Source organism: Pedobacter jeongneungensis (genome assembly GCF_039538295.1).
GTDB classification, from domain to species: Bacteria; Bacteroidota; Bacteroidia; order Sphingobacteriales; family Sphingobacteriaceae; genus Pedobacter; species Pedobacter jeongneungensis.
On sequence record NZ_BAABBY010000007.1, the window covers coordinates 115,344 to 230,686 of the forward strand.

Annotated in this window: 101 protein-coding genes (2 of these 101 cut by a window edge); 48 read left to right on the top strand and 53 right to left on the bottom strand. The window is 39.9% G+C overall.

What is annotated here, in order from left to right; all coding sequences use genetic code 11:
* On the top strand, positions 1 to 1,060 hold the 3' portion of the coding sequence (locus tag ABD769_RS14745; protein ID WP_344852171.1) for an aspartyl protease family protein. It extends 170 nt beyond the left edge of the window; only the last 1,060 of its 1,230 coding nucleotides appear in the window; its start codon lies beyond the left edge, outside the window; its stop codon occupies positions 1,058 to 1,060.
* A 279-nt stretch (positions 1,061 to 1,339) separates the two neighbouring features.
* Here ABD769_RS14745 and ABD769_RS14750 read toward each other — a convergent pair whose 3' ends face one another.
* The 8 genes from ABD769_RS14750 to ABD769_RS14785 all read right to left on the bottom strand — a co-directional run bounded on the left by ABD769_RS14750 (position 1,340) and on the right by ABD769_RS14785 (position 11,617).
* The gene (locus ABD769_RS14750) at positions 1,340 to 1,966 is read right to left on the bottom strand and encodes a phenylacetate--CoA ligase family protein (protein ID WP_344852172.1); all 627 of its coding nucleotides are present in this window, start codon (positions 1,964 to 1,966) and stop codon (positions 1,340 to 1,342) included.
* A gap of 156 nt (positions 1,967 to 2,122) precedes the next feature.
* Entirely contained in the window at positions 2,123 to 2,710 is a 588-nt protein-coding gene (locus ABD769_RS14755) for a YdeI/OmpD-associated family protein (protein ID WP_344852173.1), read from the bottom strand.
* Between the two features lie 6 nt (positions 2,711 to 2,716).
* On the bottom strand, positions 2,717 to 3,169 hold the full coding sequence (locus ABD769_RS14760) for a DUF1569 domain-containing protein (protein WP_344852174.1): 453 nt from the start codon (positions 3,167 to 3,169) through the stop codon (positions 2,717 to 2,719).
* Positions 3,170 to 3,243: 74 nt separating this feature from the next.
* On the bottom strand, positions 3,244 to 3,936 hold the full coding sequence (locus tag ABD769_RS14765; RefSeq protein ID WP_344852175.1) for a helix-turn-helix transcriptional regulator: 693 nt from the start codon (positions 3,934 to 3,936) through the stop codon (positions 3,244 to 3,246).
* A 249-nt stretch (positions 3,937 to 4,185) separates the two neighbouring features.
* Positions 4,186 to 5,268 carry a Gfo/Idh/MocA family protein gene (locus tag ABD769_RS14770; RefSeq protein WP_344852176.1) on the bottom strand — a complete coding sequence of 361 codons (1,083 nt, stop codon included), beginning with the start codon at positions 5,266 to 5,268 and terminating at the stop codon, positions 4,186 to 4,188.
* 112 nt (positions 5,269 to 5,380) lie between these two features.
* Positions 5,381 to 6,832, bottom strand: a complete 1,452-nt coding sequence (locus ABD769_RS14775; RefSeq protein WP_344852177.1) for a Gfo/Idh/MocA family protein — start codon at positions 6,830 to 6,832, stop codon at positions 5,381 to 5,383.
* Positions 6,833 to 6,862: 30 nt separating this feature from the next.
* Positions 6,863 to 10,309: a 3-keto-alpha-glucoside-1,2-lyase-like domain-containing protein gene (locus ABD769_RS14780; RefSeq protein WP_344852178.1), complete on the bottom strand. Its 3,447-nt coding sequence runs from the start codon at positions 10,307 to 10,309 to the stop codon at positions 6,863 to 6,865.
* Positions 10,310 to 10,333: 24 nt separating this feature from the next.
* The gene (locus ABD769_RS14785; RefSeq protein ID WP_344852179.1) at positions 10,334 to 11,617 is read right to left on the bottom strand and encodes a Gfo/Idh/MocA family oxidoreductase; all 1,284 of its coding nucleotides are present in this window, start codon (positions 11,615 to 11,617) and stop codon (positions 10,334 to 10,336) included.
* A 192-nt stretch (positions 11,618 to 11,809) separates the two neighbouring features.
* Here ABD769_RS14785 and ABD769_RS14790 point away from each other — a divergent pair, with 192 nt between their 5' ends.
* The 5 genes from ABD769_RS14790 to ABD769_RS14810 all read left to right on the top strand — a co-directional run bounded on the left by ABD769_RS14790 (position 11,810) and on the right by ABD769_RS14810 (position 17,811).
* The gene (locus tag ABD769_RS14790) at positions 11,810 to 13,066 is read left to right on the top strand and encodes an ROK family protein (protein ID WP_344852180.1); all 1,257 of its coding nucleotides are present in this window, start codon (positions 11,810 to 11,812) and stop codon (positions 13,064 to 13,066) included.
* Positions 13,067 to 13,159: 93 nt separating this feature from the next.
* Positions 13,160 to 13,942: an alpha/beta fold hydrolase gene (locus tag ABD769_RS14795; protein ID WP_344852181.1), complete on the top strand. Its 783-nt coding sequence runs from the start codon at positions 13,160 to 13,162 to the stop codon at positions 13,940 to 13,942.
* 64 nt (positions 13,943 to 14,006) lie between these two features.
* Positions 14,007 to 14,699, top strand: a complete 693-nt coding sequence (locus ABD769_RS14800) for a GNAT family N-acetyltransferase (RefSeq protein WP_344852182.1) — start codon at positions 14,007 to 14,009, stop codon at positions 14,697 to 14,699.
* 78 nt (positions 14,700 to 14,777) lie between these two features.
* On the top strand, positions 14,778 to 15,002 hold the full coding sequence (locus tag ABD769_RS14805) for a CDGSH iron-sulfur domain-containing protein (RefSeq protein WP_010600649.1): 225 nt from the start codon (positions 14,778 to 14,780) through the stop codon (positions 15,000 to 15,002).
* A gap of 1,192 nt (positions 15,003 to 16,194) precedes the next feature.
* Entirely contained in the window at positions 16,195 to 17,811 is a 1,617-nt protein-coding gene (locus ABD769_RS14810) for a discoidin domain-containing protein (RefSeq protein WP_344852183.1), read from the top strand.
* A gap of 55 nt (positions 17,812 to 17,866) precedes the next feature.
* Here the strand turns inward: ABD769_RS14810 and ABD769_RS14815 are convergent, their stop codons facing one another.
* Together ABD769_RS14815 and ABD769_RS14820 are read right to left on the bottom strand one after the other, a co-directional pair.
* Positions 17,867 to 18,670: a helix-turn-helix domain-containing protein gene (locus ABD769_RS14815; RefSeq protein WP_344852184.1), complete on the bottom strand. Its 804-nt coding sequence runs from the start codon at positions 18,668 to 18,670 to the stop codon at positions 17,867 to 17,869.
* A 438-nt stretch (positions 18,671 to 19,108) separates the two neighbouring features.
* Complete coding sequence (locus ABD769_RS14820) at positions 19,109 to 19,987, bottom strand: oxidoreductase (protein ID WP_344852185.1); 879 nt, start codon at positions 19,985 to 19,987, stop codon at positions 19,109 to 19,111.
* Between the two features lie 152 nt (positions 19,988 to 20,139).
* Here ABD769_RS14820 and ABD769_RS14825 point away from each other — a divergent pair, with 152 nt between their 5' ends.
* From ABD769_RS14825 to ABD769_RS14840, 4 genes are all read left to right on the top strand, one after another.
* The gene (locus ABD769_RS14825; RefSeq protein WP_344852186.1) at positions 20,140 to 20,331 is read left to right on the top strand and encodes a hypothetical protein; all 192 of its coding nucleotides are present in this window, start codon (positions 20,140 to 20,142) and stop codon (positions 20,329 to 20,331) included.
* 98 nt (positions 20,332 to 20,429) lie between these two features.
* Positions 20,430 to 20,861, top strand: a complete 432-nt coding sequence (locus ABD769_RS14830) for a MarR family winged helix-turn-helix transcriptional regulator (RefSeq protein WP_344852187.1) — start codon at positions 20,430 to 20,432, stop codon at positions 20,859 to 20,861.
* A gap of 3 nt (positions 20,862 to 20,864) precedes the next feature.
* Positions 20,865 to 22,124: an MFS transporter gene (locus tag ABD769_RS14835; protein WP_344852188.1), complete on the top strand. Its 1,260-nt coding sequence runs from the start codon at positions 20,865 to 20,867 to the stop codon at positions 22,122 to 22,124.
* A gap of 17 nt (positions 22,125 to 22,141) precedes the next feature.
* Positions 22,142 to 22,711: an isochorismatase family protein gene (locus ABD769_RS14840; RefSeq protein ID WP_344852189.1), complete on the top strand. Its 570-nt coding sequence runs from the start codon at positions 22,142 to 22,144 to the stop codon at positions 22,709 to 22,711.
* 358 nt (positions 22,712 to 23,069) lie between these two features.
* Here ABD769_RS14840 and ABD769_RS14845 read toward each other — a convergent pair whose 3' ends face one another.
* Positions 23,070 to 24,761, bottom strand: coding sequence for an arylsulfatase (locus ABD769_RS14845; RefSeq protein ID WP_344852190.1), 1,692 nt, complete (start codon positions 24,759 to 24,761; stop codon positions 23,070 to 23,072).
* 175 nt (positions 24,762 to 24,936) lie between these two features.
* Here ABD769_RS14845 and ABD769_RS14850 point away from each other — a divergent pair, with 175 nt between their 5' ends.
* Both ABD769_RS14850 and ABD769_RS14855 read left to right on the top strand, forming a co-directional pair.
* Entirely contained in the window at positions 24,937 to 25,407 is a 471-nt protein-coding gene (locus ABD769_RS14850; protein ID WP_344852191.1) for a winged helix-turn-helix transcriptional regulator, read from the top strand.
* A 77-nt stretch (positions 25,408 to 25,484) separates the two neighbouring features.
* Complete coding sequence (locus tag ABD769_RS14855) at positions 25,485 to 26,015, top strand: hypothetical protein (protein ID WP_344852192.1); 531 nt, start codon at positions 25,485 to 25,487, stop codon at positions 26,013 to 26,015.
* Between the two features lie 500 nt (positions 26,016 to 26,515).
* Here ABD769_RS14855 and ABD769_RS14860 read toward each other — a convergent pair whose 3' ends face one another.
* From ABD769_RS14860 to ABD769_RS14885, 6 genes are all read right to left on the bottom strand, one after another.
* Positions 26,516 to 27,400, bottom strand: a complete 885-nt coding sequence (locus ABD769_RS14860) for a glycoside hydrolase family 16 protein (RefSeq protein WP_344852193.1) — start codon at positions 27,398 to 27,400, stop codon at positions 26,516 to 26,518.
* 63 nt (positions 27,401 to 27,463) lie between these two features.
* Positions 27,464 to 28,867, bottom strand: a complete 1,404-nt coding sequence (locus tag ABD769_RS14865; protein ID WP_344852194.1) for a PKD domain-containing protein — start codon at positions 28,865 to 28,867, stop codon at positions 27,464 to 27,466.
* Positions 28,868 to 28,878: 11 nt separating this feature from the next.
* Complete coding sequence (locus ABD769_RS14870; RefSeq protein ID WP_344852195.1) at positions 28,879 to 30,387, bottom strand: RagB/SusD family nutrient uptake outer membrane protein; 1,509 nt, start codon at positions 30,385 to 30,387, stop codon at positions 28,879 to 28,881.
* Between the two features lie 10 nt (positions 30,388 to 30,397).
* Positions 30,398 to 33,754: a TonB-dependent receptor gene (locus ABD769_RS14875; RefSeq protein WP_344852196.1), complete on the bottom strand. Its 3,357-nt coding sequence runs from the start codon at positions 33,752 to 33,754 to the stop codon at positions 30,398 to 30,400.
* 214 nt (positions 33,755 to 33,968) lie between these two features.
* Positions 33,969 to 35,144, bottom strand: a complete 1,176-nt coding sequence (locus tag ABD769_RS14880) for a FecR family protein (protein ID WP_344852197.1) — start codon at positions 35,142 to 35,144, stop codon at positions 33,969 to 33,971.
* 450 nt (positions 35,145 to 35,594) lie between these two features.
* Positions 35,595 to 36,227, bottom strand: coding sequence for an RNA polymerase sigma factor (locus tag ABD769_RS14885; protein WP_344852198.1), 633 nt, complete (start codon positions 36,225 to 36,227; stop codon positions 35,595 to 35,597).
* Positions 36,228 to 36,349: 122 nt separating this feature from the next.
* Here ABD769_RS14885 and ABD769_RS14890 point away from each other — a divergent pair, with 122 nt between their 5' ends.
* From ABD769_RS14890 to ABD769_RS14900, 3 genes are all read left to right on the top strand, one after another.
* Complete coding sequence (locus ABD769_RS14890) at positions 36,350 to 36,652, top strand: ArsR/SmtB family transcription factor (protein ID WP_344852199.1); 303 nt, start codon at positions 36,350 to 36,352, stop codon at positions 36,650 to 36,652.
* A 13-nt stretch (positions 36,653 to 36,665) separates the two neighbouring features.
* Positions 36,666 to 37,766, top strand: a complete 1,101-nt coding sequence (locus ABD769_RS14895; protein ID WP_344852200.1) for an NADH:flavin oxidoreductase — start codon at positions 36,666 to 36,668, stop codon at positions 37,764 to 37,766.
* A gap of 269 nt (positions 37,767 to 38,035) precedes the next feature.
* On the top strand, positions 38,036 to 38,926 hold the full coding sequence (locus ABD769_RS14900; RefSeq protein ID WP_344852201.1) for a pirin family protein: 891 nt from the start codon (positions 38,036 to 38,038) through the stop codon (positions 38,924 to 38,926).
* On the opposite strand, the gene ABD769_RS14905 is transcribed toward ABD769_RS14900, so the two are convergent.
* Together ABD769_RS14905 and ABD769_RS14910 are read right to left on the bottom strand one after the other, a co-directional pair.
* On the bottom strand, positions 38,923 to 40,104 hold the full coding sequence (locus ABD769_RS14905) for a hypothetical protein (RefSeq protein ID WP_344852202.1): 1,182 nt from the start codon (positions 40,102 to 40,104) through the stop codon (positions 38,923 to 38,925). The two genes, ABD769_RS14900 and ABD769_RS14905, sit on opposite strands and share 4 nt — an antisense overlap.
* The gene (locus ABD769_RS14910) at positions 40,101 to 40,739 is read right to left on the bottom strand and encodes an RNA polymerase sigma factor (protein ID WP_344852203.1); all 639 of its coding nucleotides are present in this window, start codon (positions 40,737 to 40,739) and stop codon (positions 40,101 to 40,103) included. The genes ABD769_RS14905 and ABD769_RS14910 overlap by 4 nt, the downstream gene beginning before the upstream one ends.
* Positions 40,740 to 40,914: 175 nt before the next feature.
* Between ABD769_RS14910 and ABD769_RS14915 the strand changes: the two genes are divergently transcribed.
* Positions 40,915 to 41,784, top strand: a complete 870-nt coding sequence (locus ABD769_RS14915) for a hypothetical protein (RefSeq protein WP_344852204.1) — start codon at positions 40,915 to 40,917, stop codon at positions 41,782 to 41,784.
* Between the two features lie 57 nt (positions 41,785 to 41,841).
* On the opposite strand, the gene ABD769_RS14920 is transcribed toward ABD769_RS14915, so the two are convergent.
* Positions 41,842 to 42,240: an HIT family protein gene (locus ABD769_RS14920; protein WP_113949010.1), complete on the bottom strand. Its 399-nt coding sequence runs from the start codon at positions 42,238 to 42,240 to the stop codon at positions 41,842 to 41,844.
* Positions 42,241 to 42,343: 103 nt separating this feature from the next.
* Positions 42,344 to 42,817, bottom strand: coding sequence for a transcription elongation factor GreA (gene greA / locus ABD769_RS14925; protein WP_025146397.1), 474 nt, complete (start codon positions 42,815 to 42,817; stop codon positions 42,344 to 42,346).
* Between the two features lie 333 nt (positions 42,818 to 43,150).
* Here greA and ABD769_RS14930 point away from each other — a divergent pair, with 333 nt between their 5' ends.
* Entirely contained in the window at positions 43,151 to 45,031 is a 1,881-nt protein-coding gene (locus ABD769_RS14930; protein ID WP_344852205.1) for a M1 family metallopeptidase, read from the top strand.
* Positions 45,032 to 45,092: 61 nt separating this feature from the next.
* Here the strand turns inward: ABD769_RS14930 and ABD769_RS14935 are convergent, their stop codons facing one another.
* Complete coding sequence (locus tag ABD769_RS14935; protein ID WP_344852206.1) at positions 45,093 to 45,563, bottom strand: OsmC family protein; 471 nt, start codon at positions 45,561 to 45,563, stop codon at positions 45,093 to 45,095.
* A 497-nt stretch (positions 45,564 to 46,060) separates the two neighbouring features.
* Positions 46,061 to 46,987, bottom strand: coding sequence for an NAD(P)-dependent oxidoreductase (locus ABD769_RS14940; protein ID WP_344852207.1), 927 nt, complete (start codon positions 46,985 to 46,987; stop codon positions 46,061 to 46,063).
* Between the two features lie 219 nt (positions 46,988 to 47,206).
* Here ABD769_RS14940 and ABD769_RS14945 point away from each other — a divergent pair, with 219 nt between their 5' ends.
* The 4 genes from ABD769_RS14945 (at position 47,207) to ABD769_RS14960 (ending at position 53,246) form a co-directional block, all read left to right on the top strand.
* Positions 47,207 to 49,699: a TonB-dependent receptor gene (locus ABD769_RS14945; protein WP_344852208.1), complete on the top strand. Its 2,493-nt coding sequence runs from the start codon at positions 47,207 to 47,209 to the stop codon at positions 49,697 to 49,699.
* A gap of 178 nt (positions 49,700 to 49,877) precedes the next feature.
* Positions 49,878 to 50,432: an NUDIX domain-containing protein gene (locus ABD769_RS14950; protein ID WP_344852209.1), complete on the top strand. Its 555-nt coding sequence runs from the start codon at positions 49,878 to 49,880 to the stop codon at positions 50,430 to 50,432.
* Between the two features lie 1,557 nt (positions 50,433 to 51,989).
* Positions 51,990 to 52,451 (top strand): IS200/IS605 family transposase, encoded by a 462-nt coding sequence (gene tnpA / locus ABD769_RS14955; protein ID WP_344852210.1) that lies wholly within the window; start codon positions 51,990 to 51,992, stop codon positions 52,449 to 52,451.
* Positions 52,452 to 52,487: 36 nt separating this feature from the next.
* On the top strand, positions 52,488 to 53,246 hold the full coding sequence (locus ABD769_RS14960) for a lysophospholipid acyltransferase family protein (RefSeq protein ID WP_344852211.1): 759 nt from the start codon (positions 52,488 to 52,490) through the stop codon (positions 53,244 to 53,246).
* 173 nt (positions 53,247 to 53,419) lie between these two features.
* On the opposite strand, the gene ABD769_RS14965 is transcribed toward ABD769_RS14960, so the two are convergent.
* Positions 53,420 to 54,169 carry a LytR/AlgR family response regulator transcription factor gene (locus ABD769_RS14965; protein WP_138819591.1) on the bottom strand — a complete coding sequence of 250 codons (750 nt, stop codon included), beginning with the start codon at positions 54,167 to 54,169 and terminating at the stop codon, positions 53,420 to 53,422.
* Between the two features lie 60 nt (positions 54,170 to 54,229).
* A complete protein-coding gene (locus tag ABD769_RS14970) occupies positions 54,230 to 55,264 on the bottom strand; it encodes a sensor histidine kinase (protein ID WP_344852213.1) in 1,035 nt (344 codons plus the stop codon).
* Between the two features lie 259 nt (positions 55,265 to 55,523).
* Between ABD769_RS14970 and ABD769_RS14975 the strand changes: the two genes are divergently transcribed.
* The 4 genes from ABD769_RS14975 to ABD769_RS14990 all read left to right on the top strand — a co-directional run bounded on the left by ABD769_RS14975 (position 55,524) and on the right by ABD769_RS14990 (position 59,172).
* Positions 55,524 to 55,781 (top strand): hypothetical protein, encoded by a 258-nt coding sequence (locus tag ABD769_RS14975; protein WP_344852214.1) that lies wholly within the window; start codon positions 55,524 to 55,526, stop codon positions 55,779 to 55,781.
* Positions 55,782 to 55,786: 5 nt separating this feature from the next.
* Positions 55,787 to 56,695: an ABC transporter ATP-binding protein gene (locus ABD769_RS14980; protein ID WP_344852215.1), complete on the top strand. Its 909-nt coding sequence runs from the start codon at positions 55,787 to 55,789 to the stop codon at positions 56,693 to 56,695.
* A 1-nt stretch (position 56,696) separates the two neighbouring features.
* A complete protein-coding gene (locus ABD769_RS14985; protein ID WP_344852216.1) occupies positions 56,697 to 57,494 on the top strand; it encodes an ABC transporter permease in 798 nt (265 codons plus the stop codon).
* A 109-nt stretch (positions 57,495 to 57,603) separates the two neighbouring features.
* Positions 57,604 to 59,172 carry a M28 family metallopeptidase gene (locus tag ABD769_RS14990; protein ID WP_344852217.1) on the top strand — a complete coding sequence of 523 codons (1,569 nt, stop codon included), beginning with the start codon at positions 57,604 to 57,606 and terminating at the stop codon, positions 59,170 to 59,172.
* 95 nt (positions 59,173 to 59,267) lie between these two features.
* On the opposite strand, the gene ABD769_RS14995 is transcribed toward ABD769_RS14990, so the two are convergent.
* A complete protein-coding gene (locus ABD769_RS14995; protein WP_025143302.1) occupies positions 59,268 to 59,498 on the bottom strand; it encodes a response regulator transcription factor in 231 nt (76 codons plus the stop codon).
* Positions 59,499 to 59,802: 304 nt separating this feature from the next.
* Here ABD769_RS14995 and ABD769_RS15000 point away from each other — a divergent pair, with 304 nt between their 5' ends.
* From ABD769_RS15000 to ABD769_RS15035, 8 genes are all read left to right on the top strand, one after another.
* Positions 59,803 to 60,240, top strand: a complete 438-nt coding sequence (locus tag ABD769_RS15000; RefSeq protein WP_344852218.1) for a hypothetical protein — start codon at positions 59,803 to 59,805, stop codon at positions 60,238 to 60,240.
* Between the two features lie 3 nt (positions 60,241 to 60,243).
* Positions 60,244 to 60,891 (top strand): hypothetical protein, encoded by a 648-nt coding sequence (locus ABD769_RS15005; protein WP_344852219.1) that lies wholly within the window; start codon positions 60,244 to 60,246, stop codon positions 60,889 to 60,891.
* Positions 60,858 to 61,649, top strand: coding sequence for a sensor histidine kinase (locus tag ABD769_RS15010; protein WP_344852220.1), 792 nt, complete (start codon positions 60,858 to 60,860; stop codon positions 61,647 to 61,649). Before ABD769_RS15005 ends, ABD769_RS15010 begins: the two co-directional genes overlap by 34 nt.
* Positions 61,650 to 61,651: 2 nt before the next feature.
* Positions 61,652 to 62,293, top strand: a complete 642-nt coding sequence (locus ABD769_RS15015; RefSeq protein WP_344852221.1) for a response regulator — start codon at positions 61,652 to 61,654, stop codon at positions 62,291 to 62,293.
* A gap of 217 nt (positions 62,294 to 62,510) precedes the next feature.
* The gene (locus tag ABD769_RS15020) at positions 62,511 to 62,888 is read left to right on the top strand and encodes a BlaI/MecI/CopY family transcriptional regulator (protein ID WP_025143307.1); all 378 of its coding nucleotides are present in this window, start codon (positions 62,511 to 62,513) and stop codon (positions 62,886 to 62,888) included.
* Positions 62,885 to 64,879 carry a TonB family protein gene (locus tag ABD769_RS15025; RefSeq protein WP_344852222.1) on the top strand — a complete coding sequence of 665 codons (1,995 nt, stop codon included), beginning with the start codon at positions 62,885 to 62,887 and terminating at the stop codon, positions 64,877 to 64,879. Before ABD769_RS15020 ends, ABD769_RS15025 begins: the two co-directional genes overlap by 4 nt.
* Positions 64,880 to 64,884: 5 nt before the next feature.
* A complete protein-coding gene (locus tag ABD769_RS15030) occupies positions 64,885 to 65,529 on the top strand; it encodes a TonB-dependent receptor plug domain-containing protein (protein ID WP_344852223.1) in 645 nt (214 codons plus the stop codon).
* A gap of 26 nt (positions 65,530 to 65,555) precedes the next feature.
* A complete protein-coding gene (locus ABD769_RS15035; RefSeq protein ID WP_344852224.1) occupies positions 65,556 to 65,954 on the top strand; it encodes an energy transducer TonB in 399 nt (132 codons plus the stop codon).
* A 411-nt stretch (positions 65,955 to 66,365) separates the two neighbouring features.
* Here ABD769_RS15035 and ABD769_RS15040 read toward each other — a convergent pair whose 3' ends face one another.
* The 13 genes from ABD769_RS15040 to ABD769_RS15100 all read right to left on the bottom strand — a co-directional run bounded on the left by ABD769_RS15040 (position 66,366) and on the right by ABD769_RS15100 (position 79,915).
* On the bottom strand, positions 66,366 to 67,136 hold the full coding sequence (locus ABD769_RS15040) for a succinate dehydrogenase/fumarate reductase iron-sulfur subunit (protein WP_025143311.1): 771 nt from the start codon (positions 67,134 to 67,136) through the stop codon (positions 66,366 to 66,368).
* An 83-nt stretch (positions 67,137 to 67,219) separates the two neighbouring features.
* Entirely contained in the window at positions 67,220 to 69,199 is a 1,980-nt protein-coding gene (locus ABD769_RS15045) for a fumarate reductase/succinate dehydrogenase flavoprotein subunit (RefSeq protein ID WP_344852225.1), read from the bottom strand.
* A 17-nt stretch (positions 69,200 to 69,216) separates the two neighbouring features.
* Complete coding sequence (locus tag ABD769_RS15050; protein ID WP_344852226.1) at positions 69,217 to 69,897, bottom strand: succinate dehydrogenase cytochrome b subunit; 681 nt, start codon at positions 69,895 to 69,897, stop codon at positions 69,217 to 69,219.
* Between the two features lie 393 nt (positions 69,898 to 70,290).
* Positions 70,291 to 70,482: a cold-shock protein gene (locus ABD769_RS15055; protein WP_010599638.1), complete on the bottom strand. Its 192-nt coding sequence runs from the start codon at positions 70,480 to 70,482 to the stop codon at positions 70,291 to 70,293.
* 112 nt (positions 70,483 to 70,594) lie between these two features.
* Positions 70,595 to 71,218 carry a tetratricopeptide repeat protein gene (locus ABD769_RS15060; RefSeq protein ID WP_344852227.1) on the bottom strand — a complete coding sequence of 208 codons (624 nt, stop codon included), beginning with the start codon at positions 71,216 to 71,218 and terminating at the stop codon, positions 70,595 to 70,597.
* Positions 71,206 to 72,348, bottom strand: a complete 1,143-nt coding sequence (locus ABD769_RS15065; protein WP_344852228.1) for a hypothetical protein — start codon at positions 72,346 to 72,348, stop codon at positions 71,206 to 71,208. Before ABD769_RS15065 ends, ABD769_RS15060 begins: the two co-directional genes overlap by 13 nt.
* On the bottom strand, positions 72,327 to 74,480 hold the full coding sequence (locus tag ABD769_RS15070; RefSeq protein WP_344852229.1) for an urea transporter: 2,154 nt from the start codon (positions 74,478 to 74,480) through the stop codon (positions 72,327 to 72,329). Before ABD769_RS15070 ends, ABD769_RS15065 begins: the two co-directional genes overlap by 22 nt.
* 168 nt (positions 74,481 to 74,648) lie before the next feature.
* Positions 74,649 to 75,995, bottom strand: a complete 1,347-nt coding sequence (locus tag ABD769_RS15075) for a type III PLP-dependent enzyme domain-containing protein (RefSeq protein WP_344852230.1) — start codon at positions 75,993 to 75,995, stop codon at positions 74,649 to 74,651.
* A 130-nt stretch (positions 75,996 to 76,125) separates the two neighbouring features.
* Positions 76,126 to 77,193: an ATP-grasp domain-containing protein gene (locus ABD769_RS15080; protein ID WP_344852231.1), complete on the bottom strand. Its 1,068-nt coding sequence runs from the start codon at positions 77,191 to 77,193 to the stop codon at positions 76,126 to 76,128.
* Between the two features lie 21 nt (positions 77,194 to 77,214).
* Entirely contained in the window at positions 77,215 to 77,457 is a 243-nt protein-coding gene (locus ABD769_RS15085) for a PqqD family protein (RefSeq protein WP_344852232.1), read from the bottom strand.
* The gene (locus ABD769_RS15090; RefSeq protein ID WP_344852233.1) at positions 77,454 to 78,155 is read right to left on the bottom strand and encodes a LytR/AlgR family response regulator transcription factor; all 702 of its coding nucleotides are present in this window, start codon (positions 78,153 to 78,155) and stop codon (positions 77,454 to 77,456) included. Before ABD769_RS15090 ends, ABD769_RS15085 begins: the two co-directional genes overlap by 4 nt.
* Before the next feature lie 14 nt (positions 78,156 to 78,169).
* Positions 78,170 to 79,357: a sensor histidine kinase gene (locus ABD769_RS15095; protein WP_344852234.1), complete on the bottom strand. Its 1,188-nt coding sequence runs from the start codon at positions 79,355 to 79,357 to the stop codon at positions 78,170 to 78,172.
* 54 nt (positions 79,358 to 79,411) lie between these two features.
* Positions 79,412 to 79,915 carry a hypothetical protein gene (locus ABD769_RS15100; RefSeq protein WP_344852235.1) on the bottom strand — a complete coding sequence of 168 codons (504 nt, stop codon included), beginning with the start codon at positions 79,913 to 79,915 and terminating at the stop codon, positions 79,412 to 79,414.
* 511 nt (positions 79,916 to 80,426) lie between these two features.
* Between ABD769_RS15100 and ABD769_RS15105 the strand changes: the two genes are divergently transcribed.
* Positions 80,427 to 80,771 (top strand): four-helix bundle copper-binding protein, encoded by a 345-nt coding sequence (locus ABD769_RS15105; RefSeq protein WP_344852236.1) that lies wholly within the window; start codon positions 80,427 to 80,429, stop codon positions 80,769 to 80,771.
* Positions 80,772 to 80,827: 56 nt separating this feature from the next.
* On the opposite strand, the gene ABD769_RS15110 is transcribed toward ABD769_RS15105, so the two are convergent.
* A complete protein-coding gene (locus ABD769_RS15110) occupies positions 80,828 to 82,375 on the bottom strand; it encodes a trypsin-like peptidase domain-containing protein (RefSeq protein WP_025143326.1) in 1,548 nt (515 codons plus the stop codon).
* A 310-nt stretch (positions 82,376 to 82,685) separates the two neighbouring features.
* Between ABD769_RS15110 and dapF the strand changes: the two genes are divergently transcribed.
* The 5 genes from dapF to ABD769_RS15135 all read left to right on the top strand — a co-directional run bounded on the left by dapF (position 82,686) and on the right by ABD769_RS15135 (position 94,352).
* Entirely contained in the window at positions 82,686 to 83,468 is a 783-nt protein-coding gene (gene dapF, locus ABD769_RS15115; RefSeq protein WP_344852237.1) for a diaminopimelate epimerase, read from the top strand.
* A gap of 414 nt (positions 83,469 to 83,882) precedes the next feature.
* Entirely contained in the window at positions 83,883 to 85,052 is a 1,170-nt protein-coding gene (locus tag ABD769_RS15120) for an efflux RND transporter periplasmic adaptor subunit (RefSeq protein WP_344852238.1), read from the top strand.
* A 50-nt stretch (positions 85,053 to 85,102) separates the two neighbouring features.
* Positions 85,103 to 88,285, top strand: coding sequence for an efflux RND transporter permease subunit (locus tag ABD769_RS15125; RefSeq protein WP_344852239.1), 3,183 nt, complete (start codon positions 85,103 to 85,105; stop codon positions 88,283 to 88,285).
* A gap of 10 nt (positions 88,286 to 88,295) precedes the next feature.
* Positions 88,296 to 89,696, top strand: coding sequence for an efflux transporter outer membrane subunit (locus tag ABD769_RS15130; RefSeq protein WP_344852240.1), 1,401 nt, complete (start codon positions 88,296 to 88,298; stop codon positions 89,694 to 89,696).
* A gap of 1,119 nt (positions 89,697 to 90,815) precedes the next feature.
* Positions 90,816 to 94,352, top strand: coding sequence for a T9SS type B sorting domain-containing protein (locus ABD769_RS15135; protein WP_344852241.1), 3,537 nt, complete (start codon positions 90,816 to 90,818; stop codon positions 94,350 to 94,352).
* Here ABD769_RS15135 and ABD769_RS15140 read toward each other — a convergent pair.
* Positions 94,349 to 95,359 (bottom strand): PorP/SprF family type IX secretion system membrane protein, encoded by a 1,011-nt coding sequence (locus ABD769_RS15140; protein ID WP_344852242.1) that lies wholly within the window; start codon positions 95,357 to 95,359, stop codon positions 94,349 to 94,351. The genes ABD769_RS15135 and ABD769_RS15140 overlap by 4 nt on opposite strands.
* 296 nt (positions 95,360 to 95,655) lie before the next feature.
* Here ABD769_RS15140 and ABD769_RS15145 point away from each other — a divergent pair, with 296 nt between their 5' ends.
* The 5 genes from ABD769_RS15145 to ABD769_RS15165 all read left to right on the top strand — a co-directional run bounded on the left by ABD769_RS15145 (position 95,656) and on the right by ABD769_RS15165 (position 101,396).
* Positions 95,656 to 98,547: a DEAD/DEAH box helicase gene (locus ABD769_RS15145; RefSeq protein WP_344852243.1), complete on the top strand. Its 2,892-nt coding sequence runs from the start codon at positions 95,656 to 95,658 to the stop codon at positions 98,545 to 98,547.
* A 394-nt stretch (positions 98,548 to 98,941) separates the two neighbouring features.
* On the top strand, positions 98,942 to 99,259 hold the full coding sequence (locus ABD769_RS15150) for a YgaP family membrane protein (protein WP_025143335.1): 318 nt from the start codon (positions 98,942 to 98,944) through the stop codon (positions 99,257 to 99,259).
* Between the two features lie 65 nt (positions 99,260 to 99,324).
* Entirely contained in the window at positions 99,325 to 100,107 is a 783-nt protein-coding gene (locus tag ABD769_RS15155) for a 3-keto-disaccharide hydrolase (protein WP_344852244.1), read from the top strand.
* Positions 100,108 to 100,212: 105 nt separating this feature from the next.
* Positions 100,213 to 100,794 carry a hypothetical protein gene (locus ABD769_RS15160; RefSeq protein WP_344852245.1) on the top strand — a complete coding sequence of 194 codons (582 nt, stop codon included), beginning with the start codon at positions 100,213 to 100,215 and terminating at the stop codon, positions 100,792 to 100,794.
* Positions 100,794 to 101,396, top strand: coding sequence for a TMEM175 family protein (locus ABD769_RS15165; protein ID WP_344852246.1), 603 nt, complete (start codon positions 100,794 to 100,796; stop codon positions 101,394 to 101,396). Before ABD769_RS15160 ends, ABD769_RS15165 begins: the two co-directional genes overlap by 1 nt.
* A gap of 236 nt (positions 101,397 to 101,632) precedes the next feature.
* On the opposite strand, the gene aat is transcribed toward ABD769_RS15165, so the two are convergent.
* On the bottom strand, positions 101,633 to 102,265 hold the full coding sequence (gene aat / locus ABD769_RS15170; protein WP_344852247.1) for a leucyl/phenylalanyl-tRNA--protein transferase: 633 nt from the start codon (positions 102,263 to 102,265) through the stop codon (positions 101,633 to 101,635).
* 73 nt (positions 102,266 to 102,338) lie between these two features.
* On the opposite strand from aat, the gene ABD769_RS15175 reads away from it, so the two are divergent.
* Together ABD769_RS15175 and ABD769_RS15180 are read left to right on the top strand one after the other, a co-directional pair.
* Complete coding sequence (locus tag ABD769_RS15175) at positions 102,339 to 103,781, top strand: DUF1800 domain-containing protein (protein ID WP_344852248.1); 1,443 nt, start codon at positions 102,339 to 102,341, stop codon at positions 103,779 to 103,781.
* 193 nt (positions 103,782 to 103,974) lie between these two features.
* Positions 103,975 to 105,174: a DUF1501 domain-containing protein gene (locus ABD769_RS15180; RefSeq protein WP_344852249.1), complete on the top strand. Its 1,200-nt coding sequence runs from the start codon at positions 103,975 to 103,977 to the stop codon at positions 105,172 to 105,174.
* Positions 105,175 to 105,306: 132 nt separating this feature from the next.
* On the opposite strand, the gene ABD769_RS15185 is transcribed toward ABD769_RS15180, so the two are convergent.
* Entirely contained in the window at positions 105,307 to 105,660 is a 354-nt protein-coding gene (locus ABD769_RS15185) for a hypothetical protein (protein ID WP_344852250.1), read from the bottom strand.
* A gap of 107 nt (positions 105,661 to 105,767) precedes the next feature.
* Between ABD769_RS15185 and ABD769_RS15190 the strand changes: the two genes are divergently transcribed.
* Positions 105,768 to 106,136 (top strand): YccF domain-containing protein, encoded by a 369-nt coding sequence (locus ABD769_RS15190; protein ID WP_344852251.1) that lies wholly within the window; start codon positions 105,768 to 105,770, stop codon positions 106,134 to 106,136.
* A gap of 286 nt (positions 106,137 to 106,422) precedes the next feature.
* Here the strand turns inward: ABD769_RS15190 and ABD769_RS15195 are convergent, their stop codons facing one another.
* Entirely contained in the window at positions 106,423 to 107,397 is a 975-nt protein-coding gene (locus ABD769_RS15195; protein ID WP_344852252.1) for an App1 family protein phosphatidate phosphatase, read from the bottom strand.
* A 58-nt stretch (positions 107,398 to 107,455) separates the two neighbouring features.
* Here ABD769_RS15195 and ABD769_RS15200 point away from each other — a divergent pair, with 58 nt between their 5' ends.
* On the top strand, positions 107,456 to 108,325 hold the full coding sequence (locus tag ABD769_RS15200) for a diacylglycerol/lipid kinase family protein (RefSeq protein ID WP_344852253.1): 870 nt from the start codon (positions 107,456 to 107,458) through the stop codon (positions 108,323 to 108,325).
* Here the strand turns inward: ABD769_RS15200 and ABD769_RS15205 are convergent.
* From ABD769_RS15205 to ABD769_RS15245, 9 genes are all read right to left on the bottom strand, one after another.
* Positions 108,317 to 108,706 carry a hypothetical protein gene (locus tag ABD769_RS15205; RefSeq protein WP_344852254.1) on the bottom strand — a complete coding sequence of 130 codons (390 nt, stop codon included), beginning with the start codon at positions 108,704 to 108,706 and terminating at the stop codon, positions 108,317 to 108,319. The two genes, ABD769_RS15200 and ABD769_RS15205, sit on opposite strands and share 9 nt — an antisense overlap.
* A gap of 9 nt (positions 108,707 to 108,715) precedes the next feature.
* Positions 108,716 to 109,369 carry a TonB family protein gene (locus tag ABD769_RS15210; protein WP_344852255.1) on the bottom strand — a complete coding sequence of 218 codons (654 nt, stop codon included), beginning with the start codon at positions 109,367 to 109,369 and terminating at the stop codon, positions 108,716 to 108,718.
* A 331-nt stretch (positions 109,370 to 109,700) separates the two neighbouring features.
* Complete coding sequence (locus tag ABD769_RS15215) at positions 109,701 to 110,387, bottom strand: peptidoglycan DD-metalloendopeptidase family protein (protein ID WP_344852256.1); 687 nt, start codon at positions 110,385 to 110,387, stop codon at positions 109,701 to 109,703.
* A 6-nt stretch (positions 110,388 to 110,393) separates the two neighbouring features.
* A complete protein-coding gene (trhA, locus tag ABD769_RS15220; protein WP_344852257.1) occupies positions 110,394 to 111,023 on the bottom strand; it encodes a PAQR family membrane homeostasis protein TrhA in 630 nt (209 codons plus the stop codon).
* A gap of 6 nt (positions 111,024 to 111,029) precedes the next feature.
* The gene (gene rbfA / locus ABD769_RS15225) at positions 111,030 to 111,407 is read right to left on the bottom strand and encodes a 30S ribosome-binding factor RbfA (RefSeq protein ID WP_029274533.1); all 378 of its coding nucleotides are present in this window, start codon (positions 111,405 to 111,407) and stop codon (positions 111,030 to 111,032) included.
* Between the two features lie 89 nt (positions 111,408 to 111,496).
* Positions 111,497 to 112,687 carry a GTPase HflX gene (hflX, locus tag ABD769_RS15230; protein ID WP_344852258.1) on the bottom strand — a complete coding sequence of 397 codons (1,191 nt, stop codon included), beginning with the start codon at positions 112,685 to 112,687 and terminating at the stop codon, positions 111,497 to 111,499.
* 80 nt (positions 112,688 to 112,767) lie between these two features.
* Complete coding sequence (gene trpC, locus ABD769_RS15235; RefSeq protein ID WP_344852259.1) at positions 112,768 to 113,604, bottom strand: indole-3-glycerol phosphate synthase TrpC; 837 nt, start codon at positions 113,602 to 113,604, stop codon at positions 112,768 to 112,770.
* A gap of 62 nt (positions 113,605 to 113,666) precedes the next feature.
* Positions 113,667 to 114,251: an anthranilate synthase component II gene (locus ABD769_RS15240; protein ID WP_187592650.1), complete on the bottom strand. Its 585-nt coding sequence runs from the start codon at positions 114,249 to 114,251 to the stop codon at positions 113,667 to 113,669.
* Between the two features lie 51 nt (positions 114,252 to 114,302).
* On the bottom strand, positions 114,303 to 115,343 hold the 3' portion of the coding sequence (locus tag ABD769_RS15245) for an anthranilate synthase component I family protein (protein WP_344852260.1). 357 nt of this gene lie beyond the right edge of the window; the window shows 1,041 of its 1,398 coding nt (coding positions 358-1,398); its start codon lies off the right edge, out of view; it ends in the stop codon at positions 114,303 to 114,305.

Genomic DNA, 115,343 nt, shown 5'->3' on the forward strand with positions numbered 1-115,343 from the left:
TATGATCTTGATCAAGGCTAAAGTAAATGGAATAGAAGGTTATTTTGTATGGGATAACGGCTTTGCATTTTCAGCCCTTGATAAAAATTTTGCAGCAAAAATTAAGTTAAGCCCTTTGCAGCAAAAAACGGATATTGCAGGCACAGATGGCAATAATGCTCAAATATCCATGCAATGTGAACTTGGACGTGTGGATATGGGACAGGTAAGTATATCGGGCTCTCCTTTTACCATTATAGATTTTGAGGCCATGATGGGAAAGCATGTAAAACCTGTAGGCATTATCGGTTCTACTGTTATAAAAAAAATAAATTGGAAATTCGATTTCGATAAGAACACCGTAACGCTTTCCTTAAAGCCTTTTGAAAGCAACGGGATAAAGCTCCCTTTTGAAATTGATGCCTACAATAATTCTAAAATATTATTTGGCCTTAACGGCTACTTAGATAAGGCTGCGATAGATTTCGGCTACAACGGCAATGAAGTCGCTATCCCAAAAGATGCACTGCCTATTTTTGGCGCTGCAAAAAAATCAATTTCTATTGGCCATTTAAGCTCTTCGGTTAGCGGGCTATCGGACAGAGATACCAGTTATATTTTTAGGGACTTTAAATATTGTATCGGAGATACGAATACCGTATTGCCCCACAAATTCGAAATTATGCTGAGCAGCAACAGAAACCATGTGCTTATTGGCAACCGCTTTTTCAGGAATTACAATTGTATTATCAACAACACCAGCGGACAGATTATCCTTACAACAAGAAAATCACCAATTAATGTTATCCCTGAAAAGAAATACGGTGCCATATTGTCTGTAAATGACGGAAAAATTTTGGTATCTTCTTTTTCCGATAATCCTAACATTAATCGTAATGCAGACCTAAAATTAATGGACGAAATTGAATCGATAAACGGAAAAAGCTTAAAGGACTTTGCAGATCCTTCACAAATAAGGGATTATCAAATCAGTTTATTATTGAAGAATATGGAAATGAAATTAAAACGGATAGACGGCAAAATATTTGTTTTTACACCTGAACCTGATATTTATAAATAGCAATAAGGCGATGAAAATCTGTCTTCCCTAATCAGGCAGGGGATATCAGCTACGCTATCAGAAGTTTATAAATGATAATAGAAGGAACAGTTTTAAGCATATTTTAGAGAAGGGTTGGGTTATGCTTTAATTTCAGATTCCCCATGATGGGAATCCCTTTTTTGGAAAAACTAATCTTTAACCAGGTTATTCCCGCTACGGGCTACGAAAAAAGCATCAAAAGGTTGATGTTTTTTTTATGCCTTCAATCCTTAATTAATAGTATGGGATATGCCAATATCAAACCCGATGATCAACGATAGCTGGCGTTTTACCTGTAGTTGCATTGGTATAAAGATCTAAATCAGCGCCGGCCAAAACTTCCAGGTTTTTTACTTTATAACCAAATACCTTATTTAGCTGCTGAAGTTTCAGTTTTACATATTCATCTTTTTCAGCACGGGTTAAACCGGTTACCAGCATAAATTTTATTGAGGTATGTCCTTCATGAGGTGCTATTTGTATTTGAAATCGTTCAACATCTGAAAAAACTTCGTTGAAATCATCCAGTTCATAGTTACACTCGTTAAACATAAACGATCTTTTTTCCCTACCCTTTAATTCAAGGTAAAGTTGGCCGTCAATTTCAATCCATTTACCAATATCACCGGTATTATACCTAAAAACAGGGAAACGCTTGCGGAATAAATTGCTCACCACCAGGCCACCATAACCATCAGCATCAGGCTCATTCGTTTCAACTATCAAACCATCAATTACCGTGAACAATGACGGCAATCGGCTATAATCGCACCAGGCCCATATCCCCGTTTCTGCCGAACCGTATAAGGAGTAGATCTGCCGGGTTCCAAAAACCTCTTCGAAAAGTTTAACATGCGATGGCGGCAAAAACTCGCCACCAAACAAAAGATTTTTAAAACTTAATGGATTTTTTAACGGATTACGGAATCAACGTATATTATTCATCTGCAAGTGGGGCTTTCTATGGGACTTAATTTAAACATCCACTTAAACTAAAATCTGAAGGGGCTTCAGCTTAGTTAAATTAGAAAAATGAATACGCTACCTGAACTGTACAAGTTTAAGCTTTTGGCCAGCTAATAGGGCAATTTCGTTTATTCTTTTTTGCCGGGTTTCTGGTTTTTTAGCGAGTACAAGCCATTGCAGTATGCCTTGTTGAACAGATTTACTTAAACTGATAAAAAAGGGTTTGGAGCCGCGATGAATTTTGAAAGCAAACGCTAAATCTTTCGGGATTTTCAGTTCTTCTACATCATCTAAAATTGTCCACGACCCATTTTGTTTTGCTTTTTCAATACTGTCGAAACCAGCGGTCGTCATTAATCCTTCGCTGATTAAGCGCTCCACTTTTGCCTTGTTTATTTTAGACCATACACTGTTTGGTTTGCGTTTGCAAAAAAACTGCATAAAGGTTTGAGCATCTATCGACCTTGCTTTGCTATCTATCCAGCCAAAACACAGGGCCTCATCAACAGCCTGCCTCCACGAAATTGACGGCACACTGGATTTTATTTTATGGTAAACAAGCCAAACGGATTGTTTTGAAACATGGTTTTCTGCTAACCACGCTCTCCAATCCCCCTGGCTTGCGGGACAAAAAGTTTCGATCTCTTTTTCTTCCTTTTTCATTTTTAATTAAAATCCGAACTGCCTTAAATGATGATCAAAATGTTTCCATTGCATCAGCGCCCATTCTTCGGGTGTTAAAGGCCCAAAAAAAGCCTGTGGATGTGTGGTGCATTTGGCAGGGCCACCTTCAGAAAAAGCTTTGATTTGTTTGATTACTTTGGCTTTTTCGGCCTCGAAATCGGGATTGCCTTTGATGATATAACTTTTATCAGTTGCACTATTTTTAGGGAAGGGCGCTTCGCTAAAAAATTTCGGTTTCAATAGTTTACCAAATAACCTGCCTATAAAACCTAATCTTTCGGGATTGTGCAAGCCAATGGCCGTTTCGAGCGAGGCGTTGCAATGTGCGAGCATCTGGTTTACGTTCATTTTGCCCCATTGTTTCTGAGCAGTTGGGGTTAGTTTTTCAATCCGGGCTAAGATGGCTGCGGTATCGGAAGGATTAAACAGATTGTTCATGGTCATTAATTTTATGTTTACAGCACAAAACTAATGCAGCGCAAAGACAGCCCTATGTCAGGGGTATAAATGCTTTAATGATTTTTATCGAAATATTCCTGTAAGGTCATTTTATGCGGAGCAAATTTCTCGGTAAGCATTTCTAGTTTTTTAATCCGATCCAGGCGGAAGAACCTAAATTCGTTGCGTAAACGGCACCAGGCTACCAATAGCCAGTTTTCCTGCGTACTTAACAGCGCAAAAGGTTCGATTAAACGGTTGCTGGTTTGGTTGGCCTCATTGGTATAATCAATTTTTACCACATAGAAATTGGTAAGGGCAAATTGCAAATCAGACAGGTTATTGCTGTTTCTTTCGTTGTTGAAATTCTGGGTAAAGCGGGTGCGGTCGGCCAAAAGATTTACGTTGTCTTTTACCTGATGTGCCAGTACCGCTTTAATTTTGTCTATGGCTTCTAAATAATCTTTAATAAACGACGTATCCTTGTTTTTTAATACCAGTTGCTCAGCAAGAATCAGGGCATTGGCCTGGCTTTCGGTAAACATAACGGGCGGAATTTTGTAACCTTCCATTAACCTGTACCCTTTTCCTTCTTCTGTAAAAACAGGGACGCCAGCCTGTTCTAAAGCTTTAATGTCGCGGTAAATGGTTCTTACACTTACGGAGAATTTGACTGCAAGTTCCGGTGCCGTTAAAAGACGTTTCGTTTGCAATTGAGTTAAAATTGCGGTGAGGCGCGAAAGTCTTTTGGTATCGTTATCGTTCATGGATCGGATTATCATTAAGGCTAAAGAAGTTTTTCCCTGGCGCAATTCCTTTTCTGACTTCCTGAGCCAATAATACGAAAAACTAGTCTTTACTGATGCAGACAAAAAGGTTGAATAATAATATACCTACCGAGAATCGTCATCTCGAGCGGAGCACAACGTAGCCGAGAGCTCTATCTAGCTAGATCTCTCTCCCGAATATTCGGGACGGTCCGGTCGAGATAACGGCCATTTGTAAAGAAATAATTTTTAACCTAACCGGATCATTTCACCTGTTTTGACTGATTCATCGCAGGCAAAGGCGATTCTTAAACTATTTATGGCATCCTCTGTAGCCTCTGTTAAGTCGATATTTTCCGTAATGGCTTTTAGAAAATAACGCTGCTCGCGGTTGCAAAGTTCCTGGTGACCGGGTTCATCGGTGAGGTCGATCCATTCATCAGCTTTGCTAAACTCATCTTGTGCATTTAAACCGGCATGGTGTACTTTAATCGATTCGGTTTTGGTATGCGCATCAATGTTATCAGAGTTTCCGGCGGCACCTGCTTTTTTAGCCATGATGGATACGGAACCTTTCGGGCCAAAAACATCTTTAATAAAAAAGGCATTATCGCTTACCATCGGGCCCCAGCCTGCCTCGTACCAGCCAACAGAACCATCTTCGAAACGGATCTGCAACTGCCCGTAATTGTAATTCCATTCGGGAATATCATCGGTAAGCCTGGCACCAATGGCACTTACCTGTACAGGTTTCGACCGCGTCATCTGGCACATGATATCGATATAATGCACCGCACAATCTACAATCGGACTTAAACTTTTCATCAGGTTGCGGTGTACGGTCCATTTTGGCCCATGACTTTGTTGGTTGAGGTTCATGCGCATTACCAATGGTTTGCCCATTTCCTGAGCCAGTTCAGTAAATTTCTCCCACGAAGGATGATACCGGAGAATATATCCCACCAATAACTTTTTATTGGCCTTTTTAGCAGCCTCAGCTACTTTTATTGCACCTTCAACCGTATCGGCCAATGGCTTTTCGATAAACACATGGCAACCGCTTTCGAAAGATTTAACTGCGTAAGCTTCGTGTGTGTCAGGATAGGTAGAAATGCAAACGGCATCGGGTTTGGTAAGGTTCAAAGCTTCGTAAAAATCGCTGTACAGATCATATTGTCCGCCTAATTTTTCATTCAGTATTTCTTTGCTTTTTCCTGTGGAAACCAATCCGCATATTTCAAAGCCTGGCAAGGTATGATAAGCTGTGGCATGGGAAGCGCCCATATTGCCGCAGCCCACCACCAATACCCGTAAATTTTTATTCTCTGTCATTTTTAAAAGCTGGAAAGTTTTTTTTTAAAAAAAAAGTTGTAAGGCTGAAAAGTTTTAAGGTTGAATTTTAGACTTCCCCATGCTATTCACTTATTCAAAATTCATTCATTCTTTACACACCCAAAGTCCAGCCTTTGCGGTATTCGCGTTTCACAAACTGATTTACTTCATCAAAATTAGTCACCTTCATGTTTACCTTATCCCATAACATTTTAATGTCTCTGCCCGGATAACTGATTTTGCCTGCTGCATCTTTGCGCTGCACATCGGTTCCGCGGATAGCTAAGTTGGCAATGAGCAAAGTTTCGGTAAGCGGACCAGCAATTTCAAATGGCGAGCTGAGCTGCATTTTTCCATAACCGGCAATTGCGGCTTCGGCAAATTGGGTATAATGACCTTCTTCCTGATTGACAATGCGCGGAATGGTAATTTTGGTTTTATCCGATTCGTTGCGTGATAAAGGCAGCAGCCGCGGGTTTTTACCGTAAGTTTCGCAGATCATTTTGCCCTTTGTACCGATAAACAACACGCCGTTATCACCAAAACTTTCGTTTGCGCCCAGTTCTTCTGGCCGTTCGGGTTTAATCCCTCCATCCATCCAATGTACCTGTACTTCGTGCTTGGTTTTGGGTGTTTTGGCAAAAGTCATGATGACGTGACTTGATGGCGGACAACTTTCTGGTAAATAGGCACGTTTGAATTCATCTACATATACACTGCCCACGCTGCATTCTACACTGATTGGCGTATCTAATCCCAATACCCTGAATGGTGGCTCTACCAAATGGCAGCCCATATCGCCAATGGCACCGGTGCCGTAATCCCACCAGCCGCGCCAATTGAAGGGAACAAGTTTATTGATGTAATCTTTATAGGGAGCGCTGCCCAGCCAAAGGTCCCAATCGAGCTCTTTTGGCACAGCCTCTTTTGCTGTTGGCCACGAAATTCCCTGCGGCCATACCGGGCGGTTTGTCCAGCAGTAAACGGTATGTACTTTACCAATCCGGCCAGCATCGTACCATTCCTGCAGTCTCCTTACACCATCGCCAGAAGCACCCTGATTGCCCATTTGCGTAACCACTTTATAACGGTTTGCAGCTTCAGTTAACATTCTGGCCTCGTAAATATCGTGCGTTAAGGGTTTCTGCACGTACACATGTTTCCCCAGCTGCATGGCAGCCATGGCAATTTGTGCGTGGGTATGATCGGGCGTGGATACGGTTATGGCATCGATATTTTTACCTTCTTTATCCAACAACTCGCGGTAATCTTTATAATATTTTGCCTTCGGGAAGTTTTTCAGAGAATTGGCAGCTCGTCTATCATCCACATCGCATAAAAAAGCGACATCTGTTTTCCCACCCCTCACAATGCTGGCAATATCGCCCTCTCCTTTTCCGCCTGCTCCTATGCCTGCCAGCTGCAAACGATCGCTCGGTGCCAGAAAACCCGACCCACCCAGCACATGGCGGGGTACGATCATAAATCCGGCCGCAGCAAGGGCCGTTGTTTTTATAAAGTTCCGTCTCGAATTTCCGTTATCCGGATTTGCCTTATCTTCCATTATTATTTCAGGTTATAATGCTAATTTAATTTATTTCTTTTTAGTAGTTGTTTCTTTTTTGCTGAGGTCTTTGATCCTGATGTTGCGGAACTGAACGGGTGAGCCATGCCCAAGGAAACCGATATGACCGCTCTCCCGTGATAAACCCGGGTGTTCCTGGTGATCAGGCGTGCCGCCTTTTTTGAAAGGTTCGATATCGCCATCTAAAATTACGGTACCGTTCAGGATGACTTTAATTTTCGATCCTTTGGCAATTACTTCTTCATAATTCCACTCTCCGGTAGGTTTCAAAAAGCCTCTTTTGGCCGGGATAGTGCCATAAACAGAGCCATGGTATTGGTACACTTTCAGGTCTTTATAAATCGGTGCATCATTATCTAAAATCTGTAATTCCATGCCTGCATAAGCAGCATCACCTTCTAACGGTGCCCTGATGCCCAGTCCGTTATTGGCGCCCGGGGTTAACTGGAACTCGAAACGATAAATAAAATCGCTGAATTCTTCTTTGGTGAATAAGTTACCACCCGATCCTTTGCCTGGCTTTGGACGGATGGCGATGTTACCATCTTCAATCACATAATCAGTAGTATTGCCCGTCCAGCTATGCATGTTGGTACCGTCGAAAAGGATTTTATAACCTTCTTTTTTCTCTTGGGCGCTGAGTTCGAAAGGTTTCGGACGTGGAATTTCTTTGATGTAAATATCGCGGTAAGCCACCGGCGAGCCATGTGCCTGTAATTCGATCTGTTCTTCGGCAAAAATCGGCAGGCTCCGGTCCCAGTAATTTTCTAAAATTACATTATCAGTAACCAATTGCCCGTTCAGATAAACGGTAACGCGATCGCCTTTCATTAAAATCCTGAAAGTATTCCATTCATCTAATTTATTATCGGCAACTTTTAGGGGTTTGCTTTCATTGGTTTGGTTATTGTATAAACCACCCGAACCTACCTGTGCCCCCACTTTGGTACGGGCAAGATCCCAGATTTGCACCTGTGGCGTACCGCGCAGATAAATACCGGCGTCGCCTTCCCCTTTTTTATCGTCGATGATTTTCCAGTCTACCAGCATTTCAAAATCACCATATTTTTTAACCGTCGCCAGGTTATTGCCATGGCTTTGGAACTGTAATTCTCCGTTCACTACTTTCCAGCTTTCCTGTGCTTCTGCGTCAGCTTTCACCTGTGCATCAGCCAGGGTTTTGGCATCCATTTTTGATCTTTTAATCGGATCGGCAACCAAACCTTTCCAGCCAGATAAATCTCTACCGTTAAACACTTTTACGAAGCCTTCGCCGGGTTTCATTTCTGAAATGTATTTGCGCATGCCTTCCTTTTGATAACCGGCATCGCCACCGGTAATTACTGCAATGGTTTTGTTCAATAAATCTTTTATAATATCGCCATTATAGGTTCCGGCCATAGTGATATTCATTACCACATTTGCCGCTGCCTGTTGTAAAGCCGCATTATCTAAATACTGACCCGCGAAAACAATTGCATTGAAACATTTGGCCTGTTCGGTATCTTTAATGATCTGCTGTTGTTGTGCCGGGGTTTTAGCCACAGCCATCACAGCACGCAACAATAACAAACGCTGCTCTGCAGGGTAGCTGTTTTTTCTTACCAACCCAAGATACCCGGAAATGGCCTGGGTTAAAAAATCCGGGTTGGTTGTGGCGCGTGCAATGCTGATTAATGCATCGGTTGAGCTTGCATCTGCCCATGATGAAAGGGCCTCTATAGCGGCTTTCTTTGTTGCATCATCACCTGATGCATAAGCATCAGAAACGGCTTTAAGCGATTTTGGTCCGCCCAGGCTCCCCAAAACCTTATAATACAATATCTTTTTACCGGCATCAGTATTGTTCATTTGCTGTAAGATGGCATCCGTTTGCGCGTCTTTATCTGCACTTCCTTTTACCGATGCAATGATGGCATCCTGAACGGCAATCAGTTCGTTTTGATCTGTTGTTTTGTTTAAAAGATCGAACAGTTGTGCCTTATTTTCTGATGTAGAAACACTTTTTAGAGAAAGAAATGCCGCTTTCCTTACTTCCGGGTTTTTACTGTTTAATGAAGCATAAATTACTGCGGTCTGATTTGTTGCTGCACGGGCTGCCAAAATATTGATTAAGGCTACCTGTACGCCTGATTTGGCTTTTGGAATATAAGCCGCCACTTTTGTAGCAACGGTTTCTCCCTTAATTCTTAAAATTCCATTTGAAATAGCAGTAATATCCGAAGCATCGCCCTTGCCCATTAATTTTAGCAAGTCATCTAACACCGCCTCCTCACCAAGTTTTACGGCCGCGTTAATGGCTGCCAGTTTTACCTGTTGATCATCACTTTTAATCAGTTTTAATACATCAGGCAGTACGGATTTTGCTTTACTATTGGCCAGCATATCCAAAATGGCCACCTGTGTTGGTGCATCAACCTTTTTCAATTGATTAACCCAGGCAGCACCATTGCCATCATTTACACCACCAGCTGCAAATTTAACCGCTGCGGCACGGTACTCAAATTGCTGATCATCCATAGCCGATAACAGAACCTGCTGATCAGTTTGGGTTCCGGCAAGTAATTTTAAAGCTGCAATACGCTCATTTATCTGATCAGCCGCTGTTGCTTTTTGTAAGATTGTTTTGGCTATGCTTTCCACCCCAGTTTTATCATTCGTTGCATTTTTTTGCGCATAAACCAATAATGCAGCTACAGCGTTGGTTTGGTCGTATTTATAACCTGCCTGTTCAGCGGCTTTTATTAAAATTTCTTTAGATGAAGCATCGCCGATGTTGGCAAGGGCATATAAACTCACTTTTGTTAACTCTTTATCGGTACCTGTTGCCAGCGGTGCAATAACAGTAGCCGCGGCTTTGGTGTTGCTGTGCCCCAAGGCTTCTACAATGGCAATTTTCGCTTTGCCCTTTGCCTTATCCAATCCACTAATTAATGCTTTTACAGCGGCTGGTGTTCCTATTTTAGCCAGTGCTCTTGATGCCTCATCGGCCAGTTGTTCATCAGTAAGGTAACTTTCTAAACAGCTTACGGCAGCATCATTCCCCACCAGATCGAACTGACTAATTACAAAAGCTTTATTCTGCTGATCGGTTAATTTAGGCAAAGCTTTGCAATAAGCTTTAACAGCCATATCTCTGGCCGACTGCTGATCTTTTTTAGTTGCAAAAGCGGTAAAACCACCTACGGCATATTCAATTAAAGCGTTGTTTCCTTTTCCTGAGGAGGTTAAACCGCTGATTAAAGTTGCGTATCCATCTTCACCCAGATCGGCAACTTCTTTCATGTTGCGCGTTAACTGAGCAGCATCACGGGCAGGTAGCTGCGCCAATAAATCAGCAATGCGTGTGGTTGTAGTCCTTTCGTCTTTTTTATCCTGGGCAAAAACGGTTGGGGTAAATAATGCTTTCGAGAGCATTACAATGGCCAAAAATGCCAATACTATTTTTTTATTCATGATGATTTTTATGAAGGGAGGTTCTTAAATGGAAAATGGTGCACGCATTACGGAATTAATTAACCTGTTTGCAGCTTCATCATCAATAAATTCTTGCTTAACCGGATCAAATTTTAACGACCTGCCTAACCTTAAAGCAGCTAAACCTATATTCACGATATTACATGAACGGTGCCCGTTTTCTTCATTCAGGGCAAATTTCTTTCTCGTTCTTACGGATTCTGAAAACTCAACAATTTCAGGATCAGGATCGGGGAACTGGGCGAGTTTACGTTCCAGATCTGGAATATCGGATTTAAAACCCGGATACAACTTGCCCTTTGGCCCTTCTATATAAGGTACGTTGGCATCTTTACCTTCTCCATCCAATATAATCTGGCAGCCGTCGGCATAGGTATAGGTAATCCGGCGCCAAATGCCAACGGCATCGGTATGTTGCTGTGGCGCATCCACTTCAACTGAAACCGGGTTGGTATCGTCTTTCCCCAGGAAATATTGAATCGGATCGATATAATGCTGCCCCATATCGCTTAAACCGCCACCATCATAATCCCAATAACCCCTGAAAGTCTGGTGTACGCGGTGCGCGTTATAAGGTTTATAAGGCGCAGGGCCTAACCATGCATTATAATCCAGTTCTGGCGGCACAGGCTGAGGCTCCAAATGATCTTTACCCACCCAATAAAATTTCCAGTCGTAACCGGTATGTTTACTTACAGTTACCTTTAGCGGCCAGCCAAGCATACCGCTATCAACCAGTTTTTTAATCGGTTTTACGGTAGTGCCCATCCCGTAAAAAGTATCCTTAAACCTGAACCAGGTATTTAACCTGAACATCCTTCCATTTTGCTTTACGGCCTCTACCACCCTTTTTCCTTCGCCAATGGTGTGTGTCATAGGCTTTTCGCACCAGATATCTTTGCCTGCATTTGCAGCATCTACAGCCATAATACCGTGCCAGTGCGGCGGGGTGGCAATGTGCACAATATCTACTTCGGGTAACCGGATCAGTTCCCGGTAATCGCTAAACGTTTTTACCCCTTTATCTAACATGGCTGCGGCCTGTTTAAGATGGTTCTGGTCTACATCGCAAATGGCTACTACCTGTGTGCCCTCATATTCGAAATGTCCCCTCCCCATTCCACCAACGCCAATTACAGCTTTGGTTAGTTTATCACTAGGGGCAAGATAACCCTGCCCGCCCAATACGTAACGTGGAACAATGGTAAATGTGGCGAGGCCAATTGCTGTTTTTTTAATAAAATCGCGCCTGGAGTTAGGCTGTTTTTGTGGTTCTTTAGTTTTCATTTTGGTTAGGATGTTTAAAAACAAGCTTTTACGGGTGGTTAATCCGTGCGGTTCAAAGCATATCTGTAGTTTAATAATAGTAAGAAATAACTGTATTGGCAAAACATCAATGATTTCTTTACGCATTAAAAAAACTTTAATAAATTTTTAACAGAAGTTATCTATATTTATCAAAACAATATATCTAACCAAATGAATCTTAATCTATTAAATCACTTATCAAATACTAACGATAAACAGGCTATTCACAAGCACAAGCTCATAAAACATCTTTTTAATTTAGGTAATGCTTCGGTTTCTACCCTTTGCGAAGTGATGGATATGAGTACCCCCAGCATACTGAAATTGTTAACAGCGCTAATAGATGAGGATTGGATAGAAAAGAAAGGCTACGGCCAATCTATTGGTGGACGAAAACCCGACCTTTATCGTTTAAAAGACAAAAAAATCCTTATTTTATGTATTGATATTGAGTTATTCCATACTAAAATTGCCATTATAGATAACAATTATAACTTTATATCGGAAGTTAAAACCTTTCTGCTCCCCATTTCGAAAAGCCGGACTGATTTTTTCTCTATTTTAAATACAGCGCTACAGGATTTCTTAAAATCTTCGGGGATTAACAACAAGCAGTTAATTGGCTGTAGTGTAGGCATGCCCGGTTTAATTGACGCCAAAAAAGGGGAAAATTACAGCTACTTTTTAAATGATGGAGAGAATATTTCTTTAACAGCTGCTTTTGAAAAAATGCTGGATTTACCTGTGGTGATCCAGAACGATGTAAATGGTTCATCAATGGCCGAATTTACCCACGGAATGGCCAGTGGCAAGCAAAATGTACTGGTACTGTTAATGGACTGGGGCGTTGGCCTCGGTATTATTATGGATGGTAAACTGCGGCAGGGCAACTGTGGTTTTTCGGGAGAATTAGGACATATCCCTTTTGTTGAAAATGGGGTATTGTGCTACTGTGGTAAACATGGCTGCCTGGAAACCGTTGCCTCGGGAAATGCCCTATCAGAAATGGCAAAGGAAGGTATTTTATCGGGCAAAAATTCTATGCTTAACCAGCTTACTAAAGAAGAATTAGAAAGGATAGAACCCGCTGTAATTATTAAGGCCGCAAACAGGGGCGATCAGTATGCCATCCAGCTATTATCTAATGTGGGCACCTATATGGGTAAAGGGATATCGATGTTAATTCAGCTGTTTAATCCTGAACTGATTGTTTTAAGTGGTAAAATTGCCGAAGCAAAGCAATATATAACTTTACCGATGCAACAGGCCATTAATATGTACTGTATGACGCAGATCAGAGAAAAAACGACCATCGCGTCTTCTGAACTTGGTGAAAATTCGAGGTTATTGGGTTATACGGCATCTGGTATTGATCAATTTCTGGAAGCTTATACCAGCAGAACCAAAAAGCTAAAAATCAAAGTTTAAAATGGCTCAAAACACCCTAATATTGTCTGCTGTGAGTCCCTTATTTTCATCAGGCCTGCTTAGCTTTGTTTAGCAAAAAAAAAATCAAAACCAATGGAAACTTATCAAAAAGCCGGACACGAGCAGGTAAATGGCATTAACATGTATTATGAGGTTTATGGCGAAGGCGAAATCCCGCTTGTACTGATACATGGTGGCGGCTCTACCATTCAATCTTCATTCGGGAAACTGATTCCGTTTTTAATAAAATACGGTAAGGTTATCGCAGTTGAACTTCAGGCCCATGGACGGACAAGCGACCGCGACCAACCCGAATCTTTTGCGCAGGATGCAAAAGATGTTACAACTTTATTAAGTCAGCTCAAAATAGCAAAGGCCAATTTTTTAGGCTTTAGCAACGGGGGTACTACCACGTTGCATATTGCCGCCCATTATCCTGATGTGGTAAATAAAATCATCGTGGTTTCGGGCAACTATCAACGGGAAGGTTTAATTGAAGGTTTTTACAATGGTTTCAGAGATGCCACTATCGACCACATGCCTGCCGGACTTAAAACCGCGTTCTTAGCTGTAAATCCGGATCAAAAAGCGCTGCAGAATATGTTCGAAAAAGACAAACAACGGATGCTTGATTTTACGGATCTCAGCGATGATGACCTTCGTGGAATTAAATGTAAAGCCTTGTTAATGGTAGCCGACCGGGATTTAATCAGGGCTGAACATGTGGTAAAAATGTCGGGATTGATTGCAGATTCGCAACTTGTGATTTTGCCCGGGGTACACGGGACGATGATTGGCGAGAGCATTGCCCCGGATGTAACCGACCAAACCCTCCAAATTACCACGCATTTGATAGAAACTTTTTTGAATCAGTAAGCATTTAGGGTCGATCAGTATAAAATTTACCTCCCCCTGATTTAGCTTTTAATATCTTTGCGGCATGGAACACGTATTGGATAATCCGATTTATTATGCCTTATCATCCAGCCATGCTCACCATGCAAAAGGTGTAGAAACGGTAAAATATTACACCGAAGATATTACAGCTTTCGCAGGCTTAAAAGATAATTCGCAGGAGAATTTAGATACACTTTATCAGATCAGTGAGCCGGATAGCCTGTTTGTCTTTTTCGCAAAAACACCAGTAGAAATTCCTCAACAGTGGAAATTACTGACCCATATCAATATGTTCCAGTTTATTTTTCGGGGCACACAAATTCCAGATGAAGATGAGGTTAAACTTACAGACCTTGATCTTGAACATGTTGCCGAAATGATTGAACTTGTAGAATTAACAAAACCAGGCCCTTTCCTTTCCAAAACTATAGAATTGAGCAATTATATCGGCATCTTTGTGGATGGGAAACTGGCTTCTATGGCTGGTCACCGGTTTTTCCCTAGTCCTTACCGCGAAGTAAGCGCGGTTTGTACCCACCCCGATCATTTGGGAAAAGGCTATTCCTTTAAAATCTTAAAGGAACAGATTAAGAGGATTTTACTTCGTAACGAAATTCCCTTTCTGCATGTACGCAAGGATAATGAAGCTGCCATTAAACTTTACAAGAAACTGGGTTTCGAAATCAGAACGGATATGATTGCCTATGTAATTAAAAAAGAGGCTTTACAGGCATAAGAGAGAATGTTTCTAAATAGAAATCAGTAAAAAAATTGCGGTTTTAATGGCTTAGTTTTGCGGCATAACAAACAAAACATGTCTAAAACAAAACTTACCATTAACAATAACGGCTCTGTTAAAATTGAGGGCGATTTCGAAATTGTAGATAGAAACGGAAACGTTTATGGCTTACAGGGCAGAGAAGTACTTTCGATCTGCCGTTGCGGATTATCAAAAAATAAGCCTTTTTGCGATGGCGCACACAATGGCCATTTCGAGCATGAAGCCATTGCATTCGATCTTCCTCCTAAAAAAGTTTAAAATCTAAAGCCATAAGGAAAGCAGAACCGATACTCATTGATTCTGCTTTCCTAAAAAACACCTATTATCCTTTTGGAAGTGAGCAGTCCGGTTCTTTGTGGCAGACTGCAGTCCCGCTTTCCCTCCTGCCGTTTTTAGATTCTACGAAAAAGAAAATATTCCGATAAAACGGCATCCGTACAATCGGGCTTAAGTTTGTAAGGTCTGTTCTGCACCCACCGTACCAAAATAAACCTGATTGGATGAAAGCTGACGCAGTTTATTTGGATCAGGCACCTACATTAAAGCTGTAAGGAAAGCAGGACTAATGTAACCGATAAGCAGTAATTCTGCTTTCCTAAAAAATATCTTTTATCCTTTTTGGAAGTGAGCAGCCTGGTTCCTTGTGGCAGCCTGAAGTCCCGCTTTCCCTCCTGCCGTTTTTAATTCTACGAAAAAGAAAATATTCCGATAAAACGGCATCCGTACAATCGGGCTTAAGTTTTTAAGGTCTGTTCTGCACCCACCGTACCAAAATAAACCTGATTGGATGAAAGCTGGCGCAGTTTATTTGGATCAGGCACCTACATTAAAGCTGTAAGGAAAGCAGGACTGATGTAACCGATAAGCAGTGGGTTCTGCTTTCCTAAAAAATATCTTTTATCCTTTTTGGAAGTGAGCAGTCCGGTTCCTTGTGGCAGCCTGAAGTCCCGCTTTCCCTCCTGCCGTTTTTAATTCTACGAAAAAGAAAATATTCCGATAAAAACGGCATCCGTACAATCGGGCTTAAGTTTGTAAGGTTTTTCCAAAACTACTTATCTCCTGATCACTACTTGCTTGTAAAAATCTGAACAAACGTTTGTCTTTTTAGCTGTACAGCCCAACTTTTGCACATTTTCAGGATATTGATTAAAATTTAAGGTCAAACTTATCCTCAAAAATTGCTTTAACAATAGAAATAGCCGTTTTTCAAACTTTCCATTCCGATTTTCAAAAAAAATCATCAAACGTTTGCGCTGAGTTTCTTTCTCTACTCCCTCTCAATTGTGATTATCTTGATTTAACAATAAATAAATCTAACACAATCACTTATGGTTTCATAATCTACATAAACGCATTTTTCGTACCCGTTAATTTGTTAATTCGCATATCCCGGAAATCTAAAATCCCTTTATACCTAATCAACCTTAAAAAACCTAACCTTAAAAAAACTATGAAAAAAATTACCCTTTATGCCTGCATATTACTTGCAGGATTAGGCACAGCCTGTCGGAAAAACCAGATCGCAGAAAACCAGGAAATTTCACCGGCATTAAAGAACAAATCCTCACTGGTAAACCCTAATCTGATTACACAAACACACAACCTAAACCTGATCTATTTTGTACCTAACGACCTGGATACACTTGCCGGTTTTAGAAAAAGATTAGGCGATTTAATGCTTTGGGGCCAAAACTGGTACAAAGGCGAAATGCAAAGGAACGGTTATGGCGCTAAAACCTTTGGTTTATTGCCTGATACCAGTAACGGTTTAGTAAAATTTATCCTCATCCGGGGAAATTTACCAAAAAGCAGTTACCCTTATTCAGGCGGAAGCGGTGCAGTAGCCAGCGAGATCAACGCTTACTTTGCTGCCCACCCTACAGAAAAAACCAGCGACCATACTTTGGTTATTATTCCAAGATATAGTTTCCAGTCTGATGGTACACCAAGCGGCGGTCCGTTTTATGGAACCGGCAGATGGTGTTATGCACTCGATTATGAAGGTATGGACATTAAAAACCTGGGAAAAACGGATACAGAGGGTAACCGTTTTAGCGTATGGTTTGGTGGCATGATGCACGAACTGGGCCACGGTTTAAATTTACCGCACAATTGCCAGAAAGTATCAGAAAATTCGACACTGGGCATGGCTTTAATGTGGGCAGGTAACGGAACGCTGGGTAAATCGCCTACCTTTTTAACCGCTACCGATGCCGCAATTTTAAATGTGAACCAGATTTTCAATAATGATAATAAAACCTATTATGGTGCGGTTACTGCATCTATTGATAAAATACATGCCAGCTATTCATCAACCAAAGGTGCAATTGTTGTTTCAGGAAAATATTCTGCCAATGTAAAAGTAAACAGCATTGTGTATTACAACGATCCGAATGTAAATAATGAAGGTACCGGGGTAAATCATGATTATAATGCAACTACCTGGGAGTCAAAATCAATCGGACTGGATAGCTTTTATGTTGAAATGCCAATTTCTGACCTGCAATACAAATCGGACGGTATCCCTTACGAATTAAAGGTAAAACTGGTGCACGAAAATGGAACCGTAACCGAAACTGTATATAATTACACTTTCGCCGGCGGGGTACCTGTTTTAACATTTAGTACGCAGAACGAACTGAGCAAAACCGGATGGTCTATTGCCTCATTCAGCTCGGAAGAAACCAGCGGCGAAGGCACGGTAAACGGAAGGGCAAGTAAATTAATTGATGGCAGTGCCGCCACTTACTGGCATTCGAGGTGGAGCAGTGCTGCAACCAGCTATCCGCATACCATTGTGGTGGATCTTGGATCACTAAAAACAGCAAATGGATTAAGTTTAACCCAGCGCAGCGGCTTATCAAGGGCAGTTAAAAACTTTCAGGTATTAACCAGTACCGATGGCACCAATTTTACTTCGGTAAATAATTACGTGGCCGCAAATACAAACGGCGCACAATATTTTAGTTTTGGTACGCCTAAATCGCTAAGGTATTTTAAAATTATTGCCAATTCTGCATATGACGGACTTCAGTTTGCTGCCCTTGCCGAGCTGGGATTATATTAAATATAAATTTGGATTTTAGATCTTAAAAAGAATCCCGCTTAAGCGGGATTCTTTTTTAAACACCTACCCGCGATGGCGCCTTACCAAAAGCTTTTTTAAAAGCAAAAGAAAAATGCGAAAGATCTTTAAAACCCACTTCAAGGTACACATCCGACGATTTCCAGCCTTTTTCTGTAATCAGGTAATAGGCATCGTTTAACCGTTTTTTCTGTAACCAGCGGTTAGGAGAAAGGTTAAAAATTTTCTCAAAATCTCTTTTAAAGGTAGCTAAGCTCCTTCCGGTTAAATAAGCAAAGCGGTTAATATCTACATTAAATTTATAATTGGCATTCATATAGGCTTCAAGGTCAATTTTCCCCGGTTCAGAGAAATCAAAAAGCACATCTTTTAATACCGGGTTGGTTTGCAGTAAAATCATTACCGCCTCTTTAACTTTTAAATCGACCAAAGCCTGATTAGCGGCACTGTTTCCATCCAGGTAAGGCCATAAAGAATCGATGTAGTTTTTTAACAAACTGTTATTCTCAAGTGCTAAACCTTTAAGATCATGGTTGGGTTTTTCCATCTGCAGGTTATATTCGCTGCTGATGCTTTGCAAAATCTCCTGACTGATATTGATGCTGATCGATTTAAATTCTCCACCGGCTGGCGGATATTTGGTATATCTGGCCAACTGGTTACGCCTGAAAAACCGGAAATCGCCATCCGAAAAAGTAAATTTCTCTCCGCCTATAAATATCTCCGAAGTACCCGCAATCACCAATCCTAACGAATGGCTGGGGATAAACTGTTCACCTTCGCTGCTTTTTTGGGCATAACAGGAAAACATGATATCCGGACGTTTGAGTTGATTTGGCATGTTGATCAAATTTAAGGTTTTTAAGGAGATTTGATGTACTTTTTAACCACGGATGGACACAGATTAGTTTCTACTAGCGCTATTCATAATCCCCACGGATGCGCGGGAAACACAGATCTTAATATTACTATGTGTTACCCCACTTGCCTGGCTTACTATTTTTTACCACAGGTGCACATAGATAAACACAGATCTTAGTCATGCAATACGTCATCTGTGTTCATCCTTTTTATCTGTGGTTAATATATTTATTATTGCCACGGAGGCACAGAAAACACAGAGAAATTTATCTACTTACAAATCTGTGTCTCCGTGGCGACATAATAGTCGCAATCTTAACTGTAGCAAAGATCCTTCGACTTCGCTCAGGATGACAAAACGAGTGAAAGAACAAGTCTATAAATAATCAGTGTCAATCTGCGCCTCCGTGGCTAAAACTTAATTCTTTATAAAAGATTTACCCAGATCAGTGGCTAAAAAATTCTCTGCTTCATCATGATCTGTTGATAAGCTCACCTCCATCCATTTTTCCATTTCGGCAGTTCTAACTGCATCAGTCTGTTTGAGCAGGCCAATAGCCTCACTTCCCAACACCAAGTGCACAGGTGGCTCAGGGCTTTCTACCAGATCAAGCATTACTTTTGCAGCCTTTTCCGGATCGCCCATTGGCACAAAATTGCCGCTTTTAAAGAGATCAGAACGTTTTTCAACCGAATTTTCATAACCTTCTACCGCAGGCGCGTATGTCATCGAATCGCCAGCCCAATCGGTACGGAAACCACCTGGTTCTACACTCGTAACATAAATGCCTAAATCTATTACTTCTTTAGCCAATGCTTCGGTAAAGCCACCTAAGCCAAATTTCGCGGCCTGATACATGCTCAACCCTGCATTACCCACACGGCCACCTACCGAACTGATCTGCAAAATCCTGCCCGAACGTTGCTTGCGCATAAAAGGCAATACCGCGCGGGTTATCTCGATGGGTGCATATAAATTAGTTTCCAGCTGACTGCGTACCTGTTCCGCTGTAAAAGCTTCTGCAGCTCCAATAATCCCAAAACCGGCGTTATTTACCAATACATCTATTTTACCAAAATGTTCTATCGCTGCTTCTACTGCTAAATGTACCTGATCGTAATCGGTAACATCTAAAGTGACCGGCAGAACCTGACCGGGATATTTTTCTACAAAATCATTTAAAGCTTCGATATTTCTTGCTGTTGCCGCAACCAAATCGCCTTTTGCCAGTACCTGTGCTGTCAGGCTCCGTCCCAGTCCGCGGGAGCTGCCTGTTATAAACCAAACTTTTTTCATTTTTCTATCATTTTATAAATCAAAGGTAGGTTGAACAGCATGGGAAAGCTTTGCTAAAAGGCTCAATTTACTTTGTTGAAAAGCTCATTAATTTTTATCGGAACTTTTTTAGGTGATGTAATGTTAAATTATGGTAATCAGTTTAATATATTATGGCAAAGGCAAAGAAAAAAGACAAAAATAAAAAAGGTAAAAAGAAGGGCAAGAAAAACAAGCTCGGCGTTAAAAATTCGCTGGTGAACAACATCAATGCCCGAAAGAAAAAAGGTAAATCGAGATCAAAAAAGAAATCGAAAATCAGTAAAAAAGCTTATAAAAAGATGCAGAAGGGCTGGAAAAAGTAATGTATTTGTAAATCCTGTGTCGATTTTTAAAAAAATATAATTTCTTAAATAAAGAGGCGTATATTTGTAAGGTAAACTTATAAGTTTTACTTACAAATATGAGTGCAAAAAATAGTCATGATATCGCCACGCAGCTCCGCCCGGTTTTAACCAGACTGGTTAGAAAAATGCGCAAACTTTCGCCTGTAGATACCCCATTATCGCAAACCGAAAGAGCTGTATTGGTTTCTTTAGAAAATCAAAGCCTTTTGGCTGCAGAGCTGGCTGTGATTGAAAAAATAACGCCACAATCCATGGGACAGGTAATTACCCATTTAAATTCCCTCAGATTGATTGATAAAACCCCCTCTGATACCGATAAGCGCAAAATATATCTTTCCATTTCAGCATTAGGAAAAGAAATGATCCGGCAGGTACGTAACGAGCGTGATGAATGGTTAAGCAAAGCCATTGCAGAGGTATGCAATGCGCAGGAACAGGAAATTTTAAAGGCAGCAATTGGTCCGCTGGTCAAACTGGTTGAATATTAAGCTATGAAAATCAGTACCTTCAATGCCTTTAAAAGCCGGAATTACCGCTTATACTTTGGCGGACAATCCATTTCCCTGATCGGAACCTGGATGCAGAAAACTGCCGTAAGCTGGGTAATCTATTCAGAAACCCACTCCAAATTTATGCTGGGTTTAACGCTTTTCGCCAGTCTGTTCCCTTCGTTTATCTTTTCGTTTTTGGGTGGAGTGGCTTCCGATCGGTACAACCGATACAAATTATTGCTGATTACGCAAATTGCCTCGATGGTACAAGCGGTACTGCTAACCCTCCTCATTTTCTTCAGGCACTACTCGGTATGGGAAATTATTGCTTTAAGTGCTTTACTCGGACTGATCAATGCCTTTGATGTTCCTGCAAGGCAATCGCTGGTTTACGAAATGGTTGATGATAAAGCGGACTTGCCCAATGCACTTGCTTTAAACTCATCGATGGTAAATTTATCGAGGTTAATCGGCCCGGGTTTAGCGGGACTGGCATTAGAAAAATTTGGTGATGACATTTGTTTCGGATTAAATGCAGTAAGTTTTATTGCGGTTATCGGTTCATTATTGATGATGAAACTGCCGAAATATATTTCCAAACCAAGCACTAAAAATGTAATGGAAGAGCTGAAAGAAGGTTTTGCCTACATCAAAAAAACGCCATCCATCAGCATTATTCTGATTATGCTTGCGCTGATTAGTTTAACGGTTTTACCTTTTAGTACACTCATTCCGGTTTATGCAAAAGATATATTTAAAGGTACGGCATCAACTTTCGGGGTAATTGATAGTGTGATTGGTTTGGGTGCTTTCTCTGGCGCTATCTTTCTCGCATCGTTAAAACCAGGAAGAAACCTCCGGAAAATTCTCGCCGTTAATACTTTGATTTTTGGTTTAGGCCTGATTTTGTTTTCACACACCACCTACTATCCCATCGCATTGGTTTTCGCTACTATTTCGGGCTTCGGCATGATGTCGCAGATTACCATTAGCAATACCCTGATTCAAACTACCGTCAATCCATCAATGCGTGGCCGGGTAATCAGTTTCTATGCCATGGCTTTTTTCGGCATGCAACCGTTGGGCGGATTGCTTGTAGGCGGTATTTCCCAATGGATTGGCACACCTGATACCGTTTTACTGGAAGGTGCAATTGCCCTCATCATCGGTGCATTTTTATACCGGAAACTCCGGAAAGAAGAAATTAAAAACACCGTTATCAAGCCAGAAATTAACCAACTCGAATTAGAAAAAGTTTAATTTAAATCAATACAACAATGATTACTTCGATAGATAAAAAAACAGCCTTAGTTTTAATCGATTTACAGAAAGGAATTTTACAATTTCCTGTCGCAAAACCCGTTAACGAAATTCTGACAAAGGCTGCAGCGTTAGTTTCGGCATTTCGCAAGGCAAATCTGCCTGTTGTGGTGGTAAATGTTGATCCAACCAAATCGCTGCTCAATAATTTACGTACAGATGCCAATGCAAAATTTACCAGCTTTCCAGAAGAGTGGTTCGAAATTGCACCGGAAATCGAAACCCTTGAAGATGACATCTTCATTACTAAAAATGCATGGAATGCTTTTACAAATCCAAAGATGGATGCTGAACTGAAAAAAAGAGGCATCACCGGAATTGTACTTGCTGGCATTTCTACCAGTGTGGGTGTAGAGGGAACGGCAAGGGCAGCTAGCGAACATGGCTACAACATTACTTTTGCAGAAGACGCAATTGCAGATACAAACGCAGATGCGCACGAACATAGTGTAAAGCGCATTTTCCCACGGTTGGGCGAAGTTGGTGATACGGATAAGATTATTGAAGTATTGGCGGCATCTGTATAGCGTTACACTCTCAAAAAATACATACTAGTCTTAGCGTCTCGCTAAGACTATTCCAAAAGTTGTCATTGCGAAGAGGCTTTTTCTGCTGTCTGCATGTTTCTTTTTTTTCGGCAAAGCAACCTTACAACGATCGCAACCTTCTATTCCCATTAAGATTGCTTCATGCATAGCAATGACGACGATTTTCTTTCACTGGTCTTAGCGTCACGCTAAGACCATCAGTTTATTGTTACACTTTCTTAATCGCCACGGATGCACAGAAAAACACGGATTTTACGGCTCCATCGTTCGGAGGTCCAGCGATTGAAATCTATCAGTGCAGATCTCTCCATTCCACTATCTTCCAGTAGAGATGACGTTAAGGCTTAGGCAGTACATGATTTTCCTTCGCCCAGGCCTGCCATTTTGCAGATAATTCTTTTACCTTATCAGGATGTTGAGCGGCCACATCATTCAATTCGGTTTTGTCATTTTTGATATTGTAAAGGTGCCAGGTAGAATCATCAGATAAATTGACCATTTTCCAATCGCCAGAACGGACAAAACTTGCATTAAAATGTTCATTAAATAAAGTTTCGTGCCCCTTTGATCCCTTTCCTTTTAATGCAGGCATCAAACTTAGTCCTTGCATTGGGTTGATAGTATTGCCCTTGTAATTATCTGGATATTTCGCATTGGCCAGTTCTACAAAAGTGGTCATGAAGTCCATTACATGCCCAACCTGATCGGTATAACTTCCTTTTTTCGCGGCGATTCCTTTTGGCCAGAAAGCAATCATTGGGGTATGTACACCACCTTCGTACGATTGTGCTTTTGCCAGTTGATATGGCGTATTGGCTACATTTGCCCAGATTGGTCCGATGGAGGTATAACTCGTTTGCGGACCCGGCATTACCTTTTTGTAAATGGGATAAGCAATTTTTTCTCCCGCTCTTGTTTCACTTGGCCGGTCGAAACCTGGTCCGTAACGCATGGCATCTTCCGGACTCGCGCCATTATCACTCAAAAAGATAATCAGCGTATTATCCAGCTGATTGGTTTCTTTTAAAGTTTTAATGATCCGGCCAATACCCTGGTCCATCCGATCGATCATAGCCGCATGCACAGCCATCGCCATTTCATCAAAAGCTTTAGTTGGGTTATCCTCCCATTTCAGGGTCGATTTCCGCGGTGATAAAGGAGCCGTTTTAGGATCAATCAACCCCATGGCAACCATTTTTTTATATCTCGCTTCGCGGATGGCATCCCAGCCCGCTTTGTAAGTATCTTTATATTTAGCGATATCTTCGGGCTTTGCCTGTAAAGGCCAGTGAGGCGCATTTTCCGCTACATATAGGAAGAAAGGTTTGTCGCCTGTACTAAATTCGCGGATGTAGGTAGCAGCAGTATCATTAATTGCATCAGTATGGTAATAATCTTTTGGTACTTCTTTAATAGGCGTTGTACCACTTACCAGGCTAAAAGGATCAAAAAAATCGACTACTCCCCAAAGTGTGCCGAAGAATTTTTCAAAGCCCCTGCTGGTTGGGTATTGATCAATCGGAGAAAACAACGGAAATGATGTTTTATGGTTTAGCCAGTCTAACTGAGCTTGCGGTGTAGGCTGCTCAATGGTATTGGAAACGTGCCATTTGCCCGACATTGCCGTTCTGTAACCCGCATCTTTTAACACCTCTGCCAATGTTACTGTATTTTTGGTGATGGCGCCACGATATCCTTCTATACCTCTGTCTGTAGTCATTTCGCCAATACCTGCATTATGGTTATAAAGTCCGGTTAATAAAGCCGCCCTTGTTGGGCAACAACGCGAAGTATTGTAAAAATTTTTGAAGCGTACACCCTGACTGGCGAGATAATCGATATTTGGCGTTTTAATTTCTCCTCCATAGCAGCCGATATCAGAAAAACCAAGATCATCGGCCAGAATTACAATAATATTGGGTCGTTTATCTACAACTTTCTTAGGTTTTGGTTTGTAGGTAAAAGCGGTTAAAACACCGATCGACCCGACTAAAAGCAGGGCTGAATATTTGGTAAATGTGCGCATCATCCCCCAAATTAAGCTAAAAATATGAAAGTGTAAATTTCATCAATTAATTTGTTGCAAATACAGCTAAATCGATTTATAGATACTTTGTATCCTATGCAGTGAAGATCTGCGAATTAACACAAATTAGATAAAACACCTGATTCACTTTGTCGAATATTGCGGATATCTAATAAATATGTCGTTTTACTATCAAAAAGATATTAGTATCCAAAAGGATAGCAGTATCCTTTACGAAAGCATATATCTTTGCATGATGGGACCAGCAAAAGAACACCGCAGTAAAGAAGCCTGTACAGCAAGTTTAAATGCAGTAAAAGATGCACTTTATGTATTAAACGGCAAATGGAAACTTCCTTTAATTATCTCTTTACAGGAAGGACCGAAGCGGTTTAACGAAATCCAGAAATCGGTGGGAGAAATTACACCAAAAATTTTATCAAAAGAGCTGAAGGACTTAGAGTTGAATGAGTTTGTGGTGCGCAAGGTTTTTTCTACCACTCCGGTTACGGTAACTTACGAGCTAACACCTTACAGCGAATCGCTGGATAAGGTAATTAATGAGTTGAGAGAATGGGGATTAAAGCACCGCGAAAGATTGGTGAAAAACAGAAAAACTGAGCCCGTTTTAGAGGCGATGAGCGCTTAAGTGCTTCTGTAAGTTGCCAAAAAAAGCAAAAACCTGATAATGATAAAATTCGGCTATCTTTGTGCAAAATAAAATCGATGGCGGTATTACATAAAAAAGAAGAAAAAATTCAGGCAGTGCTGGGTAGGTTGCCTAAAAAATATACGGATGAACAATTTGTAGAAATGTTTATCAGACTTTACTCTAAAGATTGGGGTAAAATTAAATCGGCTTATATTAAACAATCGCAGGATAAAGAGCCTGGAACAATTATCAACATGCCTAAACCTGAAGTATATTTAAGGCAGGTTTTGGCCAATTACCTGCAACAAAACCATGCCCCTAAAGCAGAAGAAGTTAAAGAAGTGGTTGTTGAAGCCCCTGTTGTTGAGGCTAAAAAAGCCAAGGCACCAGCGAAGAAAAAAGAAGCCGTAGCGGAAGAAGTTCCTGCTGAGGCTAAAAAAGTTAAAGCTCCTGCAAAAAAGAAAACTGAAGTAGCTGAAGAACCCGTTGCTGAAATAAAGAAAGCAAAAGCACCTGCAAAGAAAAAAGCAGAAGTGACAGAAGAAACTCCTGCGGTTGAAAAGAAGGCAAAAACTTCGACAAAAAAGGCTGCAGAAAAAAAATAAAAAAATATTTTACACCGAATATAATAAATCGCCTTTTTGGTTGTTTATATATATGAGAGCGTTAATTTAGATGACGGGGATAGGTCGGTATGATTGATCCCCGTTTTTTTATGCCTGACATTTTGAAGCGGTCTTCATCTCGACCGGAACGCAGTGGAGCGGAGATATCTATCTCGAAAATATACTCAAGCCAGATTTCCCGGCTTCGCTCGAAATGACGGTACGGAGGAAGCCCTGCTCGAAATGACAAAATGGTCTGTGAGGACACAGACCATGGAGTAGAGTAGGAGTAGAGTAGAGTAGTAAGAAGTAATCAAAAAGACCCCTCGACTCCGCTCAGAGTTATAAATTGCATGGATTTTCCGTGTTTTCAGTGCCCCCGTGGCTAAAATGAACGCTTAAAGATTTTTTAGGTAGTCTGTGGAACACAGACCACGGTACGGTCAAGCATAAAAAAAGCCGCTGAATCCTCAGCGACCTTACAATCAAACTAACATATTTTATTTTTCAATCATTTTATAATAGCGAACGTAATCCACTTCCATTTTTTGCGGCCAGATGGTCTCATCAACACCTTGCGCACCACCCCAATCGCCCCCAACAGCAACATTTAACAACAGGTGGAAACGTTTATCAAAAGGCCAAACCTTATAACCCGTTCCTTCGTTGGTAAATTCGAATACCTTTACATCATCATAATAACCGCGGATGGCAAAAGGTGTCCAGTCTACACGGTACAAATGGAAAGCTGTACTTGCCCCATCAATTTTTTTGGTAATGGTTTTCTGGGTATTGATTTTGAAATAATACGCCTCGCTGTGGGTACTAAAATGAACCATGTCCTGATCGTAACCTACATGTTCCATAATATCGATTTCTCCCGATTTAGGCCAATCGCCATAAGCACGATCGGTAGGCAACATCCATATTGCAGGCCATGTACCCCTTCCGGCAGGCAGTTTAGCCTTAATTTCGAAACGGCCATATAAAGCATCGAGTTTATTACGGGTTACCATACGCGATGAAGTGTAAGCCATGCCGCCCATGTTCTCTTTTTTAGCAGTGATGGTTAATATTCCGTTGGCAACACTGGCATTATTGGTAGTATTGGTGTAATACTCAAGCTCGTTGTTGCCCCAACCGCCACCTCCGGTATCGTAATCCCAATTGCCAGAAAGTGGTGCACCGGTGTTCGTAAATTCATCAGCCCATGTTGGTGCCGATTCAAAAGCCCATCCTTTGTCAACCGGCGGCCCTGCTGGTACCGGAGGCACATAAACCAATCCATCATCACCTCCCTTTTTCGAACAGGAGCTCAATGCAATTACACCAATTGCAAATGCAAAAACCACACTTTTAAAATGCTTTACAGAATGTATCATCATATCAATTTTTAAAAATGGGGCAGTTTGTAGATCTTTCTATAAACTGCCCCGTTAAATCAGGCTTTACTTAAACTCAAAATCGTCAATGTAGAATATGCCCGGAGCAGGATGACCTTCGCCACCCAACTGAACCACAATTTTATCGTAAAGTGTTTGAGCAGCAGATCCGGAATAATCGAACTCTAACTGTATCCACTTATTGTAATCAGTTGCGGCAATCGTTTTAACAATTTCGATCTGTGTAGTATATGCATTGCCACCCAAAAGAGAGTTTTGCAGCTTTACCGAAACCTTTGGCTGCAATTTTGTAAAATCATTTCCACCAGGAATGAAGACTTTTAAGCGGACTTTGTTTTTCGCCGCAAGATCAAAACGGTAAGGTAAGGTAACATTCAGGTTTCCGTACTGACCGTCATCGCCTGTTCTTTTTTCATAATAACCCACTTTTGCAGAGGTATTAACCGGGAATTTTGCCGGATTATCGTAAGGACTTGTAAAATTGACATTTTCGGCAGTCCAGGTGAAATTTGCAGTACCCTGAAAATCATCAGCAAGGTTTGCGGCCTGAATAGGTTTTTGCACAATTGGGCGAACATAACCTTTTTTAATCAGTTTTAAATACCAGGCATTGCCACTATTGGCTTTATCCAAACAGCGCAACCACATTTCATTCTCGTTTAAAGATAAAATCTGATATTGAGAAACCCCCAGATAATAACCAATAAACCCTCCTCCGGAAATGGTAATGTATTTCACACCATTGGTTTCGGTAACCAGCCAGGTTAAATTGGTTGGCGGGGTATAATTTACCGTTGGATCATTCGCCCCTGCCGGCCCACCAATACCCGGTGCATTGGCTGCATTGGCAAAAGTAGTACCTTTATTGTCGTAAGTATATTTCAGGGCATTCATGTTGAAGGTCATCTCATCATCGTAAAAGCCTAAACCATTCTTTTCATCAGGACCGGCCTGATACCAATCCGGTGATTGAGAAGTAATAGGACCAACACCAAGATGTCCGGCTGATTTTTGATCGATTACCCATGTAAAACCTGTGGCGTTTGCTAAACCTCCCGAAAGGGTTGTAAATGCCGGATCGGTTAACATGGCTGGATTAGTAGCTGCAATAACTACCGATTTGGTACTCGAAACCGAACCACCATCAGTAACAATGGTTAATTTTACCGTATAAGTTCCTGCTAAAGGATAGGAAGCGGTAACGATATTTCCATCAGCGGTTGCGCCGTTGCCAAAATCCCACAGGGCTTTAAAACCCGGCGATTGATTAACCAAAGTAAGCACATTGGCATTGGTTGCAGTAGGGGTTACGCTAAACTTCACCTGATCGGCCGTAGGCGCAGCACCTAAATCTTTATCGGTATTTCCTTTTTTGCAGGCATTAAAGCTCAGCAAAAGCAGCAAGGCCAAAAACCCGGCTGTTTGTTTAATGATATAATTTAATTTCATGATATATTTAATTAATTATAACCTGGATTTTGTTTAATCACACCTTTTGTAAGATCGATTTCTTGTTGTGGAATTGGAATAAATTCGCTTTTGCCTGCTTTGTAGCCCACTGGGCCTAAAACAGTAACGGCCCTGCCACTGCGAACAAGATCGAAGAAACGGTGCCCTTCGAAAGCAAGTTCTAACCTGCGCTCGTTGAAGATATTATCTAAAGTTGCAGGAACCGGAGTTAAACCCACTCTGGCCCTTACAGCAGTGAGCAGTTCTAGTGCACGTGTCGGATTACTGTTTAACCTCACCAAGGCTTCAGCTTCCATTAAATAGGTATCGGCCAAACGCATTTCAATTTCATCAATAGGCCAGTTTAATTCGGCGGTACCGCTGTTAGAACGGTAAGCTTTTAACGGTGCATATTTTTTGATGAAATAATCGGTGTTCTGGTACCTTCCGTTATAAGTTGCGCCGGCAGCTTTTAATGCAGCACCATCAATAACAGAGGTAGCAAAACGCGGGTCAGTTTTCATGGCATTTACCAGACTCAGCGTTACCGGGCAGAAGCCCCAGCCAGCAGAATAAGTATCGCCATTATAGCTGTCCATACCCACAAACTGGGTACCTACATTACCTTCGCCACCATTAACCCAGCCCCAATCGCCCCATGCAGCTAAGGTAGAATGAGGAATTTCCAAGATTACTTCAGCATTAAATTTATTATCCGGTCTGAAGATATCAGCATAATTTGGCAATAAAGAATAACCATAAGCATTACCAACTTTATTGATATCGTTAAATAAAGTAGCGGCTTCCTGAAGCTTGGTATTATCGTTTTGGTACAGCAATACTTTTGCAAGCAATGCTTTTGCTGCACCCATCGAAATGCGGCCTTTTTCGTTTGTGGCAACCGTTGCAGGTAACGACGGATAAGCATCACGCAGGTCTTTCTCCACCTGCGCATAAATTGCTGCCGGTGCAGATTGTTTTTGTGTGTATAATTCTCCTGTTGGGATGGTGGCCGTAATTAATGGCACATTGCCAAAAAACCTCACCAGATCGAAATAGAAATATGCCCTTAAAAATTTAGCCTCGGCAGTTACCCTGGTTTTAAAACCTGCGCTTAAGGTTGCTGCCTTTTCAATTTTCTCTAAAATAATATTGGCACGGTTAATACCAGTAAAGTTTTTGCTCCATAAACCCACCTGCGGACCCAACCTCGAATCCATATTAAAGTTATCGTAAGCTACCCAGCCTGGCTGATCGGAAGCGTTACTGCCACCAGCAAAACAATCGTCGGATGCAGCACTTAATAATGGTTGTTTCATGGTATAACCACCGGTTGTACCCCATTGCATTACATCATAAACCGATATCAGGCCCTGGTAAACTTCTGTTTCGTTCCGGTAAAAATTTTCTTCTGTTGCAGTTCCTTTTGGCACCAGCTCCAAAAAATCTTTTTTGCAGGAAACTGTTAATTGCATCATCGCCAAAATGGCAATCGAATATTTTATATGTCTAATTTTCATATTGCTCTTGTTAAAATCCAACATTTACACCTACAAAGAATGACCTGGCCTGCGGATAAAAACCGCGGTCTACGCCTAAGCTTCCGCCACCAATTTCCGGATCGTAGCCAGTGTATTTGGTTAGTGTAAACAGGTTATTGCCCATTACATAAATTTTTAACTTATCTAAACCAACTTTATTTACCAGCTGCTTAGGCAAAGTGTAGCCCAGTTGAACGTTCTTTAACCTGAAATAAGCACCACTTTCCAAAAACAGGCTCGATACACGGCTATAGTTTTTGTTATCATCCTGCAGGGTTACCCTTGGTATGGTATTGCTTGTTCCTTCTCCTGTCCACCGGTTTAAAATATTGGTGGTGTAGTTAGATGGGGTTAAATCGAACCTTCTTAATCCATTAAAGATCATGTTTCCGGATACACCCTGCCCGAACAACGAAATATCAAAGCCTTTATATTTTGCAGAAAAGGTTAAACCATAAGTAAAATTCGGGTTCGATCGGCCTAAGAAAGTCCTGTCTGCATCGCTGATTAAACCATCGCCATTCAGGTCCAAAAATTTAATATCACCAGGTTTTGCATTGGGCTGAATTAAAGCACCTGCACCGTTTTTATAGTTGTTGATTTCGGCTTGGTTCTGGAAAAGACCTGCAGTCTGGTATCCAAAAAACGAATCAACCGGCTGGCCAACAGCTACACGCGTTACCTCTAAACCCTGTGGCGTAATGGTTTGCCTGCTTGGGATATAATCTTTATCGGCACCCAGTAAGGTTACCTGATTTTTGATAAACGAAGCATTACCGGCAATATGAAAACTCACTTCACCGATTTTTTTATTCCAGCCCAGTTCAATTTCGAAACCCCTGTTGTATAAATCGGCTGTATTGGCATAAGGTCCGCTATTACCCACATACGATGGAACCACCTGTTGCAGCAACATTCCGTAGGTTTTTTTATTAAAATAACTGGTACTTAAAGTAATGCCTTCAAACAAGGTAGCATCAAAACCTAAATCAACTGAAGAGGTTTCTTCCCACTTTAAATCAGGGTTTGAAAGGGCATTCGGGCTCACGCCATTAACAAGTGTTTGGCCGGAAGCCGTTCCCAAAGAATAGTTCCTTCCACCACTTACGGTTGCCAGGTAGCTGAAATCGGGAATATTATCGTTACCATTAATACCATACGAACCTCTAAACTTTAAAAAGGTGATGATATCATTTTTAGGCCAGAAATCTTCACGCGAGGCTACCCAACCTGCTGATGCAGAAGGGAAATAACCGTATTTATTATTCGGACCAAAGCGTGATGAACCATCTCTGCGGATGATACCGGTAAACAGGTATTTTTCATCATAGTTATAAATTACCCTGCCAAATATGGAATTTAAAGTATTGAGGTATTCGCCACCATAAAAATCTGAATTGGTTCTGGCTACCGGAAATTGCAATGAAGCATCTTTAATGTTATCAACCGGAATGCCTTCTTTAATACCTCCCTGGGTTTCGCCTTTGTTTTTCTGTGCCGAGTAGCCCAATAATGCGGTAAATACATGCTTACCTATAGTTTTATCATAACTCAGGGTATTCTCCAACGACCAGAACAAACCCCTGTTGCTATCTCTGGTATAAGCCGTTAGGGTAGATTGATTGATCGAGTTCAGATAATAAATCGGACGAAATGTTTGTCCGCCCCAAAAAGCAAGATCCACGCCTCCGGTACTTCTGAATTTTAAGCCTTTTATAAATTCAACTTCAGCAAATGCATTTCCAACTACTTTATCGCTCCAGCTATTTCCCTGTGCTACCTTTAAAGCAGCAACCGGATTTAAAACCTCCGATTGTGCATAATCAGAAATACCATAAGGAAAACCTGCATCATTTCTTACTACCGGATTATTCAGGTATTTTGAGGCGCCATATTTTGCAGGATCGGTTTCAACCACAGGGGTAATCGGATCCATATTAATGGCCCTGCTTAAAGGCGATCCATACTCGGTATTGGTACTTACCCCAACAGAATTTATCCTGGTGTACCCGATGGAATTACCGAATTTGATGTTTTTGGTAATTTTATGCTCAAAGTTAAACCTCGCAGTAAATCTTTTGAACTGCGAATTTGATGTAGCCACAATACCATCCTGATCGAAATAACTGAACGAGCCGTAATAAACAGATTTATCATTTCCTCCGCTCATGTTTAAATCGTGGTTCTGGATTTTAGCGCTGTTGTTAAATACAGCTGCCTGCCAATCGGTACCTTCGCCATATTGCGCCGGATTTGGGAACCGTACTGTGGTAATCCCATCAGCCAGTTGCGATTCGTTATATATGGTAGCGTATTGCGTTGCGTTTAACAGGTTAAGTTTGGTAGAAGGCGCTTGCGTACCAATGTAGTTGTTATACTCGAGTCTGATTCTTCCGGTATTAGCACCTTTTTTAGTAGTTACAATAATTACCCCGTTTGCGGCACGTGTACCATAAATGGCGGCCGACGCAGCATCTTTTAATACCTCTATCGATTCGATATCCGATTGATTCAGGTATTCTATCCCTCCACCAATTACCACTCCATCTACTACAAATAATGGATTTGCATTATTAATATTGGCCGTACCACGGATCCTGATGGTACCGCCATCGCCCGGTTGGCCGGAGCTCGTCATTACATTCACACCCGATGCCCTGCCCTGTAACGATTGCTCTAAACGCACCACAGGAGCATTTTCCAGATCGGCAGCTTTAACAGAAGCAATTGCACCCGTTACCACACTTTTCTTTTGCGTACCGTAACCAATTACCACTGCATCGGCCAATAGGCCTGCCTGCGGCTCCAGTTTTATGGTTAAGCCATTGGCTGCGGTTACTTCTTTATTTTCGTAACCGATGTAAGAAACCACAAGCGTTGCTCCCTCTGTTACATCTTTTAAAATAAATGTACCTGTTTCATCAGTTACCGAACCCTGGTTAGTGCCTTTTACCTTTATACTGGCACCAATCATTGGCAGGCCTTTTTCATCAACCACCTTACCTCTGATATCAACAAAAGAACGGATCATTAAAGGTGTACCTTCAGCTGCTTTGCGATGGATGATAATGGTATTATTTTTTATGGTATAGCCAAGCGGCTGATCGTTAAAAATACGTTTGAGCGCTTCTTTTATATCTGTATTACGGATATCGATGGTTACCGGTTTAGCCTCCTTTAAAAGGTCTAAATCATACAGAAAACTATAGCCCACGCTTTTGTTCAGCTTGCGAAAAACTTTAAGCAGGGTAGTATTTTTTTCTGATAATGTTACGTTTTGTGCATTTGCAGCCCCGTAACTGAGCTGTAAAAATGTAGTGATTAGCAAGACAAAAGTCAATTTCATAATCAACAAAATTTTAAACAGGCGTCCCTTTGGTTGGGGCAACCATTCAGTATAAAAATTCATATATTTGGTTATTAGGTTTGGAATAGTTGTATCTCACAATTTTACGATTAGAACAGGTCCTTAAATATGGCCGGGAGCGTTGCCGCGCTTCCGGTTTTTTTTAGTCAGGCATATTCTAAAAATCATCATCGTTCTGATGAAAAAGTATAAGTTATGGCATAACTAAAATCCTCCTTTCTTCAATTTTAAAATGTACGGCACCTGTAGTTTGAAGCATATCTAACACCTCGTTAACGCTATTGAATCGCGAAATGCGGCCGCCAAAGGTTTTATTGATTTTATTGCCGCGGTAATCTATTTCTACATTATACCAGCGGGCAATTTTGTTCATAATGGTTGCTAAATTTTCTTCATTAAAACTGAAATAACCGTCTTTCCAGGTTACCGATTCTTCGGCATCAACAATTTCTACCCTTACCGATGGCGAAGAAGAAGCAATAATCGATTGCTGGCCAGGCTTTAACAACTGAGAAATGTTCGACTGCAGGTTTTTAATCCTTACACTACCTTCCAACAATGTAGTTTTATTGCTCGGTTCGTTGTTATAGGCATTGATGTTGAAATGCGTGCCCAATACTTCTACTTCCTGGCTCCTGCCTGCACCAATATCGCTTTTCACTTTAAAGGGTACCCGCGCACCTTTTTTATCGGTTAATTTGGCCACTTCGAAATAAGCCTCACCTTTTAGTTCTACTTTTCTTTCTTCGCTACTAAAAGCAGCCGGGTATTTTAAAACCGATTCGGCATTGAGCCAAACTTTGGTTCCATCAGGAAGGTTGATCTGGTATTGTCCGCCACGCGGCGTTTCTATTGTATTATAAACTGCATTTTTAACATTTGGTGCCGAATGGGAGGCAATGGTATAAATCAGTTCCCCTTTGCTGGTTTTGGTAATGTTAATGCCCGCTTGTTTAGCAATTACGCCGTTAGTTGCGTCGGTTAACGATATTTTAGAACCATCGGCCAGGGTTAAAGTGGCTTTATTGCCACCTGGTTTAATAATTTTTTCTGCATTACTAATTTGTTGTGGATTTATCAGCTGTTTTTTAAGCTGGTTATTGATCACAAAACCAATAAAGAAAAGTACCACTGCCGCAGCCGCCAGTTTTGGCCAGAGCATATGTCTCCGCACCGGTTTCAGCTCCGTTTCTTCTTCAATCGCATTCCAGATCTGATATTTGGCATCATTTAATTCAGCATGATCCAGGTTCGACTCTCTTGAAGAAAGTTCGGATAAGTGCCACGATTCTACTAAAGCTATTTCATCTTCAGTACACAATCCATTTCTGTATCGTTCTAAAAGTTTTTCAACTTCGGCTTTGTTCATTACTTCAAAATATTTGGCTAATTAAATACATGTAGGTTAACCATAGCCCAGGTAGTAGATGAAAAGAAAATATTTTTATTTTTTTTGATTCGCCAGATTTCCTGAGTTGTTCTCAGGTGATTAAGGTGTTCAATATTTTTTTTTGAAAACGACTGGTTCAGTTTTTCATGGGGATGGGCAGCTCCGTTATCCGCTTTACTCCGTTACACTACGTGTTCGCTCCTACCGGGTTTATTTACAAGGGATATCAGCCCGGATTTCGAGCGAGACGCTACAACCAGAGTGGGATGCGAGGGTTTTGCGTTAGGGATTGGAAGGGTTCAGTACCGATCCTTCATCGGTACCGGAGCGAAGCGCAGCCCTGAAAGCCCGCCCCCCTCTCCTGATTTTTCATCGGGAGAGGGTAACGCCCAAATCAATCAATTTATAATTTTTGGGTTAGAATAAAAATCAGCGAAGCATTAAAATTACAGCCAACAACAAAAACGAAGTGAGTTTTAACCTTAAAACCTTTAGCGCATTGCTCATTTGTTTTTTTACCGTTTTATCAGATAGGTGCAAAATTTCTGCAATTTCCTTTTGGCTCAGGTGCTGCCTGCGGCTCATTTCGAAAATCAGGCGCATTTTTGGCGGCAGTAAGGCTACTTCTTTCTCAATCAGTGAAGCAAATTCGCGCTCACGGATATAATTATCCGTAACGTAATCGCCCTGATCAGCAAAGCTTTCTAACGACTGTAAATAATTGCTACGCGATTTATTCTTATCCAGCCAATCGAAGATTTTATACCTAACCGCAGTATAAAGGTAGGCTGATAATTCTGATTTGATTTTAATATTCGGATTGCTCCAGAGGTACACAAAAATCTCCTGAACAATATCCCTTGCATCTTCCCTGTCGGGCACCATTTTACAGGCATAGACATATAACAAACCGTTAAACCGCTCGTAAATTTCTTCGAACGCATACTTATCCCCATCCTGCATCAGGACGAAAAGTTCGTGATCGGTTAATGAGTTATAAGTTGACAAATGGTTAGAATGATTAAACGAATGTAAGAAATTGTTTAATGTAAATCCTAACATTATTTTAATATCATGCTGAGCTTTAAACGTTTTAGCAACGCTTAATACAAGATTCTACACACAATTGTAAAGTTTAGGGCTTTAATTGGTATATCGGGAAATTCCGATATACATTTGTACCCATGGATCAGGTAGAAATATTTAAAGCCCTTTCGAACAAAACCCGTTTGCAGATTTTAGGTTGGTTAAAAGAACCGGAACTTAATTTTCCGGAACAACCAAATGCGGATTTTGAAAACGTGGGTGTTTGTGTGGGTCAGATCCAGCTAAAGAGTGGTTTATCACAAAGTACCATTTCAGAATACCTCTCTATCCTTCAACGTGCCGATTTAATCAGTTCTACCCGCATCGGGCAGTGGACTTATTACAAACGCAATAAAGAAGGGATAGAAAAATTAAGCAAAATCATCAATACAGCATTATAAATATTAAAGTAATATGAACACAGATAGTTTATTCAGGCCTTTTAGCCTTAAAACATTAAATACAAAAAACAGGATTGTAATGGCACCGATGACGAGATCTTTCTCGCCAGAGGGTGTACCAACAGCCGATGTTGCTACCTATTACGCAAAAAGAGCAGCTGGTGAAGTGGGCTTAATTTTATCAGAAGGAACCGTAATTAACCGCCCTTCTTCTTCTGCAGATCCTAATATTCCACATTTTTATGGCAAAGAAGCATTGGCAGGCTGGGAAAATGTGATTAAAGGTGTTCACCAGGCTGGCGGACAAATGGGCCCACAGATCTGGCACCAGGGTGTGATGGAAAACCACGCATCGGGATGGTTGCCGGGCGCCCCTTTCGAAGGTCCGTCTAGCTTTAACAAACCAGGTTTCGAAAACGGCGTAGCCATGACGGATGCTGCCATTGCCGATACCATTGCCGCTTTTGGCCAGGCTGCTGCTGATGCCAAAGCTTTAGGTTTCGATACCGTTGAAATACATGGTGCCCACCAATATTTAATCGATCAGTTTTTCTGGGAAGGAACAAACAACCGTACCGACATTTACGGCGGTAAAACTTTGGCCGAGCGCACCCGCTTTGGTGTTGAAGTTATTAAAGAAGTACGTAAAAGGGTTGGCGAAGATTTCGCATTAATTATTCGTTTATCTCAATTTAAACCTGCTGCTTACGATTATAAACTGGCTAAAAATGAGCAGGAGTTAGAAGAGTGGTTAACACCATTGGCCGATGCCGGAATTGATATTTTCCATTGCTCGCAACGCCGTTTCTGGGAACCAGAATTTGAAGGTTCTGATTTAAACTTTGCCGGTTGGGCGAAAAAGGTTACCGGAAAAGCAACCATTTCAGTAGGTTCTGTTGGTTTGGATGGCGATTTCTTTGGTGCTTTTGCTGGTCAGAGTTCACAACCTAGCTCTTTAGACGAACTGGTACGCAGAATGGACCGTGGCGATTTTGATTTGGTTGCCGTTGGCCGTCCGCTTTTAGCAGATCCGAACTGGGTAGAAAAAATTAAAAATAACCGCACTGAAGAACTGAAAGGCTTTAGCAAAGAGGCTTTAATGCAATTAGTATAAATAAATATCCCTATTTTTCTTTTTAAGTTTAAAAAGCATCTCGAAAGGGATGCTTTTTTTATTAAATACCGTCATCTCGACTGGAACACAGTGGAATGGAGAGATCAATCTCGAGATAGATTTAGCTTCGCTGAGCACTTCGTGGTTCTCGGCTTCGTTGCACTCCGCTCGAAATGACGTTGAGTGGAAAGTAGTGTTGTAATGAGTATATTTTCTCTTGAACTCCCACCCTTTTTCCTTAAATTCACCTCATTAAAATTGATCATTCCATGTCGAATATTAAACTGATTATCGAAGAACGGCCAGCAAACATTGGTAATTTTATGGTTGGCAGGCTTTTGCCTTTCAGAGAGAAACGCATGGTTGGCCCTTTTTCTTTTATCGACCATATGGGGCCTGCGGCAATGAGCGATCACGAAAATCTCGATGTTCCGCCACATCCGCACATCGGCCTTTCTACCCTCACTTTTTTGTTCGAAGGAGAAATTACCCATAAAGACAGTCTGGGATCGGATGTGGTAATCAAACCCGGACAGGTAAACTGGATGACATCGGGCAGTGGCATTGTCCATTCGGAAAGAACACCCGAATACCTCCGCCACAGCAACAAAATGCTGCATGGTTTACAGATTTGGGTGGCTTTACCCAAACACCTGGAACAGATGGAACCTGAATTTTTCCATGTAGAAGGCGCCGACATCCCTGCTTGGGAACAGGATGGCGTTGCCATTAAATTAATTGCCGGTGAGTCTTTTGGCCGGATATCGCCCGTTCCGGTTTATAGTCCGCTGTATTTTCTGGAATTAAAAAGTACCAGCCGCCAGAAAGTAAATATCGGCGATTACCTTTTTGGAGAAAGTGCCCTGTATATTTTGGAAGGAGCAATAGAAAGCGACGGACATATTTTTGAACCCCGCCAGATTTTAATTGCCAATGATGCTAAACTCTGCGAGTTCACCATGCACGCAAACACCACAGTTTACATTTTTGGCGGAGAACCTTTCCCTGAAGAACGCTTTATTTACTGGAATTTTGTGGCTTCTGATAAAGAGCTGATCGAGAAAGCAAAACAGAAATGGCTGGAGCAAAGCTTTAAACCCGTACCCGGCGAAACCGGCTTTGTGCCTCTGCCAGATCCGATCAGAAATATTAAACATTAATTTTTCTTAAACAGGTTCATATTTACCGAAACTGCTATTCCTGTTGAGGATAACCTTGAATTTCCGTAACCAATATCGGTTAACGGGATTTTCATAAAAGGTTTGGCGCTGATGCTTAAATTATTATTTATTTTATGTTGAAATTCTACCCCAACATTGGCAATACCCAAATAATGTTGATTTTGCCCCTTAACTTCCCAACCCTGCGGTCCCTGATAAGCACCATCGTAAGCGTAAGTATATCGCTCTTTTAACATAATATAGCTCGAAAGTCCGGTACTTACCGAAATCGAATTTCTGTTATTTCCAAAAACCTTATAATTTACATTTAAAGGAATATCAATTACATCGCAATTGGCGTGAATATTTGATGGTGCTATTTTAAAAATATAACTGGTGTTCGGATTATATAAACTAAAATCCGAATCGTAAATCTTCTTGGCGTATGATGCTCCTGTGGTGATGCTTAGTTTTTTAGATAATAAATAAGTTGCTTCTACTCCAAAACCACCACTTAAACTGCTTGTACCCGATTTTTGAACACTGGTTAAATCAGGTGCGGCTAAAATACTCAGTACAAACCGCGATTTTTGTTTTAAAACAGGTGGTTTTATCCGTTCAGGCTTGCCAACGGTAACATCTGATGCTAATTTTTGATCTTTAAATTCAACAGGGTTAATTTTCGAACTCAAATCCGGCTTAAACTGCACATTGGCCAACAAACTGGTATTATTAGCTATAGTTTCAATGCTTTTCTGACCAGTTTCTACATTTACATCAGTAATACGCTTTTGAACTGATTTGCCCGCTTCATTATTTTTGTGGTTTACAACCAACGAATTTGAATCTATATGTGCAGCAGGATCAACCTGTTTTCCAGGCTGTCCTGTTAAATTTCCTGTATTATTTTGTTTTTCATTATTTTGATTTCCCTTATCGGTTTTTATCACCGCCTTAACATCATTTTGTTTTCCGAATGGCTTTATTAATAAAAACACGATCAATAACATTGCTGCAATTCCGGCTGCAGCGGTTAACCAAAACAAAGGCAGAACCCTCTTTTTTGGTGTTGGATGCAATGTTTCCTCCAGATTATCCCAATCTAAATCATTAAAAGGCAGATCGGGGTTTTCCAATCCATCTTTAAATAATTTATCTATATCTTTTCCCTCTTTCATTGCATGTTTGTGTATAACCTTATCTGTAAAAGGTTTTTATCTACGCCCGAACTCCTTACCTGGTAAGTTTTCGCATCAGTAGTTTTTAACATTTCCTGTAATTTCTGCCTGGCCTTAAACAGGTTCGACTTTGATGTTCCGATTGATATACCCAGCATTTCGGCAATTTCTTCATGGTTATAACCATCTATAGCAAAAAGGTTAAAAACCGTTCGGTAGGCAGGACTTAAGGCCTGCACCAATGCCAGCAAATCATTGTAGGCCAATTTATCGTACACCGAACTTACCTGAGCAATGTTTTCATGTTCCAGGATATCTACATGATCGGAAAATTTTAAATTCGCCCGGTAATAATCGATAGCCGTATTGGTAATGATCCGGCCGAGCCAGGGCATAAAAGCCTTAGATGTTTCATATTTGGCTATATTCTTAAAGGCTTTAAAAAAACCATCGTTCAGTATTCCTGCAGCATCTAACCGATCGTGTGCGTAACGCAAACAAATACCCATAGCAAAGCTATAGAAATGTTTATATAGTGCTTTCTGACTATCTCTTTCATTTCTAACGCAGCCCTGAATATACTTTTGTATAGTTTCTTCACTATCGCGGTTAGCGGTCACAAGTTCTCCTTTCAACACACATTACGGCAAGGGATAACAAAAGGTTGCCTTAAAAAACTATTTTTTTAAAATATTTTATTTTGTTCATTTTGGTCAAAAATATCCATTCTACAAGCAACCATTTAGAATCTGGCGGCGTAATAGCGGCATATCAATTTTTATTAAAGTTAAAACTAAAAACAAAAATCTTATGCTAATCTACTTAAAAAAGAATCTATTGGCTATCATTTGTATAGCCATGGTATTTACAGCCTGTAAGAAAAACAGTTCTGATGAACCTACAACTCCAGTTAATAACAACAAAGGAATCCAGTTGGCTACTGATGCTAAATTTGGATCGGTATTAACGGATAAAGATGGCAAAACGTTATATTTCTTTTCATCAGATGCCGCAGGCATACCAACCTGTACGGGAGGTTGCGAAACCACCTGGCCACTTTATTATTCGGCCGATGCCAGTACAGATTTAAACCTAAATAAAGCTGAAGTTGGAGAAGTTACCAGGGCTGATGGACGTAAACAGAGCACTTACCGTGGTTATCCACTTTATTATTTTGCCGGCGATGCTGCAAAGGGTGATGTTAAAGGCGATGGTGTGGGCGGAATCTGGTTTGTGGCCAAGCCCGATTATTCTTTAATGTTGGCTAATGCGCAATTGGTTGGAAAAGTAAACGGAACCAGTACCAATTTCACAAATACCTATGCTGTAGGCGATGGCAAAACCATTTACCTTACGGATAACAAAGGCCGTACTTTATATGCCTTTGCGCCAGATAAAAATGGTTTAAATACCTACACAAAAGGTGCTACGCAAGAAGGTATTTGGCCAGTGTACGAATCTGAAGTGCTAAATGTTCCATCTGCAGTTGCAAAAACCGATGTCGGCGTAATTACTGTTGCCACAATTAGCAAAAAACAGTTAACCTACAAAGGATGGCCATTGTATTATTATGTTCCAGATATAAACAGAGGCGATAACCAAGGTTTCCTGGTTGGAAAAACGCCGGGTTCGGTTTGGCCTGTACTACAGCTAAACGCTACTGTTGCTCCGGCACAATAAAAACACTTGGGTTAGGCGGGTAGAATGGTCGGCTGGTATTTTATCAGCCGGCCTTTTTTATACTGTTAATAAAGCCTGCTTAATTTTTTCAGCAGCCTCGGCCAATTCTTCGTTTGTTGGCTTTAATTTTTCTTTGCTAAAGTTCATATCGCTCACATTATTCATTGGTATTAAATGGATGTGTGCATGCGGAACTTCCAGTCCGATTACTGAAACACCAACTTTTTTGCAGGGAAAAGCTTCTTTTAAGCCTTTGGCTACAATTTTGGCAAACATCCATAAACCCACATATAAATCTTCGTCCATATCAAAAATATAGTCGGTTTCAATTTTAGGGATCACCAGAACATGTCCTGCTGTTAAAGGCTGAACATCCAGAAAAGCTAAATATTCTACAGTTTCGGCTACAACATGCGCAGGGATTTCGCCTGCAACAATTTTTGAAAAGATAGTCATAAGGTGGAAGGTTAAAAGGTGGAAGGTTTGGGGGCCGAGCGGTTAGGGTTATGCGTTTGGCGATAGGCGTTTTAATAATCGCTCACCGCCAAACGCTATCCGCTTATCTCGATATCTCGAGTACTTCGAACTGCATTTTACCTGCAGGCACTTCAATTTCTGCAAACTCGCCTACGGATTTGCCCAGTAAGCCCTGTGCAATTGGCGATTTAACCGAAATTTTTCCGGTTTTTAAATCTGCCTCTGTTTCTGCCACCAATTGGTAAGTCATGGTTGCACCGTTCTTAACATTTTTTATTTTTACGATAGATAATGCCAATACTTTTGATAAATCCATTTTCGATTCATCAATTAAACGTGCATTTGCCAGCGTATTCTTTAATTTTGAAATTTTAGCTTCATGCAATCCCTGCGCCTCTTTTGCGGCATCGTATTCTGCATTCTCCGATAAATCACCTTTATCCCTTGCTTCTGCAATTGCTTTAGATATAAGCTGACGACCGGTGGTAGTTAGATAATGTACCTCCTCTTTCAATTTATCCAACCCCTCTTGGGTGTAGTATGTTACCTCTGTCATTGCTCTATTAATTTTTATTCAAACGCTATAAAAAACAAACAAGACTATATAGTTGGTTTGCTACATAGTCTTGCTTCAATTATAACGAAGATAAAATGTGGAAATTACAAAAGCAAATAAAAGATTAAGATTTAACGGATTTTTAGATTTCAGGATCTTTTTTTTACACCAATAGGCTTATATAAGAGGCAAAACTCACCAGAAATGTAACATTCAATCATACATTCATTCAAAAATCTATCATTCAACCATTCTCTCATTCAATCATTTTCTTATTCAATCATTCTGTAATTCAATCATTAGTTTTAATTTAGCTTAAATTATTCTTAAAAAATGAAAAAGTTATTTTCTATTGCCCTGCTCCTAAGTTTGGGCGGATATATGGCTTCGGCCCAGGAGCTTTATATGCCCCGGAATATTAAAGCGGCCTATGCCAAAGGTACCCGTTCGATGACTGGAAAACCCGGCCCAAATTACTGGCAAAACCATGGTAAGTACAATATGGACATCAAGGTAGATGCCGAAACCAAAGTAGTAAGCGGTAAAGAAGAAATTTTGTACAGCAACAACAGTTCGGATACATTAAAAAATCTGGCCATCCGGTTTGTAAACAACCTGCATAAACCAACTTCTCCAAGAAATGGTGCAGTGAGCGAAGATTTTTTGAGCACCGGATTAAATATTAGTTCTTTTTCGATAGACGGAGAAACCTATAAGATTGACAGCAAAAACTGGGGAACAGTTGGCAATGTAAAAATGAAAAAACCATTGGCGCCAAAATCGAAAATTACGGTTAAAATAGAATGGGATTATCCTTTATCAAAAGAAAGTGGCCGCGAAGGGCAGATTGATCCGAATTCATTTTTTGTGGCTTACAGCTATCCGCGGATTTCGGTTTTTGATGATTATAACGGCTGGGACCGCATCCCTCATACCGACAGGGCTGAATTTTACAACGATTTTAACGATTACGAATTCTCGGTTAAAGCGCCTAAAAATTATGTGGTATATGCCACAGGCGATTTCCTTAACCCTGATGAAGTATTACAGCCAGAGATTTCTGCACGTTTAAAAAAATCGTATAATGGTGATGAGGTGATTCACATTGCTACCGAACAGGAAATGAAAGACGGCAAAGTAACGCAACAAAAAGACTGGAACACCTGGAAATTTGCAGTAAACCACATTACCGATGTTACTTTTGCCCTGAGCAACCATTATGTATGGGATGGCGCAAGTGTAATTGTAGATAAAAAAACCAACCGCAGGTCGAGCGCGCAGGCAGCGTATAACCCAACCACAGGAAAAGATTTTGTAAATTCGGTTAAATATAATCTTAACGCATTAGACTGGTTTTCGAACAACTGGCCGGGCATTCCTTATCCTTATGTAAAAACGATAGCTTTTCAGGGTTTTGCCGATATGGAATACCCAATGATGGTGAACGATTCACAGTTTGGCGACCCTATTTTTGCACAACTGGTTCAGGATCATGAAGTTGCTCACACTTATTTCCCTTTCTACATGGGCATTAATGAAACCCGTTATGCTTATATGGACGAAGGTTGGGCCACTACATTCGAATATTTAATCGGCATTGCCGAACATGGCAAACAGGCTGCTGATGATTTTTACAAAAAATTCAGGGTTGATCAATACATTAACGATAAATCTGCAGAAGAAGACCAGCCGGTAATTTCGATGTCTGATCAGGTTTCGGGTGCAGGTTACGGAAATAACTCTTACGGAAAAGCATCATTGTCTTATTTGGCCTTGAAAGATATGTTGGGCGATGATTTATTTAAAAAAGCATTACATAATTATATGAGCAACTGGAATGGTAAACACCCTATTCCATGGGATTATTTTAATTCGATGAACGCAGGATCAGGGCAAAATTTAAACTGGTTTTTCCAAAACTGGTTTTTCACCAACAACTACCTCGATTTAGCCATTACCAAAGTAACACCTGCAAAAGGAAAATCGACGGTAACTGTTAAAAATATCGGTGGTTTCGCCATCCCATTTGATGTTGTGGTAACTTATACCGATGGAAAAACAGAAACCATCCACCAAACACCAGCCGTTTGGAAAGCAAATCAAAAAGAGGTTAATATAACAGTTAACACCACTAAAAAGATAACATCAATCAGTCTGGATAATGGCATTTATGTAGATGCTACGCCGAAGGATAATGTTTGGTCAGCGAAATAGCTGGCTGTCGTAATTTTCAGTTGGCGGTTAGATGTAACTGCCAACTGAAAACTGTTAACTACTAACTGAAACTGAGTACCGGCTCGTGTTTAACCGGAAAATTTAACGAATTGGCAATAAAACACATTTTATTAGCCTCATAATGCAGCGATGCTGCAAGTTCGTAATGTGCCTTATCGGCAATCAATACCTGTGGATGGAGGGTAACTTCTCTAAATCTCCCGCTTCCATCAGCTAATTCTTCCATGGTACCTACCGCCTCATCTTTATAATCGATGACTACGATCTCATTTTTAGAGCATAAATGCAAATACCAGAGCATGTGGCAACTGGAAATGGATGCCAGTAAAAGATCTTCGGGATTATATTTAGATTTATCGCCCAAAAAGGCAGAATCTGATGAACCGCCAATATCGGCTTTGCCTTTTACTGAAATAATATAATCGCGGTCGTAGGAACGGTAATCCATCGTACCCGAGCCTTTATTGCCCGTCCAGGTAACTGTAGTAGAATATAAATGATCTTTCGGCATGATAAATGGGTTAGATTGTATAGCCAATTTAAGAAAATAAAATTACTTAAGCTAAAGCTCGTTTCTAACGAGCGTTGAATAATTTATCGTTTAGAAACGATAGAATCGTATAGCTATTGATGCGCACGTTGATAAACGAGCGCAAACTCGGAAAATAAAATGGAGATTTATACCTTTTTTAAACCTAAGTATCGAGTTTAAGTAGCTGTTAATTTTTATTTTGAGCGCGTGGCCTGTGTAAGAAAATAAATTGGCTCCTGTGTTCCGCTTATACGCTTTGGGCTTCGTACCTCTGCCCTGCAGGGTAACGCTTCACCCAGGGCTAAATGGCAAAAGCGGCAGTTTATTTTAAGGGTTGCAGGCTGCAGCCGAACAATATAAACCTGATTGTAATGAAAAGCCCACAGCGTAGCGAGGACTTGTAATGAAAAGCAGGACAGAACCTTCACGACTAGCTGTGCCTGTGCTTTTCAAAACCAAAATAAGCAAGAATTATACTAAAAACTAAGCCCGCTTAACTTCCCGGCCAAAACTTCCGAAATCTTACGGTACGAATCGAAGGTCCAGCCACCAACATGTGGGGTTAAAATCACCTTATCGTTATTCTTTAATTCATCATACCAGGGCTGTTCGCCTAACGCCGGGAATTTTTCAGTTTGTAAAACATCCAAACCTGCACCTAACATCTTTCCAGTTTTTATAGCATTTAGCACTGCTGGTGTATCCACAATTTCTCCCCTGGCCGTATTGATAAAGAAAATAGGCTTTTTAAAATGGAAGAAATATTCGTCATCCACCATCTGTTTGGTCTCGGCAGTTAAGGGAATATGCAAACTGAGTACATCGCTGTGTTTTACAATTTCTTCCATGCTTACCTCGCGAACAAAAGCATCGCTAAAACCTGTTTTATATTTATCGTATGCCATTACATCCACTTCGAAACCAGCGAGTTTTTTAGCAAAACTCTGTCCCATAAAACCATAGCCGATAATACCAACCTTTTTGCCTTTCAGCTCATAACCGCGGTTACCCTCCCGGTCCCAAACGCCATTTCTGATTTCCATGTCGGCCCTCCGGAAGTTATTCATTAATGATAACAGCAGGCCTGTAGCATGTTCGCCAACGGCATCACAGTTGCCCTCCGGAGCGTTAATAAGCTGAATATTTCTTTCAAAGGCAATTTTATCATCAATATTATCCAAACCTGCTCCTGCCCTGGCCACAAATTTCAGGTTTGGTGCTGCTGCAAAAATTTCGGCATCTATTCTAAATTTTGTCCTTACAGCAATACCGGTATAATCTTTTATTTTATCTAAAGTTTGCTGACGGGTAATCTGTGGTTCATCATCAACCAGGTAACCCATGGCAATGGCCTGCTCTTTAAATGCAGGGTGCAGATCATCAACAATTAATATCTTATTCATAATGAACAAAAGTAACATTTTGCACATTGATCAACTGTAATATTCCGTCATTGTTTCAGGCAAAACAGAAAACTACCAATTACAAACTGCCAACTGTAAATTAACCCACAAAAATATTACTATAAAATGGCTGTAATAAAATAGTTACGGCTCATTTATTAAACTTACTTGCCGTTACTTTGTCTCCCTTTATAAAAACACACAAATTTTATTTTTTAAATGAGACTTTTACAATACAAAACAATAAAGATTACCTTCCTGCTGCTCACCCTTTCATTTAGTCTTTTCGCACAAACAGGTGGAAAAGCAAAAATTACCGGAGTACTTAAAGATGCCAAAACACAAGAAACCATTCCTTTTGCCACAGCAGTTTTAATTAATAAAGCCACCGCAAAAAATGCCAAAATAGTGCAAACAGATGTGAACGGTGCATTTGTGATGACTGATCTCCCAACCGGGACTTTTACCTTTAAAATCAGCTTTGTTGGTTACCAAACCATGGTTAGGGATAATGTAACGATTACGGCTACCACAGGTGCGTTAAATTTCGGCGACATTAAAATGAACCCTGCAAAAGGTAATGTACTAAGCGAAATTACCGTAACAGGCCAGAAACAGGGCATGCAAATGGGAATAGACAAAAAGATTTTTGCTGTAGATCAGAGCGTAATCAGCGAAGGTGGTTCTGCAGGCGATTTATTGCAAAACGTACCTTCAGTTTCTACCGATATGGACGGTAATGTGAGCCTTCGCGGATCAACCGGCGTAAAAGTTTTAATTGATGGTAAGCCATCTTTAATTGCTGGCGGTAACGTTGCGCAAATCTTGCAATCTATTCCTGCCAGCTCCATTGAAAGTGTGGAGGTAATTACCAATCCATCAGCCAAATACGATGCCGAAGGTCAGTCGGGTATCATCAACATTGTATTAAAGAAAAACACCAAATTAGGCTTTAATGGCTCGGCAGCCGTAACGGCAGGTAACCGCGATAACTACAACGCCAATACCAATTTAAGTTTCCAGAACAGCAAAGTAAACATTTATGGTAATTACAGCTACCGTTATGGTAACCGTATTGGTGGCGGTTTTCAGGATATTACCTATAAAACAGCAACACCAGGTTCAACAGCTTTTGCGAACCAGAATACGGTTTCAAACTCTTTAGATAAAGGGCACAATGCTAAAGCGGGTATCGATTATTATCTGGCCCCCAAAAGCGTAATCAGCTTATCGGGTGGTTTCAATTCGAGAGAAAATGACCGTAACGATTTGCTAAATATCAGACAGTTAAATTCAAACAATGCTCCTGTTTTACTGAGCAACAGAACCAATACTACTGATGGTTATGGCAATAGTTATGATGCAAACCTGGATTATGTGCAGAAGTTTAAAAAGCCTAAAGAAGAATTAACTTTTAATTTTGGCTATTCATACGGTACAAATAACAACGATCAGGCTTACAGCACCAATACCATTAACCGCAATGGTGTTCCAATTGACGAAACCTTAAGTTTACAACGTGTATTTAACACCGGTAATAATACCAATTACAATATTCAGACTGATTATGCCCTTCCAGTAGGTAAAGCAGGTAAAATTGAATTGGGTTACCGCAGCCAGATCCGTTTAGGAAATAACGATCAGTATGCCGATTCAATCCCTACCAATACCAATGTTTATGTAAGTAATAATAAATTGATTAATGGTTTTGATAGCAAAGACCAGGTACATGCCCTTTATTTTAATTACCAGAACCAGATTAAAGATTTTGGCTACCAGGTAGGTTTAAGGGCTGAAGATGCGCGGTTGGATACCCATTTAGAAGGTTATACCAACAACGTATTAACTACAGCTGAAGGAAATATCCACTATAAAAGATTATACCCAAGTGTATTTTTAACACAGAAACTGAAAGGCGACAATCAGCTTCAATTGAGCTATACCCGCCGTGTAAACCGTCCACGCCCATGGGATACCAACCCGTTTTTGGATGTTTCTGATCCCTTAAACTATAGAGGTGGTAACCCGAATTTATTACCGGAGGATGTGCACTCATTTGAGCTTGGATATAGCAAATACTGGAAAAAAGTAACCTTAACGTCGAGTTTATATTTCCGTCAAACCAACGATGTAATTCAGCGTGTGAGAAGTACGCCTGTTAACGGGATTATCACTTCAACTCCTCAAAATTTATCACACCAGATTAATAGTGGTGTGGAGTTAATCGGTCGGTTTGATCTGATTAAAGCTTTAAATTTCACCACCAACGTTAACTTATACCAGGCCAAATTTGCCGGTGATGAGCGTTTTGATATTGCATCAAGCAGTGGCTTTAGCTGGAATGCCAACGTAACCGGAAATTTAACGGTGGTTAAAAATCTATCGTTGCAGGTACGTGGCGATTACAGGGCGCCAGAGGTGATGGCACAAGGAAAACGTAACGCAATGTACGGCATAGATGGCGGTGCGAAATATGATTTCCCAAACAAAAAGGCATCTTTAAGTTTCAATGTTAGGGATGTATTTAATACCCGTAGATGGAGCATGACCACCGAAGACAATTATACAATAGTTGATTTCCAGCGTCAGATGCAGGGAACAATGGGTAGCTTAACTTTCTCTTACCGTTTCGGAAAAACCACCTTTACCGGTGCCAGTAAAAAGAAGAAAGACGATCAGCAGGAGAACCGTCCTGATGAAGGATCATTCTAATCTTGACCAATAGGCTGTATCATAAAGTTAAATTAATTGCAATTTATCACGTTGAGCTTGTCGAAACGCTCAGGATGATTATTTTGAACAAGGGGTGCTTAGAAAAAATCTAAGCACCTTTTTTTTGCACTAGAATTTCTTCCTTCTAAAAACCCATAGTAAGTTGCTATCTTGCACCATGGAAGATATTAACCCCTGGAAAACGCTGGAGAGTGAGGTAAAATATGATAATAACTGGATCCGTTTAACCGAACACCAGGTAATTAATCCATCTGGCGGAAAAGGGATTTATGGCACCGTGCATTTTAAAAATCTGGCCATCGGGATCCTTCCTTTAGATGAAAATTACAACACCTGGCTGGTAGGCCAATACCGGTATGCGCTGGATGCTTACAGCTGGGAAATTCCGGAAGGTGGCGGTCCGCTCAAAGAGGCACCTATAGAAAGCGCCCGAAGAGAATTATTGGAAGAAACCGGCATGAGTGCCAGAAACTGGAAAGAAATTCAAAGAATGCACCTTTCCAATTCTGTGAGCGATGAACTGAGCATTATTTATATAGCTACCGGCTTAATTGAAGGGATTGCCATGCCCGAAGAAACGGAACAGCTTATCGTAAAAAAATTACCCTTTAAAGAGGCTTATCAGATGGTGTTGAACGGCAAAATCACAGATTCAATGAGCGTGACCGCAATATTAAAAGCAAAGCTGATGATGTTGAATGGGGAATTGTAATATCACAATCACCAAATGTTCCTAACGGAACATAAAAAATATCAAATATTTTTCCTTACTACCTATGATATGTCCCGATGGGACCTGAGATATTAAATATGGGGATAATCATACCTCTATGATTTTTTATTTATGAATTGTTACACAGAAAATCCCTTGTCCCGCTAGGGACAAATCCTTGGTAGAAAACCCAATAATAACGTGAATTTTCGTTCCGTAGGAACGTTTCGTGTTCATCTAGTTATTTAATAGAGAATGGTAATGCCAAGATCATAAATTCTGTAACGATTTCCTGATGCGACATGAAATCGATTAATAATTTTATTAAAAAATCATTACACAGAAAAATCTCTTGTCCCGCTAGGGACAAATCCTTGGTAGAAAACTAGTTATTTAATAGAGAATGATAATGCCAAGATCATAAATTCCGTAACGATTTCCTGATGGGACATGAAATCGATTAATAATTTTATTAAAAAATCATTACACAGAAAAATCCCTTGTCCCGTTAGGGACAAATCCTTGGTAGAAACCCAAATAAACGTGAATTTTCGTTCCGTAGGAACGTTTTGTGTTCATCTAGTTATTTAATAGAGAATGGTAATGCCAAGATCATAAATTCCGTAACGATTTCCTGATGGGACATGAAATCGATTAATAATTTTATTAAAACATCATTACACAGAAAAATCCCTTGTCCCGCTAGGGACAAATCCTTGGTAGAAACCCAAATAAACGTGAATTTTCGTTCCGTAGGAACGTTTCGTGTTCATCTAGTTATTTAATAGAGAATGGTAATGCCAGATCATAAATTCCGTAACGATTTCCTGATGGGACATGAAATCGATTAATAATTTTATTAAAATATCATTACACAGAAAAATCCCTTGTCCCGCTAGAGACAAATCCTTGGTAGAAAACCCAATAATAACGTGAATTTTCGTTCCGTAGGAACGTTTTGTGTTCATCTAGTTATTTAATAGAGAATGGTAATGCCAAGATCATAAATTCCGTAACGATTTCCTAATGGGACATGAAATCGATTAATAATTTTATTAAAAAATCATTACACAGAAAAATCCCTTGTCCCGCTAGGGACAAATCCTTGGTAGAAAACCAAATAAACGTGAATTTTCGTTCTGTAGGAACGTTTTGTGTTCATCTAGTTATTTAATAAAGAATGGTAATGCCAAGATCATAAATTCCGTAACGATTTCCTGATGGGACATGAAATCGATTAATAATTTTATTAAAAAATCATTACACAGAAAAATCCCTTGTCCCGCCAGGGACAAATCCTTGGTAGAAAACCAATTAAACGTGAATTTTCGTTCCGTAGGAACGTTTCGTGATTGAATCTGGTTACGGTAGGGAAAATTTGAATATTTTATATAATTCAAAATAATTCTTAATTTAACTAACCAATTGCTAAAACAATTGAAATCCATCCCGAATAAATCTGTCAGTTGTCTTATAAAGATAAGATCCCTGATGGAAAAATAACAGATATAATTTCGTTCCGTAGGAACGTTGATATGGATTTAAATTTAAAATGCAATGCCTAATACCTACACCCAGTTACACATTCAATTTGTATTTGCTGTAAAGCACCGTGCTTCTTTAATTAAACCTGATTGGAAAGAAAGGCTTTTAAAATACATTACGGGGATATTTCAGGCAAATAATCATAAAATGATCCAGATCAATTGCATGCCCGACCATATTCATATTTTTATCGGGATGCGGCCGCATCAGTCAATTTCCAGCCTGATTCAAAATGTAAAAACAGAAAGTTCTAAATGGATAAACAATCAGGGATTTTGTAAAACAAAATTTGCCTGGCAGGAAGGTTATGGAGCATTTTCATATGCCAGGAGCGATGTAGAAAATGTTATTAAATATATTCAAAATCAGGAACAGCACCATAAAAAAGAAACATTTTTCCAGGAATACACTAGCTTTTTAAAAACCTTTAAAATCGACTACGAAGAAAAATATATCTTCAAAGAACCAGAATAATTTATTATTATCTTTGTCGCCTACTAAATCAACCAGATGAGCAAGCTTTTTGGATATATTTTAAGCCCTGTTTTTTATATTTTCTTCGGATTAACCCTCTGCATCTTCCACCCTATACAATGGCTTTGCTATAAAATTTTTGGCTACAAGGCGCATAAGGTTTCAGTTGATATCCTTAATTTTTTTCTTACCTATTGCCAGATTTTTCTATTTAATTCCATCAGCTTTAAAAACGAATACGATTTGCCAACCGATAGACCGATCATTTTTGCGGCTAACCACCAGAGCATGTACGATATCCCATCTTTAATCTGGTTTTTAAGAAAATACAGTGCAAAGTTCATTTCGAAAATCGAGCTTACCAAAGGCATTCCATCTATTTCCATTAACCTGCGCTTAGGTGGTGGAGCCAATATCAACCGGAAAGACAATAAACAGGCCATTTCTGAAATCATTAAACTTGGCCGAAGAATGAAAGAAAACAACTGGAGTACCGTTATTTTTCCTGAGGGAACGCGTGCAAAAGATGGCCAGTTAAAAACCTTTCAGTTTGGCGGTATTGCCACCATTTTAAAGGTGGTTCCCAATGCATTGGTTGTTCCGGTAGCTATAGAAAATTCGTGGAAAATTGTTCGTTTTGGCATGTTTCCATTAACCACTGGTAATGCCTTAAAATGGACGGTTTTAAAACCAATTGAACCTGGTGTAAAAACAGCAAACGACATTACCTTAGAGGTAGAAAATGAAATCAGGAAGGTTTTAGGTCAGCCAATGCAGCAGCCAGCTACGCTGTAAAGAAGGGTTAACTGGTTAATTGTTTAAATTGGTTAATCGCCGCTATACGCCTAACGCCAACCGCCCATCATCCATTTTACATTTTCCATCTTACAGATACTTTACAAAGTTAATCGACGCCAAACGCTATACGCTTAGCGCCCATCATCCATCTTCCATTTTACATCACCCCTTTAAATGTTCTTGTTCCCAATCACCCTGAAAAATTCATCGCGGTAAGTATCGCCTACAGGGATAATTTTCTGGTTAATCGTAATCCGGCTGCGCTCAATACTTTCAATTTTATCAACCGCAACAATATAAGATTTATGTACACGGATAAACTGGCTTTGAGGTAAAGCTTCTTCCATTTTCTTCATACTCTGCAACGTAATTACGCGCTCATCTTTGGTGAAAATCGAAATGTAATCTTTCAAGCCCTCAATAAACAGAATATCGTGAAGGTAAATTTTTTGGATTTTGTGTTCTGTTTTAACAAAAATGTAATCCTGAACCGGATTTGGTGCTCCTGAAAACGGCGCAGGAGTAATGATGGGCTGTGCCACACTTGCCGGAGTTTCAACCGGTTTTACCTGATTGTGTACTTTTTCTACCGCTTTATAAAAACGATCGAATGCAATTGGTTTTAACAAATAATCAGAAACATTCAGATCATAACTTTCCAAAGCATATTGCGGATAGGCAGTGGTTAATATATAATGGCATTTATTGCCGGCAATTTTCAAAAACTGAATTCCTGTAAGTTCAGGCATCTGGATATCTAAAAACACAAGATCAATTCCACCACCCTGCACAATCTGCAAAGCTTCAATGGGGTTTTCGCACCTCTTAACCATCGTTAAAAAGGGCACTTTTGAGATATAATCCTGTAAAATATCAAGCGCTAAAGGCTCATCATCAACAACAATACAGTTTAAGTTCATTTTTGGTTAATCTATTTAATACATGATTTCCTTATCACCCAGGCCAGGTTAGTTGCCCGATTATATGTCAATCATCAGTTCGCAGGTGTAATGGGTAGCCGAATTTACAACATTTAATTTATATCTTTCAGGATAAACCAATTGTAATCTTCGTTCTACGTTGGTTAAGCCTACACCACCCTGCGCATCTTTATTCTGCTGGTTCTTTTTATTAATAACACTAAAGTGCAAAATTTTCTGGTTGGCAATAATATTGATCCTTACCGGTTCGGCAGGATCAGTTACCACACCATGTTTAAATGCATTTTCTACGAAGGAGATCAACATTAAAGGAACAATTTTCTGGTTATCGATTTCGCCATTTAGAGTAAGCTCGATATAAGCCCCATCTTTAAACCGTATTTTTTGTAGTTCGATATAACTCGTTAAATAATCTACTTCTTTACTTAAAGCTACTGTAGGGGTATTGCTCTCATAAATCATGTAACGCATAATTTCCGACAGCTTCATAATGGCATCAGCAGTTTTATCCGATTTCTGGTAAGCCAAAGAATAGATATTGTTAAGCGAATTAAAAAGAAAATGTGGATTTAACTGCGATTTTAAAAACTGAAGTTCCATTTCACGGCGTTCGCTTTCTAAATTACGCTGAATCCTTTCGCTTGCAAACCAATCGATAGTGAATTTAATGATACAGCTGCAGATTAAGAAAAACCCCGACAGGAACGTAACCATAATCACAAAACTATGAACCGGGATCTCCATCCGCTTTCCTTTAGCGCTTACTGTGGTTAATACATCATCTGGATACAATACAGCTATTGCGGTTTTAGCAACAACAGATACCGCAATTAATAATAAAAATGCCAGTACATATATAAAATATTTCTTCCTCTTCTTGATCAGTTCTGGAATTAAAAAAATATAATTAATGTAGAAAATCGAAATATTGATTACGCCATATACCATATAACTGATAAAATAGTCTTTCGCGGTATGTATTGAAGTATCAAAAATATTCATCCCAACAATTAGCATTACAATAATTGTCCAAAAAATAGCATGTAATATTAAAGGTCCCCTGCTTTGTTTCATTTAAAATCTGTTAAATATTGATGAAGCTGATATCCGTTTAAACAACGCATATTCTTCAAGCCACAAAATAAATAAAGTTTTATCGATTTACTTATACAATCTACCAACGGGCATTTTTTTTCTACCAACGGCCCAATGGGCAATTTTTATCGACAAACGCCAAAAATGTCTGTTGATCTAGAATCTTGAACACTTGGTATAATAGATTTTAGCAGGAAGTTTTTCTTCAGTTTCTTTGAATCATCAAAACGAAAACAATATGAAAACTACATCAGCAATCAACTTAAAAAATCAAACAGTAATGGCTGATGGAATTTTCGCAGCCGCTCAAATAAAACAAACCATCATGAAAAAGTTAGGAAACACATCACCATTTTTACTTTTATTATTACCAGTATTTATGATGATCATTTTAACACTTACAGTAAGCACCAGTCAGAATGATGCCGAGATTGTGGTAAAACCTGCTAAAGGTTCAGAAGCGATCGTGAAACAGGCTACAGCTATTTTTAAATAATAGCAATGAGCAATTACGCTATCGAAACTGTAGGCTTAAATTTCAACTTTGGCCAGCAAACCATTGTAAAAGATCTTTCGTTACAGGTGCCAAAAGGGAGTATTTATGGCTTTCTGGGGCCAAACGGAGCCGGTAAAACAACCACTATAAAAATATTACTTAACCTGCTGAAGTCGCCAGCTGATCAGGTTTTTGTATTTGGAAAAGAAATAAATAATAACCGCATAGCCATCCTTAAACGGGTGGGCGCACTGGTAGAACAACCGGCCATTTACGGCCACTTAACAGGCAGAGAAAACCTGATTAACCGCTGTATCCTGCTGGGTATAAAAAAAACCAAGGCAGACGAAATGTTAGCGTTGGCAGGCCTTACCGAAGCCGCTAACAAAAAAGCCAGTAAATATTCTTTAGGAATGAAACAACGTTTGGGCATTGCGCAGGCGTTAATCTCAGATCCGGAATTATTACTTTTAGACGAACCTACCAATGGTTTAGATCCTAACGGGATTATCGAGGTACGTAACCTGATGATTGATCTGGCCACCAAACATGGGAAAACCATATTGGTATCGAGCCATTTACTGGCAGAGATCGAAAGAACCGCCACACATGTGGGCATTATCAATAAAGGACAGCTCTTATTTCAGGGTACAATTGAGGAGCTGCACCTGTTAAGCAAACCCCTGCTCGAAATTGAAGTAAACAACATCGAAAATGCAAGCGCACTGATTGCAAAAACCGGTTACGAAATTATCGCCCAAACCGATAAAAAAATCACCGTTCCATTTACTTCATCACAAAAAAGCGGCGAATTAAATACTCTGCTAGTTCAAAATGGATTTACGGTAAGTAGTCTGTATCAACAAAAAAAGGATCTCGAAAATCTATTTCTGGATATTACAAAAACCAATTAACATGCGCACGCTCTATATATCTTTAATATCGGAATTTTATAAATCGAGAAAAACGCTGGCTTTTTGGGCGGCGATCTTATTGCCAGTTATTATATGCGGATTAATCACTTTCGGTTTTTATTCAAGCTCCGAAAAAATACTGAATCTCCATTATCCTCCTATGTTGCTTTGGGGCAATTATATCGGTGCATCACTTAACGTAATGGGTTTGTTAATTCTGCCTTTCTACGTAATATTTATGGCCTTTTCAGTCAATAATATTGAACATAAAAACGATACCTGGAAAATGCTGTTTACCCAGCCCTTAAACAAATTTTCTATTTATGCGGCTAAATACCTTTACGCCGTATTTTTAATCTTGATCTGCTTATTTCTTTTTGCATTTTTAACATTTGCATTTGGCTATCTGTTGCAGGTTTTAGTACCGAAATATAATTTTGATCAGTATAACCCAACCAACATCCTGTTCAGCTCTTACGCTAAACTTTTTCTGTCTTCACTGGGTATTTTGTCTCTGCAATTCATATTGAGTTTATTGTGGGCTGATTTTCTTAAACCTATGGGGATCGGTTTTGTGGGTACCATTATGGGCATTATAACTGCTAATGTGGGCTGGAAATATGCCTACCTCATCCCCTATTCGTTACCAACCCTTGCTTTAAGAATCACTAAAGTTAAAAAAGGGGCTGATCCTTTAAATTTTCCTGTTTTTACACAAGAAATATGGACGAGTTTAATTTACGCAGGCATTCTATTCATCATCGGCTACTTTATCGTGACTAAAAAGAGCATAAAATAGGCAAAACACTAAATTTATCGGTCAATTCATGTAAAAATATCATTAGAAAATAATTGGAAGGGGTTTAAAGCGTATTTTAGATCAAAATCAACCAACTAATTATTCAAAAATGATCAAAAGATTTACCATCTCAGCATTGGCTTTTAGCCTTTGCTTTTCAGCTTTTGCACAAGATACCCCTGATGCAGCTGTAGTACAAAAAATAAGAAAAGAAGGTTTAGAGAACTCGAAGGCAATGGACATTGCTTTTAACTTAACTGATGTGAGCGGACCGCGTTTATCAAATTCGCCGGGCCTGAAAAAAGCGCAGGAATGGGCTGTAAAACAACTTACCGATTGGGGATTAAAAAATGCACACCTCGAAGCCTGGGGAACTTTCGGTAAAGGCTGGCAGATTGATAAATATTATGCAGCCACTACCTTACCGTATTATCATGCCATTATTGCCTCACCAAAAGCATGGACTCCAGGCACAAACAGTCCGATAAAATCGGAAGTAATCCTCATTAAAGCAGATAGTGTTTCCGATTTAGCAAAATATAAAGGCAAATTAGCCGGGAAAATTATTATGATGGATCAGGGTACACCGCTAACCAGTGGTATCAAACCTGATTTCTCTCGTTATGCCGATACTACATTAGCACAAATGGCTGCTGCAAAACCACAAGCAGCCGGTGCAAGGCAGCGCCCGGGCACCGGACCAATGGCCGATAGAATGGCACAAATGATGAAAATGCGTGAAATCCGTGCCGCTATAAATGCTATGCTGGTTGAAGAAAAAGTTGGCTTAATTTTAACTTATGCCCGCGGTGGACAGGGAACATTTTTTACCAGCAACGGAGCATCTTATGCTTTAGATGCAAAACCTGTATCGCCAGAGCTGGAAGTAGCAGCCGAAGATTTCTTGCACATATTACGTCTGTTGCGTGCCGGTAAACCTGTAGAAGTAGAGGCCGATATCAAAACCTCTTTCTACGATCAGGATCCGCAGGGTTATAATGTTATTGCAGAAATCCCTGGAACCGATAAAAAACTGAAAGATGAAGTGGTGATGATCGGCGGTCACTTCGATTCGTGGCATGCCGCAACCGGAGCAACCGATAATGCCGCTGGTTCTACCGTAATGATGGAAGCCATGCGTATTTTAAAAGCAATTGATTTTAAACCAAAACGCACCATCCGCATTGCACTATGGAGTTCGGAAGAGCAGGGTTTATTTGGTTCAAGAGGTTATGTTGCCAAGCATTTTGGCGACCCGAAAACGATGGTATTAACACCTGATCAGAAAAAAATATCAGCTTATTACAATCTTGATAATGGAACCGGGAAAATACGCGGCGTTTATTTACAGGGCAATGCTGCCGCTGGTCCGATTTTCCAAAGCTGGTTAACGCCATTTAACGATCTTGGTGCATCAACCATCACCATTAATAATACAGGTGGTACTGATCACCAGGCTTTTGATGCCGTGGGCATTCCGGGCTTCCAGTTTATTCAGGATCCAGCTGATTATAATACCCGTACCCACCATAGCAATATGGATACCTACGACAGGTTGGTTGAAGACGATTTAAAACAGGCGGCAACCATTATTGCATCATTTGTTTACAATACTTCGCAGCGTGAAGCACAGATTCCAAGAAAAGAATTGCCTGCCCCACAACCTGCCAGACCATAAACCGGTAAAATACAAAAGCCTGCTGATTTGACTTTAGAAATCAAATAGCAGGCTTTGCTGTTTAGAATGAGAGGTTATAATGTATCTTTAATCCCTTAAAAGGATAATATTCTTTCTTTAAAGGCCCAAACAATCAACTGATAAGAGTTTTTCAGGTCGAGCTTTCTCACCATGTTTCTACGGTGCGTATTAACCGTATGTTCGCTAATAAAAAGCATTTCGCCGATTTCTTTACTGTTGTAACCCATTGATAACAGGTGTACAATCTCAACTTCCCTTTCGCTGATCGAACCATGATTTTCCTGTAGTAGGATATTGTTTATCATTTTTCAAAGAATTTAAATTTTTTAATTTATAAGATTAACCGGCTTCGTCATCAAATAGACTTATTTTTAAATAAGTCCAAAATAGTTGTTCGTTAAGGATAGATTGAGTTTGTTTTTCGTGGTGCAGATTTTTGATCTGCTACCATATACCAAAAGTAGTGCTATGTAATAATTGGGCGATGCCGCAAAACACCTTAAATAAAAGGGTATTTTTACGGTACTTTAAATGCAAATACTTCTTGACAGATCATTTATTATTATCGATTTTTAGGCTTTTTACAAACAAACAAACACTTTAACTTTTATGAGCAAAAAATTAAATATGGAACCTATCGATCCGAAGGTTGCAAAGGCTATGGTTGCTGCCTACGCCAAAGACGGCATGACATCTGAAGAATCTTATACTAAGGCTGTATGGTTTCCGGCTGAGCAGATTTTAGCAATCGCAAAATCAATGAGCGAAGGTAAATATGATGGATTAAGAATCTATTTCGCACAATATTTGGAAGGAGCAATTGAAGGTGTTCCTAAATCTTACGAAGGCAGAAATACTCTATTGCTGGTACCAACTACACCAGGTGTGGGTAATGGAAACGGGCATGGACACGGTCATGGGCATGGTCACGGACACGGACACGGCAATGGCAACAGCAATGGAAATGAAGACCATAAAGATGATTTGGGAAATATAGAAAACAGGGGTACTGCATGCCCTGACATGTGCGAAGGAACGAGCTTATAAAGAATGAGGTACGTATCACCCATAGTTATAGCAGAGATTATCTGTTTAATCAGCGCAATTTTGTTGGTGTGGAAAGACGGTAAGGTTTTTTGGAAGGTAATCACCTGCTACATTGCCATTGCTTTGGGTACAGAACTTTATGCCATTTATCTTGCTTCAAAACATATACACAATTTATGGCTTTTCAATATTTTTTTAATATTCGAAAGCAGTACCATTTTGTATGGCCTTTATTGTTGTTTAAAAGAATACACCAACCCGAAACCTATTTTTTTAATAGGCTCGGGTGTGGTTTACCTTACCTATTTTATTTTTCTCTTTACACATCCTTTTACCGATTCAAATACGCTTACCATTAGCGTAATGTCTGTATTTTTTACCCTTTACTGCCTTTACTATTACTATTTGTTGCTAAAGGATGAAAACTTTATCAATATTAAAACCCATCCTGAATTTTGGTGGGTAACTGGTGTATTGTTTTATTACTTCGGAAGTACCATGTCGAACATTTTCGATGGCCTGTTCAGCGTAAAAGTAATTGGTGTTGCAACATTAAGATATTGTATTTATGTACTGTTAAATCTTATTTTATATAGCCTTTGGGTATATTCGTTTATATGCAGAATGAAACAACGAAAATTGCACTCTTAGTTGCCGTTTCTACATTGGTATTTTTACTGATGCCGGTGTTTTTGATTTTATATATCAGGTCTTACAACCGGCACAAAAAGAATCATTTTCTTGAGAAACAGAATATGCAGCAAAGGTTCGAATCCGAGATCCTTCAAACACGTATTGAAGTGCAGGACCAGACCATGCAGAGCATTGCTACCGAGCTGCACGATAATGTTGGCCAGTTGCTGAGCCTGACCACCCTCACACTAAACTCAGTAAATTTAAACGACGCTGAGAAGGCAAAAAAGAAGATCGAAAATTCCTTATCGCTCGTTAATAAATCCATCAAAGAATTACGGGAACTGGCCAAACTTTTACATGGCGAGCAACTGGTAGAAAATGGTATCGGCCATGCCATCGATCAGGAAATTAACTGGCTTGGTAAAGCTGGCACCTACGAATTAAAAACCAATAACCTGCTTACAGATTCACAACTTGTATCTCCCGATAAAGACCTGATTATCTTACGCTTGCTGCAGGAAATCATCAATAATGTAATTAAACATGCCCAGGCTACCTACATACAGATCGATTCATACCTGGATGAAGGTGCATTGCATTTGAAGGTTGCAGAAAATGGTATTGGTTTTAACCCTGATGAAATTAATGCAAAAAAAGCAGGAATGGGACTTAATTCTATTTATAAAAGAATTGAGATGATCAATGGAAAATTAGCATTAAATTCGGCCCCTGGCAAAGGTACATCCATTGCAATTGAAATCCCCTATCCCTAATTATGCAGAACCAAAGTATCTCCATAGCCATTGTTGATGACCACACGCTTTTCCGTTCGGGATTAGCGAGTTTGTTAGAAGAATTTGACGAAATTGAAATCGCATTCGAAGCCGTTAATGGTGTCGATCTTCAGACAAAGATTAGCCGGCACTCAGAAATTCAATTGGTATTAATGGACATTAATATGCCTGTTATGGATGGTTTTGCCGCTACCAAATGGGTTAAAACCAATTACCCGAACGTTCATGTACTTGCACTAAGCATGCTCGAAGATGAAAAAGCAATTATTGGGATGCTTAAAGCTGGTGCAGGCGGTTACATGCTTAAAGAATCTACGCCATCTGATCTGTTAACCGCAATTAAAGTTATTGTAGATAAAGGCTTCTTTGTAAACGAACTGGTATCGGGCAGGCTGCTGGTAGCACTAAAAGATACTGATACTAAACCTATATTCTCTAACCGGGAACTTACCTTTTTACAATATTGCAGTACCGAACTTACCTATAAAGAAATTGCAGACCTCATGAATGTGAGTCCGCGAACGGTTGACAACTATAGGGAATCTCTTTTTGCAAAGCTAAACATTAAGTCACGCACAGGTTTAGTAGTATATGGCATCAAAAACAACCTTATAACCATATAGCACACAGCAACAAAATAACCTGTAAAATCCTCATTTACAGACTATAAACACTTCAAAAAAATTATCACTCAGGCTAAAAAATTTACTATTACCTGAAAAATTCAGCATTAAAAATTTGTGAAATAATTTTTAAATAAAATTTGGATAACTAATATATTAGTTTTAACTTTAGCTAAGGCAAATAAATTTGCCATTATCCTTATTATTATTAACTATTATGGAAATTAAAGATTTAACCAAGGCTGAAGAACAGATTATGCAGGTTTTATGGCAATTGGAAAAAGCATTCGTCAAAGAAGTAATTGATGAGCTTCCACTCCCTAAGCCTGCCTACAACACCGTATCAACCATTATCAGAATCCTCGAAACAAAAGGCTTTATCGGTCATGAGGCATTTGGTAAAGCACACCAGTACCATCCTTTAGTAAGCAGGGAAGAATATAAGCGCCATGCAACAGAAAAGCTTTTGGGCAATTACTTCGAAAATTCAGTAGAGAGTATGTTTTCATTCTTTGTTAAAGAAGAGAAGCTTGATTTAAGCGATGTTGATGAAATTTTAAAAATGATCAATAAAATTAAACATAAGCCAAAATGAGTTTTGCCCACTACTTATTACAGGTACATTTATACTTAATTGTTTTTTACTGCTTCTACAAGCTGCTGCTGGATAAGGAGACTTATTTTACACTCAACCGCATTTATCTTATATCTTCGGGAGTTTTGTCGTTATGCATACCGTTTATCCGCCTGGAGTGGCTAACGGAACAAAAAGCAGCACAACGCGTGTACACATCAGTTAACTGGGATGCAGTATTAGCACAGGCCACAATCGTAACAGAACGCAATTCCGGGTTTAACTGGGCCAGCGCTTTTGTATATTTTTATTGTGCCGGTATTTTGTTCTTTCTGGGTAGGTTAGTGTTTAACCTTTTAATGGTTAAAAAACTCATTTCATCAAACAAGGCGGGCTCGGCCTTTGCTTTTTTTGGTAAAAAAATAATTGATCGTGAATTACCACAAATGGATGTGATCGACATCCACGAAGAAGCGCACATTAAACAGTGGCATACTGTTGATGTGCTCTTTTTTGAAATTATAGGCATTTTAACCTGGTTAAACCCGGTGATTTACCTTTATAAAAAAACAATCAAAAACATACACGAATTTTTAGCCGACGAACAGGCGGCCGAATTTCAGGGCGATAAGGCAGAATATGCCATGTTGTTATTAAGCAAATCGTTTGGTATTTCGCCAAATAGTTTAACCAATGGTTTTCTTGAAAAATCATTGATCAAAAAAAGAATTTTCATGCTTCATAAAGAGCGGTCAAAAAAAACTGCAATTATGAAGTATGGGATTTTTATCCCGCTTTTTGCTTTACTTATTGTGTTCTCATCAGCAACGGTCCGTAAAAATGAAAAATTAATGTCTATTTCCGATCAGATCCCTTTAAATAAACCGATCGAAATGGTGCAGGCAATTGTTACAACCGAATCCAGCGAAGATGCTCTAACGCCAAAAGTTTCAGTTGATGGCAAGGCAGATGCAAACTGGAAAAGTTTTTATCAGTTTTTATCAAAAACCATTAAATATCCTGCTACAGCCAACAATAATGAAGTTCAGGGCAATACGCAGCTAAAATTTAACTTAAAGAATGGCAAAATAACCAATATTACTACAAATGCAGTGCTTGGTGCCGGTTGTGAAGAAGAAGTAAGAAAAGCTATAATGTCTTATAAAGGCTTTAAAAATACTGAAGATGGCAAATATGCATTAACGGTTACCTTTAGCCTGCCAGAATCTACTGAAGAATTTAAGAACAAATTTGTACCCGCATCTTCGGGCTATATAAACCTGAACAAAATCAGAATTACTTCTTACCGCAACAAAGCCGCCGAAACAGCCGGCAGTTTAAACACCCAGCAGGATGAAACAGATAAAAAGGTTTATGATTTTGTTTCCATCGATAAACAACCTGAATTTCCGGGAGGTATTGCTAAATTCTATAAATACCTTGGCGGCAGCATCAAGTACCCAAAAATGGCGCTCGATAACAATGTACAAGGGAAAGTATTTTTAAGTTTTATTGTTGAAAAAGATGGTTCGCTAAGCGATATACAGATTACACGGGGTTTAGGTAGCGGAACGGATGAAGAGGCCATCAGGGTTTTAAAAGAATCGCCAAAATGGAATCCCGGAACTTCGAACGGCATGGCCGTAAGAGTGAAGTACAACATCAATGTAAACTTCACATTAAATGACGAACCAGCCAGGCCGGTTAAATTAAGCGCAGTACCGGCAAACCGGGTTATATTTAAAGATGGCGTAAATCTGGATGCACTGATCATTTTAGATGGCGTTAAACTACCAGATAACAGCCAGTTGAGCATGATAAATGCAAATAATATAGAATCTATTTCTGTTTTAAAAGATCAGACTGCGATGAGCCTGTATGGCCCAAAGGCTAAAAACGGCGCCATTATTATTACGAGTAAAACCAAAAATAATATTTTCCGGAATCTTGAGTCAAAAGATACTGCGATTGACAAAAGCACTAATTTCTTAGATTTTAAAAGAAAATTCTAACCAATATGAAAAATTTCCTAACCTTTACCATGATGATGGGCATTAGTTTAGCTGGTTTTGCCCAAAAAGCAGACAGTATTAAAACCACCAAAATTACGCTCAGAGGAATACTTGTTGCTGGTGCTGAACCTTTAGTGGTAATTGATGGAAATAAACAATATATAAGAGGCACATCAATGCTGGATGAAATTAATCAGGCCAATATCGAATCAATTACTGTTTTAAAAGATAGTTCAGCAATTGTTAAATATGGCCCGGATGGTTTTGCAGGTGTAATTGAGGTGAAAACGAAAAACAACCCATTGGGTAAACAAAGCTCGATCATTCCCTCTAAACGGCTTTATAACCTGCCATTAAAAGGCAAAGCAACCGGATTTACCATTCGTCCTAAAAATTCAACCGCTAAAGATGGCGACTCGAATTTTTCTGTAACCAAAAACGGGATTAAATTAAAAAGTGGAGAAACAGCACCACTATACATTATCGACGGCAAAGAAGCTTCAGGAATAGAAATCCTTGACAGGGAGAATATCGAAAAAGTGGAAATTATTAAAGACACGTCAGGCGCCACAATATATGGAGAAAAGGGCAAAAATGGCGTCATTATCATCACAACTAAAAAAGCTAAAACAGCTCCCGGTAAAAATTAAATAATCAATCACATAATCAAAAAACAATGAGAAAGCTAATCTTTTTAGCCCTAACGGGCATCGCCATGTTCTTTAATTCGGCAAAAGCGCAGAACAATCAGGACAAAATTTACGATTTTACTTCGTTGGAAAAGGCTCCGGAATATCCGGGCGGTATTTCTAAGTTTTATGCATACCTGGGACATGAAATTAAATACCCGGAAGTAGCTAAAAAAGACAAAACCCAGGGCAAAGTATTTGCTTCTTTTGTGGTAGAGAAAAACGGGGCATTAACCGATGTTCAAATTACAAAGGGGTTAACCAAAGAAACAGATAATGAAGCGTTAAGGGTATTGAGCAAGTCGCCAAGATGGAACCCCGGCTTAATTAAGGGAAGGCCGGTACGCGTAAAGTATAACATTAATGTTAACTTTAAAATGGACTAAATGCTGTTTTACCAATCTTTTAAACGCACAAAACCCCAGCAAAAATTGCCGGGGTTTTATGTTTTCTCTCCTGTCTCGGAGGACTAAATTTAGAAAAATTTTAATGTATATGCAAATATTACAGAATAAAATTTCTATTTAGGCAAAACTTTAATATGCTAACATAAGAATATTACGACTTTCGCAAACTTTTATTTCGCCGCACAATTCATTCTATTACTTTCAATCGAAAGGATTATTGTTTCATATGTTTTCAAAGTCTGGCTTTTCTGCTAAAAAGTAGCTATATAAACCTAAAGTAATAACGCACAACTCATTAAAAAATTACCTTTAGATTTTTAGTTATAAAAAAAGCCCCAAACCAGGTTTGAGGCTCAAGAATTCCGATAAATCGGAACGCACAGTATATTTTTAAACCGTTTCTTCCGAAACGAATTTTGCAGAGGCAAAATCGCGGTTCATGCGGGCAATATTTTCTAAAGAAATTCCTTTAGGGCATTCTGCTTCGCAGGCACCTGTGTTTGTACAGTTACCAAAACCTTCGGCATCCATTTGCGCTACCATGCTCTGTACGCGACGATAACGTTCTGGCTGACCTTGAGGTAATAATGCCAATTGAGAAATCTTAGCCGATACGAACAACATTGCTGAAGCATTTTTACAGGTTGCTACGCAAGCACCACAACCAATACATGCTGCAGCCTCGAAAGCAGCATCAGCCTGCATTTTAGGGATTGGCAAATTGTTTGCATCCTGGGCATTACCGGTATTTACTGAAATAAAACCACCAGCAGCAATCACCCTGTCAAATGCAGAACGATCAACCGTTAAATCTTTAACTACCGGAAACGCAGCCGCTCTCCATGGCTCAACCACAATGGTATCGCCATCTTTAAAAGAACGCATGTGTAACTGGCAGGTAGTAACCAGGTCTTTTGGTCCGTGCGGACGGCCGTTGATGAACATCGAACACATTCCGCAGATACCCTCGCGGCAATCGTGATCGAATACAACAGGCTCTTCACCTTTATTGATTAATTGTTCGTTTAATACATCGAACATCTCTAAGAAAGACATATCCGGTGAAATATCGGCCAATTTATAATCTACCAAAGCACCTTTGGTTTTGTTATTTTTTTGACGCCAAACTTTTAGCGTTAAGTTCATATTTCCTGTACTCATTGTATCTCAGATTTGAGATTTGAGACATTAGATATGAGAATTGAGAATTTTCATCTCACGTCTCACATCTCACATCTCACATCTTATTTATAACTTCTTTGTGCTACTTTAATATTTTCAAACTTCAGTTCTTCTTTATGAAGTTCGAAGTTTACACCTTCTTTAAATTCCCAGGCAGCTACGTATGCATAATTTACATCGTCACGCAATGCTTCACCTTCTTCTGTCTGATACTCTTCACGGAAGTGACCGCCGCAGCTTTCGTTACGGTTTAAAGCATCGATACACATTAATTCACCCAGCTCGATAAAATCGGCTACGCGACCAGCTTTTTCTAACTCAGTGTTTAATTCATCGGCAGTTCCAGGTACACGAACATCACTCCAGAATTCGGCACGTAAGGCCCTGATTTCTTCGATCGCTTCTTTTAAGCCTTGTTCGTTACGCGCCATACCACATTTTTCCCACATGATGTGGCCTAAACGTTTGTGGAAATGATCTACCGATTTGGTTCCTTTGATATTAATTAAAGTATTTAAAATACCTACAGCTCTTTGTTCAGCCTCTACAAAGGCAGGGTGATCAGTCGGGATTGCTTTTACAGAAATCTCTTTTGATAAATAAGCACCAATGGTGTAAGGAAGCACGAAATAACCATCAGCCAGGCCCTGCATTAAAGCAGATGCACCTAAACGGTTGGCACCGTGATCGGAGAAGTTAGCCTCACCTGTACAGTATAAACCTGGTACGGATGTCATTAAGTTATAATCAACCCATAAACCACCCATGGTATAGTGAACCGCCGGATAGATACGCATTGGCGTTTCGTAAGGATTTTCACCTGTAATCTGCGCATACATATCGAACAGGTTACCATATTTAGCTTTAATTACCTCAGTACCTAAACGCATACAGGTTTCTTTATCAGGATTGTGGTTACCTGACTTAGAAGCTTCGATTTTACCATAACGTTCTGTATTGGCTTTAAAATCAAGATATACGGCCAATTTAGAAGCACCAACACCATAACCGGCATCGCAACGCTCTTTCGCCGCACGTGAAGCTACATCACGAGGAACAAGGTTACCGAAAGCAGGGTAACGGCGCTCTAAATAATAATCTCTTTCGTCTTCAGGAATTTCTGAAGCTTTACGGTTATCATCTTTCTTTTTTGGAACCCAGATCCGTCCATCGTTACGTAACGACTCAGACATCAGGGTTAATTTTGACTGGTGATCACCAGAAACCGGAATACAGGTTGGGTGGATCTGCGTGTAGCAAGGATTTGCAAAATAAGCACCTTGTTTGTGCGCTTTCCAGGCCGCTGTAACATTACTGCCCATGGCGTTGGTAGAAAGATAGAATACGTTTCCGTAACCACCTGTTCCTAATACCACTGCATGACCGAAGTGACGTTCAATTTCGCCTGTAATTAAGTTACGGGCAATAATACCACGCGCTTTGCCATCGATTTTAACCACCTCAAGCATTTCGTGGCGGGTGTACATTTCTACTTTGCCCATACCAATCTGGCGTTCTAAAGCAGAATATGCACCTAATAATAACTGCTGACCGGTTTGACCTGCAGCATAAAAAGTACGTTGTACCTGTGTACCTCCGAAGGAACGATTATCCAACAAACCACCATACTCACGTGCCAAAGGAACACCCTGAGCCACACACTGATCTATAATATTTGCACTAACTTCTGCTAAACGGTGTACGTTAGCTTCGCGGGCCCTGTAATCACCACCTTTAATGGTATCGTAAAATAAACGGTAAACGCTGTCACCATCATTCTGATAGTTTTTAGCGGCATTAATACCACCCTGAGCAGCGATTGAGTGTGCTCTACGTGGTGAATCCTGAAAACAGAAACATTTAACTTTGTAACCCATCTCAGCCAAAGTAGCGGCTGCCGAAGCACCTGCCAAACCCGAACCTACGATGATTACTTCAATAGTTCTTTTGTTCGATGGGTTTACCAAAGGCACAGAAGACTTATATTTTGTCCATTTGCTGGTTAATTCGCCTTCTGGAATATTTGAATTAATATCTGACATATCTTTTGTGCTAAAAATTATTGAATAAGACCGAAATAAACTGCAATCGGCATGGCCGCGAAAAGGATCGAAATAATAATCGAATACCAAACGCCTGCTCCTTTAATGATACCATTATATTTTGAGTGGTTCCAGCCCATTGTCTGGAAAGCTGAAGCAAAACCATGTAACAGGTGATAACACAAAGAAAACATGGCTAAAATATATACAGCAACCCTTACCGGATCCTGAAATTTCTCTTTCATCACGGCATAAAGGTCTTCGTGCCCATTGGAATCAACTGTCGGGATTCCGGTAAAACGCGAAACTACCCAGAAATCTTTCAGGTGAACCACCAAAAAGATCAGCAAAAGTGTACCCAATAAGCCCATAGAACGGCTATACCATTTACTGTTTGCTTTACCATCGTTTACGGCATATTTAACCGGTCTGGCTTTTTGATTTTCCAACGTTAAACGTAACGCCTGAAAAATGTGCGCAAGTAAACCAATAAACAACACAATCTCGCCCGCCCGGATAATCCAGTTGGTGGCCATAAAATGTGCGCCTACATTGAAAGTCAAACCACCGTCGTTAATAAATATTAAAGCATTAATACCGCAGTGTACAATTAAAAAAAGTATCAGGAACAAACCTGTAATACCCATGATGAATTTCTTCCCTATTGATGAAGAAAATGCATTTCCGAAACCACTCATTTGATTAGGATTTATATCTAAATTTCTTGCAAAAGTATCTAATTATGAGTTTAATTTATAAACGATTATGACAAAACAACGATAAATCATTTATTTAGAAACATTCTAAAGCATAATCGGAAATAATTGAAAGAATATGGGATTATTTATGGTTTCATTTTAAGCTGTGAAGACCAATTAGAAAAAATTCTGAGTGAAATTCGTCATTGCGAGGAGGAACGACGAAGCAATCTTCCAACGATTAATATAACCCTAGTATTAAGATTGCTTTGTCGGCAAAAAAGCCTCCTCGCAATGACGGATTAACCTTTAGTTTATTATTTGAAACTTTCCCCCACAAAAAAAGTCCCGATTTGCATCGGGACTTTTTACGATTTATGTGTTCGAGTTTTCTTAAGCTACTTTTACATTTACCGCGTTTAGGCCTTTTCTACCTTCTTCTACATCGTAGTTTACGGTATCATTCTCGCGAATGTTGTCGATTAAGCCTGAAGCATGAACAAAAATTTCGGCATCGCCATTAGATGGAGTGATAAATCCGAAACCTTTAGTTTCATTAAAAAATTTTACTGTTCCTTGTTGCATTATATTGTATTTTAATTTGCTCCAAAGATAGAGTTAAATACCTATAAATCAATTTTTTATTTTTTATTATATAAATATTTGCTAAATATATTGACTATATGCCATTTAAGCGCTATTTAGCCGCCCGATTTAAGCCATCAATACTCGATGTATCGCCCGGTTTTATCAATAATGCCCGTTCAAAACAGGCCTTCGCCTCGGGTTTTCTGCCTGAAAAAAGCAAGGACCAGCCTAACATATGATTGCCGTCATAATCAAAAGGGTATAAAGCCACCACCTTTGCAAAATATTTAGATGCAGCGGCATATTGTTTTCGGTTGTATATGATGATGCCTGCCCAATAATTGGCTTGTGTATTTTGTGGGTCGATTTTAAGGATATTGTTGTATTGTTCCATCACTTTTTCCCAGCTGCTTAAAAGGGAAAGTGGCTTAATCAGACCAAATTTGGCTTCAACAGCATTAGGCCTGGCATTTATAGCCCTGGTATAATAATTTTGAGATGCGGTATAATTTTTCGCCAGATAATATAACCAGCCGATACGAAGATTGATTTCGTAATTATTTTCAGCATAAAACGGCATTACATCACTAATGGCTTCGGCGTAATTCTTTTTGCTTTCTTCATTGTAACTATTCTGAAAAGCTTTCTGCAAAGCCGCATTGTTTTGGGCACTTACCTCAAAAACAGATAAGCCAAGCATTGCAAATACGGTAAATCGCTTTAAAAATTCCATGTAATGCCTCCGTTTATTGAGTGTTGTAAATAGTTAAATTTAAAAATATTATCAGATTTACGTTCAAATGTATAATTCAAACCTAAAAGTAGGTGGTGTTTTAACAAAAAATAACAATTTCCGCCTGCTTTAAACTTCGTTTTATCAAAACCATTGTAAATATACAGGGCATCGGCTTCCGCGTAATTATATTGATTACCTAAGGTAACCACACCCTCCAACCAAAAATTATGAATGGGCTTAATGCCCAATAATTGCTGAAAAACGACATTATTGGCATCCAATACATTAACAATTGAAAAACGGCTGATGCTGTAAAAATTTAAGTTGCCTGATAAATACTTAACAAACCGCAAATTATACTGTCTTGTTTTTTCATCGCCAATTTGCGACATTACAAAATCTCCCTGTACATCGCTGCCGTTACCGGCATATTTAATTCCGCCCAAAACTGCATTATTCTGGTAAACCAAATGCCTCAAATTGGATCTCATATAATGATAGGCACCAATAAAGCTAATCCTTTTAAAAGGGGTATAATTAAGTTTGGCATAATAACCCGGCTGACTGATATTATCATTACGCACGGGCTGATTGTAATACGAAAATGAAGTTGATAAACTCCATTTATAATTTAACCGCATATCAACGAAGGCCCTTGAAAAAGATGAGTTTCCCCGCTCATAAATATTGGTAAACTTTATCCCGCTTTCTGCCCCTGCATCGGTTAATTTAAACGATCGAATCTGTTCTCCCTCAACCCAATTACTATCTAATTGAGAAGCCAGATAACCTGCATTTTCACCACGGTTTAAATAGGCATTGCATAGGTAAGCGTAATAAAGCGCGATTTGATTGTGTTTATCATGATCTAAAACTTTATTGTATTGTGCCAAAGCCTCTGTATAATTTTCGCGCACAAAAGAGGCATAAGCAATCCGTAAACGCAACAACGGAAAATCCTCTCCTTTATTTAGCGCATCTTTTCCAAACGAAACCAGTTTCTGCCATTCAGAAGCATTAAAAAGGGCCAAAGAAATGCTGTCTGTTTTCTGATAAGAATTTTGTGCTTTACCAACTGTTACCAAAACAATTAAAAGCAGCGTAGTTAAACCAAGTTTGTTTGCCATGTTACTTTTAACTTTTTGTTATTTTGTCCGAACTTCATTTCGCTTATTCCTGTGCTATCGAGACAGATTTCAGCGTTTAGAAAAATATGATGATGATTAAAAACCTGTTTTTTGGCTTCAACCTGAATGTTTAGCCCATCATTTTTGGGAATGATGATATTGGAGTAATTGTTGCGGCTGAAAATTAAAAACGGAGCTAAAAGATCCTGAAGCCAAAGCGAGGGTTTAAATCGCTCTATTTCTAAAGCATAATGATCTTCCACTTTGTGCGCAGAATAATCAATTTTGTAGGCTGCCTGATAAAAAAGGAAGAGGATCGATGTTCTGTCGCCATAAAACCTGGTAAAATAAAATATACTTACATTATTCACAAAATAAGCCACAGCCTGGTTTTCGCGACAATAAAAATAGGTTGCATTAATATCATCGGTAAATATTTCCCAGGTTTCCTTTTTGCCATTATCGCCTGTTACTACACAAATATAGCCTGGCTGAAAATGAAATGCATTTTTTAAATAAGGGTTAATTTCAGGTTTTTGAATGGTCTCCCCTTCTATGGGAATCTGGAAAGATTTTAAAACAGAATTGTTCTCAGAAGCGTAGTAAGCAAATGGATAGGCCAGGGTTTTAGAACCGATATAAGGTGTAGATTGAACCTGAAAGTGTAAGTGCGGTTCTGGCGAGCGACCGGAGTTGCCACAGAGGCCAATAATATTGCCCTGTTTTACTATATCGCCGGTTTTAACTTTTATGCTGTTCTTTTTTAAGTGCGAAACTTTGGTATATAAATATTCGGTATGTTTTATAACAATGGTATTGCCCCAGTTCTGCTGCAGGTTCACCTGTCCGATCACATTATCATCAATATGGCTGATTACTTCCTCAACAATCCCATCACCCGCAGCGAGAACAGGTTTATTAAAGCAATAATAATCTTCAGGCTTAATACCCGGCAGTTCGTAACTTTTATCATCAATATCTTTTAACACAAAATCTAATGCATGCTGCCAATCGCCTTTATGGGTAATTTTGCCATCATACCCCTGAGAAACTGTCCACGCGCCCATAAATGGCAAACTCAGGTTGACGAATTTAAAATCTTTAAGTCTTTCTTCACCATTTAAATACTGATAAAGATTGGTTTCGGGCGAGTAATTCTGAAATGCGGTGAGCTGTAATTTTCCAGGATTTTTCCTCAGTATAAAAAAGTATAGCAAACCGATGGTTACTAAACAGAATGGCATAGAGCATACGGGGAGATTGTAAATACCCAGCACCCGCGAAAGGCCATTTAAAACCAGAAAGGTAAAAGGCACGACAACAATTGCCCATCCATAGGAACGCCAGGACGGGATAAGAAAAAAGCCCCCGATAGCACAACTGGCCATCATAAAATTTGCACCAAGATAATAATTGCTTATTCCATCGGGATAGGTTCCGGTGAGGTGGTTAACTAAACATGCGGTAATAAAACCAACAATTAATAAGCTAAAGCCTATGCGGGAGTGTATCAAAACCCCGATGCTGATTAATATACCTGCTAACACATTATTTTGAAAAAGTACTGCACTTAGCGATCTAAAAAAAAGCAATGCATAACCAGGTATTTTCAAATGATCGAAAAAATAGCAAAGCTTTGTAAAATGAGAGGGGATACTGTTGTTTAGCTCAAACAGTAAGGAACTACTTTTCTGCACTAAACCCATGCCCGGGTAACCATTGGCGGCGATTAAAACCACCCAAAAGGTAATGATAAACGGAATGGAAAGTGGTGGCAATGCATATTTGCCTAAAAATGATGTCAGATTAACGCTCAACATTACACAAAGCAGGCAGGCGGCAGCCAACCAAAGCCAAAAAGCAAAGGTAAAATTGAAAAATGTACCAAAGCCAATGCCGAGTAAAAGTGAATTAAAGCTGTATAAACCTGATTTAACATCTTCTTTATAAAAACCTAAATTATTAACTAAAATCAACGATGCAATTACAGCAATCAATCCAGAAAGGCCCGCATTAAAATTGAACATAGAAACCACAAACAATACCGCACCCAAAATTTTATTCTGCGAAAAGAATAAAATAGCATAACTGTTTAATGCCGAGCTAAGGTAATATTGCAAGTGTTTTTTCAATTTTTGTTTTTAATCTTGATTATCAATCCTAATGTCCTCAATTAGCATTAGTTGTCAGGCTGAGCCTATCGAAGCCTCTCAAATTGTTAAATAAAACTTTTGCCCTTCGACAAGCTCAGGATGACATACCTTATTTGTTACCCTTAAGTTAATTATGTTGACAGAAGATTAATTACTTAAATAATCCGGTACTTCTTCCATCATTTCTAAATAGGCCAATGTTTCAGGTTTTCTGATCAGATGGCTTTTTCCCTGCATATCGATCAATACCACAGCTGGCCTCATATTAATAAACTGCATCCATTGCGTCATGTTATAGGCGCCAACTTTATGCACCACCACCTGGTCTCCACGTTCCAGTAACGGAAGTGTGATGCTCTCTCGTACTACATCAATGTTCATGCAAAGCGGACCGAACAAAACTGTTTCTTCGGTATATTGACCTGCTTCTTTAGCAACACTGATTTTATGATCGTACCAATTGGAGGTGAATAAAATATTAATTCCAAAGTCGACAATGGTTGCCCTCCTGCCATCGCTCAGGCGTTTATTGGCCAATACACTTCCGATCAGGTAACCTGCATCATCAATAAGCACCCTGCCACTTTCTAAAATTAAAAGCGGGAGTTCATCTGTAGCAAAACCGAAATTTAAAATGGTATTGGTAATGGCATCAGCAAAATCTTCTACAGAAGGAACAGTATCTACACCAGGCAAATAAGCACCTTTTAAGGTATTGGTTGAGGGGAAACCGCCGCCTAAATCTAAATATTGAACCGGGTTTTGAAGCTCTGTTTTACAGCGTATGGCCAAATCGCAGAGTTTGGTTGCGGCCACCGAATAAGCCGCAGTTGATAGCATAAAGGTACCAATGTGGCAATGCAGGCCAATTAACTCTAAATGATCTGCCGCAACAATTTTGTTGATCGCCGTCCAGGCCTGGCCATTCTCATAATTAAAGCCAAAGCGGTCCCAAGTGGGGTAAACACCAGTATCGAAATTAACCCTGATGGCCACTTTTGCGGTTTTATTGATGCGTTTACAGATCTCGATTAAGAGGTATAGTTCATCATAATGATCGATATGTATGAGTGAATGATTTTCTATGGCGAAGATTAAATCGGCCTCTTTTTTATCTGGTCCGTTAAAGATAATCTGGTTACCAGCCACGCCGTTTCCCAATGCCTTATGGTATTCGAAGCCCGAAACCACTTCTGCCCAGCTTCCCTCCTGATGAAAAATCTTACAAACCGCGTTCAGGTAATTGGTTTTATAGCTCCATGCAAACTGAACTTTTGGATAACGCGTTTTAAACGAACGAACTGCAGCCTGATAATTGCGCCTGATCTGCTTTTCTGATAAAACAAAAACCGGCGAACCATAATCAGCCACCAAACTTTTAACCGGAACACCATCAATTACCTCAACGGGATCGAAATCGGTGCGTGTACCAAACTTGTTCATTAGCCCGGTATTCATTTTCTTTATGGTTGGTCGTTCGTATTTTTGTTTCATTGTTTTAGCGTTAGTTTTTGTAGTATCGAGTAATGAGTATTAAGTATCAAGTAGTGAGTATCAGCTATCAAGATTAAATTGATGCGGGATTAGTCGCCTTATACCTTACACCCTAAACCATACACCTTTCTCACAGTTCTCCAAAGGCCGATAGCTTCTGAAATTCTTCTACATCTACAATATTATCCCAGGCGTAACGAATAAACATTTTACCTGATTTATAATCTTTCATTTCTTGTACGGGATTACCTAAGGCTAAATCTACCAAAGCTTTGGGTTGATTCTGACCAGCGGCTGCTGTTAAATATACCCATGCAGGAAAGCGCGGATTTACTTCCATAATGTACAGGGTTCCGTTATCGTCCATCATAATTTCGAGCTCGAAACCGCCTCTCCATCCGATTGCTTTTGCAAAATCTTTGGCCAGGGTGATCAATTTTTCATCTTCAATCGTAATCCCCGCCCAGGCCTTACCTTTTTCGGTGATGTAAAGTTTCCGCATGGGGATTACGCTGATGGCATTCCCTTTTCCATCGCCTAAACCCGCAATATTAATTTCGGTTCCCTTTATAAATTTTTGCAGGATAACGGGCAAACCCCATTTGGCATGCAGTTTATGAAAGGCTTTATGTGCATCGGTAATATTCAGTGCGGTGTGTGCTTCATAAAATTTACCTTTCACCATTAATGGAAATCCGAATTTATTGGCGATGTTATCAATCTCCGAAGCTGTAAAAATCACTTCGTCAGCAGGTACATTAAACTGATTTTTCTTTCCAAACTCACCAAGGTTAACTTTTTCTCTTTGAGCCAGCTGCTGATGTGTGGGCAAAAAGGTATAGATTCCCATTTGGAGCAAATCAGGTTCTATTTTTATAAAATTATATAGTTCGGCATCAAAATTCGGGATCAATACGTCAATCTTTTCAATTTCCTGAATTTCTTTTATACGTTCTTTTAATGCACCGGTTCCGGCAGTTGGGTAAGGAATACGGTAGGTTTTATCTACCTGATCTCTTAAATAAATTGCCGGTTCCAAAGTTTCGTAAGCTAAACCGATAATCCGCAAATTTTCTCCAAAGCCAGCACGCAATGCCCGTATAACCGCCAGCCCGGGGCCGGGATTATCGTTTGCATTTAAACCTGTAACCGCTATGTTAAGGTTTTTGCCTTTATTCAGATCCTGAGAAACGTACATGATTAGCTTTTCTTTTTTGGGTTACAAATCTAACAGATTCGCTTCCTTTAACTGTAACATATAATCATCCCAATCCCTTTCGAGCTGGTTTGGTTCTACTTCATACTGGTCCAGTATTTTCTTTTTGATTTCCGCCTCACTCCCGCCCGATTTCATATAACCTAAAATTTCGGCAGCAATAGCATTACTGGTAAATGAATCGCCTGTGGCAGGATTGAAAATAAACCCGTTTTCACTGGTAGCAATATTCGCTTTTAACTTCATATTCCTTTTTGTTGATTGATGAAACCGCTATATGCATCGCCGATTGGCAATTCTGCATGGTTGAGGTGCACTTTTCTGTTGTGTATCGATTTTATTTTGCCCAGTGCTGCAATAAAGCTCCGGTGAACACGCGCAAACTGATCATCAGGCAACTTCTCTAAAACTTTTTTCATCGTCATCAACGTTAAAACAGGTTTATCGATATTGGTAAGATAAATCTTAAGGTAATCGCCCATACTTTCGATGTATTCGATATCACGAAGCAAAATTTTGATCATTTTATACTCCGAATACACATAAATACTTTCATCGCTGGTATTTTCCTGGGTAGCATTTTTGTATTTATGATAATCGACAGCTTTTTCTACCGCAGCGGTAAAACGTTGAAAATCGATGGGTTTCAGCAGATAATCTATGGCCTGTAACTCATAACTTTCGAAGGCATAATTACGGTAGGCCGTGGTAAAAATAATCATCGGTGAGTTTACCAGGCTCCGTACGAGTTCTACACCGGTAATATCGGGCATGTTAACGTCAACAAAAAGCAGGTCGACAGGGGTTTGCTTCAGGTATTCGGCACCCGAAAGGGCATCTTCGAAAACCTGTACCAACTGAAGATCAGGGAAGCGCGATACATACGTTTTGATGAGCTCTAGTGCCAATGGCTCATCATCAATAGCTACACATTTTAAGGCCATAGTAATCTGTTAATTTAGCAATCTACACAAAGTTTAACGGTAAACATGCCGCCGGTATTTTCTATATCAAGGCGGTGCTTTTGGGGATAAAGGTGCGATAACCTTTGGCGGGTGTTCGCAATACCAATTCCCGAACGTTCTAAATTAGACTTGTGGTTATAAATTTTATTCTGGCATGAAAAGTCAATTCTTTCGGTATCAATGCTCAAATTGATATTGATTACCGTTTTTTCTTTTTTAGTTACACCATATTTAAAAGCATTTTCGATGAAAGTCATGAAAATGAGCGGTGCAATTTTTTTCCCATCGGGTTTGCCCTGCACATTAAAATTGATCTCTGCATCAGCACCCAGCCTTAAACGTTGCAGCTCGATATAATCGCGTACACAATCGATTTCATCCTTCAGCATCACAAAATCCTGTGTTACATCATCTGTTACGTAGCGCATAATGTTAGATAACTTCATGATACTTTCAGAAGTATGCTCACTGTTAATCACCGATTGGGTATAAATATTATTGAGGGTATTAAACAGGAAGTGGGGATTGATCTGCGCCTTGAGGAAAGAGAGTTCGGCAGTAGCTTTTTCGGCTTCAGCTTTTACCACTTTCGATTCGGCCGTTTGCCAGCGCTGTACGGTACTGGTAGCAATACTCAACCCCATAATCATAAAAAAAATAAAAAGACTGATTACATCGATATTCATGGGTTGGTGCAGTTCCAGAATCCCGTTGGGCTTTTTTAAATTTGGATCCTGCATCCTTAAATCCTCATTCGGCAGCGGACCAAAAGGCATTTCTACATTAGGGCCAACATCAGGATCTTTCCCAGGCTGTAACGATTGATTTAAACCTTTAGGCTGTGTATTGGGCGGACCATTTAATGCAGCCATTACACTTTTGTTGTGCCCGAGTAAATTATCATAGGGTTGTGCATAATACACAAAACTAAAGAGCAATAACACCACTGCAATATAAATTACATGCCGTTTTTTAAACATTAAACGTGGCACTAAAACCAATGCGTTGAAATAAAACATAAGCACGTAAGTACCACAGAAAAGCCAGTAATAAGGAGATGCAAGCAACAAAAAACTACTTTGCCCCGATTGTTCGTTATTGATGAACAACAGTGGAAAAGTGAGAAATAAAAGCCAACCTGCCACGTGGATGATGAAGGTTGGGGTTTTAAATTGCTGCATGCTACAAATTAATGATATTTTTTCTGGCTATCTGATCAAAAATGAATGCTAAATTTAATTATAAACCAGACTTTCGTGCTGCTCGTAATTTACAATCAGGTTTTCTGTAACTTTAACCATCAGGGTTTCATTTTCTTTGCCCTTATAACTTAAAATCATTAAATCACCTATCATTTCGTGCAATATTAACTTAGGACTGGTATAGGTAATGGAAACGACGTGAGCACCCTTGTTTAAAAGATCTGAACTGCAAAGGTGTAATTCGGCCCAATCAAAAAGCATCGGACGGTCTTCAAGATCATTTAGCACAGGCATTTTATGATTTAAAGCAGCAATGCTGTTTATAATGGCGTATTGAAGCTTCTGATGTAAGGTACTGGCTTTTCCGTTGGCCTGTTGCATCTGCGAAAAAGTGTGGAGGTGATGATCTAAACTATATATTTTTGATTTTTTTTGAAATTCTTTGTAGGTATCGTGGAATATCCGCCTTTCAAAATCGGTTCTGCACATGAAATTGAAATATTGTTTTACGCTGAGGTTGATGTGAGCTAAAGCCATAATATTCGGTTTTGGTTGCTGATTCAAATATGGAACAATAAAAAAATTTAATTTATAAAGTATCGGTAAACACTGATTATCAATCGGTAAATAGCGAAACTAAATCTCGATTATGAAAAACGGATGAATATTGCTTTGCGTATGAGAAAGGGACCTGAGAAGCAAAGATTTAAGGTATTTTAACAAATAGGACTGTCATTCTGAACGCTGTGAAGAGCCTCTGCACAATGAAATACAGAACCTGAACAAATTAATGCATTTGCTTCACTAGCATTGCATCCGCGGCAAAAAAATATAACGCGATGGTCTGTGGGATACAGGCCATGGATTAAGAAAGGCCCTTCGACTACCCTCAGGGTGACAAACGTTGAGATTTATCTGTTTCCATCTGTGGTAAAAAAGCATGATGATTTGTGGGGACACCAACCATGGGTTTCAATTTTTTAAAAACAGTTTAATTGCCAGCAGGTTATTACTATACAAAACATTTATAACCAAAATCTATAATAATATGGAAACGAGAAACAACCATGGCTTAATTCAGGCTTTGCTAGATTGCGCTTTAGCATGCGAACATTGTGCATCATCATGTTTAAAAGAAGAAGATATTAACATGATGATCGATTGCATTAAACTGGATCGGGATTGCGCCGATATCTGCACGCAGGCAGCAAGGTTACTACAGCGCGATTCGGTTATAGCGCATCAATATCTATTGCTCTGTGAAGAAATATGCAGACTTTGTGCAGAAGAATGCGGTAAACACGACCACGAACATTGCAGACAGTGTGCAGTAGCCTGCGAAGAATGTGCTGAAGCCTGCCACGCCAACCACGAACCAATTAACCAGGACTAAAAAAAAGCCTCCCGATTTTAAATCGGGAAGCTTCCTCAAAAATTTATTCTAATTAATTATTGAGCAGGGAAACTGTAGTTATATGAACCTTGCTCGCCAACACCAGAGATACTTACCATGTTGTTTCTGCCTAATGGCAATGCTTTTTGAACATCAGCCACAGAATTTACCGGTTGTCCGTTTACTTTGGTGATGATTAAACCTTTTTCTACACCAATGTTATCAAAAGCTTTTCCGGTGGTAACAGAAGTTACTACCACACCACTGTTAATGCCATATTTCGATTTCTGTGCCTGGCTGGCAGGAGCAAAAGTTGCACCCAATTTACCTACCTCAACACTTTTGCTTGCTGCGTTATTAGCCGTTAAACCTACGCTGGCTTCGCCTTTAAGGGTTACAGTATAATCTTTTAAAGCACCATCACGCAATACCGTTAATTTAACTTTATCGCCAGGGTTTAAACGGCCCACTCTTTCCTGAAGATCAGGTGAATCATTGATTACCACACCATCAACTTTTTTGATTACGTCGCCTGATTTAATACCTGCCGCAGCAGCACCGCCACCAGCAACCACATCATTTACATATAAACCACTAATTTCGTTGGTTTTAATGCCTTCAGGTTTTTCTTCACCACTTAATGGCACAAAGTTAACACCAATATAACCACGTTTAACTGAGCCGTATTTCATAAAATCGTCAACAATTTTACGGGCTAAATTAACCGGGATTGCAAATCCATAACCCTGGTTATAACCGCTTTGCGAAGCAATTGCAGAGTTAATACCTACAAGTTCTCCATTTGCATTTACCAAAGCACCACCGCTGTTACCCGGGTTAATGGCCGCATCTGTCTGGATAAATGATTCGATACTGGTATTAGCCGGACGATCTGGTCTTTTACCCGTACGCTGATATTCGCGGTATTCTTCTTCAGTAATTTCATTGCCTTGTTGCTCGCGACCAATAATACCGATGCTACGGTTTTTAGCGCTTACAATACCAGCAGTTACGGTTGTATTTAAATCTAAAGGGAAACCAACGGCCAAAACCCACTCTCCTACCTGTACATTATCAGAGTTACCCATTTTCACCACAGGTAAACCTGTTGCATTTACTTTTATTAAAGCTAAATCTGTATTCGGATCTCGACCGATTACTTTTGCCTCTACCTTACGTCTGTCGGTTAATACCACTTCCACTTTTTCCGCATTTTCTACGACGTGGTTGTTGGTAACGATATAACCATCCTGACTGATAATTACACCAGATCCTGACGCTGCCCTGGGCTGACGCTGCATCTGACGGCCACCGCCACCGAAGAAATCTTCCATCATGTCAAAAGGAGAAGAAGAACCCTGACCTTTTGATGCGGCGTAAGTTGTTTTAATGTGAACCACACCTGGTGCAACTGCCGCTGCTGCCTGTGTAAAATCGGTAGCACCTGCTGATGTTACTTTTAACGGATTATTGGCGAAATACAAGTTCTGTTTTTCAGTAATGGTACTGCCAGTTTGGTTACGCTCAAATAGTTTGTAACCTCCAATTGCTGCTGCCCCACCTATAAAAGCAGCTAACACGGTAATTCCTAGTATTTTTTTCATGTGTTTGTATATATTTTTTTTAAAGCCATGAAATTATAAGCCAGTTTGCTAGCTAATTGTTTAGCTTATAATGTTCATTTGTTAAATGTTATTGTTTGCAGGAGCGTCTTCACTTTGATTTAAGCAGGATGCTCCGGCAGTTTTTATCTGCTCAAATTTTCTTTAGTAAGTTTATTCAAATTTAATACCATATAAACGATATTTGTATCCTCAAAGCACTTAGTTTTGTGTTAAAAAATGTTAAATTAAAAAACACAATCCGCTTAATACCTTTTGCAACTCAAATATTGCATTAAAAAATGAAGCTTTCATGAAAATTAATTTTTATAAATACCAGGGCGCAGGCAACGATTTTATTTTAATAGACCACACCGCAAGTCCGTTAAAAAATATTGACAATCAATTAGTTGAACAATTATGCCATAGAAGATTTGGCATTGGTGCCGATGGATTAATGTTCATTACAAAGCATGAGGATTATGATTTTGAGATGCATTATCTTAATGCTGACGGCAAATTGGGCAGCATGTGCGGAAACGGCGGAAGGTGCATTGTGGCCTTTGCCAAACAACTCGGTATTATTGATCGCGAAACCAACTTTTTGGCAGTAGACGGGCCTCATTATGCCAGAATTTCAGAAAATGGCGAATGGGTTGATTTGCAAATGATTGATGTAGATAACATTACCAGAGATGGCGAAGCTTATATACTCAATACAGGCTCGCCACATTATGTTGCTTTACACAGTGATTTAAAAGACCTTGATGTTTTTCATGAAGGGAAAAGTATCCGTTATAATGCAACTTATGCAGAAAAAGGGATAAATGTAAATTTTGTAGAAGATAAAGGCGATCATCTGTTTGTGCGCACTTACGAGCGTGGCGTTGAAGATGAAACTTATGCCTGTGGCACAGGCGTAACAGCAGTTGCCATGGCTATTGCAAAACATAAAAACCAGACCGGCCACATTAAAACCGACATTAAAGTTTTGGGTGGCGATATTAAAATAGAATTCGATTACGACGGCCAAGCATTTACCAATGTATTTTTATGCGGACCAGCAAAACTGGTTTTTGAAGGAGAAGTAGAATAATCTTTTTATAAGCCTCGTGGGTTTTTGCAACCTGCGGGATTTAGTTGTGACCTCTCGTGTAAAATATACACCATCCACGCCTTTTGTTTGCTAAAATAAACAGGATTAATCGTTTAAAAAATGGTTTATAACAACCAGTTTTAACACCATTTAACATCTGTCGCAAGATATTTACACATTCATTTCGGGCGAGAAATACAACGTAAAAAGCTAAAAAACAGCATTTTAAAGCAAAAAGATCATGTTTTGAAGCTCAAAATAAATCAATCGATTGATTAAATGACAGAATTTGGACAGATTTATTTTTTTTTAGGCTCTATTTTTGGGCAATTATCAGCGGAAATCGAAGTCCCTAAATTTTGACTACGCTCTTAATTCCGGAAATTTAAATTTATACACACACAGAAATAGTCCATGAGAAAAGTAACAACTCTCTTTTTTAGCATGAGCATGGGTATGCTCTTAGCATCCTGCGGAAACAACGATGCTGCTAAAAAAGCCGCAGCTGCAGCAGCAGCTGGTCCACAAGCTTACCCGGTTTTTACCGTAAATACACAAAACACCACTTTAGATTCTGATTATCCGGCAACGATTGAAGGTATCCAAAATATCGACATCCGTCCGAAAGTAGATGGCTTTATTGAAAAGATTTTTGTAGATGAGGGTGCGGTAGTTAAAAAAGGCCAGTTACTTTTCACCATTAATGCACCCCAATACGAGCAGCAGGTACGTACAGCAAGAGCGGCCATCAGCAGTGCAGAAGCTGATGTAAATGCAGCTCAGTTAACCGTAAACAAAACCAGGCCGTTGGTAGAAAAAGACATCATCAGCAAATACGATCTTGATGCTGCCCAGTTAACATTGCAAAGCAGGAAAGCAGCTTTGGCACAGGCAAAAGCCGAATTGGTAAATGCGCAGGTAAATCTGGGTTATACGTCAGTTAAAAGCCCGGTTGATGGTGTGGTTGGCAGTATTCCTTTCAGAAACGGAAGTTTGGTAAGCAGTACCAGCACACAACCATTAACAACAGTTTCTAATACTTCAAAGGTTTATGCTTACTTCTCTTTAAATGAGAAACAACTTCTGGATTTTTCTAAAACCTATAAAGGAAATACATTGGCCGAGCAGATGAAAAACATCCCTGCAGTAAGCCTGGTACTTGCCGATGGAACAATTTATGCGCAGAATGGTAAAATCGAATCCATCAACGGACAGATTAACACCAGTACTGGTTCTGCAAGTTTAAGGGCAACTTTCCCCAACCCTACTTCTTTACTAAAAAATGGTGCAAGTGCTTCGGTAAGGATTCCACAACACATTGATAATGCAATTTTAGTCCCTCAAAAATCAACAATCGATCTACAGGGAAAGAAATTCGTTTATGTTTTGGGCGATTCTGCTAAAACCATCAACACTGAAATTCAGGTGATGGATCTGGCCAAAGGCAAATTCTATGTAGTAACTAAAGGATTGAAAGCTGGCGATAAAGTTGTTCTTGAAGGTTTTCAATCGTTAAAAGACGGAACGAAAATCAAGCCTGAAGAAAAAAGTGCCGATTCAGTTTATGCTGACATCAAGAAATAACAATATAATCTTGCCAATCACACTCTATTGTAGTGTAATCAATATTAATTATGTTTAAGAAATTTATAGAAAGACCGGTTTTATCAACGGTTATATCCATCATCATCGTAATACTCGGTGTTTTAGGTTTAGCTACGTTGCCGGTTTCACAATATCCTGAAATTGCGCCACCAACGGTGCAGGTTTCTACTTCATACCAGGGGGCCAATGCCGATGTGGTAATGAACAGCGTTGTTGTTCCGCTGGAAGAGCAGATAAATGGTGTGGAAGACATGACCTACATGACTTCTACCGCAAGTAACGATGGTACTGCAACCATTACGGTAAACTTTAAACTGGGTACCAACCCCGATTTAGCAGCGGTAAATGTACAGAACAGGGTTGCCCGTGCTACCAGTTTATTACCTGCAGAGGTAACCAAATCGGGGGTAATTACGGCTAAAAGACAGGCGAGTAACGTACTGATTTTTGGTTTATACAGCGACGATCCTTCTTACGACCAGAAATTTTTGCAGAACTACGCAAACATCAACATCATTCCACAGATTAAACGTATTAATGGTGTAGGTGATGCAAGTGCATTCGGAACGTTAGATTATACCATGCGTATCTGGTTAAAACCTGATGTAATGGCAACTTACGGTTTGGTGCCGAATGACATTAACGTAGCGCTTGCTGATCAGAACGTGGAGGCTGCTCCGGGTCAGTTTGGAGAGCTTGGCGATCAGGCATTTCAATACACCTTAAAATATACGGGCAGGTTAAAAGATGAGGCTCAATTTGGCAACATCATTATCCGCACTACTGATAACGGCCAGATTTTGCGTTTAAAAGATATTGCAAGGATCGAATTAGGTGCACAGAGTTATGCCAGTTCAGTTAAATTTAACGGAAAACAGGCTTTAGGTATCGCGATTAACCAAACGGCAGGTTCGAATGCAAAAGAAGTAATCGAAAACTCGATCAAAACCCTGGATGAAGCTCAAAAATCTTTCCCAAAAGGCGTTCACTACTCAACTTTGGTTAACGTAAACGACTTTTTGGATGCATCAATTGAAAAAGTGCTTCACACCTTAATTGAAGCATTTATTTTGGTGTTCTTAGTGGTATTTATCTTCTTACAGGATTTCCGTTCAACCCTGATCCCGGCAATCAGCGTGCCGGTGGCCATTATAGGAACGTTCTTCTTCCTGAGTTTATTTGGATTTACCATCAACTTACTAACCTTATTTGCCCTCGTACTGGCCATTGGTATTGTGGTGGATGATGCGATTGTGGTAGTTGAGGCCGTGCACGCCAAGCTGGATGAAGGTTATACCGACGCCAGAAAAGCAACTATTGATGCGATGGATGATATTAGCGGTGCAATTATTTCGATCACTTTGGTAATGGCGGCGGTATTTATCCCGGTGAGTTTTATCTCCGGATCATCAGGTGTATTTTACAAACAATTTGGTTTAACACTGGCTATTTCGATTATTTTATCGGCCATTAACGCCTTAACTTTAAGTCCGGCATTATGTGCTTTATTCTTAAAACCTCACAAAGAAGAACACGAAAAATCTAAAAACTTTTTAAACCGTTTTTACGATGCTTTCAACACTTCATTTGATGCGGTAACCGGGAAATACAAAAAATCAGTAGGCTTCCTGTCCCGTAAAAAATGGATTGTTGGTCTGGCCATTGCTTTCTTTGCTGTTGTGTTGGTTTGGACGATGAATACCACACCAAAAGGTTTCGTACCGAATGAGGATTTGGGAACCATCATGAGTGATATCTCATTACCAGCAGGAACTTCGCAAGAGGAAACCAGTATTGTAATTGCAAAAATCGACAGTATTGCACACAAAATACCTGAAATCAAAAATACTTTGAGGGTTGTGGGCCGTAGTATGATTAGTGGTTCGGGTAGTTCGTATGGGATGGTAATTTCGCGTTTAACCCCTTGGGATGAACGTAAAGGCCGTGATGTAAAAACAATTATCGGCGAACTATTTGCCAAAACAGCAGGCATTAAAGGCGCTAAAATTATTTTCTTTGCGCCGCCAACCATTCAGGGTTTTGGTACCAGCGGTGGTTTTGAGTTTCAGTTGCAGGATAAAACCGGTGGCGATATTAAAAAATTCAACGAAATTGGAAACGGATTTTTAGCGGCATTGAGTAAACGTCCGGAGATTCAATATGCTTCTACCTCTTTTAACCCGAATTTTCCGCAATATCAGATTGATGTTAATGTGGCAAAGGTTAAACAGGCCGGCTTAACCGTTAGTGATGTTTTAGGTGTAATGCAGGGCTACTATGGTGGTGTTTATGCCTCAAACTTTAATAAATTCGGTAAACAGTTCAGGGTAATGTTTCAGGCAGATGCCCAGTACCGTGCAAACGAACAAACCTTAACGCGTATTTTTGTGAGGAATTCGTCGGGCGGTATGGCTCCGGTTTCAGAGTTTATTACTTTAACCAAAGTGTACGGACCGCAGGCTATTTCGCGTTTCAACTTGTTTACTTCAATTTCGGTAACAGGTAACCCTAATCCGGGGTATAGCTCTGGTGATGCCCTGAAAGCTGTTCAGGAAGAAGCGGCTAAAAACCTTCCGGCAGGATATGGATATGAATTTTCAGGTTTATCACGTGAAGAGATGGCCGGCGGAAGTCAAACCGTTTTCATCTTTTTACTTTGCGTAATCTTTGTTTATTTCTTACTTGCTGCACAGTATGAGAGTTATATTTTACCATTAGCCGTTTTATTCTCGCTACCGGTTGGTTTGGCAGGTGTATTCGTTTTCGATAAGATTTTCGGGGTGGATAACAACATTTATACGCAGATTACCCTGATCATGCTTGTGGGACTACTAGCCAAGAACGCCATTTTGATTGTAGAATATGCGGTGGATAGAAGAAGAAAAGGCATGAGTATTGCCAATGCAGCAATTGATGGTGCAACCGCACGTTTACGTCCGATTTTGATGACTTCTTTTGCTTTTATCTTGGGATTATTGCCATTGATGTTATCTTCAGGTGTTGGTGCCGCAGGTAATACCTCAATTGGTACAGGTGCAGTTGGCGGTATGTTAATTGGTACAATATTCGGGGTTTTCGTAATCCCTGCCCTCTTTATCATATTCCAATCCTTACAGGAGCGCATCAGTAATAAATCACCTTTTAACGAAGGCATCGATCATGAACAAACGCCGGAGGAATATGAATTGGCTACTGCGAACAGCAAACATTAATATTAAGAAAATGAAATTTAGATATAAGCACCCCGTTTTAATCGGTTTAGCCATCGTTACCCTGAGTGCCTGCGTAACTAAAAAATACGAACGCCCCCAGGTAACAAGCGAAGGTTTATACCGCGATAACAATACAACGGATACCAATACAATAGCAAATGTACAATGGAAAACCTTGTTTTCTGATACCACTTTGCAATCGTTGATCCAGCAAGGGATAAATGAAAATTTAGACCTGAAACAGGCAATTGAGCGGATTAAAATTGCAGAAGCTACTTTAATACAGAGCCGTGGTGCGTTGTTGCCCAGCTTACAGGCCGATGTTAACGTAACCGATAATAAGGCATCTGCTGCTGCACAGAATTTTCCGGCAGGGATAAACATTAATTTAGAAACCCAAACCTATAAAGCACAGCTAAGCACCAGCTGGGAAGCTGATATCTGGGGAAAATTAACCAGCGCAAAACGCAGCGCATATGCTACTTTATTACAAAGTGATGCTGCAAAAAGAGCTGTGCAAACCCAACTGATTGCCACCATTGCCAATAATTATTATACTTTACTGGCCCTTGATAAACAACTGGCCATTACCGAGGAAACCATTAAGGTGCGTACAAAGGATGTGGAAACCATGCGTGAGTTAAAACAGGGAGCGGTAGTAAATGGAGCAGCAGTTGTACAAAGTGAAGCCAATTTATACGCAGCACAGGTAACCTTACCTGATTTAAAAAGAAGCATTAAAGAAGCCGAAAATGCATTAAGCGTATTGGTTGCAAAAGCACCGAATGCGATTAATCGCACCACGCTGGATCAGCAAACACCATATGCTAATTTACAAACCGGGGTTTCTGCACAATTGTTGCAAAACCGTCCGGATGTTATAGCTGCAGAATTTGGTTTCAGGGCTGCTTTCGAAAATACCAATGTAGCCAAAGCCTATTTTTACCCGGCTTTAACCATTACCGCAGCAGGTGGTTTATCGAGTTTGCAATTAAGCGATTTCTTCAGCAAATCGATCTTCTATAATTTAGTAGGCGGTTTAACCCAGCCTATTTTTGCAAAAGGTGCCAATAAAGCACGTTTAAAAACTGCAGAAGCCAATCAGCAGATTGCTTTTTATAATTTCCAGCAAACACTTTTAACCGGTGGACAGGAAGTATCAAATGCTTTATATGCTTATCAAACGGCTGCAGAAAAGGAAGAAACAAGAACAAAACAGATTGCCTCGTTAACCAAAGCAGTTGATTTTACCAAAGAATTATTACGTTACAGCTCGGCAACAAACTATACTGATGTGTTAACTTCAGAGCAAAGTTTGCTAAGTGCACAATTAAGCGGGATTAACGATAGATTACAGAAACTGCAATCGGTAGTAAACCTGTACCGTGCATTAGGCGGTGGCTGGAAATAAACAATAATTAACAAGCACATTTAAAGGCATCCTGATTTTTCAGGATGCCTTTTTTGGTAGTGATCTAAAATGAAAATGATCACCATTAGGGTGTAATTATTTTTGTCCACGGAAACACAGATTAACACGGAGTTTTTTTTTGTCATCCTGAGCATAGTGAAAAATCTTTAAAACGAGATTTATTATCCTGAGGGGTAATTTATTGTATAAAATCAGAATAAATGACAGATGTATAAGAAGCTAAATCCCTTCAAAGTATCGTCATTTCGACTGAAGCACACCGATTTTTCATCGGTAGCGCAATGGAGAAATCTTTAAATTAACTTCAATAACTTGATGAACAGATCTCTCCCCGCCTATTCAGAGGACATTCGTTATTTTTTGCCACGGAAATACAGATGAACACGGAGATTTTTTTTGTCATCCTGAGCGCAGCGAAGGATCTTTAAAACGAGATTTATTATCCTGAGGAGTAATTTATTGTATAAAATCAGAATAAATGACAGATGTATAAGAAGCTAAATCCCTTCAAAGTATCGTCATTTCGACTGAAGCTCACCGATTTTTCAACGGTAGCGCAATGGAGAAATCTTTAACTTTAATAACTTGATGAACAGATCTCTCTCCGCCTATTCAGAGGACATTCGTTATTTTTTGCCACGAAAACACAGATTAACACGGAGAATGTTTTTGTCATCCTGAGCGCAGCGAAGGATCTTTAAAATGCGAAAATCTCTCAATTTAACGGATCCATTCAAAAGTTTCAATGAAACCTTCCTGCCATGCGCAGCACCAAATCATTGTGGCAATGAAACCTTCCTGCCGTGCGCAGCGCCAAATCATTGTGGCAATAAAACCTTCCCGCTATGCGCGGCACCAAATCATTGGAAATAGCAGTAATCATGTAATTTCACCTGTAATATGAAGCAGAAAGGCAGATTCAATAAATAGCTGATGTTATAAATTTACAATAACCCAAAACCTTATTTATCAGCTGTTATCATTTTAAATCTGCAGGTAAACTTTAATTTATATTTCCAGCAATGAATAAAAAAAGATTTTAACTAAAACCCTAGCCACTAAACTTTTATTTGTATTTTGGCTGCACCAAACAATTTTATGCGTCTCTCAAAACTTTTAGCCCTGTTTGCGGGCTTATTTTTCTTTAATAATATCTACGCTCAAACTTATGTGGTTACCAGCAATGCCGATAGTGGCCCTGGAACATTGAGAGAAGGTTTAACACAGGCAGCTGCCGTTAATAGAACGACTACTTTTACCATCAATTTTAATTTACCCGGCAGCCCCGGCGATAATGCCAACCGCACAATCAGGCTGCGTTCTGCTTTACCTGTAGTATCATCTAATGTAATTATCGATGGCACCTCACAAGCCGCCTGGCCTGCACTCGGCGTTTCGGGAGCGAAAGTTATCCTGGAGCCAGAATATACCAACACAACCTTTTCGGGGCTGGTTATCGGCCAGTATGCCACAACACTGGTCCAAACAACCGGTGTAGAAATTTATGGTCTGTACATCCGTAATTTCGCAACCATTACCAACCTTCAAAACGTAAATATGGGGCAGGGATCGGGTATTGTGCTCGATTACCGTGCAAATAATATCACCATCGGGGCACCCGGAAAAGGAAACGTAATCGGCGGCAATATCAATGGTATTGTTGTTCAGAACAGTTCTTTTTTCAGTACGGCGATAAATACCAAAATAAAGATCCAATCCAATTTAATCGGGGTAATTTATGATGGTATTACACCTAACACCAACGTAACGGGTATTTCGGCCAGTCTTTACGATTGCGGACTGGATGTTGGGGGAGATAATGCCGGCGAGGGCAACGTAATTGCTGCTAACCGCATTAATGTTGATATTACCCGTTCCTCTTACTCCACCACTGCAAGATTCGATATTAATGTAATCAATAACAAAATCGGTGTAGATTATACCGGCAAAAAGGATTTCCACGAATTACCAATCTTCCTTTCTTCATCCTCTTTAGAAATTGCAGGTTTAAAGGTTAACGCGGTAAATACTGCACTTTACGTGCGCAATAACATTATCGGCGGGAACAGGACAACTGGCGTCTCAATCACCAATTCTGATTTCATTTTAACGGGTAACGCAATTGGTACCGATGCTGCCGGAGCTGTAACAATGGGTAATGGGATAGGCATAAAAATAGAATCAGGCGCAGGCGGCACCATCGGAGGGGCAACTCCAGCCGAAGCCAATTTAATTGCCAACAATAATTTCGGGGTTGAAACGGTGTCGTCAAGGCCGGTAAAAATTATCAGGAACAGTTTCTTTTGCAACAGAACATTTGGGATCGGAAAAACCTTAACCATTCTTCAACCGTATATTCAGATCCTTAAAAAAAGAAGTGATTATGTTTCGGGGCGGGCCACACCAAACTCCGAAGTCGAATTATTTTATACCGTAAACTGTCAGGGTATTTGCGAAGGCAAAACCTATATTGCCACCGTGCAGGCAGGTAGCGATGGCAGATGGGAATATAACGGAAGCCTTTCCGGAATGGTAACTGCAACCGCCAGTTTGTTAAATGCCACCACCTCTCCTTTTTCTACCGCAGAGTTATTGCCAAACGAAGCCATAGTAGAACCCGTAACCTGCAGCGCCAACGGATCAATCACCATCCCTGAGCCCCGTGAAGGTTTTACCTTTAGCTGGGTAAAAATAGAAACTGATGGTAGCCGTGTACCTAAAGGGAATACGCAAAGCATTACCAATTTAGAAGTTGGTACTTACGAAGTAACCGTTGATGACGGATGTAAAGCTTTTCCAACGGTATTTATCATCAAGGATCAAAAGTTAACCAAGCCAACTATCCTACCTGTTAATCCGGTTTGCGGACAACTTTCTTTTACCTATACCGCAGAGGTTTTAAGAGGTAAGGGGGTATTGAAATACAAGTGGACCAATACCGCAACGAATACCGTAGTGAGTAATGCCAACCCAGCCAATTTACCAGAAGGCACTTATTTTGTAACCGTATCGGATGAAGCAAACTGTTCGCTTGATTCTGATCCGATTACAGTTAAAAGGAAACCACAGATCATTATTACCAGTACAATTTCCCCCAAACATGCCACTTGCGGGAGCCAGAATGGTGCAATTACCGGCTTAAAAATTACTGATTTTACTGGCAAGGTAACCTATAAATGGTATGCTGGAATAGATCAGACCAAATTCACCCCAGATAATGTCATTTCTTCTGATCTTGACTTAATAAATGTAGAAGGCGGAGCTTACACCCTTGTTGCTTCCGATGAAGGACAATGCGGGGCCAGATCAGCTAATTTCTTTATCCCTACCGACAATACCATCCAGATCAGCGATGCCTCAATCAGAAAAAACGAAACCTGTAATAACAGCAATGGAGCTATTGGAGGAATTACCCTTACTGATGCAGATGGTTATGAGTGGATCGGGCCAGATGGAATTACCATTAAAAAAGGCACTTACTCTGCCGGCACATCCTTATTAATTGAAAACCTGAAAGCCGGTTCTTACAGGCTTTGGGCCAGCAACAGTAAATCTACCTGTCCACGGGTTCCAAGAGATTTCGTAATCACCGCAACACCACTTCCGGTTTATAACTTTTCACACCGCGAATCGCCAACAACCTGTGGGCTGATTAATGGAACCATCGATCTGGATTTTAGTTCTGCACTTCCATCCAGATATGAATGGAAAGATCAGGCTGGCAACATCGTTTTAAGTACCAGAACAACTACTTCTATTTCACTTAAAAATTTACCCGGGGGCGTTTACACCATGTATGCCTACGATGTTAACGGCTGCCCGCCCGTTATTATTGGCCCTTATACCATAGAGGTTACACCACTCCTTACCATCGTACCAAAAACCGGAACACCTGTTAAAGATGGTTGTACCCTGCAGAGAGGTTCGGTTACCGGAGTTGAAGTAATTGGCGGTGTACCGGGTTATACTTTTAAATGGATAAACGAGGCCGGCGAAGCCGTTCAGTTTACACAGGATTTAACCAAAGTTGGCGCAGGAACCTATCGTTTAGAGGTGAAAGACAAAACGGCCTGCGGTTACGCCATCAGCGAGCCATTTACCATTGTTGATGAGCCCTTTAAAATATTAACTCCGGTTATTAACGATCTCCGCGTTTGTTATGTTTCGGATATTGTATTACCTGTAATCGCTCCTGAAGAAGGAACTTATCAGTTATTCGAAAAAACAGACGATACCAAACCTTTTTTAGAAAGTACAGCAGGCATCTTTAAATTTAAAGTAGCCAAAACAGCCGATTATTTTGTGCGCAGAAAACTAGGTTCCTGTACCAGCGAATTTGCAAAAGTGCATGTAGAAGTAACGCACGATAACTTAGAAATCACCAACACCATGACGCCGAACGGCGATGGCATGAACGATGTATGGCAGGTGCGCGGATTGCCCGATTTTAAAGGAACCAACATTAAAGTTTATACCCGGGGTGGTCAGCTGGTGTACGAATCTATCGGCAATTACAACAAACCGTTTGATGGCCGTTTCAGGGATAAGGAATTACCTGCAGGCGTATATTATTATGTAATCGATTTGCGGGCCGAATGTAAACCATTAGGCGGAAGCATTACGCTTTTACGTTAAAACTGCCGGCTTGGGCAGGCTACCTGATAACGGTTGTTTAATAAAATACCCAGTACAATTTCGTGCGTACCATTATTTACCGAGCGTAAACCTGAAGTATTTACATCATAAGAATAGCTCAGGTTTACCAGCGAGGCCACATTAAAGCCTGCCAAAAGCGAAAAAGAATCATTGTTTCGGAAACTGCTGCCTACCCAGAATTTATCTTTATAGGCGAATTTCAGGTTGGCATCAAATGCGGCAGGGGCATTGGCCCAATAGGTAATCAATGCCGATGGAATCATTGCAATATCCTCATCCAGGAATATTTTGTAACCTGCAGTACCATAAAAAGTAGCGGCCTGGTAAGCATCAATTTTGATTTTATTGCCTACAACACTGCTTTTATTGCCAATAAGCTGTTTAGCCGAAATACCTGCAAAAAACCTCGGACTGTACAACCAAACACCGGCGCCAACATCAGGCCTGATTTTATTGTTATAATCAGCAGAAAACAATGGATCGCCGGATTCATCAGCAACAATGCCACGCACATCAACATTGATCGATTTAAACCCTCCGGATAAACCTAACGATAAATTAATTTCGTTGGTAAGGCCAAGGTGATAAGCATAAGTTACGCTCACGTTGGTTTGTCTGATCAGGCCTGCCTTATCCGTCATCGCTACCAAACCAATGCCATGGTGCGGCTCAGCAGCTGTGTAGTTATTTACATAACTCCTGCTCATGGGGTTTTCTCCGTTACCCGCAAAAGAATTTACATTGCTGCGCACAAAGTCTTCACCTATGGCGGTGCTTAAAGACAGGTATTGTGTACTTGGCGAACCCTCTAAACCGGTCCATTGCTTGCGCAAACCAATTTTTAAATCAGTATAGTTATCAATACCCGATAAAGCTGGGTTTAATAGAATGTTATTGAAAATATATTGGGTGCTTCTCGGAATTTCCTGCCCGTAGCCAGAAAAAAACAAACAAGTGAACACAGAGAGCGTGTAAAAAAATTTCATTTTAAGCGATAGTGATGCGTTAATTAACTGATAATAAAAGCTTATCAATCCTGCTGCTAAGATAATAAGTTGTTATCAATTATAAAGTATTAATATTTGCATCCCGGGCGGGGCATTTTACCCTCCTGATTAACATCTGCCGGTTAAACTACTGCCTTTCAGCTTTATTTTTATTACGCATAAAATTTCTCTATATTTTTTCTCCCAAAAACGGCCAGTTCTTTTGATGTAACCCCAAAATATTGTAAGTTTAAAGTTTTTTAAGCGCTTAGCTTACAAAAATTTTAAATCCATCAATGTTACGTGTAGATAGTTCTAAAGCCTGTAAAGTGGTGTACTCTTTGTGCAAACATGAGTACCTTGGCTATTTAATTGAACCTCACGTTGTTCAGCTAAATCCTCAGGGCGATTTTTCTTTTACCTACCAGAGGATTTTTACCCATACCGCAGAAGAATTTAATGCCTGCCTGAGTGAAATCGATTATAAGCTGATCAAGATTTTAGACGATATTGAGCAGGACTCGCTGATTAAAAAGTATTATAAAAAATTAATCAGGCCAACCGAGTTTTTCACTAAAGTTTTCGACGATAAGTTTTACGAAAACGTGCGCCCGAAAATTGAAAAGAAACTCGCCGAAGCCTTAGAAATTTTAAAGGTTAAAAACGAGCTCTATGTAATGGATAAAGATGGCTGGCCTGTAGAGCGTAAAATCGAACTTGCAGATGAACCTGCCTCTATTTTGTTCCATTTCCGAAGGAATGAAACTGAAACCCGTTATTTCCCGACCATTAAATACCAGAACCTGCGCATCGAATTTATGTTTAAAGAAGCGCAGATCATCAGCAACAAACCCGCCTGGTTATTACTGAATGATGTACTGTACTTTTTTGATCAGGATATTGAGGGCAAAAAACTCCAGCCTTTTCTAAACAAACGTTTTATTGCCATCCCCAAAACTACCGAAGCCACTTATTTCGAAAAGTTTGTTGCGCCACTGATCGAAAAACACCATGTGTATGCAGAGGGTTTCGAAATCAGAACCGAACAGTTTGAGGCAACACCGGTAATCAAGGTTTTATATGTGGATGGCGGTTTATCGCAGATCCAGTTATATTTTAAGTATGGCGAATATACTTTTCCGGTCGAAAATGCGCATAAAGTAACCGTACGTTTAGAAAAAACGGCCGATAATTATATTTTCCACCGGATAAAACGTTCGGCTGAATGGGAGAAAAAGCAGTTTAACCTGTTGCTTTCATTAGGACTTAAAAAAACAAGTTCTTTGTTCAGCAACCTCGAAGTAGGTGCAGCAGATGAAAACCCGAGTTATGCTGCCATTAACTGGGTAAATGAGCATATTGAGCTATTAGAGGCAGCAGGTTTTGAAATTGAACAGGCCACCGGACAGAAAAAATTTGTATTGGGTGCCAGTAAAATCGATCTCGAAGTTAAAGAAGGAAACGATTGGTTCGATATTCATGCTGTAGTATGGTTTGGCAAATACCAGATTCCTTTCCTTTCTTTAAAACAGCATATTTTACATAAAAAGCGTGAGTTTTTATTGCCAGATGGCGAAGTGGCCATTATCCCCGATAAATGGTTTACCCAATATGGCAGTCTGTTCAGTTTGGCAGAAGCCGGGCAAACGCTTAAATTAAAAAAACACCACATCGGTTTAATTAACGATCTGGCCGAAGATAGTTTGGCAAATGTTACGCTAGAACGTAAGCTTCAGCGCTTATCAGATTTTGAAGACATTGCCGATACGCAGATGCCCGTGCATTTTAAAGGCAGTTTACGCGATTATCAAAAGGCGGGCTATAACTGGTTTAGCTTTTTACGCGAATATAATTTTGGCGGTTGTTTAGCCGATGATATGGGTTTGGGTAAAACCATCCAGACTTTGGCCATGCTGCAAAAAGTGAAGGAAGATGATCAATTGTTGGACACACAAACCACATCGCTGATCATCATGCCTACCTCGTTAATTTATAACTGGTTAACAGAAGCGAAAAAGTTTACACCAAAGCTTAAAATTTTGGCGCACACTGGTACTAACCGGAATAAGGATGTGGCCAATTTTGCCAATTACGACATCATTATTACCACATACGGCGTAACTAGGGTGGATGTAGACGAACTGAAAAATTTCTATTTCAACTACATCATTCTCGACGAAAGTCAGAACATTAAAAACCCGGCATCTAAATCTTTTAAAGCCGTTAGAAGCTTAAAATCGAAACACAAACTGATTCTGAGCGGTACACCGGTAGAAAATTCAGTGAGCGATTTATGGTCGCAATTAACTTTCTTAAACCCGGGTTTATTGGGTACGCAGGCATTTTTCTACGAAGAATATGTGCAGGCGATCGAAAAGAAAAAGGACGAAGAAAAAGCGCGAAAACTGCAATCGATCATCAAACCATTTGTACTTCGCAGAACAAAAGAGCAGGTGGCCGCAGAGTTACCGCCAAAAACGGAGCAGGTAATTTATTGCGACATGAGCGAAGACCAGGCCGCTTATTACGAAAAGACAAAATCTGCCTACCGTAACGATTTATTGCAGAGTATGGATGATGGCACTTTTGCGCAAAAACAGGTTCAGCTTTTACAGGGCTTAACCGCTTTGCGCCAGCTGGCTAATCATCCCGTAATGATCGATGGCGAATATATTTCTGATTCGGGCAAATTTGAAAATGTAATCCACACTTTAGATAATGTGCTTAAAGGCGGTCATAAGGTTCTGGTATTTTCTCAGTTTGTAAAACACCTCGATATCTTTAAAAAACATTTTGAGGCGGAGAATATTCCTTTTGCTTATTTAGACGGTGCCACCCGCAACCGTGGCGAAATTGTTTCCGAATTTCAGCAGAATACAGATTTAAAGGTTTTCCTGATCTCCATAAAAGCCGGTGGTGTGGGGTTAAACTTAACACAAGCCGATTATGTTTTTATCCTCGATCCGTGGTGGAACCCCGCTGTAGAGCAGCAGGCCATCGACAGGACACACCGTATTGGCCAGGACAAAAAGGTTTTCATCTATAAATTCATTGCAAAGGATACCGTTGAAGAGAAAATCCTTGCCTTGCAGAACCGTAAAAAATCGCTCGCCAACTCATTGATTACCACAGAAGAAAGTTTCTTTAAATCGTTGAGTAAAGAGGATATCAGGGATATATTGAATTAAAATTGCCAAAGGCAATTGGTTAAATTAGTCATTAGCTTATTAGTTAGCAAAACGCCTGTAAGCAAGTTCAATTTTGACATAAATCTCCCACGTTCCTCACACCGATCCTTGCATAAAATGATCATCTCGGCAACTCTATAAAAGTAGCGTCATCTCGACTGAAGCAAAGCGAAATGGAGAGATCTACCTTGCATGAAAGATCCTGAAACAAGTTCAGGATGACGATTCGCTGGAATGATTACCTCCGGATAGATTTCTCGGCTGCGTTGCACTTCGCTCGAAATGACGGTTTGGAAAAAACTCCGCTGGAATAATCACCTTTTACAATTTAATTTTCTTTTCAAAACTCATTCCTTCTTAACTTGTTATACAATAGAACATAAATTCTACCATCATGACAAATCAAGATTTTAATACCGCAGTAAATAATGTTAAAGAAGCCTGGAAATACCCTGAATTGTTCGAAAATGTTTCAAAATCCGAGCGTTGGTTATCAGGAGCGGCTGGTACCTATTTATTATTTAAAGGCATTACCAGTATATTTTCACACCCGGTAATTGGTTTAACCGGTGCAGCTATAGGTGCAGGTTTATTATACCGCGGCATTACAGGTTACTGCCCGTTGCGCGATTTAGCCGAGCAGCGCAAAGAAGATATTGCCCCCGATGAAGTGATTATAAGTGAAACCTACGTTGTTGACGATTTGGGGTAAAATTTTAAATACTAAATTTCCATTTCTTAATAAACTGGTTAACTTTAAAAAGTTAAACCACAATTATGAACAAATACACACTATTATTTATTCCTGTTTTATTTGCGGGGCAAGTTATGGCACAAGATAAAAAACCAGATCCTGCCAAAGACCCCAAAACAACCGAGGTTTGGTCGCCTGTACCTAAAATTGTTACCCCAGGCAAATTACCTCAGGATGCACCTTCTGATGCAATTGTCCTTTTTAACGGCCGCAATTTAGATGCCTGGCACTCTGTTAAAGATCCGTCTAAGCCAGCTGCCTGGACAATAGACGATGGATTTTTCACAGTAAAAAAAGGTACAGGAAATATCGAAACCAATAAAAAATTTACCGATTACCAATTGCATATGGAATGGAAAATTCCTGAAAATATTTCTGGCGAAGGTCAGGCACGAGGTAACAGTGGCGTATTTTTAGCTTCAACCGGCGGTGGTGATGATGGTTACGAAATCCAGATCATGGATGCTTATAATAACAAAACCTATGTTAACGGACAAACCGGAAGTGTTTACAAACAAGCCATTCCATTAGCCAATGCCAATAAAAAACCAGGCGAATGGCAGTATTACGATATCATCTGGAATGCACCACGCTTTAACGAAGATGGAACAGTACAAAAACCGGCAAGCGTTACTTTGTTTCTAAATGGAGTGCTTTTACAAAATGGTTATGTTTTAAAAGGCGAAACCCGTTATATTGGTGCCCCTGAATACAAAAAGCATGGTCCCGCTTCGATTAAATTACAAGATCACGGCGACCCAAGTCCGGCCATTAGCTTTAGAAATATCTGGGTAAGAGAATTATAATTTCAACAAAACAACAATAAGGAACCTGCAGGCCAAAAGCTTGCAGGTTTTGTTTTATAAAATAATTTGACTGATAATTGTAGTTAACTCAAACGCTTTTAAAAAATGAAAAAAAAATTGCTCTCTTTGATTACCATTTTTCTTTTATTTTCCTGCAAACCTTCAGAAAAAGATTTAACTCAAATTGTTATAAAAAAGGCAGATGACGGCTTTATTGATCTGATGTTAAACATTGTAAGTAAAAAAGAAACGGATTCTACTGTAATTTTTAAAGCACAAGGGCTTGATCATACCGATACTGTTGGCCTCGAAATTTCATTGAAAAAGAATATTAAAGCTGGCATTGTAAATGGAGAAATGAAAAACACTTTTCTAGCCAATGGGATTTCATTCCAATCGATTGGTAAAGAGAGTGACAGACTTGTAACTGCTCTTACAAAGCTTTATAATTTGAAATCAAAAAATAAGATGCGCACAGATAAGATGACTTTTGAGGTAGCAAACCTAAATGAAACAGACGTAGATTATAATTCCGGGCAATATCGATTTAAAGCATTTCTACCAACAGATGATGATATTCCTGAACTTTTTGTAAATTTTGACTTCACCAATAAACTTATAGCTTTAAACGAAAAAGATCCCGAATACAGAACTGGTGTAATTAGTTATCTAACGAAAAAACAATAATGAACAAAGGCAGATTAGAAGCATTTAGCGATGGTGTTATTGCAATCATCATTACCATTATGGTTTTAGAGATTAAAGTTCCCGAACATGGCGAAACTTTGGCAACCTTAAAACCACTGATCCCTAAATTTATCAGCTATATCCTCAGTTTCATTTATGTTGGCATTTACTGGAATAACCACCATCATTTATTGCACGCAGTAAAAAAGGTAAACGGATCGATGCTTTGGGCCAACCTAAATTTTCTGTTCTGGCTTTCTTTATTTCCGGTTGCTGCCGGGTGGATGGGCGAGCATCATTTTGCTTTATGGCCGGTTATTATTTACGGCGCGGTACTCCTTCTTGCGGCAATTTCTTATACTTTACTCGTTATCGTAATTAAAAGAACCGAAGGGCAGCATTCGTTAGTGGTACATGCCATTGGTAACGATGCCAAAGGAAAATTCTCACTACTCTTCTATATTGCTGGCATCGGCTTAAGTTTTATCAATCCATGGATCGGTGTTGCACTTTATTTCCTGGTGGCCTGCATCTGGTTTATTCCTGACAGAAGAATAGAAAACGCCATGCGCGAGCAAGGTTTAATTGATGATAGTAAGTGAGCAATAATTCTTTGCGTTTTATTTGAAAATAAACATGCAGTAATACTTCTGAGAACCATCCAAAATTAATTTCTTATGGCGTTAGCCGAAAATAGCAATTCAAGCCTGGCCCCTTAGCCCCGATTGAAGTGAACATCCCGATTTTTCTTCGGGATAAAACGGAAAGCGGGAAGAAACCTAAATAGTAGCAGCAAGCTGCGCTTCAAATAAATTGACAAACTAAGCGGATTTTGGCATTAACCTGCCTGTAACACCTCCATATACAATTCACGATCAATCATTTCTGCACCTAAACTCATTAAATGATCATTCGGTAACTGACAGTCAATTAAATCGATATTCATTTTACTTAAAAAGATGAGTGCAGCTTTTGAGGCATTGCTTACATGGCTGAACATGCTTTCGCCACAGAACACGCGGTTAACTTTTAGCCCGTACAAGCCGCCAACCAATTGGTCTTCCAGCCAAACTTCTACACTGTGTGCAAAACCCTGCTGATGCAGATTGATGTAAGCCTGCTGCATTTCATTGGTAATCCACGTTCCATCCTGCCCTTTTCTTTCCGTTGTGGCACAATTCCGGATCACTTCTGCAAAAGCCTGGTTAAAAGTAATTTTAAAAACCTCGCCCTTTAAAATTTTCTTCATGCTTTTGCTGACCTTGATTTTAGCTGGATAAATGACGCAGCGTTCATGTGGCGAGTACCATAAAATAGGTTCACCCTCGCTAAACCATGGAAATATACCGTTTGAATAGGCAATTAACAGCCTTTCTACACTCAAATCGCCACCAATGGCCAATAAACCATCTTCTTCTGCCAAAGCTGGATCAGGGAAACCGGGGTGATCATCAGAGAGTTGAAAAAACATAGGCGAAAATAAGAAAGAAAACAAAGATTAAACCCTTGCGTTTTAAATAAGTCATACTGTTAAATTGTCCATTATGAACGCAAAAGATAATTTCTTAAAAGTAAAACATCTTTACAACCGGGCGGGCTTCGGAATTTCTTATACCGATTTACAGAAATTAAGCAAAAAAAACCTCGATAAAGTGGTTGATAACCTGCTTAAGGATTCTCAAAAAGACGATCCGATCAAATTAGTGAATGATTTTGAATCAAGACGGCAACTTTTGGTACAGGCGGGTTTATACGCTAAGAAAGACCTGACTGATGATGAAAAGAAAATGCGCCAGCAAATTGTGCGCGAGCAGAACGAAGTAAGCCGTGACCTCAACATTGCATTCATCAATCAGATGATCAATACCGATGCACCACTAAGGGAGAAAATGACGCTTTTTTGGCATGGGCATTTTGCCTGCCGAAGCAACAATCCTTTTTTTGCACAACAGCTAAACAACATTCAACGCAAAAATGCATTGGGCAGCTTTAAAACCCTGCTGGTTGAAGTTTCTAAGTCGCCGGCCATGTTGCAATACCTCAATAACCAGCAGAACAAGAAAGGCAAGCCAAATGAGAATTTCGCCCGCGAACTCATGGAGCTTTTCACCCTGGGTAGAGGTAATTATGCGGAACAGGATATTAAAGAATCTGCCCGTTCTTTTACCGGCTGGATGTACGATAAAGATGGTTCATTTATTTTCAGACAGAACCTTCACGATACCGGTACCAAAACTTTTTTCGGTAAAACCGGAAATTTTGAAGGCGAAAACATCATCGATATTATTTTAGAAAAACCCGAAACTTCACAATTTATCGCCAGAAAAGTGTATAAATTCTTTGTAAATGATAATCCCAACGAGGATCATGTTAAAGAACTGGCTGCACATTTCTACAATTCGAAATACGACATCGCTTCGATGATGAAAAAAATGTTTACCTCCGATTGGTTTTACAGTCCGGAAAATGTAGGCACAAAAATTAAATCACCGGCTGAATTTTTAGTAGGTTTAAGTCGCGAGTTTTATGTCACTTACAATAAACCACAGGTTTTAATCCAGTTACAGAGCAGTTTAGGTCAGTATTTATTTAATCCGCCAAATGTTGCGGGCTGGCCTGGCGGACAAAGCTGGATCGACAGCTCCTCGCTAATGTTAAGGATGCGCATTCCTTCGCTGGTTTTAAATGACGGGGAAATCGATTTCAGTGGTAAGGCCGATCCGGAAGATGAAGCCGTAATTGCTTTGAGCAGGGTGGCAACCACTAATGCCAATGCTAACAGCAAGCCGAAATCATACGTTAATGCAAATGCCGACTGGTCTAAATTTTTAAGCACTTTACCAAAGGGATTAACGCCATTAGAACTTACCCGGTTTTTACTACAGCCAAAATTAAACGATAAAATTACCACGATGGTTAGCGATAATAAAGGGTTGCGGAGTACAGCGGTAGAGATTACGAGTATGCCGGAGTATCAGCTTTGCTAGCATGGATAAACTAATTGAATATTAAATTTGAATAATTGTTAATGGTTTGATAGCTCATGGTTGATAGCTGATTCGGTAAACCCAAAACAATAAGTCAAAGAACCATGAATTATTACCCTTAAATATCGTGGCCATGAACCATCAACCAAAATACCATGAACCAAGTCAACCACCAAACTAAAACATTAGCAAAATGAACAGAAGAAACTTTTTAAGAAATACAGGATTTGTGGCAGCAGGTTCGCTATTTGTTCCGGCTTTTATGAAACCGCTCGAGGCCATGGCGCTTGATGAATTGAGTTTATACAAGAATCTGGTTGTGGTGCAGCTCTCTGGGGGAAACGATGGCTTGAATACGGTTATTCCTTTCGGAAATGACATTTACTATCAAAAAAGGAAAAGCATTGCCATTAAACCTGAGGAAGTAATTAAGCTGAATGATATGCAGGGTTTAAACCCGAACATGGCCGCACTGCAGGAAATACATGATCAGGGCTGGATGACCATTATTAATGATGTGGGTTACCCAAATCCTGATCGTTCACATTTCCGTTCGATGGATATCTGGCAAACTGGTAGCGATAGCAATCAATTCCTTTCTACGGGATGGATTGGCCGTTATTTAGATAGCAACTGCCAAACCTGCAAATTTCCTTATACGGCAATTGAAGTAGATGATTCGCTTTCTCTGGCCATGAAAGGACAAACTAAAAAAGGCATTGCCCTTAAAGACCCCGCAGCGTTGTTCCGCAATACCAACGATCCGTTTTTTAAAGCCATGTTGCAGAATGATAAAGAGCATCTGGACGAAGATAATCTCGGTTATTTATATAAAACGATGATCGAAACGTCTTCTTCTGCCAATTATATCCAGAATACCTCCAAAATTTATCAGTCTAAATCAACTTACCCTAACTCGGGTTTTGCCAACCAACTGAAAACCGTTTCTAAATTTATTTCTTCGGGATTAAAAACAAGGGTTTATTATGTTTCGCTAAGCGGTTTCGATACCCATGTAAACCAGATCGGTCAGCAAGGGAATTTGCTTAAACAATATAGCGAAGGCATAGCCGCTTTCTTAAAAGATCTTAAAACCAATAATAAATTAGATGATACCTTGGTAATTACCTTCTCCGAATTTGGCCGCAGGGTAGAACAAAATGCCAGTAACGGCACCGACCACGGAACGGCAAATAACATGTTTGTTTTCGGCGGAAAGTTAAAGAAACAAGGCATTTTCAATGCTGCACCAAACTTAAGTGATCTGGATACCGGCGATTTAAAATACCAGCTGGATTTCAGGCAGGTTTATGGTACCATTCTCGATAAATGGCTGGATGTTAATAATGCTGATATCCTGAATAAGAAATTTAATACACTCGATTTTATATAGAAAGGTCCGTCATCCCGAATGAAACGTAGTGAAATGCCCGCCTGCATCGGGCAGGGAGAGATCTGCCTCGATAGATCTCCCGACTTCGTTACTCTCCGCTCGAGATGACGGTGATTTCAAAGAAGTTATGCCTTACTTCCTCTTCAGCACATAAACGGGCCGGTTAGAATCCGTACCGGTTTGCTCGGTGTAAACACTCAACAGCTCGTAGCCATAGCCTTTCAACTTATTCACACAATCTAATGCTGAATTAAATTCGAGCTTTTTGTCATTATCGTCCCTGATGTACGTTTCGCTATAATCACCCACTTTCTGTCCATATTCAAAGGCAATCCATTGTTTATCGGCTAAAAAACTTTTTACTGCCCGTACCTGGATGTAATCTACATGGATATCAGTCAATTTTACTCCGTTAACATTTTGAGCTCTGGCATCAGATAGCCCAAAGCAGGCGGCGAGTACCGCTGCAAGAATTAATTTTTTCATGTTGTGTTTCTTTTGTGTGTAATTCTAAATTACAGAGAATCTATTAAGAATGCACATGTTATCTGTAACAAAAAGCAAATTCCTAAATCTTATCCTAAACAAACACAATGAACTTTTTAGGCAATATCATCTGGATTATTTTTGGCGGCATCTTCATTTTTTTCGAATACATTATCGGAGGTTTAATCCTTTGCCTTACCATTGTTGGTATTCCTTTTGGTATCCAATGTTTTAAATTCGCCATTGTGGGCCTTGCGCCTTTTGGGGTTAAAATAACCGATACTTCATCAAATACGGGCTGCCTTTCTACCGTTATGAACCTGATCTGGATTTTTTGTGGTGGTTTCTGGATCGCCTTAACGCATTTGTTTTTTGGCATCCTGCTTTGCATTACCATCATAGGCATTCCGTTCGGCCGCCAGCATTTTAAGCTGATGAACCTGGCCTTTACGCCTTTCGGGAAATCGATTTCTTAATTAATTGTTCCTTTATTTCGATCCCGAACATTCGGAAAGAAATCTGTAAACATTTTTTTTTGGAAAGCAGGGGCCTGTGTTTGTCGGATCTGGAAGTCCTGCCATCCGCTTTACCTCACTGCGTTCGGTGCCCGCTCCTTTCAGGTTTATTGAACTGTGGCCTGTTCCCATTAGCAAAAAACTTTGTACTTAGCCCCGATTGAATGGATGCCCACGATATTTCATCGGAGCAGGAAGAAAAGCGGGACAGTTGAACCCGATGAGCACAACCCTTGCGCTCCAAAAACTATTGGATCAATCCTATTATTTTAGAATGCTCAATTGCTTCTTCACTATTGTTAAATAAGCAAGCCCTCACCCCTTTATCTTCTACTTTTTTAAGCAAAATCATGGTTTCTTCCGCTTTTTCACTGCGGATATTGCGGATATAAACCGCTTCGATGTTTTCGGGATATTTTTCTACTATGGAGCTGTAAATTTCAGGGTCCTGCTGCGAATTATCCCCAAAAAACACAAATTTCTGGTTCGGAAAGGCATCCAGAATGCGCATTACCCTTAATAATTTTCCTTCATGGCCGGTTTTGCCTGTTTTAATGAGATCTTTCCATCTTTTTAAGGTATTTAATAGAAAAGCGCCATCGGGCAACTTGTTAAACTTAAAAGTTTCGATCAGGTAATCGTACAAATTCCATTCGCTGCTGCTTACATAAAAAAAGGGATTTGGCTGCTCCGGATCAGTATGAGATAAGGCCAGCTGCTGGTAATGACTGGCTGCTGCAGGAAAAGTTTTCCGGGTATGCGGGTTTTTGATAAAAAGCTCCCTTAACCGTCTGCCAATGGTTGCCGAATGCGAAACCATAACGGTATCATCCACATCAGAAATGAAAGCATACTGCGTAATATGAGGCACATAAACTTTACCGTCGCCCACATTTAAAACCTTTCCATCAGCATTTAACGCTTCTACCTTTACATCGTGCCAGCCTGCCGGGATATTATGTTCTGCTTTCCATTCGAATTTAAAAAAGCCATCAGCTTCTGTTTTGTTATAAATCGTCTGATCAAAAAACTGCAGGCGCACCTCTGCAAAAGCATAGGGTTTTAAAATAAAAAGTTTCAGGAGATAAATGATATTTACAAAGATATTGTTGCTGTAAACCTGCTCTGTTTTTGCCTTATGCTTAAAAACATGACCATAAACAACCAAATTTTGCTCGTGACCATAACCATGATATACTTTTACACTAACAGATTTATTCATTGTTATTAAAACAGAGTTTATTAAAAGTTGTTTGTGAGGTAAACATAAGGTAACCAAAATGAAATTACTGTTCATCATCAATCCGGGCTCTGGAAGTCACGATATAAACTTAAAGGAAGTAATTTCTGCACATTTCGATGCAAAAAATACTGAAGTTGATCTGTTCGAATTGCCAAAAGACTGCTCTTTAGAAAAGATAAAGGCAAAAATTACCAGTTCGAAAGCCGACCGCGTGGTGGCAGTTGGCGGCGACGGAACATTAAAGCTTGTAGCCGAATGTTTATTGAATACCGAAACGCCTATCGGGATTATCCCGGCAGGATCGGCCAATGGAATGGCGAAAGAATTGGGCATACCTACTGATATTGAAGAGGCTTTGGCACTTTTGGATGAAGGCCGGTTGCAAAAAATTCATGTGGTTAAACTGAACGATGAAATCTGTATCCATTTATCCGACCTGGGTTTTAACGCCTATCTGGTAAAGAAATTTGATACCCTGCCAGAGCGCGGCATGTGGGGCTATGCAAAGGCTACCTGGCACGCCCTGTGGAACCATCGCCGCATGGAAGTGCAACTGAAACTTAAAGATGAAACGGTTACTTCGAAAGCGGCCATGGTAGCCATAGCCAATGCAACCATGTATGGCTCGGGATTAAAGATAAACCCCGATGGGAAACTGGACGATGAACTTTTTGAAGTGGTGCTGGTAAAAGATTATTCCTACCTCGAAATATTAAAGATATGGATCACAAAATTGCCTTTTAACCCCAAAAAAATTGAAGTTTTTCAAACAGCTGAGGTGAAAATTTCTTCTAAACATCAGGCGCATTTCCAGGTAGATGGAGAATATATTGGCAAAGTAAATACCGTTGAGGCAAAAATTTTACCGGCTGCCATAACCGTGGTTTTACCTGGCCAATCAGAATGAGGCACGGTGAATCCTGATTGTAAAATATAACCTGAAAAATTCGGCTATGAAACATACGCGGAATAGGATATCAAACCAGCGATCGCCTAGGCTTAAAATTTCGGGCAAATACATAATAAAACCAATGGAAAATACCCAAACCACTAAACGGAAGGGAAACTGAATGTAATAGGTGATAAAACCGAATTTTTTGAACAGAATTAAACCCAGTGCAGAAATAAAAAGCGACACAAATAGGGGCAACAGTAAAATTACTTTAGCCTGCGATAGTATCTGATCTGGAATTTCATTTAAATGTGTTAAAATCTGCCAAAATTGTTTGGCCAGCAAGGCAATGCTAATGATATCCAGCAAGGCAAAAAATCGAGTGGTGTTTTTCATTAATTTATTCTACTTACAGTATTTGGCCAAATAATCATCAGCTTTTTTACTGCCCATATATTTAACAAAGATAAAATCTTCGCAGGCACCCTGTTTATCGCCCTGCTTAATTTTTTTCAAACCCATTTTTATCCGGTCATCTAAATATTCATCATCAATGCCCAGTTGATTTTTAATGGCAATAATCTGAACTTCCTGTCCGGGTTTAGCCTGATCGATATTTTTATAAAAATTAATGACCGAATTAGTCAAAGCCTCTTCCGCCTGATAACTCCGGATGGCCTCCTGCATTTCTTCGCTCGATTTTCCCTCACAATTATATCCTGAAAGTACAAAATTAACCGGAGCTATAATCGAAACAGTGGTATCATAACCCGCCGGAACCTGCCATTTGCCACTACTCAACCGAACCAAACGTAATGCTTCTTCATCGAGGTCAGATAATATGCCTTTGGTTATTTTTGAAAAATAAACCTTTCCCTGTTCATCAAGCTTAAAACTTACATTTACCGTTCCCTGAACACAATTATCTTTAGAAAAGCGGGGATAAACGGTATTTTCTCTCAAAAAATTGACAAAACCATTTTTACCCGATTTAAACTGAACCTGGCCCATCGCCAGCGAACAGCAGAAAATTAAACAAAGGATGAACAGGTTTTTCATTGTACTAATTTACTAAAAAAAGCTGAAAGCATAAGGCTGAAAGACTAAAGCAGTTTAGCGCAGAAAACGCAAAGTTTTTAGTGGAGAAAAGAAGGTTTAATCAGCCAGTTAAATTCAGACCGTCATCTCGACTGAAGCGCAGCGGAATGGAGAGATCTGCTTCAATAAGATCTCTCGACTACGTTGCACTCCGCTCGAGATGACGATGTTGCGAGGCTAATTTAAAGGCTTATATCTTCCCAATGGTTTAAAATTTTGCACCGGAGGCACGGAAAACACAGATAAGCTCAGGCGGTTTGTCATCCTGAGCGGAGTCACAGGATCTTTGCGGTTACAAAAAAGTAGCTTTCAAAATTAAATTCGGATCGGGGCAGTTGGCCAGGTATTTTTCCCTTTCGCTAAACCTGCATACACCTGGGTAATCGCCTTTTAATCCATCCATATTTTCGATCAATTGAAAATGAAGATGTGGCGGCCAGTAGCCATTTTCTTCTTTAGCTCCTAGCTCGGCTATTTTAGTTCCACCAGGGATAAATTTACCTTCCTCAAGTCCGTTTAATGAGGAAAGACTTAAATGCCCGTATAAGGCATTAAATTTAAAACCGTCTATTTCGTAAGTTAGAATGATGGTAGCGCCATAATCGCCAAAGTTGTTGTTATTTGCAAAACTTTGAACAGTGGCATCGTAAAAATTGTAGACCGGTGTTCCTGCTGGTCCCCAGATATCTACGCCTAAATGTAACCTTCGCGGTTCTTCTCCGGTATCAAAATGTGCACTGCGCGAATAAATGGTGCGGTGCTCGTTGTAACCGCCAATGCCGTAACGGGCATTATTTTCTGTAAGTTTTTTATTTACCCAATCCGAAAACAGATCCGTATCATCCAGAATTTCGTCTGTTAATTCAGTATTGGCCACAGTAAAATCTAAAGCCAAAAGCCGATCGTATTTTACATCAAAATCGACAACTTTTTGGATGAATGATGCATTGGATTGAATAACCTGATCGAAAGTTTGCATCTGCAATTATTTAAAGATATAAACGAAGTTATAAATATAGTGTGACAATGCCCCTCCAATTACAAACAGGTGCCACAACTCGTGGCTGTGCATCCATCTGGAAAGTTGTTTATCTTTCGCATAATAATAGGTTCCGCCAATATAGAAAATGCCTCCTAAAAGCAGCCAGAAAATTGCACCGACAGGTAAAGTAACCAGCATTTTCTGTAGCAAAGGCACAATCAGGCAACCCATTAATATATAGATAGACAATGATATGGCTGTACTTTTTAATCGATTAAAGATTTTGAGCAAACAGCCTACAATAGCGATAATCCAGACAATGGCGAATAAACTCCAGCGCAACCAGCCATCAAAAACCAATAAGGCTGTTGGTGTGTAAGAACCTGCTATCATCAAATAAATGCAGCAGTGATCAAATTTCTGCCAAAAACGAACGCCATAATCGCTAGCCGGATAACCATGATACATGGCGCTTACCCCAAAAAGGATAAAAGTACCTATACTGTAAATCCAGGCTGCGGTAAATTCGATCGGTGTATGGCACTTCTGAAGCAATACATATCCTGCCGGAACCGCAATCAATGCCGGGATAAAGTGTGTGAAGAAATTAACGGGTTCCCTTAGTTTCCTCACAAAAAATTATTCGCTGTCTTCGTCTTTTTGCCTTGGTTCTTTTGCAATCTTATCAAAAAGATGATCCATACGCTCTACGTATTCATTGGTATCATCTACAAAGAAAGTAAGCTCTGGCACCACCCTTACCTGATGGCGGATACGGCTGCCCAGTTTATACCTGATCTCGCCCGAATGTGCATTTACGGTATTGATAGAAAGTGTGGTATTATTGGTATTAAAAAAGCTCAGGTACACCTTAGCCACGGCTAAATCGGGCGAAACCCTAACACGCGTAATGGTGACCAATGTATTTGGCAAAAATGCAGCACCCTCGCGCTGAAAAACCTGTGCCAACTCCTCTTGTAATACTCCTGCAAATTTCTGCTGACGTTTACTTTCCATAATGTTTATAATTATCGCCTTTACGATGAAACCTCGTAGGTTTTAAAAACCTGCGAGGTTTATTTTTGCACCGCAATGACGGATTTTATCTAATATAACAAATTACTATCATACGGGTATCTCGCCACGTGCGCAGCTTTAACCTTATCGTACAATAACGTTTTAAACTCTTCTAAGTTCTCTTTTTGGGTAGCCGAAATAAACAATACCGGCACTTTATCATGACTCATCCAGCTTTTCTTAAAGTCTTCTAAAGTAAGCTTTCCATCATCTTCTTCACTGTCAACCTCTGGCGAAACGTAGGCATCAATTTTGTTAAAAACCAAAATCATGTCTTTATCAATCGCGCCAATATCTTTCAGCGTTTCGTTAACCGTGTTAATCTGATCTTCGAAGTTAGGATGCGACACATCTACCACGTGGATCAGTAAATCGGCTTCGCGTACCTCATCTAAAGTAGATTTAAAACATTCTACCAAATGGTGAGGCAGTTTGCGGATAAATCCAACAGTATCAGAAAGCAGGAAAGGTAAATTTTCGATCACTACCTTGCGAACAGTCGTATCCAGGGTTGCAAATAACTTATTTTCAGCAAACACTTCCGATTTGGAAAGCATGTTCATAATGGTGGATTTCCCCACGTTGGTGTAACCAACCAAAGCCACCCTGATCAGCTGACCGCGGTTTTTACGCTGTGTTTCGTTCTGACGGTCGATATTTCTTAAACGCTCTTTTAACAGCGAAATTTTATTTAAAATAATACGCCTGTCACTCTCAATCTGGGTTTCACCCGGTCCGCGCATCCCGATACCACCTTTCTGGCGTTCAAGGTGCGTCCACATACCCGTTAAGCGGGGTAAAACATATTGTAATTGTGCCAGCTCTACCTGAGTTTTTGCCTGTGCCGTTTGGGCCCTGTTCGCAAAAATATCGAGGATCAGATTACTTCTGTCCAATACTTTCACACCAAGCTCGCGATCGATGTTGCGCAGTTGCGATGGCGATAGCTCGTCATCAAAAACCACCACATCAATTTCTTCTGATTTTACGTAGGCTTTAATTTCTTCGAGCTTACCTGTACCCACAAATGTAGCACGCTCTGGCTTTAACATTTTCTGTGTAAAAACCTTTTCAACCTTCCCGCCAGCTGTATCAACCAAAAAGGCCAGCTCATCTAAATATTCTTTTGTTTGGGCTTCTTTTTCGCCAGGTGTAACCACACCAACTAAAATTGCCCGTTCCTGCACAACGGCAGTATCATATAATTTTTGTTTTCCCATGTAATTGGTACAAAGATACGAAATTTGCGAACGACCTTTCAAACCTTATAGGTCTTTGAGACCTAGAAGGTTTTATAAGGCTAAATCTGCGCTACAAATTCCTTAATAGAAGCTCCCGGATTATCGGTCTTCATAAAATTTTCGCCGATTAAAAACCCGTTAAAGCCCGCAGCTTTTAGTTCCTTAATGGTCTGCGGATTACTAATTGCACTTTCCGAGATTTTTAAAAACTCATCAGGGATTTTATTCACCAGATCGAAAGAGGTTTGGATATTAACGGTAAAATCGGCCAGGTTTCTGTTGTTTACCCCAATGGCATCGAGGTTTGGAGAGATACTCCGTTCCAGCTCTTCGAGGTTATGTACTTCTAAAAGTACATTTAAGCCCAAATCTTTTGCAAATTTCCCAAAATCGTTGATTTGCTGCGGGGTTAATATCGACGCAATCAACAGAATAATATCAGCGCCCCAGGCTTTGGCTTCCAAGATCTGGTATTCGTCGATCATAAAATCTTTTCTTAGGATCGGGATGTTGTTTGCAGCCCTCGCAGCCAAAATATCGTCGGTTTTACCGCCAAAGAAATCTACATCCGTCAGTACCGAAAGTGCAGATGCACCTGCTGCATTGTAGGCCTGTGTAACTTCCGCAACATCAGCAATGCCATTAATTAAACCTTTTGAAGGCGAGCGACGTTTAAACTCAGCAATAATACCGGTACGATCGCTAGCCAGTAAGAAATCTTTAAAAATATAAGGCGTTCTTTTAAAATGCACCGAATGCTCTAAATCATTGATAGAAACGAGTGCTTTCGCTGCCGCGATTTCTTCTTTTTTACGTAATACGATTTTATCTAAAATATTCGCCCCTAAATCCCCTGAAGGGGACTTTTTCGTTCCATCGTTCATGTTATTTTGCATAGATTAATTTTAATTTAATTCTTGTTAACAGCATTTAGTCCCCCCTTAAGGGGGCTAGGGGGTTAAGCAGTCAACCAATTTTCCATCATCTGCTTGCCGTACTCAGTAAGTACGCTTTCGGGGTGGAACTGCACACCCCGCACATCCAATGTTTCGTGTCTTAACGCCATAATTTCACTTTTGTGATCTCTTGCTGTGATTTTTAAACACGAAGGAAAGTTCTCTTTACTCACCACCCAACTGTGGTAACGACCAACATTTATGGTTTGCGGACATTCCCAAAACAAAGGTTCATCGCCATCTACCACCGTTACCGGTGTGGCAATTCCGTGCATTGGCCTGCCTAAGTTTAGTAATGTGCCACCAAAAACTTCGGCAATGGCCTGCTGACCTAAACATACCCCAAAAATACTCTTGGTTGGCGCGTAAGTTCTGATGACATCCAATAACAAGCCTGCTTCTTCAGGAATGCCAGGTCCTGGTGAAAGCAAAATTTTATCGTATTTATCTACATCGGCTAAATCGAACTTGTCGTTTCTCCAAACTTCGGCCTCATAACCAACTTCGTTAATTAAATGCACCAAATTGTAGGTAAAACTGTCGTAGTTATCGATAACCAATACGGTTTTTTTATTTATATCTTCCATTATATATCTTTATTTACATCATCCATTTCACATTTTCCATCTTACATCAACCTAAATTCCTTCGGCCATCTCTACCGCTTTACGCAGTGCGGCAATTTTATTGTTTACCTCCTGCATTTCGGTTTCGGGTACCGAATCGGCAACAATACCGGCCCCTGCACGGTAATGCAGTTCGTTATTTTTGCTCATAAAGGTCCTGATCATAATGGCGTGGTTAAAATCTTCGTTAAAACCCATAAAACCAATCGCGCCGGCATAAAAATTTCTACCCAGCTTTTCGTTTTCGTCAATCAGCTGCATGGCTTTATATTTTGGTGCACCACTCAAAGTACCTGCCGGATAGGTATCGGCAACTACCTTAAAAGCGCTTACATTTTCCTGCAGGTGTCCGCTTACTTTGCTTACCAGGTGGATGAGGTGCGAATAATATTGTACCTCTTTAAAAGATTTCACCTCAACACGGTTACAGTGCCTGCTTAAATCGTTCCTGGCCAGGTCGACAAGCATAACGTGTTCCGCACTTTCTTTAGGGTCCTGCTCCAGTTTGCGGGCCTGTTCGGCATCTTCGATATCGTTTCCGCTACGTTTAAAGGTTCCGGCGATCGGGAAGATATTGGCTGAATTATTTTTGATGGTAATCTGCGCTTCCGGCGAAGAACCAAAAAGCTTAAAGTTCCCGTAATCGAAATAAAACAGATAAGGTGAAGGGTTGATGGAACGTAAACAGCGATATACATTAAATTCATCACCAGAAAAAGCTTGCTTAAATGCCCGCGAAGGTACAATCTGAAACACATCACCACGATAAATGTGCTTCTGTAATTTCGATACCAGATCCATAAAACCCTGATCGGTTAAATTAGACGATTCCTGTCCTCTTGTCTGGAATTTATATTCAGGATAATTTTTATTCTGGATCAGGTATTCCATTTTTTCCAGTCCGCCTTCTTCTTCGCCTTCGAAAGTATTTTTGAAAAGGGTAATTTCGTTTTTAAAGTGATCGATAGCGATGATGTAGCGGTACAAATGGTACTGCATTTCCGGAATCTCTTCGCCTTCGGGTGTTTCGGAAGTAAATTTAATATCTTCAAA

What these genes read in the sequence shown, in the direction of transcription:
- ABD769_RS14755 (WP_344852173.1), bottom strand. Translation starts at nt 2,710, where the DNA reads ATGAAAAAGGAAGAAAAAGAGATCGAAACTTTTTGTCCCGCAAGCCAG.
- ABD769_RS14760 (WP_344852174.1), bottom strand. Translation starts at nt 3,169, where the DNA reads ATGAACAATCTGTTTAATCCTTCCGATACCGCAGCCATCTTAGCCCGG.
- ABD769_RS14765 (WP_344852175.1), bottom strand. Translation starts at nt 3,936, where the DNA reads ATGAACGATAACGATACCAAAAGACTTTCGCGCCTCACCGCAATTTTA.
- ABD769_RS14770 (WP_344852176.1), bottom strand. Translation starts at nt 5,268, where the DNA reads ATGACAGAGAATAAAAATTTACGGGTATTGGTGGTGGGCTGCGGCAAT.
- ABD769_RS14775 (WP_344852177.1), bottom strand. Translation starts at nt 6,832, where the DNA reads ATGGAAGATAAGGCAAATCCGGATAACGGAAATTCGAGACGGAACTTT.
- ABD769_RS14780 (WP_344852178.1), bottom strand. Translation starts at nt 10,309, where the DNA reads ATGAATAAAAAAATAGTATTGGCATTTTTGGCCATTGTAATGCTCTCG.
- ABD769_RS14785 (WP_344852179.1), bottom strand. Translation starts at nt 11,617, where the DNA reads ATGAAAACTAAAGAACCACAAAAACAGCCTAACTCCAGGCGCGATTTT.
- ABD769_RS14790 (WP_344852180.1), top strand. Translation starts at nt 11,810, where the DNA reads ATGAATCTTAATCTATTAAATCACTTATCAAATACTAACGATAAACAG.
- ABD769_RS14795 (WP_344852181.1), top strand. Translation starts at nt 13,160, where the DNA reads ATGGAAACTTATCAAAAAGCCGGACACGAGCAGGTAAATGGCATTAAC.
- ABD769_RS14800 (WP_344852182.1), top strand. Translation starts at nt 14,007, where the DNA reads ATGGAACACGTATTGGATAATCCGATTTATTATGCCTTATCATCCAGC.
- ABD769_RS14805 (WP_010600649.1), top strand. Translation starts at nt 14,778, where the DNA reads ATGTCTAAAACAAAACTTACCATTAACAATAACGGCTCTGTTAAAATT.
- ABD769_RS14810 (WP_344852183.1), top strand. Translation starts at nt 16,195, where the DNA reads ATGAAAAAAATTACCCTTTATGCCTGCATATTACTTGCAGGATTAGGC.
- ABD769_RS14815 (WP_344852184.1), bottom strand. Translation starts at nt 18,670, where the DNA reads ATGCCAAATCAACTCAAACGTCCGGATATCATGTTTTCCTGTTATGCC.
- ABD769_RS14820 (WP_344852185.1), bottom strand. Translation starts at nt 19,987, where the DNA reads ATGAAAAAAGTTTGGTTTATAACAGGCAGCTCCCGCGGACTGGGACGG.
- ABD769_RS14825 (WP_344852186.1), top strand. Translation starts at nt 20,140, where the DNA reads ATGGCAAAGGCAAAGAAAAAAGACAAAAATAAAAAAGGTAAAAAGAAG.
- ABD769_RS14830 (WP_344852187.1), top strand. Translation starts at nt 20,430, where the DNA reads ATGAGTGCAAAAAATAGTCATGATATCGCCACGCAGCTCCGCCCGGTT.
- ABD769_RS14835 (WP_344852188.1), top strand. Translation starts at nt 20,865, where the DNA reads ATGAAAATCAGTACCTTCAATGCCTTTAAAAGCCGGAATTACCGCTTA.
- ABD769_RS14840 (WP_344852189.1), top strand. Translation starts at nt 22,142, where the DNA reads ATGATTACTTCGATAGATAAAAAAACAGCCTTAGTTTTAATCGATTTA.
- ABD769_RS14845 (WP_344852190.1), bottom strand. Translation starts at nt 24,761, where the DNA reads ATGATGCGCACATTTACCAAATATTCAGCCCTGCTTTTAGTCGGGTCG.
- ABD769_RS14850 (WP_344852191.1), top strand. Translation starts at nt 24,937, where the DNA reads ATGTCGTTTTACTATCAAAAAGATATTAGTATCCAAAAGGATAGCAGT.
- ABD769_RS14855 (WP_344852192.1), top strand. Translation starts at nt 25,485, where the DNA reads ATGGCGGTATTACATAAAAAAGAAGAAAAAATTCAGGCAGTGCTGGGT.
- ABD769_RS14860 (WP_344852193.1), bottom strand. Translation starts at nt 27,400, where the DNA reads ATGATGATACATTCTGTAAAGCATTTTAAAAGTGTGGTTTTTGCATTT.
- ABD769_RS14865 (WP_344852194.1), bottom strand. Translation starts at nt 28,867, where the DNA reads ATGAAATTAAATTATATCATTAAACAAACAGCCGGGTTTTTGGCCTTG.
- ABD769_RS14870 (WP_344852195.1), bottom strand. Translation starts at nt 30,387, where the DNA reads ATGAAAATTAGACATATAAAATATTCGATTGCCATTTTGGCGATGATG.
- ABD769_RS14875 (WP_344852196.1), bottom strand. Translation starts at nt 33,754, where the DNA reads ATGAAATTGACTTTTGTCTTGCTAATCACTACATTTTTACAGCTCAGT.
- ABD769_RS14880 (WP_344852197.1), bottom strand. Translation starts at nt 35,144, where the DNA reads ATGAACAAAGCCGAAGTTGAAAAACTTTTAGAACGATACAGAAATGGA.
- ABD769_RS14885 (WP_344852198.1), bottom strand. Translation starts at nt 36,227, where the DNA reads ATGTTAGGATTTACATTAAACAATTTCTTACATTCGTTTAATCATTCT.
- ABD769_RS14890 (WP_344852199.1), top strand. Translation starts at nt 36,350, where the DNA reads ATGGATCAGGTAGAAATATTTAAAGCCCTTTCGAACAAAACCCGTTTG.
- ABD769_RS14895 (WP_344852200.1), top strand. Translation starts at nt 36,666, where the DNA reads ATGAACACAGATAGTTTATTCAGGCCTTTTAGCCTTAAAACATTAAAT.
- ABD769_RS14900 (WP_344852201.1), top strand. Translation starts at nt 38,036, where the DNA reads ATGTCGAATATTAAACTGATTATCGAAGAACGGCCAGCAAACATTGGT.
- ABD769_RS14905 (WP_344852202.1), bottom strand. Translation starts at nt 40,104, where the DNA reads ATGAAAGAGGGAAAAGATATAGATAAATTATTTAAAGATGGATTGGAA.
- ABD769_RS14915 (WP_344852204.1), top strand. Translation starts at nt 40,915, where the DNA reads ATGCTAATCTACTTAAAAAAGAATCTATTGGCTATCATTTGTATAGCC.
- ABD769_RS14920 (WP_113949010.1), bottom strand. Translation starts at nt 42,240, where the DNA reads ATGACTATCTTTTCAAAAATTGTTGCAGGCGAAATCCCTGCGCATGTT.
- greA (WP_025146397.1), bottom strand. Translation starts at nt 42,817, where the DNA reads ATGACAGAGGTAACATACTACACCCAAGAGGGGTTGGATAAATTGAAA.
- ABD769_RS14930 (WP_344852205.1), top strand. Translation starts at nt 43,151, where the DNA reads ATGAAAAAGTTATTTTCTATTGCCCTGCTCCTAAGTTTGGGCGGATAT.
- ABD769_RS14935 (WP_344852206.1), bottom strand. Translation starts at nt 45,563, where the DNA reads ATGCCGAAAGATCATTTATATTCTACTACAGTTACCTGGACGGGCAAT.
- ABD769_RS14940 (WP_344852207.1), bottom strand. Translation starts at nt 46,987, where the DNA reads ATGAATAAGATATTAATTGTTGATGATCTGCACCCTGCATTTAAAGAG.
- ABD769_RS14945 (WP_344852208.1), top strand. Translation starts at nt 47,207, where the DNA reads ATGAGACTTTTACAATACAAAACAATAAAGATTACCTTCCTGCTGCTC.
- ABD769_RS14950 (WP_344852209.1), top strand. Translation starts at nt 49,878, where the DNA reads ATGGAAGATATTAACCCCTGGAAAACGCTGGAGAGTGAGGTAAAATAT.
- tnpA (WP_344852210.1), top strand. Translation starts at nt 51,990, where the DNA reads ATGCCTAATACCTACACCCAGTTACACATTCAATTTGTATTTGCTGTA.
- ABD769_RS14960 (WP_344852211.1), top strand. Translation starts at nt 52,488, where the DNA reads ATGAGCAAGCTTTTTGGATATATTTTAAGCCCTGTTTTTTATATTTTC.
- ABD769_RS14965 (WP_138819591.1), bottom strand. Translation starts at nt 54,169, where the DNA reads ATGAACTTAAACTGTATTGTTGTTGATGATGAGCCTTTAGCGCTTGAT.
- ABD769_RS14970 (WP_344852213.1), bottom strand. Translation starts at nt 55,264, where the DNA reads ATGAAACAAAGCAGGGGACCTTTAATATTACATGCTATTTTTTGGACA.
- ABD769_RS14975 (WP_344852214.1), top strand. Translation starts at nt 55,524, where the DNA reads ATGAAAACTACATCAGCAATCAACTTAAAAAATCAAACAGTAATGGCT.
- ABD769_RS14980 (WP_344852215.1), top strand. Translation starts at nt 55,787, where the DNA reads ATGAGCAATTACGCTATCGAAACTGTAGGCTTAAATTTCAACTTTGGC.
- ABD769_RS14985 (WP_344852216.1), top strand. Translation starts at nt 56,697, where the DNA reads ATGCGCACGCTCTATATATCTTTAATATCGGAATTTTATAAATCGAGA.
- ABD769_RS14990 (WP_344852217.1), top strand. Translation starts at nt 57,604, where the DNA reads ATGATCAAAAGATTTACCATCTCAGCATTGGCTTTTAGCCTTTGCTTT.
- ABD769_RS14995 (WP_025143302.1), bottom strand. Translation starts at nt 59,498, where the DNA reads ATGATAAACAATATCCTACTACAGGAAAATCATGGTTCGATCAGCGAA.
- ABD769_RS15000 (WP_344852218.1), top strand. Translation starts at nt 59,803, where the DNA reads ATGAGCAAAAAATTAAATATGGAACCTATCGATCCGAAGGTTGCAAAG.
- ABD769_RS15005 (WP_344852219.1), top strand. Translation starts at nt 60,244, where the DNA reads ATGAGGTACGTATCACCCATAGTTATAGCAGAGATTATCTGTTTAATC.
- ABD769_RS15010 (WP_344852220.1), top strand. Translation starts at nt 60,858, where the DNA reads ATGCAGAATGAAACAACGAAAATTGCACTCTTAGTTGCCGTTTCTACA.
- ABD769_RS15015 (WP_344852221.1), top strand. Translation starts at nt 61,652, where the DNA reads ATGCAGAACCAAAGTATCTCCATAGCCATTGTTGATGACCACACGCTT.
- ABD769_RS15020 (WP_025143307.1), top strand. Translation starts at nt 62,511, where the DNA reads ATGGAAATTAAAGATTTAACCAAGGCTGAAGAACAGATTATGCAGGTT.
- ABD769_RS15025 (WP_344852222.1), top strand. Translation starts at nt 62,885, where the DNA reads ATGAGTTTTGCCCACTACTTATTACAGGTACATTTATACTTAATTGTT.
- ABD769_RS15030 (WP_344852223.1), top strand. Translation starts at nt 64,885, where the DNA reads ATGAAAAATTTCCTAACCTTTACCATGATGATGGGCATTAGTTTAGCT.
- ABD769_RS15035 (WP_344852224.1), top strand. Translation starts at nt 65,556, where the DNA reads ATGAGAAAGCTAATCTTTTTAGCCCTAACGGGCATCGCCATGTTCTTT.
- ABD769_RS15040 (WP_025143311.1), bottom strand. Translation starts at nt 67,136, where the DNA reads ATGAGTACAGGAAATATGAACTTAACGCTAAAAGTTTGGCGTCAAAAA.
- ABD769_RS15045 (WP_344852225.1), bottom strand. Translation starts at nt 69,199, where the DNA reads ATGTCAGATATTAATTCAAATATTCCAGAAGGCGAATTAACCAGCAAA.
- ABD769_RS15050 (WP_344852226.1), bottom strand. Translation starts at nt 69,897, where the DNA reads ATGAGTGGTTTCGGAAATGCATTTTCTTCATCAATAGGGAAGAAATTC.
- ABD769_RS15055 (WP_010599638.1), bottom strand. Translation starts at nt 70,482, where the DNA reads ATGCAACAAGGAACAGTAAAATTTTTTAATGAAACTAAAGGTTTCGGA.
- ABD769_RS15060 (WP_344852227.1), bottom strand. Translation starts at nt 71,218, where the DNA reads ATGGAATTTTTAAAGCGATTTACCGTATTTGCAATGCTTGGCTTATCT.
- ABD769_RS15065 (WP_344852228.1), bottom strand. Translation starts at nt 72,348, where the DNA reads ATGGCAAACAAACTTGGTTTAACTACGCTGCTTTTAATTGTTTTGGTA.
- ABD769_RS15075 (WP_344852230.1), bottom strand. Translation starts at nt 75,995, where the DNA reads ATGAAACAAAAATACGAACGACCAACCATAAAGAAAATGAATACCGGG.
- ABD769_RS15080 (WP_344852231.1), bottom strand. Translation starts at nt 77,193, where the DNA reads ATGTACGTTTCTCAGGATCTGAATAAAGGCAAAAACCTTAACATAGCG.
- ABD769_RS15085 (WP_344852232.1), bottom strand. Translation starts at nt 77,457, where the DNA reads ATGAAGTTAAAAGCGAATATTGCTACCAGTGAAAACGGGTTTATTTTC.
- ABD769_RS15090 (WP_344852233.1), bottom strand. Translation starts at nt 78,155, where the DNA reads ATGGCCTTAAAATGTGTAGCTATTGATGATGAGCCATTGGCACTAGAG.
- ABD769_RS15095 (WP_344852234.1), bottom strand. Translation starts at nt 79,357, where the DNA reads ATGCAGCAATTTAAAACCCCAACCTTCATCATCCACGTGGCAGGTTGG.
- ABD769_RS15100 (WP_344852235.1), bottom strand. Translation starts at nt 79,915, where the DNA reads ATGGCTTTAGCTCACATCAACCTCAGCGTAAAACAATATTTCAATTTC.
- ABD769_RS15105 (WP_344852236.1), top strand. Translation starts at nt 80,427, where the DNA reads ATGGAAACGAGAAACAACCATGGCTTAATTCAGGCTTTGCTAGATTGC.
- ABD769_RS15110 (WP_025143326.1), bottom strand. Translation starts at nt 82,375, where the DNA reads ATGAAAAAAATACTAGGAATTACCGTGTTAGCTGCTTTTATAGGTGGG.
- dapF (WP_344852237.1), top strand. Translation starts at nt 82,686, where the DNA reads ATGAAAATTAATTTTTATAAATACCAGGGCGCAGGCAACGATTTTATT.
- ABD769_RS15120 (WP_344852238.1), top strand. Translation starts at nt 83,883, where the DNA reads ATGAGAAAAGTAACAACTCTCTTTTTTAGCATGAGCATGGGTATGCTC.
- ABD769_RS15125 (WP_344852239.1), top strand. Translation starts at nt 85,103, where the DNA reads ATGTTTAAGAAATTTATAGAAAGACCGGTTTTATCAACGGTTATATCC.
- ABD769_RS15130 (WP_344852240.1), top strand. Translation starts at nt 88,296, where the DNA reads ATGAAATTTAGATATAAGCACCCCGTTTTAATCGGTTTAGCCATCGTT.
- ABD769_RS15135 (WP_344852241.1), top strand. Translation starts at nt 90,816, where the DNA reads ATGCGTCTCTCAAAACTTTTAGCCCTGTTTGCGGGCTTATTTTTCTTT.
- ABD769_RS15140 (WP_344852242.1), bottom strand. Translation starts at nt 95,359, where the DNA reads ATGAAATTTTTTTACACGCTCTCTGTGTTCACTTGTTTGTTTTTTTCT.
- ABD769_RS15145 (WP_344852243.1), top strand. Translation starts at nt 95,656, where the DNA reads ATGTTACGTGTAGATAGTTCTAAAGCCTGTAAAGTGGTGTACTCTTTG.
- ABD769_RS15150 (WP_025143335.1), top strand. Translation starts at nt 98,942, where the DNA reads ATGACAAATCAAGATTTTAATACCGCAGTAAATAATGTTAAAGAAGCC.
- ABD769_RS15155 (WP_344852244.1), top strand. Translation starts at nt 99,325, where the DNA reads ATGAACAAATACACACTATTATTTATTCCTGTTTTATTTGCGGGGCAA.
- ABD769_RS15160 (WP_344852245.1), top strand. Translation starts at nt 100,213, where the DNA reads ATGAAAAAAAAATTGCTCTCTTTGATTACCATTTTTCTTTTATTTTCC.
- ABD769_RS15165 (WP_344852246.1), top strand. Translation starts at nt 100,794, where the DNA reads ATGAACAAAGGCAGATTAGAAGCATTTAGCGATGGTGTTATTGCAATC.
- aat (WP_344852247.1), bottom strand. Translation starts at nt 102,265, where the DNA reads ATGTTTTTTCAACTCTCTGATGATCACCCCGGTTTCCCTGATCCAGCT.
- ABD769_RS15175 (WP_344852248.1), top strand. Translation starts at nt 102,339, where the DNA reads ATGAACGCAAAAGATAATTTCTTAAAAGTAAAACATCTTTACAACCGG.
- ABD769_RS15180 (WP_344852249.1), top strand. Translation starts at nt 103,975, where the DNA reads ATGAACAGAAGAAACTTTTTAAGAAATACAGGATTTGTGGCAGCAGGT.
- ABD769_RS15185 (WP_344852250.1), bottom strand. Translation starts at nt 105,660, where the DNA reads ATGAAAAAATTAATTCTTGCAGCGGTACTCGCCGCCTGCTTTGGGCTA.
- ABD769_RS15190 (WP_344852251.1), top strand. Translation starts at nt 105,768, where the DNA reads ATGAACTTTTTAGGCAATATCATCTGGATTATTTTTGGCGGCATCTTC.
- ABD769_RS15195 (WP_344852252.1), bottom strand. Translation starts at nt 107,397, where the DNA reads ATGAATAAATCTGTTAGTGTAAAAGTATATCATGGTTATGGTCACGAG.
- ABD769_RS15200 (WP_344852253.1), top strand. Translation starts at nt 107,456, where the DNA reads ATGAAATTACTGTTCATCATCAATCCGGGCTCTGGAAGTCACGATATA.
- ABD769_RS15205 (WP_344852254.1), bottom strand. Translation starts at nt 108,706, where the DNA reads ATGAAAAACACCACTCGATTTTTTGCCTTGCTGGATATCATTAGCATT.
- ABD769_RS15210 (WP_344852255.1), bottom strand. Translation starts at nt 109,369, where the DNA reads ATGAAAAACCTGTTCATCCTTTGTTTAATTTTCTGCTGTTCGCTGGCG.
- ABD769_RS15215 (WP_344852256.1), bottom strand. Translation starts at nt 110,387, where the DNA reads ATGCAAACTTTCGATCAGGTTATTCAATCCAATGCATCATTCATCCAA.
- rbfA (WP_029274533.1), bottom strand. Translation starts at nt 111,407, where the DNA reads ATGGAAAGTAAACGTCAGCAGAAATTTGCAGGAGTATTACAAGAGGAG.
- hflX (WP_344852258.1), bottom strand. Translation starts at nt 112,687, where the DNA reads ATGGGAAAACAAAAATTATATGATACTGCCGTTGTGCAGGAACGGGCA.
- trpC (WP_344852259.1), bottom strand. Translation starts at nt 113,604, where the DNA reads ATGCAAAATAACATGAACGATGGAACGAAAAAGTCCCCTTCAGGGGAT.
- ABD769_RS15240 (WP_187592650.1), bottom strand. Translation starts at nt 114,251, where the DNA reads ATGGAAGATATAAATAAAAAAACCGTATTGGTTATCGATAACTACGAC.